The organism is Cloacibacterium normanense (genome assembly GCF_002943105.1).
Taxonomy (GTDB): Bacteria; Bacteroidota; Bacteroidia; order Flavobacteriales; family Weeksellaceae; genus Cloacibacterium.
The window spans coordinates 115,163-230,505 of record NZ_PTPZ01000003.1 but is presented as its reverse complement, the minus strand read 5'-3'; the positions used below and the strand labels follow the sequence as shown (position 1 = coordinate 230,505).

The following is a 115,343-nucleotide window of genomic DNA, read 5'->3' as shown; positions in this document are numbered from 1 at the left end:
GGTCACAAATACACGCTTGTTAATTTTTATCCCGCCAATTCTACAGAAGTAAACTTTGAAAAACTGAAAGGAAAATACGTGGTAGATATTAAAGTAGAATAATTTTTGGGCGTGTCTTTTTCGCCAAAACTTTTGCCAACAACCGAAAAAAGACCGCGCTTTCCGTTACAATCTTTTTTTCGGTGGCTTCGTCAAGCTCAGCCATCGAAAAAAAAGGATTTACACTGCAATCGCTCACGCAAAAGAACGGCAAATCATAAGATTCACTACCAGTTTATCGGTTTCTTATTTTTAGAAATCAGATATTCATTAATTTTAGAAAAAGGTCTGCTTCCATAGAAACCTCTATATACAGAAAACGGAGAAGGATGCGCCGACTGAATGATAAAATGCTTCGTTTCATCTATGAGCGAAGCTTTTTTTTGTGCAAATGCGCCCCACAAAACAAAAACCACATTTTCTTTTTTCTCTGAAATTTCTTTGATGATAAAATCTGTGAATTTTTCCCAGCCCAAATCTTTGTGAGAATTCGGTTCATGCGCACGAACTGTTAAAGTAGCATTCAATAATAAAACGCCTTGTTTCGCCCAAGAATCCAGTTCGTTACTATTTTTTTCAATTCCCAAATCGTCTTTCAGTTCTGTGAAAATATTTTTGAGAGATGGCGGCGCTTTTACCAAATCAGAAACCGAAAAACACAAACCATTTGCCTGAAAATCATTATGATACGGATCTTGCCCAATAATCACTACTTCTACTTCATCAAAAGGAGTAAGTTCAATCGCTCGGAAAATTTGATTTTTTGGCGGAAAACATTTGGTTGTAGCATATTCTTCTTCTACATTTCGCCAAAGCGTTTCAAAATATTCTGTATTTTTTATTGGGGCAAGAATTTCTGTCCAAGTCATGATTTGTTGTAAAGTTGTGAATTTGTTGGGTTGTAAAATCGTCATTGCAAGAAACGAAAATCTTTTGAAATTATCTGAATTGTTCTTCGTTTATACTTCCATCATATTCTCTTGAAACAAAATCTAAAATTTTAAATCTTAATTTTGTTTTATAATTTCCTTTGTAGTGAAACATTGAAGTAATAATAATTTCGTTTGGAGGTAAACAAACTAATTTAAAAAAAGAACCACAATTATATGGAAACTTATTTACTTCAATCCATTTTCCTTTTTTATTTTTCGCTTCTAATATTAGCGGGAAATAACCTTCTGTTCCTAAACTCAAAGTATCTTTTGAAACATTTTTTATAAATATGGGAAAACTTTTATAATAGTCTAGATTAATATCATCAAAACTAATAATTGTATCTTTTTCATTGAATTCAAGAGTAATATTTCCTTTTTTAATCAATTGATACTTGTGAAAATCTTTTAAATATTTCATCAAATCTTTCCAAATCATTTCTTTTTTCAATCTATATTTTTTCCACTTCTTATCTTCATTAGAACTTACCAAAGGTTCAGGAGGAGGTGGTAAAAAAAGATTATCTAACAATTCTACACTATCTTTTATTTTCCCAATATACATGATATTAGATATTGCATAATCCTTTTCTTTTATATTTTTTATTTTTAAATTTTGAACAGTATCTTGAATTATTGTTATGTTTTTGGAAAATGTTTGAACTTCCTTTTTACAAGAAATCAAACTTAAAACCGTGAAAATTGTTATTAGTTTTTTCATAGTTTTATTATTTAGACTTTTGATTTTCAATGTATATATTTTGAAACAAGTTAGTTTTTCTAGTCTTCATATACCAATCATTTTCTCCAATATAAGTATCAGTTAATTTAAATTTACGCTCATTTCCATTCTTAAATTTCACAAAAATCCAATAATTTGGAATTGCTTTTCTTAACTCTAATTTATTTGAAGAATTAATCTCATTTACAAAATTTTCAATATCATTTTTACTAAAATCTACAACTATTGAATCATTCAAATTTTTCTTTATATGAATGTTTTCAATTTCGATAGAATTTATTTTATCAAAACTTCGCTTTTCAGGAAAAGTATTTCCACAAGAAATCAAACTCAAAAAAGTTAAAATCGCTATTAGTTTTTTCATAAAATTCATTTCATCAAATTTACAAAAATCATCGGAACGATTTTACAACTTTACAATTCAACGACTTTACATTATCTTTGCATTGTGCAAGTAACCAAAGAAAATTTACAAGAATTAGAATTCCCGAAATTACTCGCGGAAATTTCTCCTTATGCGTATTCGCCAAAAGTGGCAGAAAAAATCCTTCATCTCAAACTTTTAAAAATAGATGAAGCAGAAATTACTTTGAAAAAAACTGCCGAATATCTCACGAGTTATGAGAGTTCAAACGCAATTCCGTTTAGTGAATACGAAGATATAGAAGCAGAACTCAAGGTAATGCACATCGAAAATTTCAGGTTAGAAAACGCTGCTTTTATCAAGATTAAAAACCTCACCGAACAAATCGGGAAATTGCAGAAATTCTTTCCTTCACTTGCCGAAACTTTCCCTATTTTGTTGGAAGAAGTGATGCAATTGGATTTCAAGAAGGAAATTGTAGATAAAATCGACAAAGTTTTTAATCGTTTTGGTGAAGTAAAATCTGAAGCTTCACCCATTTTAAAATCTTTGAGAACCGAAATTCAGCACGCTAAAAAACATATTCAAGAGAATTTTAGCAAAACACTTTCTCACCTTTCTTCCACCGATTTTTTAGATGAAATTAAAGAAACGGTGATTGATGACCAAAGAGTTTTGGCAGTAAAATCTGGTTTCAAAAAAAGAGTTCCCGGTAGAGTTTTAGGCGTTTCTAAAACGGGTTCTATCACGTATATTCAGCCAGAAAGTGTTTCTAGACATTACTTTAAACTTCGTGAAGCGGAAGAAGAAGAAAAGAAAGAAGTGGATAAAATTCTGCGAAAACTTACGGCAGAAATTGCCATTTTCGCGCCTGAATTAGAAGAATATCAAAAATATATTTTCGATTTAGACATTACGAGAGCAAAAGCCAAATTTGCAGAAAAAATTGGTGGCGTTTTGCCCAAAATCAATCGTCATAAAACCATGAGATTGGTCAACGCATTTCACCCGTTGCTTTTATTGAGAAACCGAGAAGAAAAAAAGGAAATCTATCCGCAAACATTGACTTTGACAGAGCATAACCGAATTCTCTGTATTTCTGGACCAAATGCTGGTGGAAAATCGATTACACTGAAAACCGTTGGTTTGCTTCAATTGATGATACAAAGCGGGATTTTAGTGCCTGTTCATCCGAAATCTGAAATGTTCTTTTTTGAAAAAATCAGAACGGATATTGGTGACAATCAATCTATTGAAAACCATCTTTCTACCTACAGTTCTCGACTCAAGAAAATGTCTGGAATCATCAGAGAAGCTGATGACAATACTTTGCTTCTGATTGATGAATTCGGGACGGGTTCTGACCCAGAATTGGGTGGCGCTTTAGCAGAAAGTTTTCTGGAATTTTTCTACGAAAAAAAATCTTTTGCGATTATCACCACACATTACACCAACATTAAATTGGTGGTAGAACAATTGCCCAATGCAACGAATGCTGCGATGCTTTTCGATGAATATTCATTGGAACCTTTGTATAAATTAGAAGTGGGACAAGCTGGAAGTTCTTTCACTTTTGAAGTGGCAGAAAAAAATAGAATTCCAAGATTTATCATTAAAAATGCTCGTTCTAAAGTAGAAAAAGACGTGGTAAATCTCGATAAAACCATCGTGAAATTGCAACAAGAAAAATTTGAGGTTGAAAAACTGAAATCTAACCTTGTCGAGCAAAAAGAATCGGTAGAAGATAAGCGTGAAAATCTGCAAAAACTGAATGAGCAACTTCAACAAAAACTGTATAATTTTCAGAAATTGTATGAAGAAGAACACCGCAAATTACAGTTCGGGAATAAGATAGAAGCTTTTATTGATGGTTATTTACGAGGAAAATCAAGAAAAGATATCGTAAAGGATTTTGTAAAAATTCTGGAACAGGAAAAATTCCGAAAACTCGGTTCAGACAAAGCAGAATCTGAGAAACTGAAAGTTACCAAACGTAAAGTAGAACAACAACTGAAAAAAGAAAATATACAAGTTCAAATTGCAGAAACCAACCAAAAATTGGAAGAAAAAACCCAGAAAGAACGCGCAGTTTGGATGAAAGTTGGTCAACGTGTAAGAATTGCGGGTTCTACCTCTGTGGGAACCATAGAAACCATTCACAAAAACGGAAAAGTAACCGTGAATTACGGACTTTTTAAAACGCAAATTGATGGAAATGAATTGGAAAGAATTTAGGACTTTCGATTTTTTGTCAATTAAAAAATCGAAAATCCTTAAATCATAATTAAATAAGTTTTCCTTCGTCAAAAGCCTTTCTAATCAACACATCAAAGGTATCGAGCATATCTTCTGAAGCCAATTCTATTCTCGGGCGAAGCATTTTTTTCACCTTCTCGAACTCTACTCCTGCTTCTATCCAACTCAAACCATTGTTAAAACAATTCATCACAAAAGGAATCATTCTGTCTACAGCACTTGCAAAAATGGCAGTTTCTGTTTCTCCAGCTTCGAATTCTAACCAAAGATTCATAAATTCTGATTTCATAGGTTCTGCCAAAATCCCGAAAATTCTCTCAGCAGAAGCCAGTTCACGTTCAAATTTTCCTTCATTTGCTTTTTCATCATAGAAAAATGTATCTCCCGCATCTATTTCTACCACATCATGTATAGAAAGCATCTTAATCACTCTTCCTAAATCTATTTTTTCTTTGTTTCGAGCATAGGGAAAAAGAATCTGTGCAAAAACAATGACTTGCCATGAATGTTCTGCTGTATTTTCTCTTCGGGAATTGTCATGATTAAAATTTCTACGGATTACGTTTTTGAGTTGGTCTAAAGTAAGGATGAACTCTATCTCTTTTTCTAAGTACATTTTTTAATTTTTTACAAATTTAAGTCAAATAAAAATAACGGATTTTATTTCGATTTTAATGACAAAAGTCATTGAGGTTGTGTAATATAAGTTACACAAGTCCATTTAGCGCTGATGTAACTTTGTACAAGAAAATTAAGAATTACTCATTCTTATAAAGTTAGAAAATATGAAAAACTTAGTAATCTTAGGAGCAGGAACCGCCGGAACTATGATGGCGAATCACCTAGTAAAAAAACTGAATAAAAAAGATTGGCAAATTACTTTGGTAGACCAATTTAAGTCTCACTACTACCAGCCAGGATTTTTATTTATTCCTTTTGGAACCTATCAACCAGAAGATGTAAAAAGAACGATTGATGAATTTTTACCAAAAGGAATTCAACTTATTCGTGAAAAAATCGACAGAATAGATAAAGATACAGATACCGTTATTTTAGAAAACGGAAGAAATGTAAAATATGACATTCTCATCATTGCTACAGGTTGTAAAATCGCTCCAGAAGAAGTTCCGGGAATGAAAGGAGACACTTGGCAAAAAAATATTTTCGATTTCTACACTTTCGAGGGAAGTTGTGCATTGGCTAAAAAATTAGAAACTTGGCCAGGAGGAAAATTAGTGGTTCACATCACCGAAATGCCAATAAAATGTCCTGTTGCTCCGCTAGAATTTGCTTTTTTAGCAGATGATTACTTCACCAAAAAAGGAATGAGAGACAAAGTAGAAATTTCTTATGTTACTCCACTTTCTGGCGCATTTACAAAGCCTAAAACTACTGAAACGCTCAATTATTTATTAGAGGAAAAAAATATAAAAATTGTTCCAGATTTCGCAGTAGAACATATAGAAGGAGAAAACGGAAAAATGTTCGATTACGGTGGCGAAGTGGTAGATTTTGACTTATTAGTAACCATACCTACCAATATGGGAGACGAATGTATTCTTCGTTCAGGTTTTGGAGATGATTTAAACTACGTTCCTACGGACAAAAATACCTTACAAAGTAAAGTAAAAGAAAATATTTTCGTAATCGGTGATGCTACGAATGTTCCTGCTTCAAAAGCTGGTTCTGTAGCACATTTCGAAGCCGAAATTCTTACTAAAAATATTCTAAAATATATAGAAGGAAAACCACTTAATCCAGAATTTGACGGTCACGCCAATTGTTTCATAGAAACAGGAAAAGGAAAAGCATTATTGATTGACTTCAATTATGATGTAGAACCATTAAAAGGAAAATTCCCATTCGCTGGAATCGGTCCGCTAAATTTATTAGAAGAAAGTGCTTTTAACCACTTCGGAAAAATGGCTTTTAAATGGGTGTATTGGAATATGCTTCTACCAGCAAGAAAAATACCTTTCGTAACGCCTACTATGAGCAGAGCAGGAAAGAAATTTGACAAGGAAACAGTATAAAAGTGAATAGTGAATTCGCTGGGCTGTGAACGGTGAATTTCTAAAATTTCAAAAAAAATTAACAAAAAAAATATTATCAAAATGGAAAAAACTTATGCAGGTTTTACAATCAATGTAAACGACGAGGGATACCTTACAGACATGAACCAATGGAATCACGAAGTAGCTAAAGAAATGGCTAAAGAAGACGGTTTAGAACTAGGAAACAGACATTTCGACGTGTTAGAATATTTAAGAGACCAACAGAAAAAAGATGTAGCATTAACCATAAGAGGCGTAGGAAAATCTGGCGTAGTAGATATTAAAGAATTCTATGAATTGTTCCCAAAAGGACCACTAAAAATCTCTAGTAGATTAGCAGGAATTTCTAAACCAAAATCTTGTATTTAAAAAGGATTTAGGAATTAGGATGAAGGGATTAGTAAATTGATTTTTTTTCAAATACTAAAAACTTAATCCCTCAAGCCTAATCCCTCAATAAATAAAACAAAAAAATATGGAAACTACATTATTAAAAAATCCATTAGCAGATTTAGATAAATCTCTAAAACCTATAGAAAAAGTAATGGTAATCATTTCTAAAGGAACTTTAGAAAGTGTTTACGCAGGTTTTATTTTGGCAAACGGTGCGAGAATGGAAGGTATGGAAGCAGAAATTTTCTTTACATTCTTCGGACTAGATGCTGTAATTAAAGACAGACTAAAAGACATTCACGTGGCTACTGTAGGTAATCCTGCAATGCACATGCCTACCATGTTAGGCGGTTTGCCCGGAATGGAAGCTCTGGCAACCAAAATGATGAAATCTAAAATGGAAAAATTAGACATTCCGCCAATTGATGAATTTTTAGAAATTTTATCCGCTTCTGGTTGCAGACTTTGGGTTTGTAAATTGGCTTTTGAAATGTTTGATTTAAAAGAAGAAGACTTAACTCCAGAAGTGGAAGGCATCTTAACTGTAGGTGATTTCTACGCAAGAGCAGCTGGAGAAGGCACTCAAATTATTTTTATCTAAATAAAAACTTTTGTGTTGAAAAAATCCCCACCAATTTCTCGGTGGGGATTTTTTGTTTGCATTAAATTTTATATTACAAAACCATCCAATGGTTAGCATGATTTTTAATTAAATCCTCTTTCAAAAGTTGATCTTTTGTTTTAAGGTACTGATAAACCTTTAAAGGAACAGAATCAGGATACTCTTTCAATCCTTCAGAAATCATTTTTGCAGATTCTTCTATTTTATTGTCGTTATCAAGGGCTTCATATCCATAAATATAAATAATTGCAGGAACTCTTTCCCAAATCTCCTTACTCTCTTTGTATAAAAAATCCATCACTTGAACCTGATATTTTGAGTTCGTAGGTTTACCTATCGCTGCTGTTTTAGAAATATAATCTTGATACATGAAAAATACAAAAAGTATATGTCCATTTTTTAAGTTATTATCCTCAAAAGTTTTATTAATTATTTCAGGAGTATCATTACTTAACTCGCCTTTATCAGACTGTAATGCTTCGTTATAGAATCTTTGAAAAAGATTAGCTACTTTTTTATCGCTATTATCAATTTTAGATGAATTTTTTAATTGCTGAGAAACAGTATCAAAGGTTTTTTCCTGTGAAAAAGCAACGATTCCAAGAAAAAGAAAAAATGTGGTTATTAGATTTTTCATTTAAATTTATTTATATCAAATTTATTAAAAAAAACCTTACTGATTTTGAAATTCAGCAAGGTTTTCATTTTCAATTTTCAACTTTCAATTCTCAATTAAAAAGTTGGTTGGAAGTTTTCAGCTCCTAATGAAGCCATATCTTCGTACGTTTTCCATCTTAAATCTACAATTTCTTGTGCTAATTGCATCAAATGTTCTGCATCTTGCGGTTGCGTTTGTTTTAGAACTCGGTAACGCAATTCGTTGTACGCATATTCCTCAAACGGAATTGTAGGACGAATAGAATCTAAGATAAAAGGATTTTTATTGTTTTTTCTCAACACAGGATTGAATCTAATCAATGGCCAATAACCACTTGCTACAGCCATTTTTTGTTGGTTCAAACCTTTTTCCATATCAATTCCGTGTGCAATACAATGACTGTACGCTAGAATTAATGAAGGTCCGTCATAAGCTTCTGCTTCACGCATCGCCAATAATGTTTGTTGAGGATTTGCGCCCATTGCAACGGTTGCTACATAAACATTTCCGTAAGAAATAGCTTGCATTGCCAAATCTTTTTTGCCAACACGTTTTCCTGCAGTTGCAAATTTCGCAGAAGCAGCAGTTGGCGTAGCTTTAGAACTTTGTCCACCTGTATTACTGTAAACCTCAGTATCTAAAACCAAAACATTGATATTTCTACCTGTAGAAAGCGCGTGATCTAAACCTCCACTTCCGATATCATAAGCCCAACCATCACCACCAATAAGCCAAACAGCACGATGAACCAAATGATCTGCAAGAGAATAGAGATGTTTCGCATCTGGATTTTCAGAAAATTGCAATCTATTTTTTAGAATTTCTACTCTTTCTCTTTGTTTGATGATTTGACTTTCTAATTTTTGAGGTGCATGGATAATTTCATTGATGAAATCTTCGCCTAACTCTGGTTTTAATTTTTCGGCGTAATAATGAGCCATTTGCAATTGCTTATCCGCAGAAAGTCTCATTCCTAAACCAAATTCGGCATTATCTTCGAAGAGAGAATTGCTCCAAGCTGGTCCTTTTCCTTTAGAATTAGAACTCCAAGGTGTAGTTGGTAAATTTCCTCCGTAGATTGATGAACAACCCGTCGCATTGGCTACCATTAATCTATCACCGAAAAGTTGAGTGAGAACTTTGATGTAAGGTGTTTCTCCACAACCTGCACAAGCTCCAGAAAACTCGAACATTGGCTCTAAAAATTGTACGCCGTGAACAGTGGAATAATTCACCATATTTTTATCGTGAATTGGCAATTTCTCGAAATAAGAAATCACTTTTCTATGTTTTTTAAGGTCTGGATTTTTTGGTAAAATATTAATCGCACGTAATTCTTCATTTTCTTGATCGATAACCGGACAAGCTTCGTAGCATAATTTACAACCAGTACAATCTTCTTCATAAACCTGAAGCGTGAATTTAGTTTCAGGGAAACCTCTTGCATTAATTGGTGCTGATTGGAAACCTTCTGGAACTTCCGTCAATAAATCTTTGTGATAAAATTTAGAACGAATCACAGAATGAGGACAAACAAAACTACAATTACCACACTGTATGCAGATATCTGCATTCCAATGGGCTACTTTTTCAGAAATATTACGTTTTTCCCATTTTGTAGTTCCGTTTGGATAAGTTCCATCAGCAGGAATAGCACTTACAGGTAAATCATCACCTTTCCCAATCATCATTTTGTAAGTGATATTTTTTACAAAATCTGGTGCATTTTCGTCGATGGTTTGCTCCTCTCCTTTTTCGGCGGTTACTGCATCTGGAATATTAACTTCAAATAAATTGGCTAAGGTTTGATCAACAGCTTCAAAGTTTTTATCAACTATAGCTTGTCCTTTTTTGATGTAAGTTTTTTCAATCGCTTTTTTAATTTGCTTAATCGCTTCTTCTTCTGGCAAAACCCCTGAAAGTTCAAAGAAACACGTTTGCATAATGGTATTAATTCTGCCTCTCATTCCTGTTTTTTCGGCAACTTCATTAGCATCTATCACGAAAAATTTAATATTTTTTTCAATCAATTGTTGCTGAACTTGGTATGGCAATTTATCCCAAACTTCGTCTTTAGAATAAGGTGAATTCAATAAAAATTTCGCTCCATTTTTAGCAAAACTGAGCATATCTTCATTTTCTAAAAATTTGAAGAAATGACAAGCGATAAAATCTGCTTTTGAAATCAAATAAGGCGCTTCAATCGGCTCGTGCCCAAAACGAAGGTGAGAAACAGTTTTCGCTCCAGATTTTTTAGAATCATAAACGAAATATCCTTGCGCTGAAAGTTCTGTGTTTTCGCCAATAATTTTAATCGAATTTTTATTCGCGCCTACGGTTCCATCTGCTCCCAAACCGAAAAATAGTGCTTGATTCCATCCAGAATCATCTAATTTAAAGTTGTAATCTACATTAATACTGGTAAAACTTACATCATCTGTAATCCCTACCGTAAAATGGTTTTTAGAATTTTCGGTTTTTAAATTATCATAAACCGCTTTTACCATTGCTGGTGTAAATTCTTTAGACGAAAGTCCGTATCTACCACCAATAATTTTAGGCATTTTATCTAAAGTTCCATTCGTAAGCGCTTCTGTAAGGCAAACCAAAACGTCTTGATACATTGGTTCACCATTGCTTCCAGGTTCTTTGGTTCTGTCTAAAACAGCGATTTTTTTCACAGATTTTGGTAAAACCGAAATGAAATCTTCATTTGGGAATGGTCTAAACAACGAGATTTTCAGAACACCTGTTTTTTCTCCATTTTTATTGAGAAACTCAGAAGTTGGAATCACTGTTTCTACTCCAGAACCCATAATTACGATAACATTTTCTGCTTCAGGACGCCCAAAATACGAAACTGGAGCATAATTTCTACCTGAAATTTCAGAGAATTTCTGCATTTCTTCCTTTAAAATGGTAGGAATTTTAGCATAATAAGGATTAGAAGTTTCTCTTCCTTGGAAATAAACATCAGGATTCTGAGCAGTTCCTCTTACGAAAGGTTTATCAGGATTGAGACTTCTGTTTCTATGTGCAATCACCAATTCGTCATCTATCATTCCACGAATTTGGTCGTCATTCAACAAATTAATTTTATTCACTTCGTGAGAAGTTCTGAAACCGTCAAAGAAATGGATAAAAGGAATTCTCGCTCTCAAAGTTGTAGCTTGGGCAATGAGCGCCATATCGTGTGCTTCTTGAACACTTGTAGAAGAAAGCATCGCAAAACCAGTAGTTCTGGCTGCCATTACATCTTGATGATCACCAAAAATCGACAAAGCTTGTGCTGCCAAAGAACGCGCCGCTACGTGAAAAACGGCACTCGTAAGTTCTCCTGCAATTTTGTACATATTTGGAAGCATCAACATTAACCCTTGAGATGCGGTAAAAGTTGTTGTTAAAGCACCAGCTTGAAGCGAACCGTGAACTGTACCAGCAGCTCCACCTTCACTTTGCATTTCTATAATTTCAGGAACGTTTCCCCAGATATTTTTAATTCCTTTAGACGCCCATTCGTCTGCCAATTCTGCCATAGTAGAAGATGGCGTGATAGGATAAATGGCACAAACTTCGTTTACTCGGTATGCGATGTAAGCCGCAGCTTCGTTGCCGTCGATGGTTGCTATTATTTTATTTTGATTTTTCATTTTTTTCAATTGATTAATGTTCTAAAACCATATCTAAAGCGTGACAAGGACATTGTTCTGCGCAAACGCCACAACCTGTACACAAATCATAATTTATCGTGTAACCTTCCCCTTTTCCATTTTTGAAAATCGCACCTTCTGGACACGCTCCATAACAACTATCACACTCGAAACAATTTCCACAAGAGAGACAACGCTGCGCTTCGTAGACGGCTTCTTCGGTGGTATAACCTGCAACAATTTCGTCAAAAGTTTCTACCGCTTTCTCAATTTCTAGATGTTGCTGAGCTTTCTTTTCAGCATCTGTTTTGAACCAAATTTGTAGTTTTTCGATGGTAACTAAAGGGTTGTTGGCTGGTTTTTCGTAAGTGGTATTTCTAAGCCAAGCATCAATATTTCTGGCTGCTTTTTTACCGTGTCCAGTTGCAATCGTTACGGTTCTTTCACTAGGAACCATATCACCACCTGCAAAAATTCCAGGATAACCTGTCATCATTGAAGGATTTACCTCAACGGTTGTTCCATCTTCTTTGAAGGTAATTCCTTCAATATGTTTCAAGAAATCGGTGTCTGCTTCTTGTCCGAGAGCTAGAATTAATGAATCTGCTTCCAAAGTTTCGTATTCACCAGTTGGGACGGCTTTTCCATTAACCACTTGCATTTTTTCAACGGTGATAGAAGAAGTTTCCATATTTTTAATGGTGCTCAACCAATGGATTTTCACCCCCTCGCTTAAAGCTTCATCTGCTTCAAATTCGTGAGCAGGCATATGTTCGCGATCTCTTCTGTAGATAATCATTGCTTCATCTGCACCTAATCTTTTTGCAGTTCTGGCTGCATCCATTGCAGTATTTCCACCTCCATAAATGGCGACTCTTCTTCCTAAAAGTGGTTTATTATCGCTATTTTCATCTGCTTCTTTCAAGAAAGAAACCGCATCTAAAATTTTACTCGCTTCTTGAGCTGGAATATTTACTTTTTTGGCTAAATGAGCTCCAATAGCTACAAAAACCGCATCGAAACCACCATTTTCTTTTTCTTGGAGAATATCTTGAACTTTATAATTCAAAACAATTTTTACTCCGAAATTTTCAATTCTTTTAATTTCAGCTTGAAGAATATTTCTAGGCATTCTGTACGCAGGAATCCCAAAATTCATCATTCCACCAGCAACTGGGCCAGCTTCGAAAATAGTGACTTCGTGGCCTAATTTTCTAAGATGATATGCCGCCGAAAGTCCAGAAGGACCTGCACCTACAATCATAATTTTCTTACCAGTAAGCGTTTTCGGAGGATAAAATTGCCAATTATTTTTTAATGCTTCGTCTCCTAAGAATCTTTCTACCGCGTGAATGCTCACCGAAGAATCTAAATCTTTTCTGTTGCAAGAATTTTCGCAAGGATGATAACAAACTCTCCCATGAATCGCAGCCATAGGATTTTGCTCGGTTAATTTTCTCCAAGCGTCTTCTATTTTTCCTTCTTGAGCCAGAGAAAGCCAAGCCTGAATATTTTCGCCAGCTGGACAAGCGTTATTACAAGGTGGAAAAAAATCAACGTATTCTGGTTTGCTTTTCCTAATAGAACCAGTTCCCTTGCTTTTATTAAGGTTTGCAAGTTTGGTTAAATCCGTTTTAATAAAACTCATTTTATGTGTTTATTTGATGTTATCTACATTTATAAAAAGTGACTTTTAGAAAAGATTGGTCACAAAAGTTCAATTAACAAATTTATTAATTAACGCATAAGAACTTTGAGTTTTATAAGCATACATTTGTCATGTTTTGGAGATTTCTGATTAAAATCATATTATTATTGAACAATTATTGAAATAAAAAAGGCTCCAATAAAAATTGAAGCCTTCTTGTTAACAAAAAACTATTACTATGATTGAACTTTTGACCAAAGATTGTACCCTCCGTTTAAGTTCACGGCTCGAAAACCGTTATTTCTCATAATTCTATTGGCTAAATAACCACGCAAACCAACTTGGCAATAAATGGCATACATTTTATTCTTATCTAATTTTTCGAGATTTGCTCGTAAATCATCTACGTTAATATTAATTGCTCCTTCAATTGCTCCTCCTGAAAATTCTTTGGAAGTTCTTACATCTAAAATTACTGCATCATTTTCTTTCACAAAATCCCAAAATTCATCATAATTCACCATTTCTAAATCCCCTTTCAAAATATTTTCCGCAGCATAACCAGCAATATTTACAGGATCTTTCGCAGAGTTAAAAGGCGGAGCATAAGTAATTTCAATTTCTGGTAAATCATAAACAGCGAGATTTCCTTTGATAGCCGTTGCAATTACATCAATTCTTTTATCAACTCCAGCTTCGCCAACAGCTTGGGCTCCGAAAATTTTACCATTTTCATCGAAAATAACTTTTAGAACTATATTTTTAGCACCAGGATAATAACCAGCGTGATGACCTCTTGTTACAATCGCCGTTTTATAAGAAATTCCGAAACGTTTTAATGTTTTTTCATTGAGTCCAGTTGAAGCCACAGAAAGTTCGAAAAATTTCAAAATAGAAGAACCCAAACTTCCTGTATATTTGTATTGATTTCCTAGAACGATATTGTCAGCTACTATTCTACCTTGTCTGTTTGCTGGCCAAGCTAAAGGAATCAACACTTTTTTATTGTTGATGTAATGCGCTACTTCTATTGCGTCTCCAACTGCATAAATATCAGGATTAGAGGTTTGCATAAATTCGTTCACCAAAATTCCACGAGTTTCACCAATTTCCAAACCCGCTTCTATTGCTAATTTGGTTTCGGGTTTTACACCGATTGCGAGAATTACAGCATCTGTTTCTACGGAAGTTCCATTGTTTAAGAATACTTCTATGGTTTCGCCTTTGTCATTGAATTTTTCTACGCCAACGTTTAACAACAATTCAAGCCCTTTTTGTTTGGCTTTTTCGTGAACGAAACTGGCAATATCAAAATCTACAGGCGCCATTACTTGGTTACCGAGTTCTACCAACTTCACATTCTTACCTGCTTCAATGAGATTTTCTGCTACTTCAAGACCAATGAAACCACCGCCAACAACTACAAAATTCTGCGCATTTTTGGTTTTTGCCACAATTTTATCCATATCAGGAATATTTCTGAGTGTATAAATTTTATCAGAATCAATTCCTTCAAAAGGAGGTTTTATAGGTTCTGCACCTGGAGAAAGCAAGAGTTTATCATAGTTTTCTAAGTAAATTTCGCCTGTTTGTAAATTTTTTACTGAAACTTTTTTATCGACTGTATAAATAGATAAAACTTCTGTAAAAACTCTTACATCTAAGTTGTATCTTTCTTTAAGAGATTCTGGTGTTTGTAATAAAAGAGCGTCTCTCTTGTCAATCGTTCCGCTGATATGATAAGGCAAACCGCAATTCGCAAAACTTACATATTGTCCTTTTTCAAAAATTATGACTTCGTTTTCTTCTGAGAGTCTTCTCAATCTGGTTGCTGCTGTTGCGCCTCCTGCAACTCCTCCTACTATTAGTATTTTCATCTATAAATCTTTAATGGATTAAAAAACTTCATTTCTAAAGTGAAACAAAATTCATACTGCAAACTTACGGTTGGTTTTCACCAATTTCGGTAACAGATGTTACAATGAAAACGTGATTTTTGTCAAAAACAAAAATTATTAAAATTTACAATTAAAATTTTTATAACTGATAATCAGCAACTTAATTAAATCATTAAAAAATATTTACTACTTTGTATTGCATAATACTAAATTTTATATATATCTTTGCATAAGAAAATCACAAAAATCATTAAAATGAAAACTTATCAACAAAATGAAAACCAATATTACACTGGTTGTAGAGCAAAACTAACTCGCGATGGAGACAATAGAAGAATCGCTGGTGTTTGTTCAGGACTTGGAAGATATTTCGGGATAGATGCCTCTTTAGTAAGAGTTGCATGGTTCTTACTGGCATTCTTCGGAATATTTTCGGCGGGAATTTCTACGTTTATGGTCGTATTCGTCTATTTTTTACTTTGGTTACTTTTACCAAAAACGAGAACGATTCACTACTTCGAAGAAAGAAAATAGTAATATATTTTTTTGCATTACTACTTTGCATTGCATATTACTAAAAAATACCTATTTTTGTTCAACAGAAAAAAATTCGTAAAATGAATGTTATAACAAATTATAAAAACCACTAATAACTAAAAAAACATGAACACAGAAAATACCAAAGCGCAAATGCGAAAAGGAATTCTAGAGTTCTGTATTTTGAGCCTTATCAATAATAAAGAAATGTATGTTTCTGATTTAATAGACGAACTCAAAAAAGGAAAGCTAGATGTAGTAGAAGGAACTCTTTATCCGCTACTTACAAGATTGAAAAATGGAGAATTTCTTGCTTACAGATGGGAAGAATCTACCAGTGGACCGCCAAGAAAATACTACCAAATTACTGAAAAAGGAAAAACCTTTTTAGCAGAATTACAAAATACTTGGAATGAATTAACAGAATCTGTAAACCAAATCACCAAAACATCATAAAAACTAAACTATGAACAAAACATTATCAATAGGACTTGCTGGTTTTTCTTTCGTAATAGAAGAACACGCATACATAAAACTGAGTGACTACCTCACTGCACTGAGAAGTTCTCTAGAGGAATCAGAAGCAGACGAAATTATGCATGATATCGAAATTAGAATTGTAGAAATTCTAAAAGATAACATGGGAAAAAGAGAAGTGGTAAATGATGATGATATAGAAAAAGTAATTGCCCAAATTGGTAAACCAGAAGTTATAGAAGAGCAAGAAGAAGCTTATTTTTCTGATAAAACTGCCAATAAAAAATCAAGACCTTCATTTTCTTCGGCACAGCAAAAACAACTGTTCCGTGACCCAGAAAATATGAAATTAGCAGGAGTTTGCTCTGGTCTAGCTGCCTATTTCGGGATGGATGTAACTTGGATGAGAGTTATCTGGTTTGGTGTAGCATTTTTAGGATTGTTCACTGCTGGAATCTCTACTACTCTCATCGTATTCTTATATTTAGTATTTTGGATTATCCTTCCAAAAGCAGAAACTGCAGCAGATTTCCTTAAAATGAAAGGTAAACCCTTGAATTTTGACAACTTAAAAGAAGAATCTAGCAATATCGTAAAATTTGCCAATGAATCTACTGCAAAAGTAGGCGAAATGTACAATGAAGCTAAACCTGTAGTTACTTCTGCTGGTAGTGGATTGCTAAACGTTTTAAGAGTTCTTTTCGGTGCTATTTTCGCTTTCTTAGCACTTGGAGCGATCATCGGTTTATTCTTCTTTTTCAATTTATTTGGAAATCCTGATTTTCCTGGTGTAAGCAAAATGAACTTCTTATTTGACGATGGCGGCATGAAATATATCCTTTCTTCACTCATTGTACTCGGAACATTATTTCCAGCAGTTCTTTTCAGCTTAATCAGCATCAAATTATTATCTCCTAAAACTAAATTAAGAAATTTAGGATATGTATTGGGTGGTTTATTCTTAGCAATTGTGCTTTTAGGAACTTATTTCGGAGTAAACATGGCAAAAATAGATATGTCTTATAAAGGTGACAAAGAAGAAACCGAAAATATTTCTATCAATGTTCAGCCAACTGACAGCCTTATCATTGACAAAAAACAAGTAAACATTCCAGCGAATTATACTGCTTATGATGATGATATTTTCTCTGATAAAAAAACGGTTTTCGAAGAAGATTATCCAAACGTAGAAGTAGTAAGAAATGCTAATATTACTCAGCCTTACCTCATCATCAAAAAATATGCGGAAGGTTACAATAAACCTCTAGAACTTAATGTTCCTGTAGAAGTGGTAGGTAACAAAATTTTATTACCAAATTTCGTAAGTTATCCTTACCAATACAGATTCAGACATTACAGTGTAGATTATGAATTGGTAGTTCCTAAAGACATGAAAGTTGCAAAAGGAAACGAACATCTGAATGTAAACGGTGACCTTAACGCAAACGGAATAGATGATGACGATGAAAATAACAACAATGAAAATGGAGATATCGTTATCGAAAAAAATAAAATAAACATCAACGGAACTACGATAGAATATGATTCTGAAAATGCTGACAGTGTAATTATCAACGGAAAAAAATATCCTAAAAAAGTTGCAGACAGCATTTTAGAAAAAGACATCAAAAATATTAACAGTCTAAAAGATTTAGAAAATTTAAAAGACCTTAATATTTCAATTAAAGATGGAGATTCTAAAATAGAAATTAACACCAAAAAATAAATAGTTCTAGTTTAGTTGGGTTGCCGATGATAACAACAGAAACTTCCGCAACCCTACACTAGAAACTAAGTAGCCGAAGTGAAAAGATATTTTATAAAATTTTAACATTTAAAATATTTTAAAATTAAAAATAATTATTACCTTCGCTAAGTGAATGAAACTCACATAAAACAAACAAAAAACACTTGAAATTATGATACAATTTGTCTTAGAAATCGTGATGAAAATAATGGAGTTCATCAGCAGTCTATTTTAGAAAGATTATAATCTATAAAATAATTATATTTGCAAGTAACCTTTTTGCTAAGGTTACTTGTTTTGTTTTTTAAAGAGAAATATATGAAATTTATTAAGAAAATTATCGCAAAGTTTATCCTTTGGGTTTGGGGTTGGAAGATTGTGTTAGAAGGTCCCGCAAGCAATTTAGACCGTTGCGTTTTAGTCGTAGCTCCACACACTGCTAATGATGAATACATTCTTGGAAATCTAGCTTATTGGGTTCTTGATAAGAAACTAAAAGTTATCATAAAAGATGCTCACACAAAGGCTTGGTACGGTTTTATCGTAAAAGCATTGGGAGGAGTTGGAATCGATAGAAGCCAAAGAAATAATTTAGTTCAATTTGTAGTAAACGAATTTAAAAAAGATAATTTTTCTTTAGTCATTACACCAGAAGGAACCAGAAGTTGGGTGCCAAAATGGAGAAAAGGTTTCTATAATATGGCAATTGAAGCAAAAGTACCTATTGTAATTGCAGCAGGAGATTTTAGAACAAAACAAATTCATCTTGGTAAAATGATTTCTGTAGAAGATTTAGAAACCAGAAGCTACGAAAGCATCATGGAAGAATTACAAGAATATTACAAAAAAATCACTCCAAAATATCCAGAAAAGTGGAATCCAAAAATCTACTAATCTAAAAGTTGAATTTTTATGATGACCAACGAAGAAAAATTAGCACAGCTCAACCTTTGGAATAAAAACACTTTAATGGAAACTTTAGAAATCGTTTTCACCGATTTGGGAGACGATTATTTGGTGGGAACTATGCCCGTAAACTCTAGAGTTCATCAGCCATTAGGTTTATTGCATGGTGGTGCTAACATTGCATTTGCAGAAAGTTTAGGCTCATGTCTTTCTAATATTTTGGTAGCACACGAAGGAAAAGCTGCTGTAGGAACCAATATCAATTCTAATCATCTCAAAAGTAAAACCGAAGGAACCGTTACTGGAACGGCTAGAATGATTAGAAAAGGACAAACCCTCCATTTTTTAGAAATAGAAATAAAAGACGAAAACGGAAGTTTACTGTGTCATTCTACGATGACGAATATGGTGATTAACCGAAAAATAGAAAAGTAATGAAAGCTATTTTTAGATTGCCTTTTGAAGAAAAGTTTATCCTAATACATCATCATGAAGCTGCAAGAAATGTGGCTTCTTTTTTTCCTTTTACCAATGGGAAAACCATTCATTTACAAGCAGAAAATCTAGAAGTTTGTACTTCAGAAGAACTCAAATCTTCTTTTTTTGAGGTAGAAAATTTTCCTGAAAATAATGCTGAACTAAATATTCCTCAGCATGAAGAATATCTCCAAAAATTAGAAAAAGCGATTGAAATTATCAAGCAAAATAACTTGCCAAAACTTGTTATTTCTAGACCTATTGCTAAAGAAATTTCTTCTATCAATTTAGAAGAAACCTACCAACTGCTATGCAAAAAATACCCAAATACGCTTTGTTATCTGCTTATTTCTGATGAAGAAATTTGGATCGGTGCAACACCAGAAATTTTAGGAAAATTCAATAAAAAAACACATGAGTTTTTCACCATGAGTTTGGCAGGAACTCTTCCAGTAGATGCAGAATGGAGCGAAAAAGAAATTGAAGAACAAAAGCCTGTCACCCATTATATTTCTGAAATTTTAAAAAAATATGTCACTCTGAGCGAGGTCGAAGAGTCTGAAACTTATAATCATATTTCTGGGAATATTAAACATCTAAGAACTGATTTCACTGCAAAAATCGAAGATAATAGACTTGAAGAATTAATTGAAGAACTCCATCCTACTCCCGCAGTTTGTGGAATTCCGAAGGAATTTTGCAAAGAAAAAATTATAGAAATTGAACAATATAACCGTGAATTTTACGCAGGTTACATTAAAATAGAAACCGAGGAAGAAATTTATTGCTTTGTGAATCTTAGATGTGCAAAAATTTACAAAAATCAAGTAATCGCTTTTGCAGGTGGCGGAATTACGGCACTTTCTTCGCCAGAAAAAGAATGGCGAGAAACCGAACTGAAATCTCAAGCTATTCTTCATCATTTACAATAAAAAAATCCGCTTCTAGAAGCGGATTTTTCATTAACTATTTTTCTGCGAAAGTTTTTTCCAAGTGTTCATAACCAGAGTAACTAAAATTCCTATAATAGATGCGACTATAGAGAATAAGAATTTATTGTTTTCTGAATGCATAAAACCTAAATTCCAGTCGATTGCATAAAGATTAACTCCTAAAAATATAATAAAAAGCACTAAAAAAACTTTGTAAAACGTTGTCATTGGTATGAGATTTATGATTTAATATTGATAATTTTAAAATTGTACGTAAGTAGAAAATAACTGCGCAAAGTTAGCGGTAAATAATTTAATAGAAATCGCTAAAAGGATAATTCCAAAAACTTTTTTGAAAATCATCAGCGTAGCATCTCCTATTTTTTCTTCTAAGAAATTGGCAGATTTTAGAACGATGTAAACCAAAATGGTATTGAGCAAAATCCCTAAAATTATATTCACTACATGAAATTCTGCACGAAGTGATAAGGTAGTCGTCAATGTTCCAGCTCCGGCTACTAAAGGAAACGCAATCGGAACGATAGAAGCAGCCTTCACGTTTTCTACTTTGTGAATTTCTATTCCCAAAATCATTTCCAAAGCAATAATAAAAATAACCAAAGCTCCCGCAATTGCAAACGAATTCACGTCTATCCCGATGAATTTTAGCATTTCTTTTCCTACAAAAAGAAAAACAATCATCAATGCTCCAGAAACAATCGATGCTCTTTCTGCATCAATATGCCCGAATTGCTTTCTAAGAGAAACAATAATAGGAACCGAACCTAAAATATCGATTACTGCAAACAAAACCATAAAACAAGTCAAGGTTTCTTTAAAAGAAAACGATTCTAACATAGTGTGATTTTTTTATTATTTTCACAAAAGTATGAAATACTTTTATTATTCCATAATTTCAGAATACATCGCAGTTATAGAGTTGTAAAGCTCTTCTAAATGAGAGTCGTCATGAATAGGCGAGTATTTTTCTATTGAAATTTGTTGTTCTAGATTTCTGAAATCTTCGGTGAACTGAGAACCTTTGTAATTTTCTAAAAATGCTTTCAATCCCATTCCAAATTTTTGCTGAATATGCTGTTCTGCATCTTGTTGCAACTCTTCATAAGTAGCAAAAAATGCTGAATAGTCTCTGTTAGACAAAAGCGTTTTCATATATTCTAAATTCGCTTCAAAGCCTGGTTTTAGAAGATTTTTAATTTTTTCTTCTTCTTCTCTAATGGTAGTTATTGGTTTATTTTCAACAGTAACCAAAGCTTTTTTCTTTGGTCTAATCCACAAGAAGAAAAGGAAAGTTCCCATTACAAGCACTGCCAAACCAAAAAATAAATTTTTAAAATTAAAACGGTAAGACTGTGTATGTTTTTCTTTTTCGATAACAGGCAAAGGAACGCTATTTAAAACATTGGCAGTATAATCATCCACAATATCAATAGTTGATTTCTGCGCTGCAATTTGAGCTGAATTTAGTACATTCAACACAATACTTTTCACACCCAAATCAATGTACTGATTCAGTTCTGGATTGAAAAACGAAAACGGTTCAGTAGAAATATTGATTTTCCCTTCATGCTTAGGAATCACCACATATTTTGCAGTAATTGAACCTTTCACTCCTTCTTTATTGGTAGATAATTTGCTTATAATCTGAGGTTTGAAAAAAGTATAATCTTTAGATTCTATTAATTTCGGCAATTTATCTTCGTCTAAATTTCCTAAACCTGAAATTTTCACCAAAACGTCAATCGGTTTGTTTACTTCCAGAGGTTCTGTTTTTGCTATTTCTTTAATGGAAACATGAAATTTCCCTACCGCATTTTTAAAATTCTCTGGAGAATCTTTCGGCAAAGTTTTTACATTAATTTTAACCTTATTCGAAACAATTTTACTGATTTCTGGCGTTTTCACCATTGCCGAAACTGGCTCTATTTCTACATTACCCGCTTCTTCTGGAAAAATAATAAACATAGCAATTACTTGCGAAGCCATTTCGCCATTTACATTTTCTATGTCTTGTTTTTTGTAACTGATAGGCTTAATTCTCGCGTTATTTTGTTGCGGAAATTTTATATTTTCTAATTTTCTGAAATTATCATAATTCTTGCTATAAGCTCTCAAAACCGCTACAGTTGGCTGATTTTCATAAACTTCCTTGTCTTGAACTTCTACATTCAGATACACATCTTTAGAAAGATATTCGGTTTCAGCTCGTGACGTTTCTTTCACCAAAATATCAAAAGGTTCTGATTTATAAATTTTACCATTTACGGTAAGTAAAGCCGAGCCAATTTTCACTTTTCCCGTAACTTTTGGCTGAAGATATAATTGATAAATGATTTGGTTTACTCTAATTCCTCTTTTTTGGTCAATGAAAGTATTTTGTTCGGAAGCACTTCCTACAATATCGAATTTTGATAAATCAGGAAGACGAAGGGGACTCTGCTGTTCCATGTTTTCGCCTACCACTTCTTGTACAATGGTGAGAACAACGGGTTCATTTTGCTTCGGTTCTTTGGTATTGACATCAGTCAAAACGGTAACTTGTCCGTAAGAAATTGCAGACATTACAAAAAATAATATGTTGAGAACTTTTTGCATTAATTACCAGTCTTTTGTATTGCTTTCTGGTGAATAGTAACCATTTTTATTGAGTAATTTTTTGGCGGTTTCTCTTTCTTGATTTGCACTTCTTTGCAGAATTAATTTTTGCAAATCTTTAGGGATTTTATTTGGGTCATTAGGATTCTGCGGCTCATTTTTCTGATTTTGTTTTTCCGCTCCTTGATTTCCTTTTCCTTTATTTTGATCGCCTATATTACCTTTCGGTTGATTTTTGGTATTGTTATTTTTATTTTCTTGATTTTGATCTCCTTGCTGATTTTGATTATTATCTTGGTTTTTATTTTGGTTATTTTGTTGATTTTGCTGTTGGTTTTGTTGATTTTGTTTATTGTCTTTTTGCTTTTGCTTCTTCTTTGCAATTTGTAAATTTTTTAAAATCGCTTCATTATCTGGATCGAATTTCAAAGCATTCTTATAAGCATTAACTGCTTTTTCGCCATCACCATTTTGAAGATGAGCATTTCCTTCGTTGTAATAAGAAGCTGCTTTTTCATCTTTATTATTGGTATTTTTTTGTGCTTTTTGATATTCGGCAATCGCTTCGTCGTACTTTTTTATTTTATACAAAGAATTGCCCAAATTATAATGCGCACCAAAATCTTTTTCATTTTTTTTCACCGCTTCCGAAAATGTAGAAGTAGCTTCGCCATACTTTTGTTTGTCGAAGCTTCGGTTTCCTCTGAAGATTAGGGTGTTTAAACTTTCTTGGGCCTTAACATTAAAGAGACCAAGAAAAAATAAGCTAATATGTACAAAAAACTTTATCAACATTTGTTGGTACAAAAATATCGCTTTAATTCTTAAAATTAAATCCTAGAAATGTTAAATAATTGATAAAAAAGTAGTTTTTTGAGACTAAAATTCAAGGTTTTGCGTTTTCTAAAGTTTTCATTTTTAAAAATTGAAATCTTTTTTAGGATTAAAAAGAAAAATAATGACAAATATAAAAAGCGAAACGCCCAAAAACCATTGGTAATAATGCACCGCAGATTGTGTATTTACCAATGTTTCCGAAGCTCCTTTTTGGTTTCTGAGTTGTAAAACAATTTTATTCACCGCTGCTTCCATATCATTTCCGTCCACATATTCGCCATTAGTATCAAAAGCGAGAGACATCAATGCTTCTGTTTGTCTTTTGGTAATAATCGTCTCGCCGAGAGCATCTGTTTTATAGCCCATTAATTGCCCAAATTCATAAATAGGAATTGGCGCTCCATCGTCTTTTCCTATTCCTACAGAATTGATGGTTATTCCTTGTCTCAATGCTTCATCTATCGCCGCTTTGTCATTTCCTTCATTATCTTCGCCATCACTAATTAAAACGATTTTTCTAGCACCTTTCGGAACATTTTTAAATTTTTCTGTGGCTACTTCTATTGCTTTTAGAAAATCTGTCCCTTGTTTCCCAATCGTAGTGGTTTCTATCGCTCCAATATACGTTTCGGCGGCAGAATAATCTGTAGTCAAAGGCATTATAGATTGTGCATCTCCTGCAAAAACTACGATTCCTACTTTGTCATCGCCCAAATTTTGTATGGTATTGATCAAAATGTTTTTGGCTTGTTCTAATCGAGAAGGTTGCACATCTTGTGCGTTCATAGAGTTAGAAACATCTAGCAAAAAAATCACAGAATTTACTTTTTGTTGGATTTTCATCTCTTCTTTTCCTCCCAAAAAATCTACCATTGCTAAAATCAAAAAAACGAAAGCCAACAAATATAAAACTGGGAAAAATTTAGAAAATTGATGATCTTTCGGAAATAAATCTTCTTGAAATTGAGCTTCAGCAAAAATATTTCTCCTTTCTGATTTCCATTTTTTGAAACCAAAAAGAAGCCATGCTATTACTGGCAAAAGCAATAACAACAATAAATACCAAATATTTCCTAGACTAAAATTCATTTCTATTTTTTAATTAAAAATCCTGAAAATTCTCCATCTTAAAACTGCATCTATTATTAAAAACACCAAGGCAATCCAAAGAAAAACCCTGAAATATTCTTCGTAATTGTAAATTTTATTGGTCTTAATTTTCGATTTTTCTAAAGAGTTAATCTCGTTATATACATTTTCTAAACTCGTATTAGAAGTAGCTCTGTAATATTTTCCACCTGTTAAAGTCGCAATTTCAGAAAGCGTAGCTTCATCAATCTGTACTTCTTGTTCGAAAAATTGTATCCCAAAAGATGTAATCTGCGGAAATAACGCAAAACCATTCGTTCCGATTCCTATCGTGTACACTTTAATTCCGTAGGATTTTGCCAATTCACCTGCAAACTGTGGTGGCATCGCATTCGGAACCGTATTTACGCCATCAGTCATTAAAATAATGATTTTAGACTTTGATTTACTGTCTTTCAAATGATTAACCGCTACAGAAAGTCCTTCTCCAATCGCTGTTCCCGTAAGTTCTTCACTCGGACTCATGTCTCTAATTTCATCTAAAACCACTTGATGGTCAGAAGTGAGCGGAACTTTTGTAATTCCTTCTCCCCAATATTCCACAATTCCTATTCTATCGCCTTCCCTTTTTTTGACAAAATCCGTTGCTATTTTTTTCAAAGCTGTAATTCTATCAGGCTCTAAATCTTTGGCCAACATACTGGGCGAAATGTCAATCGCTAAGAAAATGTCAATGCCTTTGGTTTCGTCTCTATCGCTAAAAATGGTGTAAGTTCTAGGTCTAGCCAAAGCAATAATCAGCGCAGAAATAATGATGTATTTAGAAAATTGTAAAAATTTTTGAACCCAAGAAAAACTTCCTGCTATAGACATATTTTGGGTAGTCGGAACATTAATTCCCGAATTTTTCTTCTTGCTAAAATCCCTTATCAAAAGCGGAATAAAAAGCAAAAATAGCAATAAAAAATATGGACTGTCTATCTCAAAATTCATCTTAATGCACTTCTCTTAAATGTTCTGCTTCAATATCTGTAACCGAACGTTCTACAAATTCATAAATCTCTAAAAAATCACGCTCCATCAATTCTTGATTCGGAAGAATTTTGGCAAATTTCACCAAATCTCCTCTCAGAAAAACCTCTTCCACTATTTTTTCATTCTCTGGCGAAATTTTATTGGTATGTTTCATCACATCGATTAAATCATCGGTCAACAAAACATCTGCAGGAATATGATATTGTTTTACCAAAAAAGCTCTGGTTATGTCTATCAATTCTACATAAAACATTCTGTAATTGCCTTTTTCTGCGTATTTCTTCTTTTCTAGATTTTTTAGATCTTGTAATGTTTTATGAATCGGACTTTTCTCTTTTCCAGAATTTCTGAAAACGCCATTTTTGAAGAAACTTAAAAATAAAAACAGGGAAGTAAAAATCACCAAACCTCCTAAAATATACCATTTATACATTTCCCAATAATCACTGAAACCCAAATCAACTTGCTTATTGTTCATAATATCGTTGATTTGATCATCTGCATTCACAGGATTATAAACCGTAATTTCGTAAGGAATCGTTTTGATGGTTTCTGCTCCATTTATCGAAAATTCAAGTTCTGGAATGGAAAATTTCCCTTCCTCAAAAACCTGAAATTCTACAGTTCTGGTGTATTGATCGTATGTTTTGTTGATTTCGTCTTTTGTTTCTTCTAAATGAAAAGGCAAGAGCTCATTTTTAGGTTTAGAAATCACATCTTTTCCTCCTAAACCATTGATGGTTACTCGAAAGGTTGCTTTTTCGCCTAGCGCAATTTTTTCTTTAGACAAATTAGAAGAAAGCGTCTGTGCAGAAAAACATTGAGCAACAAAAATAAACAACAAAGCCAATTTTTTAATCACTCCAAAAGCAACAAAAGGCCATTTGAACCTTTTTAGATTTGGCGAAACTTTATCGAGTTGTCGGTCTATATATTGATTGAAAATTTTTAAAAAATTTTTCTTCATTAATTGCTATTTTCTATTTTTTCTGAAAATAATTATACAAAACCTTGGTATAATCTTCCTCTGCTTTCACTTCTACAAAACTTGCAGAACTTTTCTCAAAAGCTTCTCTCAGGTGTCTTATTTTTTGTTTCTGAGCTTCTGCATAATTGTAACGCCATCTTTGGTTAGACGTATTTACCCAAATTTGTTTTCCTGTTTCTATATCTCTGAAAAAAGCATAACCTACATCTGGAATTTCATTGTCTTTTTCGTCAAAAACTCTCAAACCTAGTAATTGATGTTTTTTGGAAGCGATTTTCAATAATTTTTCGTCAAATTCATCTGCAAAATCAGAAAAAAGAAACGCTAGAGATTTCTTTTTAAAAACATGCATCATATATTCTAAAGCCGCATCTATATTGGTTTCTGCCTGCACATAATCTGCGGTCAAAATCGTAGAAATTATGGCTAAAATATGTTTTCTACCTTTCTGTGGCGGAATAACTTTATACACTTTATCCGCAAACAAAATCAGACCTACTTTATCATTATTTCCTGCCGCCGAAAATCCTAAACTTGCCGAAATTTCTGCCACCAATTCTCTTTTCAGTTGAATTTTTGTCCCATAATTCATAGAGGCAGAAATGTCTACCAAAATCATCATGGTGAGTTCACGTTCTTCTTCCATCACTTTTACGTAAGGTTCTTTGAAACGTGCGGTTTTGTTCCAATCAATTCTTCTGATATCATCTCCAAATTGATACGGACGAACTTCTGCAAAAGCCATTCCTTGACCTTTAAAAGCACTGTGATATTGCCCCATCAAAGTATTTTCCGTTCTCTTTCGAGTACGGATTTCTATTTGTTTTACTTTTTTTACAATATCTTTTATTTGCATAAGAGTTACGTGTTGTAAGTTACGTGTTACGAGATTTCACGAAATACAACTCGTATCTCGAAACTCGAAACTCGTATCATTTTACGGAGCAGAAACTTTGCCTAAAATTTTTTCTACAATTGCGTCTGCATCTACATCTTCTGCTTCCGCCTCGAAGCTAAGACCAATTCTGTGACGTAAAACATCTTTCGCAATCGCTTTCACATCTTCAGGAATTACAAAAGCTCTACCTTTCAAGAAAGCATAAGCTCGTGAAGCAATCGCCAAATTAATAGAAGCTCTAGGTGACGCACCGAAACTTATGTAATTTTTCAGTTCAGAAAGTCCATATTTCTCTGGAAATCTGGTCGAAAAAACCATATCAAGAATATATTTCTCAATTTTTTCGTCTAGATAAATTTGATTAATGATTTTCTTGGCTTCTACAATTTGCTCCAAAGAAATCACGGGTTTTATTTGTGGAATATCCGAAGTAGAAACCATTCTCATGACTTGTCTTTCTTCCTCAAATTCAGGATAATCAATTTTGCATTTCAGCATAAAACGGTCGGTTTGTGCTTCTGGCAAAAGATAAGTTCCTTCTTGGTCAATTGGGTTTTGCGTCGCTAAAACCAAAAACGGTGTTGGCAATTTCATAGTTTCATCACCAATCGTCACTTGTTTTTCTTGCATGACTTCCAAAAGTGCAGATTGCACTTTTGCTGGAGCACGATTGATTTCATCCGCCAAAACAAAATTTGCAAAAACAGGACCTTTTTTGATGGAAAAATCGTTTTCTTTCACATTATAAATCTGCGTACCGATAACGTCTGCAGGCAATAAATCTGGCGTAAACTGAATTCTAGAAAACGCTCCATGAACCGCTTCTGAAAGGGTTTTGATGGCTAAAGTTTTTGCCAAACCAGGAACACCTTCCAGCAAAACATGACCATTTCCTAACAGACCAATTAAAAGTCTGTCTACCATGTATTCTTGTCCGATAATTGCTCTGTTAATTTCCTTTTTCAAAAGTGAAAAATAAACGTTCTGTTCTTTTACTTTTTCGGTGAGTTGTTTAATATCTTCGGCTTGATTAAGTTCTTGCATAATTTTTTGAAAAATTAGACTGTAAATTTCACGATTTTCAAGGAATTGGCAACACAATTAATGCCAAATTTTGGTTAAAGTTTGTTAAAATGTTGGATGCTAGAAGTTGGATGTTTGAAGTTTTCTTAAAATTTCCAAAAACTTCCCGCATCAAGCATCAAACTTCCAGCCTTTTTCAGTATTTTTGGAGATTAAAATCAATTTTAAATGAATACTCATTTTCAAAATCATAGAGCAGTAAGAAAAAACCTTCTTAATATTTTACAAAATACGTCTCACAAAGACATGTTGACCATTCCAGATGGTTTTAACAATAATATTTATTGGAATATTGCACATTGCGTAGCTACTCAGCAACTTTTGTGTTATTATTTAAGCGGAAATCCTTTTAGAATAGACAAATATTGGGTAGATACTTACAAAAAAGGCACGCTTCCCAATCTGGATGTTTCTGAATCTGAAGTGGAAGATTTAGGTTTCCTACTTATCGAAACTTCTAAAATTCTGATGAAAGATTATGACGATGATTTTTTCCCAGATTACACTGCTTATTCTACAAGTTTTGGAATTGATTTAAAAAATATTCAAGATGCAATTATTTTCAACAATATGCACGAAAGTTTACATTTTGGATACGCAATGGCTCAAAAACGTGCTTTAGCAGGAGAGCAGTTCTAAGAGCCAAGTAAAAATAACCAAGTAAAAGTAAGACTTGTTAAAAGCAAGACTTGTTAAAAGCAAGTTTAATAAATTTTAAAAATCAAAAAATTGGGAGAATTTAATAAAAAATATAGCTCAGGCGAAAGAAGAAGTTTTGGTCCAAAAAATTTCGACAGAAAACCTCGTTTTGACAATAGAAACTCGGAACACGAATCTCGTAACTCGGAACAAAAAACCGAAGATTTCATTTTCGGTTTGAGACCTGTAATGGAAGCGATAGAAGCTGGGAAAACCATCGACAAAATTTTTGTGCAAGGTGGTTTACAAGGTGAGATTTATTCGGAATTAAAAAAATTACTGAAAAAACATAACATCAGACCAAACACGGTTCCGGTAGAAAAACTGAATCGTTTTACCAGAAAAAATCACCAAGGTGTAGTAGCATTTATCTCAGAAATTCCGTTTTATAAAATCGAGGATTTGTTGCCACAGATTTTTGAAGAAGGAAAAGTTCCGTTTTTATTGATTTTGGATAGATTGACAGATGTAAGAAATTTCGGAGCGATTGCCAGAACTGCAGAATGTGTAGGAATAGACGCAATTGTAATTCCAGACAAAGGAGCTGCTCCTATCAATTCTGATGCGATTAAAACTTCGGCGGGTGCACTTTACAATGTAAAAATCTGCAAAGAAAATAATTTGGCTCACGTAGTAGATTTTCTTCAGCAATCAGGAGTTACCGTTTTTGCAGCCACTGAAAAGGCAGAAAAAATGATTTATGACGCTCATTTTTCAGAACCTTGCGCCATCGTAATGGGAAATGAAGAAACAGGAATTTCTAAAGAAGTAATGCATCATGCTGATGAAAAAATAAAATTGCCAATCACTGGAAAAACACAGTCCCTGAACGTTTCTGTAGCTTGTGGAGCGATTCTTTATGAAGCAGTGAGACAGAAAATGGTTGGAGAATTGTAGAGTTGGAGAGTATTTTTAGCCGTTCCGTAGGAACGCAATGTGTGTAGAAATATAATTAATATTAAAAAATGGCGGTTCCGTAGGAACCGAATGTTTTTTGCATAAAATTGGTAAATTGTCAAACGAAAACCCTAAACATGAATTATAGCCCTGATTAAACGATATGTTTGAGCTCTTTTTGTTTTTTTTAAGATGTTTCGACTCTACTTAGCATGACAAAAAAACAAAAAAGCGAGTTGCGAAAGCAGGACTAAAAGTGAATAAAAAGGCAAGATTCTTGCTTCAAATGATACAAAATAATTAAAATCAATGAAAAAAATTACAGCAATTGCGCTGCTTTCAATAGCAATCGTTTCTTGTCAAAAAGAAACAAAAACCGTAACCAAAGTTGACCCTAAAACTGGAAAAACCATCACTGTAGAAGTTCCTGTGGAAGATAAAGAAACAGCAAAAGTAGAAAATCCTGCCATTAAAGATTCTTTAGGTGTTTACCACGCAACTTTTAAATTAGAAAAAGGAAAAACGTATCCTTTCAGTACCTACCAAAGAGATGTGCAAACGCTTTCTGACGGGAAACAAAACATTTCTGGAACGAATGAATCTACAGACGAAATGACGTTTACCGTAGATAATATCGATGCTAAAGGAAACTACGAAATTTCTATGACGTTGGTTGGGAAAAGAATGTCTGCAACTTCTCAAGGAAAAACCCAAGCGATAGATACAAAAGGAAACGCTCCTGAAGATGCTCAACAAAAATTTATGTGGGCTGTACAAAAAGCACAAACAGGTAATAAATTAAAAATTACCATGGACAAAACTGGGAAAATTCTTTCTATTAAAGGTTTTGAACCCGTTTACAAAAAAACCAATGATGCTGCTGCTTCGGTGATTAAAGATGCTGCTCAACTTAAAAATTTCATGGAAGGATTTAAATTGAGTTTCAACGAGAAATTTTTAAAAGAACAATTTGGAAAAAACCTAAATATTCTTCCAGCAAAAGGCGTAAAATTAGGCGGAACATGGACACAGTCTGACAATGTAACTCCAGATGGAAGTGTAAAAATAAATACCACTTATACTCTAGCAAAAGTAGAAGACGGAATTGCAGAAATTACTGTAAAAGGTGGAATTCCTAGAAAAGCAAAAACACAATCTAAAAACGGAATGACGCATTCTGTAAGCATAGAAGGGAATCAAACAGGAACCATAAAAATAGACGCCAACTCTGGTTGGATTCTAGGCTCTAAAATCCAAATGAACACTACGGAAAAAGAAAGTTTGAGCGACGGAAAACAATCGCAAAGCATGTCTAAAAAGACCAACTCTTTAGTTACAATCAATCCTAGTTATAAATTTTAAAAAATGGCACTGGTTAAATATTTATTCGAATTAGTTTTAGCAACCATCATTATATTCTTTGTTTGGAATATTTTGAAAAGGATATTCTTTAATCAATTTTATAAAAATTTTCCTAGTCTTAATCCTAGAAACAGAGAAAACGTTTCGCCCAAACCTGCAAAACCTACTAAAGAACAAGTAAAATGGGATGCGGAAACCGTGGAATACGAAGAAGTAGAGGAAAAAGAAAAAAGGTAGAGTAACGACCTAAATCATAGAACCGGAGTTTTTCCGAAACAAACAACAAAAGATAAATTTTTGCAAAATATGCTGAAAAATAAAAACATTCTTTACATCGTCATTTCATTGGCGATTTTTGTAGTTTTAGCTTTAGTTTATAACAATCCTATCATTTCTGGGAAACAACTTTTGCAACATGACATTGTACAATACAAAGGTGGCGCAAAAGAACTTTTAGACTACAGAGCCGAAAACGGCAAAGAAACTTATTGGAGTGATGCCATGTTTGGCGGAATGCCTACTTATCAGTCGGGTTCACAGTTTAGAGGTGATATCATCAAAAAAATAGATGACACGCTGAACTTTTTGCCAAAACCTGCGAATTTTATTTTTCTGCTTTTTGCTGGATTTTTCTTACTCGGCTATGTTGCGACTAAAAATTGGAAATATGCCTTGTTAGGTTCCACATTTTTTGGACTTTCCACGTATTTCTACATCATCATTGCAGCTGGTCATAATGGCAAAGTAGCCACTTTAACTTATTTCGCACCACTTTTAGCGGGGATTTTACTCGTCTATATTCGTAAAAAATATATTCTTGGTTTCATTGTCACTGCACTTTTCATGGGATTGCAAATTGCTGCAAACCATCCACAAATGACGTATTACCTTTTCTTGGCATTAGGATTTTTATTCTTGTCTGAATTGGTAAGAGCAGCTACAGGAAAAACGCCATGGAAACATTTCTTCATTTCTTCGGGAATTTTGGCTTTGGCGATGATTCTGGGAATTGGAATGAACAGTCAGAGACTTCTCGCCAATTCTGAATATGTAAAAGAAACCGTTCGTGGAAAACAAATTCTGAAATCTGAGCACAATGCTGCAGATAATGACGGAATGAAAAAACAAGAAATTCTGAACTGGAGCTATGGAAAACTAGAAACCTTGAACTTATTCATTCCAAGAGCAATGGGAGGAGCAAGTGATGAAGAAGGCTCAGACGAAATGATGAAAAAAGTTCAGGAATTGGTTCAAGAAAATGTAACCTCACAAGAAGAATATGACCAAATTTCTAAAGGATTTGGAGGAAGTTTAACGTATTGGGGAGACCAACCAGGAACTTCTGGACCGGCTTATCAAGGTGCAATTGTGGTATTTTTAGCCATTTTAGGATTTTTCTTCGGGTGGAAAAAATACCGTTATTGGATTTTAGGCGCGTCTGTACTTTTTGTGCTTTTAGCTTGGGGAAGCAATTTCATGCCATTGTCTGAATTATTCATCAAATTTGTTCCGTTTTACGATAAATTTAGAGCTCCAAGTTCTATCTTGGTTGTTGTGGAATTATTGTTCCCACTCATTGCAATCATTGGATTATACAGATTTTTTAACGATGAAAAACTTACCGAAGATTACAAACAAAAAGTTTTAGTTTACGGAAGTTCTGCAGTTTTAGGAATTACTTTATTATTGGTTATTTTTGGGAAAAGCTTACTCGGATTTGCTACTTCAAATGAAACCGCTTATTTGCCTCCTTATTTATTAGATTATTTGGTTGGCGAACGTTTCACGATGTTTAGAATCGATGCTATTAAAGCCATGATTTATGTTTCTATCACTGCTTTAGCACTATATTTTGCATTGAAGAAAAAATTATCTCAAAACATTGCTCTAATCGTTATAGGATTGGTAAGTTTATTTGATTTATGGTCGGTGAATAAGAGATATTTAAACAGCGATAATTTTGTTGATAAAGCTTTTGCACAAACTCCATTTGTGACCGAAAATTCAGATTATTTAGCTGGAAAAGCAGGTGATAATCCACTTTTAAATGATTTGCTTTCTAGAGCGAATATGAATAAAACTTTAGAAGAAATCACCGAAAAAGATAAAACTCATTATAGAATTTTCAATCAACTTTTAGGACCTTTTAATGAAACCAATACTTCTTATTACAAGGCTTCTGTTGGTGGTTATCACGCTGTAAAACTCAGAAGGTATGACGATTTAATCAATCATTATTTCTATGCTGAAGACAGTGTGAAGTCTGCTCAAATTCCGCAAATTCTGAATTTATTGAACACCAAATATGTAGTTGGCGGAACATTGGAACAACCTCAAGTTCAAATCAATCCGAATGCAAATGGAAATGCTTGGCTGGTTTCTGATGTAAAATTTGTAAATACTCCGAATGAAGAAATAGATGAAATAGGAAATATAGATTCTAAAAAAACGGCGGTTATTTCGAAGGATGATCAAAAATATTTTGAAGGAAAAACTTTAGCAACTGATTCTACTGCTTTTGTAAATTTAACAAAATATCAAGCAGACGAACTGGAATATAAAACACAGTCTAAAACGCCACAATTGGCTGTTTTTTCTGAAATTTATTATCCAAAAGGCTGGAAAATGTTTGTAGACGGAAAAGAAGTTCCATACATCAAAGCTGATTATTTATTGAGAGCCGTTTACGTTCCAGCAGGAACTCACACTGTAAAAATGATATTCGAACCAGAAGTGATAGCCAAAGGAAAAACCATTTCCTTAATTGCTTTTGGTTTGTTTGTATTGCTTTCTTTGGTGGGGATTTATTTTCTCATTAGAAAAAAAAGTTTTAAAAACTGAATAAATCGTAAAATCTTTGGAAAAAGAACTTAAAAAAATACTCATCATCTCTTATTACTGGCCTCCAGCTGGAGGACCGGGAGTTCAGCGTTGGTTAAAATTTGTAAAATATTTACCTGATTTTGGTTGGGAACCTACGGTTTTTATTCCAGAAAATCCGAGTTATCCGATTGTAGATGAAACCTTACAAAAAGACGTTCCAAAAAATCTAAAAATGATTAAAACCAAAATTTGGGAACCTTACCAATTGGCTGAAAAATTCGGGAAAGACAATAAAAAATTCAAAGCGGGACAGTTTGATGTCGGCGAAAACCAATCATGGAAAGCCAAACTTTCGATTTTTGTTCGTGGAAATTTCTTTATTCCAGACGCACGTGTTTTTTGGGTAAAACCTTCCGTAGAATTTCTAGAAAAATACCTGAAAGTCAATCACTATGATGTTTTGGTAACAACTGGTCCGCCACATTCTTTGCACTTGATTGGGTTAGGTTTAAAGAAGAAATTTCCAGACTTAAAATGGATTGCAGATTTCCGTGATCCTTGGACTGAAATTTCGTATTACAAACATCTGAAATTGACTAAAATTGCCGATAAAAAGCATAGGAAATTAGAATCTGAAGTGTTCAAAAATGCAGATATTACTTTGGCGACAAGTTATACCGATGCTGAAAATTTCAGAAAAAATGGAGCAAATGCTTTCTGCATTACGAATGGATTTGATGTAGATGCTTCGACTACGCTCAGCATGACAGAAGAAAACTCTAAAACTCTACCACTCTCCAATTTTACCACTAAATTCACGTTAAGTTACATCGGGGTTTTAGAACAACTCAGAAATCCTGAAATTCTTTGGGAAACTTTAAATGATTTGGTTCAAGAAAATGCAGACTTCAAAAACGATTTTGAGTTGAAGTTTGTAGGAAGATTAGATGATAAAATTTTACAAAAAATAGAAAGTTCAGCTCTTAAAAATAACTTAACGAATTTGGGTTATCAAACTCACGATGTTGCGCTAAAACACATGCAAGATTCAACGGTTTTATTGATGACGAATTTCCCTCAAGAATCTTCAAAAGGGATTATTCCAGGAAAAATTTTCGAGTATTTGGCAACGGGAAAAACGATTCTTTCTTTCGGTCCAAAAGATGCTGATGTGGAGAAAATTCTCAATGAAACAAAAGCTGGAAAACATTTTGGCTATGATGAAAAAGAGAATCTAAAGAATTTTATTTTAGAATCTTACCAAAATTGGAAATCAGGAACGCTGAACCAAAACGCTGAAAATATTGAGCAATTTTCTAGAAAAAATTTGACTCATAAACTTGTTGATTTAATGAATAAATGGTTTTAAAATGAAATTGGTATTTGCTTTTTTAGTTTCGATATTTTTAGTTTCGTGTTCATTGATGCAACCGAGAACCGCTAGAACTACATCTCAACTTTCTGAAAAAGAAATCACTACAATTACGCAACTCATTGGCAAAGAGAAAATTGCAAAAGAAGTTTACGAAAATTTCTATGCACAATATCAAAATAATCTTTTCGGAAATATTGCCAAAAGAAAGCAAAAACACATTGAAATTTGGAAAAATATTCTTGCAAAACAGAATATCACCGTTCTAGAAAATGAAAGTTTAGAAGAAACAGAAAACCTTAAAAATCAACTACTTTCGGAGGCGATAGATGAAACTTCGGCGCTGAAAACTGCTATAAAAATAGAAGAATTGAACCTCAATGACCTCTATATCGTAAGAAAAAATAGCCAAAAATCAAGCATTAGAGAAGCAGCAAATGGTATAGAATGCGGCACTAAAAATCATCTTTTTGTTTATTACAGAGCTTTGAGAGAAAAAGGCGAAAAATACACCCATCAATACATTTCGGGCAAAAAATTTAAAAATGTTGTGAATGGTTCTGTGAATTCTTGCAGCATAAAATACGACTAAAATTCTTTATTTTCTCATTGGTAAATTTTCATCCAATAATGGTAAAATTTATTGATTAATAGTACTTTACATTCATTTTAATCAAAATTCAACTTAACTTTCTGTTGTGATTTTTGTCTAATATAAAAATCTCACAGAAATGAAAACCAAATCTTTCACCTTAGTTATTCTTGTGATTTTTGGAATGGTAATTTTTACCAATTACACTTCTAAAAACACTAAAGAAACAGATGCTTCTTCTCTCCTTTTCATGTTAGAAGAAGAAAAATTAGCGCATGATGTGTACACTTTTTTATATTCAAAATGGGAAACTAGACCTTTTGCCAATATCAAAGAAAGTGAAAAAGTGCATATGCAAAAAGTACAAGAACTTTTAGACCAAAATAAAATTCCTTACGAAATTCTTCCCGAAGGAAAATTTAAAAATCAAAATCTTCAAAAATTATACAATGAACTTACTGCAAAAGGAAAAGTTTCAGAAATTGAAGCTTTAAAAGCAGGAGCAACGATAGAAGATGTAGATATTTACGACTTGCAAAGATTAACCAAAGAAACTCAAAACCAAGACATCGCCAATGTTTACAAATTTCTGGAATGTGCTTCTAGAAATCATTTGAGAGCTTTTTCACGTAATTTAGAAATGAGAAACGCTAAGTACGTTCCTCAGTATATTTCTAAAAATGATTACGAAAAAATCATCAATGCAGAACATGAACAATGTGGTCTGCAAAACGGCATGCAATGCCAAAATCAAGGAAAAGGTAGAGGAAATAGAGGAAGAGGAAATGGTTTTGGAAATGAAAATTGCATGAATTAATAAAAAATAGCTTTTCCTCAGTTTATTTCACAGGCAGATTATGACGCTATCATTCATTCGCCTAATGAAAATTGTGGAAATTAATTTTGATTTGATATGAAAAATCGGGAAGATTGCTCTTCCCGATTTTATTTATTTTGAATAGATTTTTTTTGTATTAATCTAGCCAACCCATTTCTTTCATCCAGTCATCATTGTAGATTTTCCCTACATATCTAGAGCCGTGGTCATGAAGCAAAACTACTATGATATCATCTTTGGTAAATTGGTCTTGCATTTGCTTTATCGCAGCAATTGCACTTCCTGCAGAATAACCACAGAAAATCCCTTCTTCTTTAGCTAATTTTCTTGCATAGATCGCGCCATCTTTATCGGTAACTTTCTCGAAATGGTCTATCACAGACATATCATAGTTTTCAGGCAAAATATCTTCGCCAATTCCTTCTGTAATATAAGTGTAAGCATTTTCTAAGTGAATTTCGCCCGTTTCATGAATTTCTTTCAAAATAGAACCATAAGTATCTACACCAATAACTTTGATATCTTTACTTTTTTCTTTGAAAAACGTTCCGCAACCTGTAATCGTGCCTCCAGTTCCTGCTCCTACTACAAAATGAGTCAATTTCCCTTCAGTTTGTTCCCAAATTTCTGGTGCCGTAGATTCATAATGCGCTGCTCTGTTAGAAAGATTATCATATTGGTTTACATACCAAGCGTTTTCAGTTTCTTCGGTTAATCTTTTTGCAGTTTGGTAATAAGAACGCGGATCGGTAGGTTTTACATCAGTAGGACAAATCACCACTTCTGCACCTAAAGCACGTAAAATATCTGCTTTTTCTTTTGATTGTTTAGAATTAGTCACGAAAATACACTTGTAACCTTTGATAATGGCTGCTAAAGCCAATCCCATTCCTGTATTTCCAGAAGTTCCTTCAATGATGGTTCCTCCAGGTTTCAGACGACCGTCTTTTTCAGCATCTTCAATCATTTTCAGTGCCATTCTGTCTTTTACAGAATTCCCAGGATTGAAGGTTTCTACTTTTGCTAAAACCAATGCAGGAAAATCTTCTCCTAAAACGTTGTTTAGCTTTACCAGTGGTGTATTTCCTATCGTTTCTAAAATATTTTTTGCGTAGTTCATTGTAAAAATTTGAGCCGCAAAAATACGATTTTAATTTTAAAAAGAAGCAAGACGTTTTTTTCATCTGTTCACTTTCAGTCCTGCTTTCGCGACTCGCTTTTTTGTTTTTTTGTCATATTGAGCAAACTCGAAATATCTAAAAAACAAAAAGAGCTCAAACAATCGCTCAATCAGGGCTAAAATTCACGTTTCGGTGATTTTTTTGAGGATTTTTAAAAATTTAAACCGTACACTTTGTCATTCCGCAGGAATCTAAACAAATATTTTAAAGTATTTATTGGTTTTATGGGTTTCAATAATGTAACGTGAATTTTATTTTCTAATTTAGAGCAAAAATAATAATCTAAAAAAATGGCAAATCAGTGGGGAATTCCAAGAGAAACTGAAGAATTTGTTCTTAAAAGAGATTTATGTTGTGTTTACTGTGGTGTTGATTTTTCTATAAATCATCAATCCAGAAAAACTCGACCTTCATGGGAACATATTGTAAATGACATTAGAATAAATTCTATTGACAATATTGCTTTGTGCTGCACTTCCTGCAATGCAAGTAAAGGAGCAAAAACTTTAACTGATTGGTTAAAAAGCAATTATTGCTTATCAAAAAATATTAACCAAAACACGGTTGCAGAAGTAGTGAAAAATGCCATTATAAATCCTCCACACTACTAGGTCTCCGAGTTTGTAGTTTAAAAAATTTCCAAACTTATATTTCTACATTCCTTCGAAAATCGAAGATTAGACGAAGTCAATGACAAACTCCGTACTTTAGAAATTTGAGAAAAAAAACTAATTGCTATGTCGCTTCATTGCATTTCTTACATTGCAAAAAAAAACAATAAAATCTGTGAAATCTGTGGGAAACATAAAAGATTTCTCTATAACTCCAACTCTACAATTCTCCCATTCTACAACTCTACAACTAGTTATACTTAATCGCTTTTACAGGAGAAATTTTAGAAATTAGATAACTTGGCAAAATAAGAGCGAATGCAGAAATCGCCAAAATTCCAACAGAAATTCCCAAAATGTAGACAGGGTTTAAATCTACAGGAACCGTGCTTACATAGTAATTCTCAGGATTAAGTTTGATAAATCCGAAGATTTTTTGAAGCACCAAAAATCCTAAACCTATTACATTCCCCATAATCAATCCAGGAATCATAATCAGCAAAGTATAGTTGATGAAAATCGCTCGAATTTGTCCGTTGGTTGCACCCAAAGTTTTCAGCATTCCAATAGAATTGGTGCGCTCAATAATAAGAATAAGCAAAACCATTATGATATTAATGACTACTACAATCAGCATAATCGTGATAATCAGTCCGATGTTGGTATCAAAAATATTAATCCAATCTACGATTTGTGGATATTTATCTGTTGCTTTTTCTGCGTAATTTTTGTAACCAATGAGTTTTTCAATTGTTGGATAAACAGCATCCATATCATCACTGTCTTTCAAGAAAATATCTACTCCTCCCACTTCCGTTTTTGCCATATCTTGAATTTTTCTCACATGATTAATATCGCCGATGATAAACAAATCATCTATCATTTTGATGTCTGTCTTGTAAATTCCAGAAATTTCAAATTTTCTGTAAATGGGTTGTTGGTCTTCTTTAGAAAAAATAGCAACGATGCTATCTTTGGGTTTCAGATGCAAATCATTGGCAATTTTATCGGAAAGAATGACTTGATTGTTATAGCCTTCTTCGGTAAATTTCGGGACTTCTCCAGCTACCATAAAACTCTGAAAACGCTCTGCGTCAAAATCTTTGGCTACACCTTTTAGGATAACACCCGCAAAGTTTTCTTCGGTTCTCAGAATCCCAGAAACCGTAGCATACGATTGCGTGTTAGAAACATCTGATAGATTTTTAATACCCTTTACATTTAATCCTTCTTGGTGAAGCACCGAAGAATTATAGGAAGAATTGCTTTTGGTAGATTTCACAGAAATGTGACCCACGAAATCTGCCATACGATTTTTAATGGCTTTTTTGGAGCCTAAACCCGTAGAAACCGTCACCAATGAAACAATAATTCCCAGCGCTACAGAAAGCCTTCCGATGAAGACAATCACGCGTGAAAGATTATTTTTGTTATCTTTGGAGAACGCTATTTTTTTAGAAAAATATATTGGAAATTTCAAAATCAAATGAATTTAAGTGTCAAAATTAAAGATTTAGTTCTTATTATGCTAATGATTTTTGGGTTACAAAGTTGTAGCACTCAAAAAAACAATGCTAATCCCACTCCAGAACCTGTAAAAACGGTAGAAATTGCCTTAGAAAAACCAAAAAATAAAGAAGAAAATTGTTTTAAAAACGCTGCAGACAGACCAGAACTCTATTTGCCACTTCTGAAAAATAAAACTGTAGCAATAGTTGCTAATCAAACGAGTTTATTGGCAGACAAAACGCATTTGGTAGATTTTTTGGTTCAAAATAATATCAAAATCAAGCATATTTTTGCTCCAGAACACGGTTTTCGTGGAACTGCAGATGCTGGTGAACATGTCAAAAACGGAATTGACACCAAAACGGGTTTACCGATTATTTCGCTTTATGGCGACAATAAAAAACCAAAACCTGAACAATTACAAGGCGTAGACATTGTGCTTTTTGATATTCAAGATGTGGGCGTAAGATTTTACACGTACATTTCTACACTCACTTACGTAATGGAAGCTGCCGCAGAAAATGGTAAAGAAATCATTGTTCTAGACCGTCCAAATCCTCATGATGGTTATACAGACGGACCAGTTTTAAAAGAAAAATGGACCAGTTTCGTAGGACTGCACAAAGTTCCCGTAGTGTATGGATTAACGATTGGGGAATATGGAAAAATGGTGAACGGTGAAAAATGGATGAAAAATGCAGTGCAGGTAAAATATACACTCATCCCAATGCTGAATTATCACAAAAACAAAAGATATCCAATTTCTGAAAAACCTTCGCCTAATTTACCGAATAATCAATCTATCAACCTCTATCCTAGTCTTTGCTTCTTCGAAGGAACGCAGGTTTCTGTAGGAAGAGGAACAGATTTTCCTTTTCAAGTGTATGGAAGTCCTTGGTTAAAAAATCATGAATTTTCTTTTACTCCGAAACCAACTTCAGGTGCAAAAGACCCATTCTTAAATGGTAAATTATGCTACGGAAAAGATTTACGTCAATTCCCAGAAATTAAAGGAAAATTAGATTTAAGCTTCGTAATCAATGCATATCAAAATTTTGACAAAAAAGCTCAAGACTTCTTCTTAAAAAACCTTTGGTTTGATACTTTAGCAGGAACAGATGAATTGCGCAAGCAAATTATTTCGGGAACTCCAGAAACAGAAATTAGAAAATCTTGGCAAAAAGATTTAGAAAATTTCGAGAAAATCCGTCGCAAATATGTTCTCTACGAAAACTAATCAATTGTAAATGGATTTTTTCTCTGATTACAGTTTTTATACGCTATTCTTTTTAGCTGCATTCGCCTTTATTGCAGGATTTTTAGATGCAATAGTTGGCGGTGGTGGTTTGATACAATTGCCCGCTTTGTTGATTCAGTTTCCTCAATTGGCATTGCCTACACTTTTTGGAACCAATAAAATCGCCGCGCTTTCTGGAACCAGCATTGCAGCGGTACAATATGCCAAAAGAATTCGTTTCAACTGGAAAGTTTTGCTTTCAATCTCGCTTTTTTCCTTCCTGTTTTCATTTTTGGGAGCTAGAACAGTGAGTTACTTAGATTCTGAAGCATTAAAACCTTTGATTTTAATTATTCTGATTGCGATTGCGATTTATACTTTCATCAAAAAAGATTTAGGAAATGTCGCGACCAAAGATTTAAGCACCACCAAAAAGATGATTTTCGGAGCAGTGATTGGAGCAGTGATTGGTTTCTACGATGGATTTTTCGGACCGGGAACAGGCAGTTTCTTTGTTTTGGCTTTCGTGGTGATTTTAGGATTTGATTTTCTTTCGGCCTCTGCTTATGCTAAAGTGGTGAATTGCATCACCAATATTTCTGCGCTTTTGGTTTTCATCAGCCACGGAAATTATCTGTTAGAAATAGCCATCTTAATGGCGGTTTTCAATATTGCAGGAAACTTTCTAGGAACAAAAATTGCCTTTAAAAAAGGCAATGGATTTATCAGAATTGTATTTTTAATTATCGTAATGCTGATGATTTTACGATACAGCAAAGAAGTTTTTTGGCCGTAATTTAATCGAAATGTTGCGGGCCTGATTGGTCATTTTTGCTTCTGTTGTAAATAATCATCCCGATGGTAAGCCCTACCATTCCGCCAAGTCCATTAAGGATAGCGCTTTGTAATTTGTCTGGTTGTGTATTCCCGATGTAATTCATCAAAAACACGATGACGAAAGTAATCACCAAAACCACTAAAAATTTAACACTTGTTATTTTCATATTATTATTTTAATTGATAAGAAATCATTACGCCACCTTTATAAGGAATCCATTCTCCGCTTCCATTGATAGAAGCTCCTTCTTCCTTGTCTGCTCTAATATCTGGAAATGCATTAAAATAAGATCTATATTTAGATTGTGCATTGCCACCACCTAAAAATACATCTAAGTTTATCTTGTCATTTACTTTTACTACATATCCTACTGTAGCACCAAGAAAAACAGAATATCCTTCTTGATGAATTCCCAAATTAAGATGGTTGTATTTTTGCATTCTATAAACAGCTGCTCCGGTATTAGCGGCAATATACCAACTTTTAAAACTTTCAGTAAAGTAATAACGATATTCTAAACTCCCAATTGCAAAAAGCATTCTATTTCCGAAAAGTGATTTCCAAGGGGAAACGAAAACATCTGCTTGAAAAGTAGTTTTATCCGTAAGTTTCGTTTCTATTCCTGCGTTTAACATCAGTGCAGGAAGGGTAAAACCATTGACTTTAACATACGTTTGCGCACTAACATTTATTCCAATACTAAATAGTATGAGAAAATAATAATTTTTTAAAAGCATTTGTGTTTAATTTATCTTTTTTAATAATTCTTCAGTTGATGCATATTCATCTCCTTTCGCTTTAGCAATTTCGATAGATTTTTTCGCCCAAAGTTTAGCATTTTTATTATCTCCCAATTTATAATAAATATTGGCTAAAGTATCTGTATTCTGGCTATTTTCTTCTTTTTTTATACCTTCTAAACACAATTGTGTTACTTGAGTCAACAAAGTTTTATCTGTAACGTAGAGGTAAAAATTCCAAGCGACATTATTGAGTTCATCAGTGGCAAAATCTTTTGGATTTTGATAATAATTCAATGCAGATTTTGCGTAATCCTCATATTTTTTTTGAGTAAAAAACAAATCCATATTGATTTTATTCAAAAGTTGCTTTGCTTCTTTTTCGCCATAAATTTTTGTTCCTTCAGCTAAAAAAATAGGTTCATTAATGCTTTGATTATTGGCATCGAAAGATTTTTGTAAAACCGTGTTCAATTTGAGTTGCTTATCATATTCCGCCAAATAACTTTCTGGAATTTGCGTAGAAAGTTCTGCCTTTTTTGCCGTGAAGATTTTATACAAATCATCATCTATGGTTTTGGTAAAAAACAACAACATTCCTGCTTCTTCTTTAGAATATGTAGCGTCTGTTCTCGTTTGGAAATAACGGGTAGCCACTTTTTGAGCCAATGAAAAATCAGTTGCATAGGTATTTTTAATCAATCCCTTTAAAAATTCTGGTTCTTTTTCGCCTGCCTCAAACTTCGCTATTTTATTTTCTAAAGTATTTTCAGGATTCACGGCTTCTTTGGCAATACTGATGAGTTCTTGTGGACTCATGTAGCCTGCAGCTTTATACACCACTTTTCCGTCTCCGTCTATGAATAGCAAAGTAGGATAAGAATAAATGCTGTATTTTTTTGCAATTTCTATTCCTTCTCCTTTTTCCATGTCAATGTGAAGATTCAGGAAATTGGCATTGAAATAATCGCCCACTTCTTTTTTAGGAAATACATTTTTGTCTAACAATTTACACGGACCACACCATGAAGCAAAAGCATCTAAAAAAATGAGTTTATTTTCTTTTTTGGCTTGTTCTAGGGTTTTAGCAAAAGATTGCTTTCCGAATTTTATTCCATCTTGAGAAAAAAGGACTGTAGAAATCACCAAGAATAGGAACAATATAATTTTTTTCATTATCATTTAAAAATTAAGCTACGAAGATAAAATTTTTTGAGGGAACAAAAAATTAATAACCAAAATAATACCAATTTAAAATCTCTATAACAAGGCATTTTTCCGAAATATAAATTCTGAAAGAATAGATAAAGCATCACCTCTTATATATCAGCTCTAAAACCTTTTTCTTATCCTAAAATTTTCTTAACTTTAACTGAATAAAAGACTGATTAAAAACCAATTAAAATCAGCCATTTTTTCCCGTGATTTATTCTCATCTTAAAAAAGAAATGCCATGACACAAGGAATTTCTCAAAAAAAAGCAGCAGAACTTTTGAAACAATACGGCTTCAATGAACTCCCTTCTGCAAAACCGAAAAACGTTTGGCAAATTGCCCTAGAAGTGATTCAAGAGCCCATGTTTATCTTGCTTATGTTTTGTGGTCTCGTCTATGTTTTATTGGGAGATTATACCGAAGGAATGATTCTATTGTGTTGGGTTTTCGTTATTATTTTCATCACTTTTTATCAACACAGAAAAACCGAAAAATCTTTAGAAGCATTGAGACAATTGTCTTCTCCCCGAGCTTTGGTGATTCGTGATGGTGAAGAAATTAGAATTCCCGGAAGAGAAGTCGTTCCCGAAGATGTAGTCATTTTAAATGAAGGAGACCGAGTTCCTGCAGATGCTATTTTATTGGAAAGTCAACACCTTACTATAGACGAATCTTTACTAACTGGCGAATCTGTTCCCGTGATTAAAACCGAAGATAAGGAAGCTCATGTTTTCAGCGGAACACTCATCGTGCAAGGAAAAGGCAAAGCAAAAGTGACGCATACTGGTTCCGAAACACAATTCGGAAAAATTGGCGTTTCGCTACAAAATATAGAACAAGAAAGCACCCGACTGCAAAAAGAGATGAAAAGACTCATTAGAAGTCTGTTTCTAATGGGAATCGCCATCAGTATTGGAGTAATTCTGGCTTTTTATTTTACGAGAGGAAATTTCCTTAATTCTTTATTGAACGGATTGGCTTCTGCCATGTCTATTTTACCAGAAGAATTCCCTGTAGTATTGACTATTTTCTTAGCATTGGGAGCTTGGCGATTATCCAAAAATAATGTATTAACACGCAAACCTTCTGCCATAGAAACACTGGGTTCTGCCACCGTTCTTTGCAGTGATAAAACAGGAACCATTACCCAAAACAAAATGGAAGTTGCTGCGCTTTACTCAGGTGAAAAACTCTATTACAAGAAAGATTTTAAACATTCTTTAGAAAATATTCAAGAGGTTTTAACGGTTTTGGTTCACGCTTCTCAGCGTCATTCTATCGACCCAATGGAAAAAGCGATTGGCAATGAAATCAGCAGATTGACTTTAGCAAAAGAGGATTTAGATTTGGTAAAAGAATATCCACTCAGCAAAGAATTATTTGCCATGACTCGCGTGATGAAATCTAAAAACCAACCAAAAAGTCATGCCTATTGCAAAGGTGCTCCTGAAGCGATTTTCCAATTGTGCCATTTTTCTGAAGAAGAAAACGCTCGTTATACTCAATTGGTTCACCAATTAGCAGAAAGCGGTTATAGAGTTCTCGCAGCAGCTCATTGCGAAATAACTTCTGACGAACTTCCCGAAAAACAAGAAGAATTTCCTTTTATTTTTAGTGGATTAGTTGCTTTTGAAGACCCGATTCGTGAAGAAGTACCAGAAGCCATCAGCGAATGTAACAAAGCAGGAATTAAAGTGATTATGATTACGGGAGACTTTCCTGCAACTGCCAAAAGTATTGCCAATCAGATTGGTTTACAGCACAATGACCAAGTTTTAACGGGTGCTGAACTCCAAAATATGAGTGATGCTGAATTGAAAGAGAAAATAAAAACTACTCATCTTTTTGCAAGAATTGTTCCTGAACAAAAACTACAAATCATCAAAGCTCTGAAAGCCAACGGAGAAATAATAGCGATGACAGGAGATGGTGTAAATGATGCTCCTGCACTGAAAGCTGCGGATATAGGAATTGCCATGGGAATGAAAGGAACAGACGTAGCCAGAGAAGCATCTTCCTTGGTTTTGTTGGATGATAATTTTGCATCTATTGTTTACGCCATTCGTTCTGGAAGAAGAATTTTTGACAATCTTCAAAAAGCCATGTCTTACATTCTTGCCATTCACGTTCCGATTATTGGTTTGGTCTTATTGCCTGCATTTTATTCTTCTTTGCCTATTTTATTGATGCCGATGCATATTGTTTTTATGGAATTGATTATAGACCCAGTTTGTTCTATTGCTTTTGAATCTGAACAAGAAGAAAGAGGCATTATGTACCGACCTCCAAGAGATCCAAATGAACTCTTTTTTGGATGGAAAAAAATAGCTTTTAGCCTAGTGAAAGGATTTTTGTTATTGGCAATGGTGGTGGTGGTTTATTTTCTTTCTCTAAAAGAAGGTCATTCTGATAATGCAGTGAGAGCCATCACATTTTCTTCACTAATTGTAGGAAATGTATTTCTCATTCTCACTTCTTTGTCTGATACTAGAAATTTTGTTTCAGTGATTTTAGAAAACAATAAAGCTTTGGTGATAATATTTACCATAGCGTTTACCTTATTATTTCTCACCATCGGAAACCCAATGTTACAAAAAGTTTTCAGTTTTGAATATCCTGGTCATCAACATTTTATTACTTCTATTATTGGGGCAGTAAGTTTGTTGTTGATTTTAGAGATGATTAAACTTATTAAGTTAAAAAATACATATAAAAAATAAAAATATCCTATTTTTTTTACAAAATCATTAATAAAAATGAAATACAAATTATTTAAAATTAAATATAAAATAAAATAAAAAAAATTAAAAAATCAATAATTATAAAAAAAAATCAATAATTAAAATAGAAAAAAAAATAAAAATCAATAAAACAAACGTATAATTATAATTTTTGATTTATATCATCAAAAGGACTTAAAATATTTAATTAATAATTAATATCTTTGCAAAAGTAATTAGAGAAAGGAAAAATAAACTTTCGTTATTAAAAATTTAATGAAATAAAAAGCTTAACTCTGCTTATTCTCATTATTATTTTTTTTTAATTAAGAAAAAAATAGTTCTTTCTTTTAAGCTTTAATTAGCAAAAAAAATAAACACAGCGAAATGAAAATATTGGTTACTGAAAAAAATGAAATCATAAGAAACCTTATTCTACATATCCTTTCAAAAGAAGGTTATGAACTTAAGTTAGCTTCTAATGGAAAAGAAGCATTTACCTTTTTGTCAGAAGAAAAATTTGATATTATTATTACGAATATTCACTTACAATATTATTCTGGGTTCGAACTTGTTACTTTTATTAAATCTAAGGAACACTTAAAAGATACAAAAATTGTAATTTTATCGGACAATTTCACTCCTGAAAATATTTTAAGACTCTACAAAATGGGAATAGATGATATGATTGAAAAACCATTTACTCCTATGGAAATGATATGCAGATTGGGAAAATTATCAGAATTAATAACTAAAGAAAAAAATATTGGGAAATTTACTTCATAATATACCTAGCTATCTATTAGATTTTTTCTTATTCAATATTATTATTATTAATATTGGAATGTTCTTGGTTTTTATCTATAACATCCCTGTTATTATTAATAGTAAAAAAAATAATAAAATTCGCAATATTTTTAGTGAAATCCTTAGCGAAACTATTCTTTTAGAAAATAAAGAAAACATTGAAAAATTAAAATATTAAAAAAATTAAAAGTTCAAAAAAACAGAAGAATTAGAACCATATTTATAAAAGTTTTAAAAGAATACACGATATTTTTAAAAGGCACTGAATTTGTAACACTTACCGATGTCTATAAATCTTTAGGATTACACATAAAAGATATAAAAGATCTAGACAGTATATTTACTAAACGAGTTCTAGGCGCTTTAGATCGCCTCAATAGATTTAAAATTGTGGTAAACCGGACAAAAATCAAAAAGTTACAAAAACATAAAAATTCAGAAATACGTGAACTTGCCAACGCTTACACCCTCAACATTTATGATAGGGATGATATTTACGAGTTCTTTGATTTTACAACAGAACCTTTTACACCGTGGCAACAATTAGAATATTTTCAATTAATCATCAATAGACCTACTGCACCAAAAGCAGATTTCAGCAAATGGATTAATTCCAACTATGTAAATTCTATAATAAGCTTATCGCTAGATTTGGTTGCTCATTATCATCAGAATACTGCTATTGAGCCTATTCATAGTATGATTAAAATAAACAATACCAAGATGAGACGTAAAATGATTAAAACGCTTGGTCTACTTAATCAAAAAGAATCTATTAATATTCTCATGGAACTTTATAATGAAGAAAGTGATGTAAATTGCAAAATAGAAATCATTAAAAGCCTTGGATATATGGGCAATAAGAATGAACAAGTAACTCAATTTTTAGAAAATTTACTCCACACGGAATTTCATACTAATTTTAGAAAAGCCATCCTGATTGCTTTATCAAGAGCTACTTCTTCAGAATCTATTTTAGAAAATAAAATATATCGTTATGAACTTGAAAAAACAGTTCCTCACGAACAAAAAATTTTATAATGGAAGACATTTTACACACAGCATTAGATTATTATAAAGAAATAGAATTTTCTAATTTTTATAACTCCTCTATGAGAGCCGTAGCTATAGGGATGTTCATGAGTCTTCTTTTGACAAATTTATTATCATTCTTAGCAATAAAAAAATACCTCTTTAAAAGAAAATTTTCGCAAAGCAAAAAACTTGCTTTAATGAATCATGCACCAGGAATAAGCATCATTACAGGTGCTTACAATGAATCTGTAACCATTATAGATAATGTGCATTCACTACTTTCTTTAAATTATCATAAATTCGAACTTGTTGTGGTAAATGATGGAAGCAGTGATGACACATTAGACAAACTGATTAAAGAATTTAAACTAGAAGAAACCAAATATATTTTTGAAACAGTAGTACCATCTGCACCCATTAGAGGTATCTATCGATCTACAGATATGGCCTACAAAAATCTAGTGGTAATTGATAAGTTTAATGGCGGTGGTAAAGCCGATGCCCTCAATGCAGGACTTAATATTGCTAAATACGACTATTTTTTAAACATAGATGTAGATTGCGTTTTGGATTTTGATACGCTACTCATTATGATGGATGTAGTACTTAATGAGAAAAAAAGATGTATAGGGGTAGGAGCTACACTAAGAATGTCTAATTCTAGTTTTGTAAACAGAGGTACTATGGAAAATGTAGGCGTTCCAAAAAAACTATTGGTAAGGTTTCAGGAATTAGAATACATTCGGTCATTTGTACTAGGAAAAATGGCATGGTCTTATTTGAATGCAGTTCCTAATATTTCTGGAGGGTTAGGTTTGTTTGACAAAGAAATTGTGTTAAAAATTGGGGGTTATGATAAAAATTCTTTAGGCGAAGATATGGACTTAGTTTTTAGAATGGTAGGTTACATGCAAGAGACCAATCAGCCTTATTGTGTAAGAAGTGTTCCTAGAACTCTTTGCTGGACAGAAGGCCCAGAAACCTTAAAAATTCTAGTAAGACAGCGTATAAGATGGTCTAGAGGTCTGTTTCAAATATTGAAAAAGAATAAAAAAGTATTCCTTAATCCTAAATATGGAAGGATGGGGTTTATTATTTTTCCTTATAACTTATTTTTTGAATTTTTATCTCCCTTTGTAGAATTTATAGGCATTTTTGTTTTAATTTACAGTTATTTCTACGACCCTATAGCTTTTATGAATATTCTTTACCTTATAATAGCTGTCATAAGTTTTTATATAGGATTAAGCTTCTCCGCAGTATTTTTAGATCGAAAGGTATTTAACTATTATAAGAATGGTTTTGTAACATTGGGAATTTCCGCAATGGCTCTTTTAGAACCCTTTATATATCATCCCATCATAGTATATTGTAGTTTAAAAGGATATTATGATGAACTTACAGGCAAGAAAAAGAAATGGGGAGTCATGACAAGAAAAGGCTTTAACAAAACAAATTAAAATTATGAAACATTATTGGTATAAGAAAAGTACATCTATTGTAGCAATTATTTTTAGCGGTTTTATCTTTGCTCAAAATCACAGTGATTCTATAAAAATTAAAGAATCTGTAATCAAAGAAAATCCAACAGATTCTTTAAAAGCACCACTTAATCAAGTAGGTCTCTCCCAAGTACAAAGCATTTATAGTGGTGGAATTTCTACCATGAGCAATACTTCTCTGCACTACATGAGAAAAACTAAAAACCAAAAATTAACCTTTATAGGTAGAGTAAACCTAAAATCTAGAGCAGAAATCACCAGCTTAAAATATGATTTAGAAGTTTATGCAAAACATGGTAAAAACCATTACTCATTTATCGGAGCAAGTGTATCTGACCAAAAACTATTTCCTAATTATGAACTATTCTATTCATTTTACAGCAATTTAGGCAAAGGCTGGGAATTAGAAACAGGAACGAAGTTTTTATCGGCAGAAAACTTTGATTTGGTAACGCCTATTATAGGAATCACGAAAGAAAGCGACCAAAATAGAATCAGTTTCAGAAATTTCATCACCTTCAGTCAAGGTAATACTTATTATTCTAATATGCTACAGTGGCGTAACTTTTTCAATGAAAAAAGAGACAATTTTTCTGTAGTCACTGGTTTCGGTAACGCGCCAGACAGCAGAAATATAGACCTTGCTCAGGATTTTATTACCAATAAAACGTTTTTTGCAGGATTAGGATACGAAAAGAACTTTAAACCTTTTAAAATTTCTGCCACCTCTGTTTATAACCGAAACCAATACAGCACAGGTAGAACATTTAATCAGTATGATATCTATCTTAATCTAATGTATGATTTCTAAGAAAATTATAATTCAAATAAATCCCATCCTAGCATGCTAGATAAAAAACCAATTCAAGATTTATTTCGTGCAGAATTACTCATTAAGATTTAGAATGTGCGGAATGTTCTTATTTACAATCTGGCAAAAAACACAACTTGTATTGCTTATATATAAGGGTTATTTTGTAAAATTATTAAAGTGGTCTAAACAAGTGAAATAAGTTTGTTTATCTCGGAATATCAGCTAGAATAAAATAGATTTAATTCTAGTATCAAATTATTTTTTTTTAGCAGTAAATAAGTTTAAGAACAAAACCAAATTCGTACATCAAATTTGACAAACTGATTTTAATTCTTTCAAAGCAATTGGTCGGATTTATTACTATCTGAATACTATTTTGTATGATTATTAGTGGGAAACCATAATAGTAGGGTTATACTAATATAGAAGTCTAGAATTAGCAAATCCCTTGGAAATAATTAATTATTAGTCAATCAATTATTGGATACTAGTAGTATTTTTTAACTTTATTTCATAAAAAGAATCAAAAACCTGTAAATTAATAAATAATTCAATCAATAACAATATTTCATTATAAAAAGAGTCTTTTAAACAATGGGTTTATGCAAAAGATAGTTATTACTTGAACTCTGTAAAAAATTCGTAAAAATTTGCGTTTTTTTATTGAAATCTTTTTAAATTTACTTCTGGATGAATTTCTTCGCCGTTTTCTAAATGACGGTAAAGATTAATGGAGAAATAATTTCCATTGAGAATTCCTCTTGCTCCCAATCCGTTAAACACATATAAATTCCCAAATTCTGGATAATTTCCTAAAATCGGTCTTCTATCTTTAACGGTAGGTCTAAAGCCAAATTTCACCTCTTTTACTTCGAAATCATGAGGATAAAACTCTGCTAAAGCATTAGTAAGTTTTTCTACCGCAGCATCGTCAATTTTATGATAGATTTGTTCACGATCATACGTTCCGCCGTAATAATAATTTCCATTGTTCAATGGAAAAATAAAATGCTTCTTTTTAATCGTAAAACCATCTTCTAAAGGCACTGAAAGTTGAACTTCTAAATGATGGCCTTTATTCTGATGTACGGGGATTTCAGCGAAAAATGGGTTTTCTTTGACCGCCATTCCTTCGGCAAAGATTATTTTTTTAAACGAAATATCTTTGTAGGTTGAATCACTTGGTTTCAATAATTTATAATCAAATTTTTCTTTGATAAGATAATTTTGACTTTCTAAAAAGTTCATCATATCTGTGAAAAAACCTCTTACATCTAACCGAGCGGATTGATTCACTACTCCACATTCAAATGGATTTTTGACAGAATTTAATTTTACAAAATCTTTGGAAAGAAATGGTTTCAAGCTTTCGTCATCTGATTTTTTCAGCCATAATGCTTTTTCTTTATCGTCATGAAAAACTCTTAGAATAGGCTTTTCTATCAGGTAATTTTGGCCAGTATATTGTTCAATTTCGGTCATGGTATTTTTAAGGGAATCGATTTGTTCCTGTGCCAACCAAAAAGTGGTAAAACGTTTAAGAACCGCAGGATTTATCATTCCTGCAGAAACCATTGATGCGCTCTTTTTGCCTTCGGTAAAAAGTAAAAATGATTTATTATTTTTAATGAATTGATGCGCTAAAAACATTGCTGCATAACCATCTCCTACGATAATATATTCTACGGATTTCGTCATAAACTGTCAATAAAAAAACCTAAGCAAAGATACTTAGGTTTTTGTTTATATAAGGATATTTGGATTAATAATTCCACATATCGTTTTCCATTTCTAGAATTTGATTTTTAATTCTGTCTGATTCTTCTAGTTGTTCTTCTGCATCATTAGGAATATAATCTTTAATGATTCCTGTTCCTAAACCATTATCTGATTTATAAATAATTGAAGAAAATCTTCTCGCATTAAGAATATCATCATAAGTTAAATCTGAAGATAAGTTTCTGTTATTAAAAACTACTGAATTGGCAAGAACTTCTCTAGCATCTGGATAGAACACCCAGAAAAGATCAATCAATTCATCTTTATTACCTAACGAAACTCCATCTGCAGTTTTTTCTGCCATCATAGTAGGATCTGGTCCCATCGCAGCAATACCTAACAGTCTGTATTTCATTTGACCATCTCTTCTGTCTACGTACCACATTCCTTTAATTTTAAGAAGTTTTACGTTTTCGGTTTTGGTTTCAATAACATCTGTTCCAGCTTTGATGTCTTCTGGTGTAAGTTTTTCTCCAGCATTTCTTTTATCAATTAACCAATCTGATTCTTTAGTAATCGAAAGTCTTTGTTTAATTGCTTCTGGAGACAATTTGGTCATGAACATTTCATCATCATAAACTTCTTTAATCTTCCCACTCATTATGTTTTCTATCAGTAATTGATAGAGGGATTTATTACTAGAAACTATACCGTCTGCATTATGATAAAATGGTTGATTAATCTTTTCATTCATATCTATGATTTCCCAAATCACCATACTTCTTAGTACATCTTTTTCGTCAATATAACCATAACTAAGGGGTACATTTCTAGAAGAAACTATAGAATCTCCTTTTTTCACCTTTCCCATATCTCTGTATACTCTAAATGCTTCAGGTGATTTAGCATTTAGAATAGAAAGTGAGTTAATCGGTTCTAGCTCTTCTTTTGGTTGTGGCGTAACTTCAATATTAACATTAGTAGTTGGAGTAGAAGTTACTACTTCAGCTGCTGGAGTTTCTTTTTTAGCAACAGTAGTTTTTTTAGCAGTCTTCTTCGTAGCTCTTTTCTTAGTCTGCGCATCTACAGAGAAAACACTTAATGCTAATAGTAAAATTAAAATCTTTTTCATTTTATAATGATATGAAATAATGTTATTCTTAATAACTCATTTATTGAACATTTATTACAACTGGACTGATTTTCTTGAGTGTCTGCCCTCCTAAACCTGACGCAGTAGCTTGAATGTCAGCGATGTAACAAATATCACCAGTTCTTAAATTCTTAGTAAGACTAGCGACGGAGCTTAATGAGTTTCCATTTATAAACATTGCTGCTCTACCTGGAACTTTAAATTTAAAACCAGTAACCTCAAATGTAACAGGGAAATCAAAATCAGGGATTCCTGCTCCTACAGTTTGATTTGCAATAGAACTTGCTGGCATTGTAAGTTCATTTTCCCCTCTAATTTGTCCTTGTGGTCTTGGTACATTTTTAATTCTAAACTCAAATTTCTGAGTAATTACTTGACCTTTTGGTCCTCTACCAGAAATGGTTAATGTAGTAGTATTTCCTGACCCTGGAGTTACAACCCAAGAACCACCTCCTTTTTTAGTAACCGTTCCTCCAGTTGCTGTAAGTGTAGTTTGGCTATTATCAGCACCAAGGATAGAACCAGAAATAGGGTTCTGCACTCCACGGTATAAAACGTTCATTTTATCAGCAGATAATAAAGCTCCACTTTCGAAGGCTACTTCTTTAGCTCCTGGAACTACTCTATATGGATGAGAGAATTTGTATTCTAATTTTTTACCATTAGCATCGTTAAATGAAACTACGCCATTAAAAGTATATTCACCTGGAGTAGAAGAAACTAATGATTTATAACCAATTCCGTTTTCTGTTCTGTCTGCACCAGCAACACCAAATCCTGGTAAATTGCTATCATAAGTACCAATAAATACTTTCGCTTCAGCTGGTTCTCCTTGAATAATTACATCTGGAGCAGCAACTACAGCTTCGAAAGCATCAAATTTGATATCTGCATCTACTTTTTCTCTTAACATTAAAGAAAGAGCATCTGATTGTAAGTTTCTCGCTTCTGACTGAATAACTTCTAAGTTAGATAGCGCAGCAATTAAAGGCTGATTATAAAATTTGTATTGTATCCAATTTTTTCCTTGATTTTTATAAAGTGCGTCATCAGTAGACAATCTCTCTTTAGCTCTTTCAACTACAGAAACTAAATCTTTATTGTTTCCAAAATTTTGAATGATGTAGCTTTGAAGAGCAGCCATTTTAGACTTTAAATCCTCAGAATTATTAGATGGCATCTCAGCATCACCGCCTTTAAAGAACTTTTTAGTTACAGCGTCTGTATTGTTTAGAGAAGAAAAATTATCTTCTACAGTTTTGTTAGCATCAAAACCTGCTTCCGTTTTTAATTGTCCTTTTATATTTTCAATAAAATCAACTAAATCATCAGCTTTTAACTTCATTCCTTTGTATTGTTGATTTGCCAAACCAAAGGTTTCAGGTGAATTATCAGCTTTTGCTTTTAAGGTAATTTCGAAAATATCATTTTTCTCTTCTGAAGATTTTCTAGAATCCGTAAGAGATTGATTGGTATCTTGGAATGATCTAATGATTTCTTGGTCTATTTGCATTGCAAGCATTGCAATGAAAACCAGATACATCAGGTTAATCATCTTCTGACGAGGTGTTTGTTTTCCTTTTGCCATTTTAATTCTTCTTTTTTAAATTTTTATTGATTAAAATATTGAAAGAAAATTAAGCTTTCATTGCAGAAAGCATACCTCCGTAAACTCTATTAAGATTATTTAAATTAGATGTAAGACCTGCTAATTCCTCGTTAAACTTCTGAGATTGGTCTGCAGATTTTTGGATATCTTCTACATACTTTTTACTCATTTCGCTTTGTGCTTTACCATGCTCTAATTGCAGCGAATACAATGCATTCATACTTTCTAGGTGACTAGCAGCCAAAGTTAATTGATCATTATATTTGGAAGTAGCTTGAGATACATCTACCGTAGAATTGATTTGCTCTACAGAAGTTGAAAATTTATCAATTCCTGTTTTTAGTCTTTCAAATAATTCTACATCAAGTTTAGCATCTGCTAACATTTTATCTAATTTATTTGATAAGGTAACGTCTAAGTCAGATGTTTCTACCGCAGCTACTTTTCTAGCTTTTGGCTGAGCATCTGCATCTAATAATTCTGGATAAACATTTTCCCATGCATAATGTGATTCTTCTTTAGGTGCATCAAAAGCAAAAATTAAGAAAATCAAAGCTTCTACGCCTAGACCAATTGCCAGAATCCAAGTCCCAGTTAACGCTCCAATATTCCAGTGATTTAACTTAAATAATGCTCCTAAAATTACAACAGCCGCGCCTGCAGAATAAATAAAGTTTAAAGATGAATCTTTAGTTTTAAACGGATTACCTAACATATCTTTGATTTTTATATTTTATATTTTTTTACTTACTTGTTCTTCTTAATTTGGCAGTTCCCGCAGGAATATCTTGTATTGTTCTAAAACCAATATAACTTCTAGCTGAATCTTTTCTTTCCCAATCTCTGTATCCAGTCATTAAAAGATAACCTACATCCTTCCAAGAACCTCCTCTTACAGATTTTTTCACTTCTCTATAAGCTTGGTTGGACAGATAAGGATTTAGAGTAGACGAAAATTGATAGGTTGAATTACTATAAGGAGACTCTGTCCATTCTGCAACATTTCCTGCCATATCATAAAGACCAAATCCATTTTTATGGAATTTCTTAACTGGAGCTGTATAAGGATAAGTTCCTTTCTTTTCATCTTCTATATAATTCCCTCGTTTAGGTTTAAAATTTGCTAAATAACAACCTCTATCATCTGTAAGATAAGGGCCACCCCAAGGATAAGTTGCATTTTCTAGACCACCTCTTGCAGCATATTCCCATTCTGCTTCTGTAGGTAATCTAAATCTGCTTGGTGCTTCTCCTCTTTTTTTACCAGATTTCACATAGTCTCTTTTTGCTTTAGTTTTATAATCACAAAAAGCTCTTGCTTGATCCCATGTTACACCTACTACAGGATAATCTTTGTATGCTTTGTGCCAAAAATATCTATCAAATAATGGTTCATTGTATGCATAGTTGAAATCTTTAACCCAAACTGTAGTATCTGGATAAACTGCTATACTTTCTTTTTTAAGATATTCTGCATTTCTGTTATTATCTTTTACTGCTGTAGCAATATCCTCCCACTGATAAGAATACTTTAATTTCTGAGTGTCTAAAAGTCTTTCATTATTAATTCTTTTTGCTGGAGGTAAATAAAGCGACTCTATTACTTCTGCATACTTTTCATCAGGATATTGATTAGTTTTCCAGTATAATGGAGCTTTCCAATCTAATTTTTTAGAATCATTGTAACCATCTCTGTCTCCTTGCGATTCTAAATACTTTTGGTAAGCATTCGCATCATCGCCCGCCTTTTTTGCTAAAAAAGCATATCTTCCTATTCCATCATCATTAGTATCATCTCCTGCAGCTTCCGCTAATAATGTTCTTGCAATGGAGTCTCTTACATAATTTACAAAGAGTCTATATTCTGAATTGGTAACTTCCGTTTCATCCATAAAAAACGAAGACACGGTCACAGTTTTCAGGGGAGCTTTCTCTGGGGTAGCTGTGAAATCTGCATCAGCTTGCCCCATAATGAAAGAACCACCTGGTATAGCTACCATTCCGAAAGGTCTTTGTGCAACAAAAGATTTTTTACTTTCTTTTGGTATCAATTCTCCTCTAGAATCTGGTTTTCCAGAATTTGCTCTTCCTCCTTTAGAACATGAAACCACAAAAGATGCTGCAAGCAGCAAAAGAAACATTCTTCTCATTATACTATAATAGTTTAAAGCGGTAAATATATAATTAATTTCTTTAACAAATCTTTAAGATTTTTTTTAAACGAAAATTAAATTAAAATATTTTGTATTTAATTAAAATTTATTCTACAGTTACAGATTTTGCAAGATTTCTTGGTTGGTCTACATTGGCACCTCTGTAAACAGCAATATAGTAAGCTAATAATTGTAACGGAATAGATGCGACTATTGGCGAGAAACATTCTGAAGTTTCCGGAATTTCTATTACATAATCTGCCATTGAAGCTACTTGCTCATCTCCATAATTTACCACAGCGATTACCTTACCTTTTCTGGCTTTAATTTCTTGAACGTTACTTACAATTTTATCATAATGACCTTTTTTAGGAGCAATGATTACAATTGGCATATTTTCGTCTATCAAAGCAATAGGACCATGTTTCATTTCTGCTGCTGGATAACCTTCTGCATGAATATAAGAAATCTCTTTCAATTTAAGTGCTCCTTCTAATGCTGCAGGAAAATTAAATCCTCTACCTAAGTATAAGAAATTAGTAGAATTCACAAAATCATGTGCAATTTCTTTCACATAATCATGTGTAGATTTTAGAACCTCTTCTACTTTTTTCGGGATATTGTCCAACTCCGTGATGAGTCTCATGAACTCTGCATTACTTAGATTGCCATTATGCTTACCTAATTTAAGGGCGATAAGTGATAAAATTGTTAATTGAGCTGTAAATGCTTTGGTAGAAGCCACTCCAATCTCTGGACCAGCATGAGTATAAGAACCTGCATCTGAGAATCTTGCAATAGATGAATCTACTACATTACAAATTCCATAGATGAATGCTCCTTTTTCTTTAGCCAATTTAATCGCTGCCATTGAATCTGCAGTTTCTCCTGATTGAGAAATAGCCACTACGATATCTTTTTCGGTAATGATAGGATTTCTGTATCTGAATTCTGAAGCATATTCTACTTCTACCGGAATTCTTGCAAATTCTTCGATAAGATATTCTCCGATTAAACCAGCATGCCAAGAAGTACCACACGCAATGATGATGATTCTTTCTGCTTTATTAATTCTATCAAGGTGATCCCAGATTCCAGCCATTTTAATAATGCCTTCATTTACGAGTAGTCTACCTCTTAATGTATCTTGAATAGATTTTGGCTGTTCAAAAATTTCTTTTAGCATGAAATGTTCATAACCTCCTTTTTCTATTTGTTCTAATGATAATTTAAGCTCTTGAATAGCGGGTTCTATTATTTCATTTTCTTTTATACTTCTTATTTCTACTCCTTTTTCTAGAGAAATAGTAGCCATGTGTCCATCTTCTAAATAGACTGCTTCTTTAGTGAATTCCACAAATGGAGAAGCATCCGATGCGATGAAATACTCTTTATCTCCTAAACCAATAGCAAGCGGAGAACCTAGTCTTCCTACAACTAAAACGCCAGGATAATCCTTGTGCATTACAGTAATTGCATACGCCCCATAAACTTCGTTTAGAGCATATCTTACTGCTTCGGAAAAATTAATTTTTTGGGTATCTAATATATATTGGATAAGATTTACAAGAACTTCTGTATCTGTTTCAGAAGAAAAGGTAAATCCTTTGCCTATAAGCATAGTCTTAATCGTATCATAATTTTCGATAATACCATTATGTACAAGAGCAATTTTACCATCATTTGAAACATGTGGGTGAGAATTTCTATCGCTAGGAACACCGTGAGTGGCCCATCTTGTATGTCCCATTCCTACATGAGAAGTTGCTTTTAGATTCTCAGAAATTTCTACTAAATCAGAAACTTTACCCTTTGTTTTTTTAACTTCGAAGCTATTATTTGTATCTTCTAGTACAATTCCTGCACTATCATAACCTCTATATTCTAATCTTCTCAAGCCGTTGATAACGATATCATAAGCGTCTTGAAAACCTGTATAACCTACAATTCCGCACATAGTTATTTATTTTTTTGAGTAAATTATTTTTAATTGAGCCTTATATTGAGTATTATTAGCATCAGATCCTACTAAAACAATTCTATTCGGAGTATACGCTTTAGTTGTATATTCAGTTCCTAAAAGAGCTCCGGTTGAACTAGAAGTTTGAAAGCTTCCTATATTAATAGAAATAGGTTTATTCGCTTCTTCCTTTTCTATAATATTTTTAACAAACTGAGTAATACTTATTTCATAGTAAGCAGGATTTTTATCTAAATCTACGCCTTTTACCATTTTGTAAACACCTGAATAAGCAAAAACATCTTTATCTGGGAAAAATGAATATGTGACTTTATTATCCGTGTCTACTGTTTTGACAACAGGTGTAAATGTATCTGGTTTTGAGTAAGAATTATTCCATAATGAACCATCAGAATACAGTCTAATTTTAGCAGAAAGTAATCCTACCTTTTCATTTTTGTATAAATTCTTTAGTTGTGCAATAGTAGCATCAGGAATTAAAATTTCTGCGCCTGGTCCTCCCATGCCTTGAAGGAAAAGTTTAGTATCACCATTAGTATTTGGAGTACTAGGAACATGGTTTACAAATGTATTACTTCTATTATATTGAATTTGATTAAAATGAACATTCGATGAACCTAAATCTAGTGTATAACTTCCTTGAGTTCTTGTGGTAGTACTATTCTCTGTTTTATCATATTTATAATAAATAGTTACTGATAATTCATTTGGATTGAAATTAAAAATATAACCATCATTTTCTGCTACAGAAAGCTTTAATCCTCTAAAATATCTAATAAAACTTGCAACATCTTTTAGTTCAAAAGAACCTTTTTTATCAATAATTTTAGATTGAAAAAAATCTTTATCTAAAGGTATTCTTAAACCTGCATCTCTGCTGAATAATTCAGAATTATCAGAGTCTTTGGTAATTTTAATAGATCTAATGAATCCATCAAAAGATTTAGTTCCTAATAAAGTTCCTGTATTAACTTGTTGATTAGAATAAAAGTTAGTTTCTGTAGAATATAAGAAATCTGTAACTTCATGTACGTTGATGGTAAAATTTCTTTTCGCTTTTCCGTATTTTTTAATAGGATAACTCGTTACTACTTTTTTTGCAGCGATATTATCTGAATGTACATAATCTTCGTAAGTTTTAGTCACTACAGAATCGGTTGCAGTTTGGTAAAGAGGTTTCATCTGTAAAACTACAGAATCTACTACAGCATTAGCGCCAAAATCTGGATCATAAGAAGATAATCTTACTTGGGTAACATACGATGATTTCTGCATCCCGAAGTTAGACTCATCAAAGGCACCTAAAGTTGCTTCTGAAAGTTTATCATTATCTGCTTCTAGCGCATCATTATTATAAACATTATAGGCTACTACATCGAAACTTGCTTCCGTTCCTTGAGCTGTACCGTTTTGGAAAAATTGCATTCCTAATTCGTCTGGCTCAGATTCACAAGCTACTGTAATAGCAGCTCCCGAAAACAAAATAAAAAATAGCCTAAAGATATTCTGAATTTCTTTTATCATTTAAGTAATTATATGTGATTTGTGATTAGTAAATTTCGCTTATAGAACCGCCGTCTACATATTCGTTTTTAGGTGTTTTAGATTCTTCAAAGGCTTTGTCTAGTTTTTCTTCTAAAAATTCATCTCCTTTTACAATAGTATCTACCAAATTCATACTTTCTATTACAAAACTTTGGATGGTAGGTTCTTCTAATGCTTTAAGGTTTTCAATATTATCAAACTTTAATTTTTCAGTAATATTGTCACCTAGAGATAAATCTTTTTCATTGTACACAGAAAGTACAAGTTTAGTATCGTTAAAATAAGAATCTGTCTTATAGTAATTTTTAAGGTAAATCGGGATAAATGACGCCATCCATCCATTAAAATGGATAATATCTGGAACCCAATTTAGTTTTTTAATGGTTTCGATTACACCTCTTGCAAAGAAAATTGCTCGCTCATCATTATCATCAAACGGTTGATTTTCTTCATCCTGATAATATTGTTTTCTCTTGAAATATTCTTCATTATCTATGAAATAAACCTGCAATCTTTCTCCTGGCAAAGAAGCTACTTTTATGATTAAAGGCTGGTCTAAATCATTGATAATGATATTCATTCCAGATAATCTAATCACTTCATGCAACTGAAACTTTCTCTCGCTGATAAATCCAAATCTCGGCATAAAAACTCTTACGTCATTGCCTTCTTGGTGCATCTTCAGTGCCATCTTGTTCACCATCATCGCCATATTACTATCTTCCTGATATGGAAACATCTCTGTGGTGACGTATAAAATCTTTTGATTCGGCATAATATTTTTTTCTTCTCTATACAAAGACGGTTAATTATGCAAAAATACAAAAAAATAACCGAATTTCTTTTAATTAACAATTTTTTATAACTTTACCCTAAATACAATTTTTATGAAAGTTCTGAAAAGCAAAAAAACACTGATTGATTATGTTGAAAGACAGAGAGAAATGGGCAAAAAGATAGGATTTGCCCCAACAATGGGCGCACTTCACCAAGGTCACCTTTCTCTTTACAAAGCTGCTAAAAAAGAAAATGACGAGGTTATTTCTTCCATTTTTGTAAATCCTACCCAATTTAATAATCCAGATGATTTTCAAAAGTACCCGAAAACATTAGAAAAAGACATAGAACTTTTAGAAAAAGCAGGAGTAGATGCAGTTTACGTTCCTAATGTAGAAGAAATGTATCCAGATGGACTAAATAGTAAAAAATATGATTTCGACGGACTCGAAAACGAAATGGAAGGCAAATACCGACCAGGTCATTTTGACGGAGTAGGAACCATTGTGGAAGAACTTTTCAGACAAGTACAACCCCACAATGCTTACTTTGGCGAAAAAGATTATCAACAATTAGCCATTATCAAAAAAATGGTAAAAAAAACAAAACTACCCGTAAAAATTCACGGAGTTTCTACTTTAAGAGAAGAAGATGGACTCGCCATGAGCTCTAGAAATGTAAGACTTACAGAAACCCAAAGAAAAGAAGCAACAATCATCTACGAAACACTTACAAAAGTAAAAGAATGGTTTAAAGTGATTTCTCTGGAAGAAATTAAACAAAAAGTGACTGATATTTTTAGAAATTCTAATTTCGAATTAGAGTATTTTGTCATTGCAGATGAAGAAACGCTTAAAGAAGCAAATGCTATCAATGAAGATAAAAAATACAGAGCATTTATAGTAGCGTATGCAGACACGGTAAGATTAATAGACAATATGCATTTAGAATAAAAACAAATAAAAAGCCTTCAAGGTAACTTGAAGGCTTTTAAACACCAAATCACAAAATATTAATATGAAAAAAATTTACTTTCGTAAATTGTGACCTGGCTGGGATTCGAACCCAGGACCCATACATTAAAAGTGTATTGCTCTACCAGCTGAGCTACCAGGTCTTTGAAATTTATAAAAAATTTCTAAGTTTTTATTTTTTGCTCTTCGTGCCTACGACTGGACTCGAACCAGCACATCCTTAGGAAACCACCCCCTCAAGATGGCGTGTCTACCAATTTCACCACGTAGGCAAAAAAAATCCGTAAAGGGTATACGGAATTTTGTTGTGACCTGGCTGGGATTCGAACCCAGGACCCATACATTAAAAGTGTATTGCTCTACCAGCTGAGCTACCAGGTCTCCTTAACATCTCTGTTAAAAAGTGGTGCAAAGATACGCCTTTTTTTAAATTCTCAAAATTTTTTAAGAACTTTGTGCAAAATAAAATTATGATTATTTCACTTGTAGGCTACATGGGGAGCGGTAAATCTCACATTTCCAAAATATTGGGAGAAAAAATAAATTTTAAAATTTTTGACCTCGACAAAGAAATTTCTAAGAAAAAAAACATGACTATACCCGAAATTTTTGAAAAAAAGGGTGAAATCTACTTTAGAAAGTCAGAAAAAGAAACTTTAGAAGAGCTTCTTGCCACCCAAGAAAATTGCATCATCAGTCTAGGTGGTGGCACTCCTGTGTATTATAATAACATGGAAATTCTTAATAATAATTCTATTACCATCTATCTCAGAGCAAATATTGGCACACTAGTTCAAAGATTATCTAAACAAAAAGAAAAAAGGCCTCTTATTGCGAGAATAAGTGATGAAGATTTACCAGAATTTATCGCCAAACACCTTTTTGAGAGAAATATTTTTTACAATAAAGCACAATATATTGTAGACACTGACCATAAAACGCCAGAAGAAATAGTAGAGGAAATTACTACTATTCTTCAGCTACATCCTTAAAGAAAGAATCCCAATCATCTTCTGTCACGGAAGTTTCATCATGGTCTGTCTCTAAGAAATCATCCATATCTCTTCTGTCTTTTTTGGTTGGCCTTCCTTCTCCTTTGGTACGGTAATAATCTTGAGACATTTTTCTGAGTTTTAGCAATTCATATTGCTCTTTCTCGGTCATGTCTGCTACATGAAGGGCAACCAATTTGGCTCCTATTCTACTTTTGGGAATTTGTAAAACCTTAATTTTATAGTCTATTTGATTTTTTCTTATCTTGATAATATCTCCTTCTTTCACTTCTTTGGAAGATTTTACGGTATTTTCTCCTATAGAAACTCTGTTTTTCTTAATTTCTTCGGCTGCTATATTTCTTGTTTTGTAAAACCTAATACTCCATAAAAATTTATCAATTCTCATAATTTATTTATACTTTTGCAGTTATTAAAAATATCGAGCAATTTAATTAAACAAATCTAAAGGATAAAAAAACTTATGAAAAAAATACTTTTGTTTCTTACTTTCACTTCTCTTATCTTATCTTCATGTAGAAAAGATGATGATAATACCACTACAACTCCAGAAGTAAGTCTAGAAACACAGAACTCATATGACGACGAGGCTATCCAAAAATTTTTAAAAGATAACTATTTTGATTCTAGAGGAAACATAGTAGCTTTTAGCAGCACTTCTACTGCGGATGATAATGAAAAGCCACTATTTAACTATAATGTTACAAAACTTAATTCTGGTGTAGTTTATATTAGTAGATATACTCCAACTAATGGAAAAACAATTGGCGCAACAGACAAAATATCTATTCTGCAAAAAACAACTACCTATGTTGCGACAAAAGATAGTAAAGGAACTGTAAGTTTTTCAACTCCAATTACATTTAGAAATACTGTAACTAGCGGAACAGGAAATCCAGAATATGACCCATCTTATTATTATGTTAAAGATGATGTATTGAGTGCTTACAATACTGCCTATAATAAGACTTACACAAGAACTTTCTATGAAATAGAGGGTTTACAAGAAGGTTTAAAATACTTCCAAAGCTGTGAAATTCCAAATAGTGAAAACTATAATTTACAAGGTGTAATTATCATACCTTCAAGAGCCGCATTTGCTAGAGATGATGCCTTCCCTTATTTAGCTAGCATGAAAGACAAAAGTTTTGTTTTCAATTTTCAAATTTACAAAACGGAAAACCGATAAAAAAACCGCCTAATTAGGCGGTTTTTTTATTCAAATATTTCTAAAATTACAGGTAAGGATTTTGGCGAATAAAATTCTGGAAAATGCATTTTATAGTATTGTAAAATAGAATCTAATAAAGATTTTCTGTATTTTTTTTCAATTATAAAATCTTCGTCTATTTCTTGGTTTAAAATTTTCTTCCAAAGAAAAGACAGTTCTTCATCTACTTCTTTTTGAGTAATTTCTTCTTGGAAAACTCCCTTTTCAATATTTAAAAATTTTTCTTCGGACACCAATGGAGAAATACCAAAAAACTGAAGCATCCTAATCAGAAAAAAGTAATGCGCATGCATCTTTTTCTCTAAAATTTTCTGTTTGAAAAATTTAATTTCTTGATAAAGAGCAACGTTCTGACTTTCGTTCTTCAAAATTTGATTGAGAAAATCCGAAAGAAAAAAAATCACAGCATTCTGATGAACATTTACCTCATCTGGTAATTTTTCACTTAGTTCTACTTTTTTAATGGTAGGAAGATTGCCATGATAACTTGAAAAAGCAATTTCCAGCTCATTAAGCGGCGAAAGAAACGCTTTCTTTTTGTTTTTAACAGAATATATACCTCGCATGAAAAACGACTGAAAACCGCTTTCTAACGTATAACAATGCAGAATGACATCATAATCTCCGTACTTAATATATGAGAGTAAAAATCCTGTGTTTTTATCCATTAATTCACCACTGCTATTTTAGCGGTAGCTTTATCGGTTCCATCTTCATTGGTCATTAAGACAAAATAAATTCCCGAGGCTACTCTAATGCCTTTTTGATTATTGAGGCTCCATTCGTAATATCCGCCTCTTGCTACTGCTTGATGCACTACGTTTCCTGCTGCATCTGTAATTCTAATATTGGTTTTTTCGGCAAGTCCTGTAATTTTTACATTTCCTCTGTATTGACTTGTAACGACTGGATTTGGATAAACTTTTATCTCAGAAAAATCACTAGAAACATTGATTACATCTCCTTGATACACCACAATTCCATCAAAGGTTACAAAATATACTTTTCCTGTTTTAGGGTCTACTTTTATATCTGTAACAATATCATTTGGCAATGGAGAATTTACTTTTGTAAAATGCGAAATGGTATTTTCGCCATTAGAACTGAGGTAAAATACGCCTCCTCCTTCTACAGAAACCCATTTTTGATTCCCTGAATCTACTTCTACCTGAAGAATCACCAAATCTTTAAAAAGCTCTTCTGGAATTCCGTTTTGAGTAATAACAATAGGCTCTGCTTTATTATCAGTATTATTAATTGCATTAGAAGCGTTTGGTAAAATTCTAAGACCTAATCTAGTTCCTATCCAAATGTCATCATTTTTATCTATCGCTGCTGAAACAGTTCCAGAAGCTGCCAATCCATTTTTTGAATTAATCAGTATGGTTTTATCATCTGAAAAACTAAGTGGTGTATTTTTATAATCAGAAATAATCAAACCTCCTGGATTATAGTAAGGAGATGGAATAAATAATTTGCCTTCTTTTACAAGTGGCTTCTGCATACTACCCGCAGAAATTAATGAATTAATAACAAACTGATCGGTAGATTTATCATAAACATAGACACCTTCTGTATATTTCTGATTTTGCAAAAGTCCAACGGAACAAAAAAGTTGATTATTTTCATCAAAAACACAACCTGCAGGTCTATTATAAAGACTATTAGCGTCTGTTTGATTATAAGCTTTTATAAAAACATTATTATCCATTTTATAAATCCCTTTTTGCCCTTGTATCCAAGAATAGTTAGTAAAGAAAACTTCGGAAGGTTTAGAAGGATTAGGAACTACATCTAAAATATTCCAAACGAAAGGAGAGCTTTTAAAATAATTGGGATAATTCCATTTATTACCATCAAAATGATAATATCCTAAACCTGTATAAAATGGACCATTATAACCATCTCTTCCACCCGTAGAAACCCACAGTTGATTATCTAACAAGCTAATCTTATATGAAACATTAGAGTAAGGACCATCTGGTTTATAAGAGTTTTTAGATTCATCATAAATTCCTGAAAGTTTAGTTCCTGTATAAATTTGATTGTTTACTACAAAAGCCGTATTTACTTCTTCTCCGATATCTATTGTTTTTTGCAAAGTTCCTGTAAGTGTATACGCGTATACTTTGGTTTGGTCTGCAACAATAATTTGGGAATCCGTAATTTTGAGGTCTTTAATATTGGTAAAACTTTGCGGAATAGAACTTAAACTTCCCACATTACCATAATATACGGTGTTGTTATTAGATAACACCAAAGTAGATTTAGAATCTATCTGTGTATAATTTCCTGCTGCGGAATTCCAATTGTTGTACACCGAAAAAGTTACGTCTATAGGATGATATTTAAGACTGGTTCCTGTAATCGCATAAACCGTATTGTCTTTTATGGTGGCTTCTAAAACTTTTTCGTAAGAAGTACCATTAAAAAAGAAACAAGTATCCCCAAATTCTTTTTTGGTAATGTTAAAAACAGAAACGCCATAACCTACAGAAATCACGGCTTTGTCTCCATTGATAGAAATATTATTAATCGTTTTACTTCCGGTATAACTTTGTGAGAGCGGAATATCTACTACATACGTTACACCATCTGCAGTTACCACATCTAAATTGCCAGATTTATAACCTATGATAGCCGTATTGGTAGCAGCCTCATAATCAAAAGCCGAAATTTTCACTTCGTGCAAACCATTGGCTTTAGAAAGTTTGGTAATTTCACCTGAAATGGTGTTGTAATAAAAAACTCCATTTTCGGTTGCGGCAATAATTTTCCCGTCTTTTTCTTTGAAAGCCAAAACATTATTGTAAGAGAACAAATCGCTCCACTTACTATTGGTGCTTTGCGAAAACACTAAAAAATACGACAAAAGCAGTAAAAAGACTAATATATTTTTTTTCACCATCAATTTTTAACCTAAAATGCTATCATCTATAACTTGATTATTCCATGAAATATTTTGTAAGCTCTTATTTTTGTCAAAATAAAAATCTATTCTTCCTAAAAGCAATCCAGCCCAACCTACTTGATTCACCAAAACGTTTTTGCCACTTTTATTGGTGAAAGATTGTGGTTCTGGTAAAAAAGTATGGGTGTGACCTCCTAAAATTAAATCAATATTATCTGTCTGAGCTGCTAATTTTTTATCAGAAATTTTATCCGCATCATCTCTATAATCATAACCAATATGTGATAGACAAATTACCAAATCACAACCTTTTTCTTTTCTCAGAAAATCTGCATAATGCTGTGCGATTTCTACTGGATTCAAATATTTAGTTTCCTGATATTGCTTCTTGCCCACCAATCCATCTAACTCTATTCCCACTCCGAAAAGTCCTACTTTAATTCCATCTTTTTTGAAGATTTTATATTTTTCCGTTTTCCCGTCAAGAATGGTATTGCTGAAATCATAATTAGAAGTGATAAAAGGGAATTTAGCATTAGGTAAAGCCTTCAAAAAACCTTCTAAACCATTGTCAAAATCATGATTTCCCATAGTTGCCGCATCATAACCCATCATAGACATTAATTTAAACTCAAGTTCACCTCCATAAAAATTAAAATATGGTGTTCCTTGAAAAATATCTCCTGCATCTAACAAAAGAACATTTTTTTCTTGGCTTCTAATCTGCTGAATTAAAGTAGCACGTCTTGCAAAACCTCCCTGATTAGGATTTCTGGAGTAACTAGAATCAAACGGTTCTATTCTACTGTGTTGGTCATTGGTGTGTAAAACGGTCAATTTATAAGCCGCATTTTTATCTAGAATACTTTTTTGACTGGCAAAAACTAAATTAGGCGCTAAAGAAAGTGCTAATGTTCCGCCTCCTACTGTTTTTAAAAATTCTTTTCTGTTCATTAGTTTTTCCCTTTAAAATTTAAACGAATGTCTTTATTAGCTTTTACTTCTGGATTTTTCTTGAAATATTCTAAAAACAAATCTCTCAATTTAATTCCTGTAGAAATGAGTTCTCCTTTGCTGAAAAACTTCATATTATCACCACCTAAAGCAAGATAATCAGACGTAGCGATGTAATAAACCTCATCATCTTCCACATTCTCGCCATCGATTAAGGCTTGATTGATTTTACCGTTTTCTGTTTCGATATAAAGATGAGAAACGGGGTTATTTTTCTGTGTTTCTAAATAATATTGAAATAAACCTCTTAAATCACTCCCTTTCATTTTTACAATAACCACTTCATTTTCAAAAGGCATAACTTCGAAAACATGTTTGGTCAAAATATCTCCTGCTCCAATCGTAGAACGAATTCCGCCAATGTTAATTACCGCAGCGTCTACATCAATATTATTTTTTTCTCCCCATTCTTCTGCTCCTTCATAAGTGAAATCTGCTAAAAGGTTCCCTAAATTGGAATTGTCTCCCGATTTATTAAGGTCTACAGAAGTGTAAGAAATTTTAGAATTCATTTTTTTCTCCAACTCTGCTTTGTAAGGAGCAATAACAGAAACAAAATTCTGATTTTCTGCAATTTCAGAAGTGATAGAAGTATTTTTCTGCGGTTGAACTTGAGCCACTTGAAGCGGAGTTCTGCATGCAGAAGCAGTGAGCGCAACGATGGCCAACAACCAAATTTTATTTTTCATGATTTTATAAAAATTGTAATGCAAATATAATTGATTCTGTGTTATTATGAATAGATTTTTTAGCGGGTGTGAACCGAAGAAATTTGCGTAAAAAATAGCCCCGATTGCCTCTTTGTTTTTTTATATTTTTATAGGAATCGGCGAAACTCGTGCCTCGTTTTGAAGCGGAAATCCTTTTAAAATTTTCAGGTTTTTTCATTTTATGAAACCTGAGTGAAAAAATTTTAAAAAATTGCAGTGAAAAGCGGGTCCAAAAGTGATGAGAATTAGTAAACTTCTTGCTCCTGAAAAAAATTTTTTCACTAATTTTGAACAAATTAATTTTTATAACACAATTTAACAATGAGTAACTTAAAAGGAGTAGGTGTAGCATTAGTAACACCTTTCAACGAAGATTTATCAGTAGATTTTGATTCGCTAACGAGATTAGTAGAATACAACATCGAAAATGGCACCAATTATTTAGTAGTTCTAGGAACCACAGCAGAAGCTGCTACTCTTTCTGCAGCAGAAAAACAAGAAGTTATAAAACACGTTATAAAGATTAATAATAAACGTTTACCATTGGTTTTAGGAATCGGTGGAAACAATACTCTAGAAGTTAAAAAACAAATTGAAGAAGCAGATTTAACGGATTTCGATGCAGTTCTATCAGTATCCCCTTACTATAACAAACCAAACCAAGAAGGACTTTATCAGCATTACAAAATGCTAGCTTCTACAGGGAAACAAATTATTATTTATAACGTTCCGGGAAGAACTGGTCAAAACATAGAGGCTTCTACCACATTGCGTTTAGCGAATGAATTCCCTAATCTTTTTATGATTAAAGAAGCTGCACCAAACATCTTACAATATTTTGATATTTTAAGAAAAAAACCTGCAAATTTCTCTTTAGTTTCTGGAGATGATGAATATACACTTCCTGTAACTTTAGCGGGTGGAGACGGTGTAATTTCCGTAATTGGACAAGGTTATCCTAAGGAATTTTCTACGATGGTACAACTTGCTTTCGAAGGAAAAGTAAAAGAAGCTTATGAAATTCATAACAAATTGGTAGAAATCACCAGACTTATTTTTGCTGAAGGAAATCCTTGCGGAATTAAAACCGTTTTAGCAGAGAAAGGAATCATCAAAAACTACTTAAGACTGCCTCTAGTTGTTGCTTCTGAAGGTTTACAAGCCAAAATAAAAGCAGAAATGGCAAAAATTTAATCAGAAAAACAATTTTTTACTATATTGAGGCGCGATTTTTTCGCGTCTCAACTTTTATAAAAAAAAACAATCATAACTATATAAACTAAGAAAACTTTTATGGAGAAAACTGACATGAGAAACTACTCTTCTTCTTTCAGAGGAAAAGGTAGCGAATTTTTTGGCGTAGTTGTTATCAACTGGCTATTGACCGTTATTACTTTGGGATTATACTATCCTTGGGCAAAAGAAAGAACCCTAAAATATTTGTACGCAAATACTTACCTAGAAAATGACAGATTTCAATTTTCTGGAACGGGAAAAGAAATGTTCGTAGGTTTTATTAAAGTATTTGGAATGTTTTTATTCCTGTATTTAGCATTTTTATTTGCTGCACAATCACAAAACGCTGCGCTTTCTGTGATAATTCTTCTTTTATTCTATGCATTTATTTTAGGCATTATTCCTTTTGCTATTCACGGATTTTACAGATATAGAATGTCTAGAACTTCATGGAGAGGAATAAGATTTGGATACAGAGGAGACAGAAGCACTTTGGTAAAAATATATTTCAGAGATTTATTTTTGACCATTCTTACCTTCGGAATTTATAGCTCTTGGATGACAATTCACCTTAGAAATTACACCTTGAGCAATGTAAAATTTGGGAGCGCATCATTTAAACATCATGCAAATGGTGATGATTATTTTTTCCTTAATCTTAAAGGAATAATTTTAACCTATATTACGCTAGGAATTTACAGTTTTTGGTTCCAAAGAGACATCATTAACTTTTATTTTGACCATTTAAGTCTTCATCACAATGATAAAAAGGTTAAGTTCAAATCTCACCTTAGTGCAGGAGATATTTTTGAATTATTAATTATCAATTTAATTATTATTGTTTTCACGTTAGGATTAGGTTATGCTTTTGCAGAAGTGAGAACTTTAACTACTATGTTTTCTAAACTTCAGATTTATGGCGATATCGATTTAGATGCGATTCAACAGACTGAAGCAGAATACAAAAACGCTTTCGGAGACGAAGCATTAGATGTAATGGATTTAAGCGGAGTCATCTAAATGAGTTTTACTAAAGCATATGGTAAATATTTTGACGGCCATACTTCTAAACCCTATGATGTAGAGTTAGAAATATGGCCCGAAAAAAAAATTTCCTTTTTTTTTAATAATCGAAAGCTCAATTGGAATTTCGAGGAGGTTTCTTTTGAAAAAAATAGCGATACACTCTACATTACTAGAAAAGAGAATCATGCAGAGAGTTTGAGAATAGACAATCCTTACGTTATCAATCTTATTTACCAATCTGCTAAAAAATCTCGAAACATTTCTTGGTACCAAAACATTCTAGATTTAGGATTTAAATTCTATGCAGTTGCCACTGTTACCATAGTTGCTGCGATTGCTTTATTTTATGTTTTCGCAATTCCTTGGATGAGTGAGCGTGTTACCGAAATCACGCCAGTAGAATTTGACAATAAAATAGGAGATTCTCAATACAACCAGATGGAAAGTATTCTTGAAATTGACCAAAAAAAATCAAGAATCCTTCAAGAATTTGCTTCAAATATAGATTTTGAAACTTCCAGAAAACTGACTTTCAAAGTAGTGAATGACAGCGAAGTCAACGCTTATGCTTTGCCAAACGGAACCATCTTGGTGCATTCAGGAATTTTAGATAAAATCTCTAATTATGAGCAGTTAGCGGCACTTCTTGGTCACGAAGCTACTCACGTGAAAGAAAGACACAGCATCAAAATTCTTTCCAGAGCTATTTCTGGCTACATCATTGTTTCTGCTTTAACTGGCGATGTAAACGGAATTATGTCTACTATTGCAGATAATGCCAATCAATTGAACAATCTATCTTATTCTAGAGATTTTGAAGAATCATCTGATGCAGGAAGTTATCAGATTCTTAGAAAAAATAAAATCAATCCTAAAGGTTTAGAAGAACTTTTTTTGATTTTAAAGGAAAAGGAAGGTCTAGAAATTCCTAAAATTCTTTCTACTCATCCTATTACGAATGACAGAATCAATTTTGCCAAAAAATTAATTCATCAAAACGAATATACTTCTATTCCGCATCAAGAATTAGAACAACTTTTTACTGAACTCAAAAAATGATAAAAAAAGCCACCATAAAAGACATTTCTTTAATTCAAGATTTAGCGCAAAAATCTTGGCGAAGTCACTATCCGGGAATTATTTCTCATGAACAAATAGATTTTATGCTGGATTTAATGTATTCTGAAGAAGAAATTACCCGTCAATTTAATAATCCCAATTATCATTATTATCTTTTGGGTGATGCAGAAAATTTCTATGGAATTATGGGCTTCGAAAATCATTATGAAGAAAACACTACTAAACTCCATAGAATCTACATTACCGAAGAAGGAAAAGGAAAAGGTCTAGGAAAAGAAGCCATTCAATTCCTAAAAAATCAAATTCTAGAAGTAGGTGACCAAAGAATTATCCTTGCCGTAAATAAGCAAAATCCATCTTATCATTTTTACCTTTCACAAGGCTTCAAGGTCTATGAAGAAGGCGTTTTTGACATTGGAAATGGCTTCGTAATGGATGATTACTTAATGGAATGGAATGCATAAATTATTATATCTTTAACATGTCATAGACATTCTCTATTAATTTTTTCACTAACTTTGTGAAATATTTAGATGAAAAGACATTTTTCAATATTTCTCTTAACAATTTACCTCTTTAGTTTTACAGAGGTAAAAGAAGTATTGAAAATTCCTGCATTAGTCGAACATTATCAGGAACATAAATCTGAAAATAAAAACATCAGTATTATTGGGTTTATCGCGCTTCATTATTTAAGCGGTAGCCAAAAAGACAGTGATTATGAAAAAGACATGAAACTGCCTTTTAAAGCCCATGAAATTTCTTCCGTTAGCTTTGTTATCCAAGACTTACCTAAATCTTTTGAGCTGAATTTAGGTCAAACTAAAAAGTTTTTTGAAGAAAAAAACCAGAACTTTCATTACACTGAAAGTTTTATCAATCCACATTTACTTTCATTTTTTCAACCGCCAGAGTTGGTTTAATTTATTGGTATAGAAAACTCATTACTATTTGGTTTTGAGACGTTTCACTCTATAAATTAAATTAAAATGCTTAACAAAATCATAGAATTTTCCATCAAGAATAAACTGATTATCGCTTTATTCACGCTTGGATTAATCATTTATGGAATATTTGAGGTAAGAAAATTACCTATCGATGCGGTACCCGATATTACAGACAATCAGGTACAGATTATTACCGTTTCCCCAAGTTTGGGTGCACCAGATGTAGAAAGATTCATCACTTTTCCGCTAGAACAAGCTAATAATAACATTGCAGGAATTAAACAAATGCGTAGTTTTTCGCGTTTCGGGCTTTCTGTAATTACTATTGTTTTTAAAGATGAAGTAGATTTACATTGGGCGCGTCAACAAGTTGCAGAAAGGCTTCAGCAAGTTTCTAAAGATATCCCTACCAGTTTGGGAACGCCTTCTATGGCTCCGATTTCTACAGGTTTAGGAGAAATTTATCAATATGTAGTTCGCCCGAAAAAAGGTTATGAACACCGTTACAATGCGATGCAACTTAGAACTATTCAAGATTGGATAGTTCGTAGACAATTATTAGGAACGGAAGGAGTTGCAGATGTAGCGAGTTTTGGTGGAGATTTAAAGCAATATGAAGTTGCCGTAAATCCTTCTCAACTGAAATCTATGGGTGTAACCATGACCGAAGTTTTTGATGCATTACAAAAAAATAATCAAAATACTGGTGGCGCTTATATAGAAAAAGGTCCGAGTGTTCTATTTATCAGAACCGAAGGATTAATGGGAAAAATTACAGATATTGAGAACACTGTAGTTAAAAATTTAGAAGACGGAACTCCAATTTTGATTAAAAATATTGGAACCGTACAATACGGAAAAGCCATCAGATACGGTGCAATGACCTACAACGGAGAAGGAGAAGTTGCAGGAGCAGTAGTGATGATGATGAAAGGAGAAAACTCAAACGAAGTCATTAAAAAAGTAAAAACAAGAATAGAAGAAATCCAAAAAACTTTACCTGAAGGCGTAAAAATCGATGCATTCTTAGACCGAACCAAAATGGTAAATAATGCCATCGGAACGGTAGAGAAAAACCTTTTAGAAGGAGCATTAATTGTAGTTTTCGTTTTGGTATTATTCCTAGGAAATCTGCGTGCTGGATTTTTGGTTGCTTCTGTTATTCCGCTCTCCATGCTTTTTGCCATCATTATGATGAATATTTTTGGAGTTTCAGGGAATTTAATGAGTTTAGGCGCATTAGATTTCGGGTTAATTGTAGATGGAGCCGTTATCATTGTAGAAGCTGTTTTGCATAGATTACAACATTTAAAAGTCTATCAAAATCAACGCATTTCTCAAACCATGATGGATGACGAAGTCTATACTTCTTCCAGCAAAATGATGAATTCGGCGGTGTTTGGACAAATTATTATCCTTATCGTTTACTTACCAATTCTCACTTTAGAAGGTGTAGAAGGCAAAATGTTTATTCCGATGGCGCAAACTGTAATTTTTGCATTATTGGGAGCATTTATTCTTTCTTTAACCTATATCCCAATGATGAGTTCTCTTGTTTTGTCTAAAAAAATTGACAATAAAAAGACCATTTCGGATAAAATGATTGAAAAAATTGAGAAAAACTACGATAAATCATTAGAAAGAGTTTTAAAAATTCCTAACTTAATATTCTTCGGAATTGTAGCTGTTTTTTTCTTTGCAGTCTTTATAATGACTAGATTAGGAGGAGAATTTATTCCTAGTCTTCCTGAAGGAGATTTTGCAGTAGACACAAGAGTTTTACCAGGCAGTAATCTGAAAACTTCTACAGATGCTGTTCAAAAGTCGTCTCAGATTCTAATGAAAAAATTCCCAGAAATTGAAAAAATTGTAGGGAAAACAGGAAGCTCCGAAATCCCAACCGATCCTATGCCAATCGATGCGAGCGATATGATGATTATCTTAAAACCTCGTGCTGAATGGACTTCTGCGACAACTTATGATGAGCTTTCAGAAAAAATGTCTGCAGAATTGAAGAAAAATATGATTGGCGTGACTTACTCTTTCCAATATCCTGTTGCGATGAGATTTAATGAATTAATGACAGGAGCAAGACAAGATGTAGTTTGTAAAATTTTTGGTGAAAATCTAGACACCTTAAAAGTTTATGCAGAAAAATTAGGTCAGATTTCTAAAAAAATTGAAGGCGCACAAAACATTTATGTAGAGCCCGTTTCAGGAATGCCACAGATTGTAATTACTTACAAACGTGAAGCCATGTCACAATTTGGGCTTAATGTGAGTGATGTCAATAATATCGTGAATACTGCTTTTGCGGGACAAGCTACAGGCTCTGTATTCGAAGGAGAAAAGAAATTTGATTTGGTGGTTCGTTTAGACGGAAACCAAAGAAAAAATGTAGATGATGTAAACAACTTACTCATCTCTACTCCTTCTGGAATTGAAATTCCACTCAGTACAGTTGCAAATGTGGAATTAAAGGAAAGCATTAACCAAATTCAGCGTGAAAATGCTCAGCGAAGAATCATCGTTGGCTTCAATGTTAGAAACCGAGATATACAGTCAACGGTAGAAAATTTACAACAAAATGTAGAAAAACAACTGAAACTTCCTGCTGGTTATTCCATAAAATATGGTGGAACTTTTGAAAATCTTCAACAAGCAAAATCCCGCTTAGCAATAGCTGTTCCGGTGAGTTTATTTTTAATTTTATTGATGCTGTATTTTGCATTTAATTCGGTAAAATACGGATTGCTCATCTTCTCTGCTATTCCGCTTTCCGCTATTGGAGGAATTCTCTCACTTTGGTTAAGAGACATGAATTTCAGTATTTCTGCAGGAGTAGGTTTCATCGCATTATTTGGGGTTGCGGTTTTAAATGGCATTGTTCTTATTTCGGAATTTAACCGCCAAAAAACAATACAACCAGATTTAAAAACTGCAGTAATCATAGGTGGTAGAACTAGATTAAGACCCGTTTTAATGACTGCCTTTGTAGCATCTTTAGGATTTTTGCCAATGGCAATTTCTACAGGTGAAGGTGCAGAAGTGCAGAGACCTCTCGCTACAGTTGTAATTGGTGGTTTATTATTAGCCACTTACCTTACACTTTATCTATTACCTGTAATGTACATTTGGTTCGAAAAACACTTCCCAGATACTCGTAGAAATCTACATGAAATGAGTGATGACGAAGATGGTTATCAACTTTAAAAAAGTATCACATGAAAGAAAAATTTTTAAAAATATTCACTTTTCTAATTTTTGGAATAGGGTTTTCACAAACTCCTATTTCACTAGAAAGTGCTATCAATAAAGCTCTGAGCAATAACTTAGCCATCAAAGACGGAACATTAAAGGTACAATACCAAGAAAAAATGCAACGTTCTGCTACCGTTATTGACCCATTGATGATTTCAGGAGAAATCGGGCAAATGAATTCAGCTTATGTTGACAATAAATTTTCGGTTTCTCAAACAATTAGATTGCCAAAATTTTACAACAGTCAGAAGAAAGTTTTAGCAGAAGAATATAAAAATTCTATGTTACAATTAGATGTTCATAAGTGGCAAATCAAAAAAGAAATTTCTTTGATTTACAATGAGTTAAAATATCTAGACGAGAAAAAAAAACTGCTCAAAAAAGCAGACAGCATCTTTTCTCAATATTACAAAAGAGCAGAACTCAGACTGAAAAAAGGAGAAAGCAATCTTCTAGAAAAAGCGACTGCCGAAAACTTGAGAAGTCAAGCAGAATTACAACTCAATGCACTCGAAAAAGACAGAGAAATAGCTTTGCAGAAATTTAATTTCCTCATCAATGACGGAACTTTTTACCAAAATGATAAAGAAAAATACACTGTTTTAGACGTAAATAACCTTGGCGAAAATTTCTCTGGAAATCCAATTATTTTAAAACAATTGGAGCAAGAAAAAAACATTCAAAATGCTAAACTTTTAGCTGAAAAATCTAAGCTTACTCCTAGTTTTAACATTGGATACAACAATATGTCTATGTACGGAAATGGTGCAGATGATAAGTTCTATGAGCGTTCGGCAAGATTTCACTCTGGTATGGTCGGAATAGGTTTACCTGTTTTTAATTCAGCACAAAAATCAGTGATTGAAGCTCAGAAAATCAACCAACAAATCGCTGAAAATAATTATCAGCTAGGTTCATTGAAACTGAAAAATCAATACACACAGAACTTTAATCTTTATCAAAAACTAACGAACGAGATTTCTTACTATCAAAAAACAGGTTTGGCAAACAGCGAAAGCATCTTAAAAACTGCCAATAACCAGTATTATAACGGAGAAATCAATTATTTAGAATGGACTCTTTTAGTAAATCAAGCATTTGAAATTGAAAACAAATACACAGATCGATTAAAAGAACTCAATGACATTATTATAGAAATCAACGCGCTGAAAAGCGAAAATTAATTAAAAGATGAAAAAATTTACCGCAACACATAGAATTATACATTGGGTTATCGCAATTTCAATGTTAGTATTATTAGCCACTGGATTTTTAAGAATGTATTGGATGGGCAGAAAAACCATTTCTGCTGCTATCAATAACGAACTTACTGCTAAAGGTTTAGAATTACCAGAAGAAAGCGTTCGTGCTATTGCAAAATCCATTATCAATCCAATGTTTGAGTGGCACGTTAACTTTGCTTACGTACTCGTTTTTGCTTTTGTTTTAAGGATAATTTATATGTTGGTAAAAGGCATTAAATTCCCTAATCCTTTTTCTAAAACGGCTTCTGGAAAAGAAAAATTCCAAGGAACTATTTATTTTATTTTCTACATTTTAGTGGCGGTAGAAGCTGCAACTGGTATGATGCTAAAGTTTGAATTAGCAGCAGAAGATATTTTAGAAAAAGCAGAAGAAATTCACAAACTAGCCATTTATTGGATGCCTGGATTCATCGTCCTTCATTTTGTAGGAATTACCATTGCAGAATTCACGAACAAAAAAGGAATTGTTTCTAAAATGATTGGAGGAGAATAATCCTTAATCAAATGAAAATTTTAATTTTTTTAAGCAAAAAATGAATCAAAAATGAAAAAAATAATTTCAATTATAACGATAACGCTTCTACTCTTTTCTTGTGGCAAAAAAGAAGAAACTGCCAAAGAAGAATTTGAAGTAGTAGCCGCTGAAAACCAAATTACACTCAACGATAACCAAATCAAAAATGCGGGTATAGAAACAGGAAATTTAGGATACGAAGATATTTCAGCAAAAATTATATTAAATGGAACGATAGATGTTCCGCCACAGAATTTAGCAAGCGTTTCTGCACCAAGTGGTGGTTATGTGCGTTTTATTCGTCATATGCCAGGAATGCACGTAGACAAAGGCGAAACCTTAGCTGTTTTAGAAGATCCACAGATTGTTCAGTTGCAGCAGGATTATCTTTTGGCAAAATCTAATTTAGGTTACGCACAAAAAGATTATGCTAGACAAAGTGAATTAAATCAAAGCAAAGCCGCATCAGATAAAGCGATGCAACTCGCCCAAACTGAAGCTCAAAATCAAAATATTTTGATGAGAGGAATGGCCGAAAAACTGAGAGCTCTTGGAATAAATCCAAATAACTTGAACGCTGGAAACATCAAAAGAAGTGTTGCGGTTACATCACCTGTTTCTGGGTATATTTCTAGTGTAAATGTGAAGATGGGACAATATGTTTCGCCTACAGAAAGACTTTTTGACGTAGTAAACACGGGAGATATTCATCTTGCATTAAAGGTTTTTGAAAAAGATTTGAATAAAATTGCTTTGAACCAAAGAGTTTTTGCCTATACCAATCAAAATCCTGATAAAAAATACGCCGCTAATGTTATTTTAATTGGTAGAGATTTTCAGCCAGACAAATCTGTGATTATTCATTGTCATTTTATAGAATATGATAAGAGTTTAATCCCTGGAACTTACATGAATGCAGAAGTAGAAACCCAAACTGAAACCGGTAACACTGTTCCAGACGATGCAGTAGTTACTTGGGAAGGCAAACAATATATTTTTGAACAAGTACAACCAAAAACCTATAAAATGTTTCTTGTAACCATAGGAAATTCGGAAAATGGTAGAACAGAAATTTTGAACCTTGACGAAAAGGCTAAAAACAAGAAATTTGTAACGAAAGGAGCATATTATCTATTGATGGGACTTAAAAATGTAGAAGAATAAATATTTTCTAAAACATTTTTATAATAATTACACAATTTACAACGTTACAATTAAAAATTTAAATAAATGAGAACTAAAAAGGTAATATTCAGCATATTACTACTCTTCAGCCTATTCGTTTTTTCACAAGAAAAATTTAGCAAGTTTCAGCAAATTAAAGACGCTGCTCAACAGGAAAACAAAAGTATTCTACTCAAATTTTCAGGCTCAGATTGGTGCATCCCATGTATTAAGTTGCAAAAAAAAGTGATTGATGACCCTATTTTCCAAGAGTATATTTCTAAAAATCTAGTCTATGTAGAAGCAGATTTCCCTAGAAAAAAAGGGAAATTAAGTGCTGATATTATTACAAGAAACAAAGAATTAGCAGGCATTTACAATAAACAAGGCGTTTTTCCTAAAATGGTCTTATTGAATGCTAATGGCAAAATTCTAAAAACTTGGGAAGGTTTTGATAATGCGACTGTAAATACGATGATTCAAGAAATTAATCAATCTACTGGTAAATAGCATGCAAAAAAAACTGACCCAACTTTTGATGGGAAATCGGTTTGAAATTACTGTAGAAGCCAAAACAGATGCAGAAGCAGATTTTTTTCTAAAAAAAGCGGTAGAAGAAATTTCTAGAATAGAAGCATTACTCTCTACTTATCAATCTACCAGCGAAACCAATCTCATCAATGAAAATGCAGGAATAAAACCAGTAAAAGTGAGTGATGAAACTTTTTCAATTATCGCAAGGTCTAAGAAAATTTCTGAAATTACTCAAGGTGCTTTTGATATTACTTACGGCTCTATTGATAAGCGTTTTTGGAATTTTGACACCGAAATGACATCGCTTCCAGATGAAGATTTGGCTCAAAAAAGCATCGCTTTAATTGATTACAGAAATATAGAACTCAATGCAGAGTACAAAACCGTTTTCCTCAAAAACAAGGGAATGAGAATTGGTTTTGGAGGCATTGGAAAAGGCTATGCTGCAGAAAAAGCCAAAAATCTACTAAAAAGTCTTGGCGTAAAAGCAGGAATCATCAATGCTTCAGGAGATTTATCTTGTTGGGGAATCCCCGAAAACGGAAAATCTTGGACCATAGGAATTGCTCATCCTGATTTTTCAGGAATGCCATTTTCTACCCTTGAAGTAACAGATTTAGCCATCGCAACATCTGGAAATTATGAAAAATTCGTGATGATTGATGGCAAAAAATATTCGCATACCATAGACCCAAAAACAGGATTTCCTATTCACGGAATTAAAAGCGTAACAGTAATTAGTCCAAACGCAGAAATTTCTGATGCTTTCGCAACACCTATTTCGATTATGGGCATAAAAGCTGGACTTTCTTTGATTAATCAAATGAAAGATATAGAATGCATCATCATAGATGATGATAACAATATTTATTACTCAGAAAACATCAAAATCATATAAAAATGAACTCTATTAAAGTATTTTTTGCACTATTCTTCGTCTCGATAATGGTGCAAAACTGCGTTTCTGTAAAAGAATACGAAAAAAACTATGTGAACGATAGTGAAATGCAACTTTCTACCAAAAAATCTGCAAAAACAGAAAATAATTTTCTTTTATACAGAGAAGCAGCTTCTGGTGCAGATGGTGGAAAAAACGGTGGCGGTTGCGGTTGCAACTAAGTAAATTACGAATCTATACAATCATTAACGATGAAAAAAAGCATAGTATCCGTACTTTTACTAGCCATCACTTTTGGTTTCTTTGGAAAATCAAAAGCACAAGAAAAAGACTCACTTTACGAAGCGAGAAAACTGAAAATTGACGAAATTAACTTTGTATCAGGATATTACACTCAAGAAGGTGAACACTCTTCCATTGGTGGAGGAAAAGGCGATGAAGCTTTGACCAATATTTCTAATTCTATACAGGTAAGATTACTTAAAAACAGTCAAAAATATGAACATAGACTAGACGTTGCTGTAGCAGTAGACCATCACACTTCTGCTTCTACCAAATTAATTAATAATGTTCCAGATGGTTCCCCTACCAATATATATTCTGGAAAAATAAGTGCCAAAACTGCTGCTTCTAGTGGAACTAGCGGAGTTACTGGTGCTTCTTCTAAATTTGTAGGATGGAGAATTTATCCTTCTATTAATTATTTTGCTAAAAATTTAGAACGAAATACTACTTATGGAATTGGAGCTTACTATTCCCGAGAATTTGACTATCAATCCATTGGTGGTGAACTTTCTTTTGTAAAAGCGTCTCAAGATAATAATGCTGAGTTCAGTGTAAAAGCAATGGCATTTTTTGACCAAAGACTAGAAATTTTACCAGTAGAACTTAGACCAGTTAATACAGGAGTAAACAACAAAAAAGCTGATGATGACGAAGACGAACATGAAGGAGGTGATGATAATTACAAACTTTGGAATAAAAATTCTTATAGTGTAAACTTTGCGTATTCTCAAATTATCAATCCAAGATTACAAGTTTCATTGTTGGCAGATTTTGCATTTCAAGATGGTTTGCTTTCTATTCCTTATAACAGAGTTTATTTTACCAATAATACGGTTTCCAGCGAAAAATTGCCTATGCAAAGAATGAAAATCCCATTAGGAATGAGACTTAATTATTTCTTGGGCGAAACATTTATTTTCAGAACATATTATCGTTATTTCTTTGATGATTGGGGAATCAAAGCACATACTGCACAATTAGAAATCCCGATAAAAATTTCGCCATTTGTTTCATTAAGTCCTTTTTACAGATATCATCATCAGACCAGCAATGATTATTTTAAACCTTACGGACAGCACAATCCTGGCGAAAAATATTATTCTTCAGACTATGATTTATCTAGTTTCAATAGCCAAAACATTGGGTTAAATCTTCATTATTTACCTTTAGAATCTAAGCTTTTTAAAAGTGTAGATTTCAGATATAGTTTTTATAAAAGAAGTGAAGGTTTATCAGCACATAATCTTACATTTGCTATAACCTTTAAATAACCATCACAAAATGAACTTAAAAAACATCCAAACCGAAGTAGACGCTTCTTTTCTGTACGGTTTATTAGCAGAGAAAGAAGAAGACCAAAACGTAAAAGATATTTTTTCACAAATGTCTGCCATCGAAAAATCTCACGCAGTAGCATTTTTACAGAAAGTAGGACTCACGGAAAAAGACATGCCGAAACCTTCTACAAGAGCAAAAATTCTTAAAAAAATTGGAGGAATTCTAGGATATGATTATGTTTTAGGGGTTTTAATGGATACCGAAAAATCATTGTCTAGCTCTATTGGAAAAGCCAGAGTTAATACAAAAACTCAAGCATCTATTTCAGATACCGCACACGTGAAAATTTTAGAAAATATTCTTCAAAATAATCCTAAAATTGGAGGAAATGCACTTTCTCGTTTTGAAAAAAGACATCGTTCTGTTGGCGGAAACGCACTTAGAGCAGCTGTTTTAGGTGGAAATGATGGGTTAATTTCTAACTTTTCATTAATTATGGGAGTTGCAGGTGCAAGTAGCGGACAAAAAGAAGTACTTCTTGCAGGTTTAGCTGGGCTTTTGGCTGGTTCGCTTTCCATGGCATTAGGAGAATGGATTTCGGTACAGAGTTCCAAAGAATTATACGAAAACCAAATGTCTCTGGAAATGGACGAATTAGAAGTAAACCCTGAAGGAGAATTAAAAGAAATAGAATTGATTTACAGAGCGAAAGGAATTCCTGCTGATCAAGCCGCACAAATGGCAATAGACCTCATGAATGACAAAAATTCTGCACATCAGTTTTTGGTAAAAGAAGAATTAGGAATCAACTCCGAAGAACTAAAAGGTTCTGCCATGGAAGCCGCAATTTCTTCATTCGTATTATTTGCAATTGGAGCAATTTTACCACTTTTCCCGTTTTTCTTTTTAGGAGGAACTCCAGCAATTATTGCCAGCGCTATCTCCAGTTCTGTTGGTTTATTTTTAATAGGTTCTGCTATTACTCTTTTCACAGGAAAGAGCATTTGGTATTCTGGTTTCAGACAAGTTATTTTCGGATTATTAGCAGCAGCAATCACTTTCGGAATCGGTAAATTAATTGGCGTTTCCGTTATAGGATAATCATAAAATTAATGGCTAAAGTGAAAATGAATCACTTTATTTTTGATAAAATTTAACTTTAGCCTAATTTTTGTATCTAAAATACTGAGTTGAAAAAATTTATTTCCATATTATTCATTTCTGTTTATCTATTTTCCTTTCAAGAATTTAGACAAGTTTTCAAGTTGCCTAATTTGGTAGAGCATATTGTAAAACATAGGATAGAAAATGGTGAATTTTCATTGGTTAATTTTCTTAACCACCACTATTTCAGTGGAAATGTTATGGATAATGATTATGCTCAAGATCAGAAACTTCCTTTCAAACAAATAGATTTCACTCAATTTTCTACCATCGTTTTTGTAGTAGAATCACTTAATGTTTTAAAAATCGAAACTCCCAAGAGATTATTTATAGAAAATAAGAACTTTTTCATTTATAAAAACGATTTCATTTCTGAGTTTCATTATTCTATTTTTCAACCACCAGAAATTTTAATGTAATTTTTTGATTTACATCAACTTTATCTTTTTTCAAAAAGAAAAAGATACTCCTCACATTCATATTACATTAAAATTTAAGAAAATGAAAACAAAAACTTGGTCTTTGACGACCAGAATCTCGCACTGGCTTTTAGCCATAGGATTTACCGTAGCCTATATCACCGGCGAAAATGAATGGCAAATGAATTACCACTATGCTTTTGGAGCATTAGTTGGTGGAATTTTATTTTTCAGAATTCTTTACGGAATTATCGGTCCAAAATATTCTAATTTTGAAGATTTCCCAATGGGAATTTCTAAACAAATAGATTTCATTAAAAATTATTTCTCTAAAAATCAAACGTATGTAGGTCATAATCCTTTAGCATCTTTAGTGATGTTTTCTATGATGTTTTTAGGAATTTTCACAGCATTTACAGGTTATTTATGGGCTACAGAATCTGCACATTTTTTAGGATTTACTTTTACTGAAGAAATGGTAGAAGAAGGCCACGAAATTGGTGCAAAACTATTCTTAATTCTTGTATTTGCACATTTAGCAGGAATATTTGCTGACACTATTTTTCACAGAAAAACAGGAACTTTGGGTTCTATCTTCACAGGATACAAAAACGTACAAGCAGATGCTTCAAAAACAAATGCTTTTCATAAAATCTTCTCTATAATTTGGTTAGGCGTACCGATGATTTTATTCTACCTTGCTTTCGGTTTACCTGTAAATGAAAGAGGTAATGAAAGAGAAAATGAGGAAGAAGATGAATGGGAATCGCTGCTCTACCCTGACAAAAATTCTGAAAAATCACCAATGAATCTCATTGTGAAATTGACTAAAAACAGAAGCAATGTAGATGGAACCAGTTTGGCTTCTAGCAGTAGACAAACTGAGACTAATACTACTGTGAATACAGAAAGTAATTCTATCCAGAGTTATGCACAAAACTCACAATATTACACCGAAAACAGTAATGATGAGCGTGAATATTATGAACATGAAGAACATTCTAAACATCATCACATAAAAAGAGAACATCATGATTATGATGAAGATGATGATTAATTTTAAAAAATAATAGAAAATACCGATGAAAATTTCATCGGTATTTTTATTAAGTTTTGGTTAAAAAATTAAGAGATTTTTCCCCATTTATTTTTCCCTTTATATTGTTTTACATAGTAATTTCTAAGGCTCTGATGCTCTGGAAATTGTAAATTTCCGTCTATTTTTAGCAAATGTTCTACGGTTTCTTTTGCTGCTTTTATGATATTGCCATCATTTACCAAATCTAGGCGTTTAAAATCTACCATTCCGCTTTGTTGAGTTCCCAGAATATCTCCAGGACCGCGCAATTGCATGTCGACTTCAGAAATTTTAAAACCGTCATTGGTTTCGCACATGGTTTTGATGCGTTTTCTAGATTCTGTGGAAAGTTTATCGCCCGTCATGAGAATACAATAGCTTTGTTCTGCTCCTCTTCCTACTCTACCACGAAGCTGGTGCAACTGTGAAAGACCAAATCTTTCAGCACTTTCTATCACCATTACCGAAGCATTCGGTACATTTACGCCTACTTCTATTACGGTAGTTGCGACCATAATATCTGCTTTTCCTTTGGCAAAATAATTCATGGCTGCATCTTTTTCATCGGGTTTCATTTTCCCGTGAAGCATAGTGGTATTATAATCTGGAAGCGGAAAAATTTCTGAAATATGCTCAAAACCCTCCATCAAATTTTTATAATCCAGCGTTTCAGATTCTTCAATTAATGGATATACAAAATACACTTGTCTGCCTTTGGCAATTTCTTCTTTGGCAAAACCATAGACAGAATTTCTATCTTTTTCTCTTCTATGAGCTGTGATAATCGGTTTTCTACCAACAGGCATTTCATCAATTACCGAAACATCCAAATCGGAGTAATAACTCATCGCTAGAGTTCTAGGAATCGGAGTTGCCGTCATTACCAAAATATGCGGTGCAATTTTATTTTTAGCCCAAAGTTTTGCACGTTGTGCTACTCCAAATCTATGTTGTTCATCAATAATTGCCAATCCTAAATTTTTGAACCGAACAATATCTTCTAAAACCGCGTGAGTTCCTACTAAAATCGAAAGTTCACCGTTTAATAATTCTTCGTGAATGATTTTTCTTTCGGCGGTTTTAGTAGAACCTGTGAGTAATCTTACTTTAACATCCGTTTCCTTCAATAAATCTGCAATCGAATTAAAATGTTGAGTTGCCAAAATTTCTGTAGGCGCCATCATACAACTTTGGAAACCATTATCCATGGCTAAAAGCATCGCTAAAAGTGCCACCATCGTTTTACCAGAACCCACATCACCTTGCAATAATCGGTTCATCTGAATAGGCTTTTTTAAATCATTTCTGATTTCTTTCAGCACTCTTTTTTGAGCATTGGTGAGTTCAAAAGGAAGGAAATTTTCGTAAAAATTGTTGAAATTTTCGCCTACTATCGGAAAAGGATTCCCAATCGTAAAACTTTTGTTGTAATTTTTTTTGAGACCGTAACCCAACTGGAAAAAGAACGCTTCTTCAAATTTTAATCTTCTGTCTGCATGTTTGGCAAAATCTGCATTTTGTGGAAAATGAATGTTAAGATACGCTTGTTGACGACTCATGAGTTTCAGAGATTTCATGATAGAGACTGGCAAATTTTCTTCTATCAACTTTGGAATCTGCGAAATGATAGTGGCTTGAACCGTTTGAAAAAACTTCTGGTTTAGTCCACGTTTCGTCAATTTTTCTGAACTTGGATAAATAGGTCTGAGTCTTTCTTCTGCCGATTTTTTATCTTCTAATTCAATTTCAGGATGCGGCATCGAAAAACTATGGTTAAACTCCTGAACTCTCCCAAAAATATAGATTTCTCGGTTTACGGGAATCTGTTCTTTCATCCAATTAGAATACTGAAACCAAACTAAATCCAGTGTTCCTGTTCCGTCTGTAAATTTCCCAGAAAGTCGTTTTTTCCCTTTAGCATAAGTGATTTCCTGCAATTCTGTGATTCTGCCTTTCAATTGAATTTCTAAATTATCTTCCTTAATGTCTGCAATTTTATAGACTTTCGATTTATCTAAATATCTTATCGGAAAAAAATGCAGAAAATCTTCCACTGTTCTAATATCTAATACATTAGCAATCAACTTGGCACGTTCTGTACCAATTCCTTTCAGAAATTCTATGGAAGTTTCAAGTGTCAATGTTTTGAGTTACGAGTTTCGAGATTCGAGATTTGAGTTTTACGATGTGAAATTAAGGAAATTTGTTCAAAACTAAAAAAGAAAGACCTTCAATAATGAAAGTCCTTTTTATTATGTTTTGGTTAAAGCCAAATTGATTTTTATGATTTCTAAAACGGACTAAAGTCCGTTTCTATTGATGAAAATATTGATAAATTTCCACAGATTGCTTCTTTATTTAATTTCTTGCAAAGATTTCTCAAAACTCACAACTCGTATCTCGTAACTCGAATCACTCTTTAATCTTGGATTTAAATTTTTTCTGATAGTTTTCCCATTGTTCACGGGTTTTGATATTTTTATATTCGCCTTTAGAAAATAGAGTTATATAAGGTTCTAATTCTTTAGCAGAGAAAAATCCCATCAAATTGGTTATGGGTTGAGCATTTTCGTCTAAAAATACCAGAGCAGGATATCCATTGACATTCATAAACTTCGCGAACTGGTGCATTGCATTTTTGCTTTTTGCCTTGTTAGCAAAGTCTGGATTGGTAAAAACTCTGTCGTAAAAATTAACCGTCTGATTGCCTTCTGCATTGAATTTTACGGCATAAAAATTTTCATTGATGTATTTCGAAATAATAGGATGTGAATAGGTCTGTTTGTCCATCAATTTACACGGTCCACACCAATCTGCATAAAAATCGATGAGAATCTTTTTTGGATTGGTTTTTTGAGCAGTTAACGCTTGTTCCATCGTCATCCAATTCACTTGTGAAAAGGAAAAACTGAATACCCAAAGAAATAACATCGATAAAGTAGTTTTCATACAGTAGTTTTTATGTGGTTAATGAACCTCTTGCATTAATTTTTTCACAAAAGGAGATATCAAAATCAGTACCAAACCAGCTACTAAAGAGTAGATTCCTAAATCTTTATATCCTTCTGTGTAAGTAATTAGTTTTTCATAGTTGGTTGCACCTTCCTTTGCTGAAGCCATGTTTGCGCCAATAATTCCTGCAACATATTGTCCGTAAGCTGAAGCCAAAAACCACATTCCCATCATCATTCCTTGTAACTTTTCAGTAGAAAGTTTCGTCATAATAGACAAACCAATTGGCGATAAGCATAATTCGCCAAAAGTAATGACCAATAAAGCAATTGTGAAAATATTCAGAGAAGTTATCCCTTGAAGATTCGCGAAAAATTTAGTCGCAAAAAGCACATAATATCCTAATCCTAAAAAGATAAACCCTAAACCGAATTTGATTAAAGTATTGGGTTCCAATTTTCTTTCACTTAGCCAAATCCATAATAAACCAATAATTGGTGCTAGGAAAATAATGAAAAATGCACCTCCAGAATTGTTCACTCCATTCGGGTCTAATCCTAGTAAGTCTTTGTTCAAATTATTCGCAGCAAAAATGCTCAAAGAACCACCACTTTGCTCATAAATTCCCCAAAAAATAATAGAGAAAATAATAAAAACCAAAGCCGCCCACAATTTTTTTCTTTCGGCAGGAGTAACCTTTGTCATTTCATAGAATAGATAAATAAGCGTCAATGGACCTACAATATACATGAATAAATCTGTGTATTCGGTTATAGAAACCATCGTCATAATTATTGGTACAAAAACCAAAGAAAGGACATAAACTCCATATTCTTTCCATTTTGCCATAGGTGAAAAAGTTCCATCTGCATTTAATGTTTGAGGCTGTAAACCAATAGGTCCTAATCTTCTTTGAGTAAATATAAAATTTACCAAACTTACCACCATAACAATAGCCGCCAAACTGAAAGCAACGTTCCATCTTTTATCTTCTGGAATAAAACTAGAAAACATTTCGCCTTTCCCAATAGCAATACAAAAATAACCTCCCAATAAAGCGCCTAAGTTGATTCCTGCATAAAACAATGAGAAACCTGCATCTGTTCTAGAATCTCCCGCTTTATAAAGTTTTCCTACCATGGTAGAAATATTCGGTTTAAAAAATCCTGTTCCGATAACGGTAAAAGCAATTCCTAGAAAGAAAAACTGATGTGGATCTATAGATAAAATAACACTCCCAACAATCATCAGTAAACCTCCCCAAAATAAAGATTTTCTAAAGCCAAGGATTTTATCAGCAAAAAGTCCGCCCACAAAAGTAAAAGCGTACACAAAAGCTTGAGTAGCTCCATATTGAAGATTGGCTTGTTCGTCTCCGAAATTGAGTTGAGAAATCATGAAGAACACAAGCATTCCGCGCATTCCGTAGAAGCAGAAACGTTCCCACATTTCAGAGAAAAAGAGTGACCAAATCTGGCGAGGATATTTGCCTTTAAAATCTTGAATTTGTTCGAGAGTTAATTCCATTGTAAAAATTTATGTAACGAAAATAAAAAAAACCTCTGACATTGCAGAGGTTTTAGTGAGTTTTATGATAATTTTAATTTACGCCGTGCATTTTCTTTTCTAACCATCTACTCATCACGAATAGAACTGCTGCTGCAACTCCACACATTACGATGAATACTAAGAAGAAATCAAATAAATTAGCAATTTGGAAACCTAAGAAAGAGGTAGTAGCAGCGCCTTCTCCACCTTCTCCACCTCCAGGAATTAATGCTGAAAGTGTTCCTGCAAATTTATTGGCTGCTGCGTTTGCTAGGAACCAAGTTCCCATCAATAATGATGAAAATCTAGCGGGTGAAAGTTTAGAAACCATTGATAATCCAATTGGTGATAAACAAAGTTCTCCCATCGTGTGAATCACATAAAGACCAATTAACCAGAACATAGATACTTTATCCATTGCTCCTAAACCATAAACTGCAAATGCGATTACTACATAACCAAGAGCAACTAAAGATAAACCAATCGCCATTTTTTTAGGAGAAGTAGGTTCTAATCCTCTGTTTCCTAATCTTAACCAAAGTGAAGAAAATAATGGTGCTAAAAGGATAATTGCTAATGGATTTACAGATTGGAAATAAGATGCTGGCATTTCCCAACCGAATAAAGTTCTATCTGTTTGTCTGTCTGCAAAAATAGTAAGCGAAGCTCCTGCCTGTTCAAATGCTCCCCAGAAGAAAATCACGAAAAATGCTAGAATGAAGATCACCATAATTCTGTCTCTTTCGTCTTTTGTAAGGGATTTATCTGTTAAAATAATAAGCGGCATGGCAATCATCGCTCCGTAAATTAAATAACCAATAATATCTAATTCGCTATTGAACATTGTTTTGAAATTCATTAAGAAGAAAATCAAAGCGGTAGCTGCGATTACAATTCCTATTTGTTTTACGCCAAATTTCTGTGTAGGCATTCCAATAGGGTTATTGTCTGCATCTACTAAAAGTTTATTTTTTTGAGCTACGAAAGTGATCAAACCAATAATCATCCCGATTCCAGCTGCTAAAAAGCCCCATTTGAAGTCTATTTTTTCAGCTAAAGTTCCACAAATTAATGGTGAGAAGAATGCTCCTAAGTTAATTCCCATGTAAAAAATTGTAAATGCAGCATCTACTCTTCTGTCTCCTTTTGGATACAACTGACCTACCATTGTAGAAATATTTGGCTTGAAGAAACCGTTTCCAATGATGAGTAAAGTAAGACCTACCCACATTAATGAAATAGCAGCACCACCTGAAGCTGAAGCACTAAAAAACATCGCAAACTGACCAAGAGCCATTAATATACCTCCAATTTCTATACTTCTTCTGTTTCCTAAAAATCTATCAGAAAGATAACCTCCCAAAAGTGGTGTTAAGTATACCAAACCTGTATAACTTCCGTAGATATTAGAAGCGTCAGAATCTGGCATAAGAAGCATTTTCGTCATGTATAAGATAAAAATTGCTCTCATACCGTAGTAAGAGAAACGTTCCCACATTTCAGTCATGAATAAAAGGTATAATCCTTTAGGATGTCCTTTTTGTTGTGCTGTATCCATATTTTTATTGTTAATTTTTTGTTAAGACTAGCAAATATAGTTTTTTTTTGGTTTAGTCAATAAAAAAGTCAGCACTAAAAGTACTGACTTATATCTTCTTAATTAGTGACCTTGGTCTTTCATAATTTTATTCAAACGCTTTAGCATAGATGCTCCTAGTAAAGTCGCAAAAATGAGTAAAGCAAAATTTACCAAGAAATAATTCATCTTATTGTCATAGCTGTACCAAGTACTTGCCAAAATTCCAGAAAGTTTGTTTCCTACTGAATTGGCCAAGAAGAAACCACCCATCATTAAAGCGGTGATTCTCGCTGGCGAAAGTTTTGACACGAAAGATAGTCCCATCGGTGATAAACATAATTCCCCCACCGTAATCACTCCATAACTTGCAACTAACCACCATGGTGAAACTTTTACGGCTCCATTGTCACCAGCATAAACCGCTAAAACCATCACCAAACAAGAGAGTGCAGAGATAAATAATCCCAAGACAATTTTAGTTGGAGTTAAAGGTTCTTTTCCTTTTCGTCTGAGCATGGCCCAGAATGCTACAATTACTGGCGTTAACGCAATTACCCAAAATGGATTAATGGATTGGAATAATTCTGTATTGTATAGAAACACTTTTTGGGAAGGATTTTGCTCTAATTGTGCTTTTTGTTCAGGTTTAATATTTCTGAAATAAATATCTTTTCCTTGCGTTTTTAACGTTTTACCGTCTTCTCCTTTTTGGGTTTGATATTGGTCATCATACACAGAAACTTCCTTGTCTTTGAAGTCTTTTCCATCAACCATATAAATATCTTCCAAAGGTTTCTCTACACATGCAGGAACACTTCTATCGGTATAATAATTTGCCCAACGTGTTAAAGCTGTTCCGTTTTGCTTGAAAACCGCCCAGAAAAACATCGAAATTAAAAAGATAGACAACAATGCTCCAATCGCAGGTTTTTCTTTCTGATTCGCTTTGAAATAAAGAGAAACATAAAAATAAATAACAGGAATACATGCAAAAATAAACGCATCTGTACTATCACTTCCGAAGATTTCTCCTGGTAAGAACCAACCGATTGCTCCAGCGATAATTGCAGGTAAGAATACTTTAACCAAAATTTCAGAAAGTTTGGTATCTCCTTCTTGTACTGGCTTCATTTCTGCAGCCTGTCTGTAATGTTTCATTCCTACTGTGAAAACTACTAAACCTACCAACATCCCGATTCCAGCGGTGATAAATGCTTCTCCCCAACCGAATTTATTACGCATAAACGCAGCAATAATATTACAGATGAAAGCACCGATATTAATTCCCATGTAGAAAATGTTATAACCAGAATCTTTATTGGCTTTATATTTTTCGTCTGAATAAAGATTTCCTAAAAGTGTAGAAATAGTAGGCTTAAAGAAACCATTCCCCACAATAATTAATCCTAAAGAAGTATAAAAAAGTGGTAAATCTTTGAAAACGCCCATCCCAATGTAACCTGCAGCCATCAAAATACCACCCAAATAAATAGATTTCACGTATCCTAGAACTCTATCTGCCAAGAAACCACCGATAAATGGAGTAAGATAAGTAAGAGCAATATAAGTCCCGAAGATATCATCTGCCATTTTATCAGGAAGACCTAATCCTCCTCTCATTCCTTCTGGCTCAATAAGATATAATACAAAAATTCCTAAAATTAAATAATACCCGAATCTTTCCCACATTTCCGTGAAGAACAAATACGGTAAACCTTTTGGATGTTTATTGTTCATAAAATTTATTTTTCCCAAAAATAAGTTTTTTAAATGGAATGAAAAATTTTTCTAACTTTGATAAAAATAAATTCTAAAAAAATGGAAATCACAATAAAAGATTTAGAAAAAAATCTAAAGACACTTCCCAAAGAACTTTTAGGGAATGTGAATGACTATATTGATTTCTTGAAGGAGAAATACTTAGATAAAGATTGGGCAAATCAATTATCTGAAACTCAAAAAAAATCTATTGAAAAAGGAATTTCAGATATAGAAAATGGGAACATCATTTCGCATGAAGAAGCCAAACAAAAAATTAGAAATTACCTTCAATCAAAAGCCATTTAAATGAAAATTGTTTGGTCTAAAGAAACTCTAGAAAACTATTTAAAAGTTTTAGATTATTTACTAGAAAACTGGACAATAAAAGAAATCGAAAGATTTGAAAATAATTTTGACGAACTGATTGAAAGGTTAAAATCACACAAAGAAATTTGTCCAAAATCTAAACTTCTAAGTTTCAGAAAATGCAAAATAGATGAAAATAATTCTTTAATTTATCAAGAAGTAAATCATACAATTTTCTTCATCTCAATTATAGATAATAGAAGCCTTCATAGCTACTAAAAATTCGAAATTTAATAAGTTTTAGCTAAAGCTAATGAAACTTTAAACTAAAAAAGCGGACTAAAGTCCGCTCCTATTGATGTTTATATTTCGTCTTCTGACTTCCTAATTCTAAAAATTCTACAAAATAAAATCCGTCATTTTACAAATTTTCAAAAAACTTAAAAATCTAATTATAAATCTTCTTTCTAAACTCTTTAAGCAAATGATCATAAGTGTCATAAAGTTGTTTAAGAGGAGTTGTTGTAATTCCAGTACTGAAATTTTTCTTATAATCAGAAATAGCTTCTTTAGAATAAACAATTTTTCCTTGTTTTAAATCGACAATTTGTAATACTGTATGATAAACTCTAGTTTTTGAAACATCATCTATTTTTACTTTTATGATTTTATTGTCAAGATCATCTTTGTTTTCAGGTTTTCTCATAAATCTTAAGATTACTAAATAATCGAACTCTTCAGAATAATTTTCTTTCATAATATCAACAAAACCATCAGTAACCCTAACAAACCTATCATTATCAAATTCTAGTAAAGAATTTTTTACATACATATTTTCACCAAAAATATTTTTGAAATCATTATCAACAGTTTTAATGAATGACAAATCATTTGTATGAAGATTATTTTTAATAAATAAATATTTTTTACTTTTATTCAAAATAAATTCATCTTTATAGCTTGATGATAAGGACATTTTTGTATTTGCAATACAAGAAGTTAATAAAACTATCAAAAATAAATAGGCAAATATTTTTCTCATAATTTAATTAATTTTTTTTTACAAATTCTCCAAAATAAAATCAGTCATTTTTTTATACAATTGAGGTCTGGTTTGACCGCCATAAATTCCGTGATTTTTGTCTGGATATGCCATAAATTCAAACTGTTTATTGTTTTGAATTAACGCTTCAGAAAATTCCATAGAATTTTGGAAATGTACGTTATCATCTGCTGTTCCGTGAATCAAAAGGAATTTGCCTTTTAGTAATTTCGCAAAAGTTGTAGGTGAATTCTGGTCGTAACCTTCAGGATTTTCTTGTGGCGTTTGCAAGAATCTTTCGGTGTAAATGCTGTCATAATATCTCCAATTGGTAACTGGCGCTACCGCAATTCCTGCTTTGAAAACATCTGCACCTTTTGTCATGGCTAAGCTTGCCATATACCCACCATAACTCCACCCAAAAATACCAATTCTAGACTTGTCAATATAAGATTGATTTCCTAACCATTTTGCAGCAGCAATTTGATCTTCTATTTCGTATTTTCCTAAATTTTTATAGGTTACTTTTTTATAATTCGTACCTCTATAACCTGTTCCTCGACCGTCTACACAAACTACGATATATCCTTTCTGCACCAAATGATTGAACCAAAGTCCGTTTCCACCGTCCCAAGAATTAGAAACTTGCTGAGAACCTGGCCCTGAATATTGGAACATGAAAAGTGGATATTTTTTATTTGGGTCAAAATCCTTCGGTTTCATGATGTAAGCATTCATTTGGTCTCCTGCTTCATTCGGAATCATCATAAATTCTTTGGTAACCAAATTATCTGCATTTAATTTGCTTAAAAGTGCATCATTATTCTGCAATTCTTTCACAAATTTCCCGTTTCCATCTTTTAAAGTATAAGTGAATGGTTTTTTAGCAGTAGAATTGGTTTCAATAAAATATTGGAAATTTTTAGAAAAATCTGTTCTGTTATTTCCTTCCGCTTGAGAAAGCAATACAGATTTCCCTGATGAAATATTAAATTTAGAAACTACTTTATTGATGCTTCCTTTCTCGGTTGTTTGTAAGAAAACTTCTTTCGTTTTTGGGTTAAAACCATAATAATCAGTGATTTCCCAGTTTCCTTTGGTTACTTGTTTGTTCAGTTTTCCTTTCGCATCATACCAATACAAATGTCTGAAACCACTTCTCTCTGAAGCCCATAAAAATGAATTGTCCTCTAAAAATTCTAACGTAAGATTATCGGTGTCAATCCAAGCTTGGTCTGTTTCGGTTAATAATTTAGAAACGGTTCCAGAAGCAGTATTAATTTTTAAAATTTCTACTTTATTCTGATGTCTGTTGGAAGTTGCAATCGCTACCTCATCATTTTTAGCCGTGCTAAAAACTTGTGGAATGTAATAATTCTCGAAACCTGCCAAATCTAAATAGATAGTTTTACCAGAATTTACCTGATATAAATGTGCAGAAACTTCTGAGTTTTTCTCTCCAGCTTTTGGATATTTAAAACGATAATCTGTAGGATAAAGCGATTTATTATACATCTGCATGTTCATCTCTGGAACTTGCGATTCATCAAATCTTACAAAAATGATGGCGTCACTTCCTTTGTTCCATTGATAGAAATCTGCATGTCCGAATTCTTCTTCATAAACCCAATCTCCCAATCCATTAATCACTGAATTTTTCTTACCATCATTGGTAATTTGAGTTATTTTTCCAGATGCTAAATCTTGATAAAATAAATTATTGTCTGAAATAAAAGCTACTAATTTTCCATTAGGTGAAAATTTAGGTTCTTGAACAAAATTTCCGTTATTAAGACTGATTATTTTTCCTGAAGTAAGGTCTTTAACATCAAATTTCCCTAAAAATGAATGTCTATAAATAGGCTCAGATTCTTTTTGCAAAAGAATTTTTGATTCATCATCAGAAAAAATATAACTCTCAAAACTTCCGTCTACAATATTGCCCACTTTTTCAGTGGTTTTGTAAGAATATTTTGCAATACCGCCTCTTTCGATTACGGCATAGTTTTCTCCATTTTTAAGAGAAGCGATTCCCGCAATGTTTTTGCCGCGGTAGTAACCCGAATAGATTTTTTCTAGAGTAATTTCTTGAGCAAAGCCAAAATGCATCATTCCCAAGAAACCTAATGTTAAAAACAATTTCTTCATTCCTTAATTTTTAAATTTTTCTAAATGTTATTATTCAAAAAAAGCTCCATAATATGCCGCTCCATACAATGCTGTTTTGCTATTTAGGTTCAAGTAAATAGGAATTCCAGCTAAAAGCGGTTCCATTTCGTCACATTTTAAGAAGCTTTCTTCTATTTTATCTTTGTTGATAAAGTTATAAATTCTTGGCGGAATTCCACCTGCTAAAATTAATCCCCCTGTTGCTTTATAATTCAGCACCATGTTATTGGCTCTTCTCGCCATAAAATCTACCAGCATTTCCATAGCCAAAACGCAAGTGGTACATAATCCAGACATTGCAGTTTCACTGATTACGGCAGATTTATCTTTAGCTTCTGCTAATTTCTGGGTAAGCCAAGCTTGTTCTTCGTAGCCTTTTACATCTCTCAAAAATTCGTATATTTTGTAAATAGCTGGTCCAGAAACCAATCTTTCCCAAACGATGATTTCGCCGTAGGTTTTTTGCAAAAATTTTACCAATTCAAATTCTACATCTGTTCTCGGCGCAAACTCACTGTGGCCACCTTCAGAAGGCATTGGTCTTAAATATTTTCCGTCCCAGAAAAGACAAGCTTCGCCTAAACCTGTTCCTGGAGCCAAAATAGCAATATGACCACCGATAGAAGGATTTCCGTTTCTCATGGTCACCATAAATTCATCATCCATCTCTGTCATTCCAAAAGCCGTAGCTTCTAAATCATTAATTAGATAGACTTTATCTATTTGTAGGTCTCTACTGAGTTCTGTTACATCTATTTTAAATTTTATATTGGTGGTGTGACAAGTTCCGTTTACTACAGGACCTGCAGCACCAATAGAAATTCTGTCTGGCTTCTCAAAATTATTTTTTTTGATAAAATCAAGAATAATTTCGGTCAAAGAATTATAATGATTGGTGGTATACGTTTCTTCTAACTGAAGAACCATTTTGCCATTTTGCGAAACAAATTGTGCAATATTGGTTTTGGTTCCACCTACATCTGCTGCTAGAATTGAAAGGTTATTGTTTGCTGGATTTTCGATTTGTGGTAAATAAAGCGGAAATTTCATAGTGTGAAAATTTTAAATATTGTGTTGTTTAATTTTAATAAAATTGCTTTGAAAAAAATTCCCCTAAAAGTACGGCTTTTCAGCAATTTAAACCTCATAGAAAACGCCCTAAAAACATGATTTTAGTCTTGTTATTTCGTGAAAATCCGCAACCTCTCCTTCCAAAATTGCAGACGAATGAAAGCTCTTTGCATGAGTGAAATTTTTAATCTCAACAAGGTTAGAAGAACGCAAACCTCCACCGCACAAAATATCTATTCTACCGGCAGAAATTTCCACTAATTTTTGGAGCATTTCTTTGCCTTCTTCTACATTAGATTTTCCACCAGAAGTCAAAACGGTAGAAAAACCACAATTAATAAGCTTTTCCAGTGATTTTTCTAGATTTTTGGTTCTATCAAAAGCACGATGAAAAGTACAAGGTTTTCCTTTTGCAAATTGGATAAGTTCCTTGCATTGCTCTTCGTTTACCTCATCATTTTGGTCTAAAATCCCAAAAACAAAACCATCTGCTCCAGCGTTATAAAAATTTTGCAATTGGTGTTTCATCAAACTAAAACCTTCATCTGAATAGAAAAAATTTCCACCTCTCGGACGAATCATCACGTAAATAGGTACATCTATTTCCTTTTTTAAATTTTTGAAATCTTCTAAATCAGGAGTGGTTCCGCCCAAATGAAAATCTGCACAAAACTCTATTCTATCTGCTCCAGCTTTCGCCGCAATAACGGCAGATTCTTTATTAAAACAAGCTATTTCTAACATATATTTTTAGATTTGAGAATCGAGAACCTAGATTCAAGATTGCGTTTTTAAAAATTCTAAATTAAGCTTTTGGCATCAATTAAAACATTGTTTTCTTGAGTATGAACCGCGTAATTAAAACCTTTCTGCAAACAAAACGCACCTGTTTCACCAAATTTGTTGATGGCTATAAAACCAATCTGAGTATCTTTCACATTTCGGTTTTGATTCACAAAATTCTTATAAATTCTCTTCACTGCTTCTTCACACGCTTGTTGAGGAGATTTTCCTTGTCGCATTAATTCTACCACCAAATGTGAACCGCAAGTTCTAATCACTTCTTCACCATGACCAGTTGCAGTTGCAGCGCCTACTTCATTATCTACAAAAAGTCCCGCTCCAATTATTGGTGAATCTCCCACTCTGCCATGCATTTTAAACGCCATTCCAGAAGTAGTACACGCTCCAGAAAGATTTCCGTGTTCATCAAGCGCAATCATGCCAATTGTGTCATGGTTTTCTATATTTACCACAGGTTTATATTCTGATGTTTTGAGCCAATCTTTCCATTCTTTTTCGGATTCTGGTGTAAGCAAATTTATTTTTTCAAAACCTTCAGAGACCGCAAATTGCAAAGCTCCATCGCCAACTAACATGACGTGAGGCGTTTTTTCCATCACGGCTCTGGCTACAGAAATTGGATTTTTGATATGTTCTAAAGACGCCACCGAACCAATATTCGCTTTTTCATCCATAATACAAGCGTCTAGCGTAACTCTTCCGTCTCTGTCTGGTCTTCCTCCGTAACCTACACTTCTTTCATTCGGGTCGTCTTCTACCAATCTTACGCCTTTTTCTACAGCATCCAAAGCTTTTCCTCCTTTTGAAAGGACTTTCCACGCTTCTTCATTGGCTTGAATACCAAATCTCCAAGTCGAAAGCACGACTGGTTTTCTGATTTTTTTATTTTTCGGAAGAATTTCTTCGGCTTTTAAAGGATTTAAAGCCAATATTGCAGATAAAATTCCTGCATTTTTCAAAAATTTTCTTCTGGTAGCCATTTATTTGTACGGATTTTTAAGCGGTTGATTGATGGATTCTTTATTGTAATTCACTTTCAGTTTGTCTAAAGTTTTAGCATTTTTTTGAAATCTCAGTTTGAAATCATTGAAATCATTATTCGTTCCCCACAAAACTTCAGAAAGTGCCATCATTCTTGGGAAAATCATGTATTCTACTTGTTTAAAATCGAGAATATATTCGCTCCAAAGATTCGCTTGAGCTCCCAAAATATATTTTTTCTCGTCATCTTTCAATTTTTCTGGAATTGGATTGAAGGAATATACTTTTTCAGCCGAAGTATAACCACCAAAAGCAATAGGTTCTGTGGCAGGATTATTCTGATAATGGTCGAAATAACAAAATTCTCCGGGAGACATCACCACGAAATGTTTTTGTTGAGCCGCCGCAATTCCACCTTCGGTTCCACGCCAAGACATCACCGCTGCATTGGGAGCCAATCCACCTTCTAAAATCTCGTCCCAACCGATGATTTTCTTTCCATGAGCATTTACAAATTTTTCAATTTTCTGAATGAAATAACTTTGCAATTCATGTTCATCTTTTAAGCCTTTTTCCTTAATTAAATTTTGACAATGAGCACATTTTTTCCAATTTTCTTTTGGGCATTCATCTCCACCAATGTGAATATATTCTGATGGAAAAAGCGGCATTACTTCTGCCAAAACATTTTCTAAAAAAGTGAAAGTTTCGGGTTTTGGACAAAAAACATCTTCGAAAACGCCCCATTTTTTCTCTACCTCAATTTGTTTCCCAGTACAACCCAATTCTGGATAAGAAGCGATTGCTGCAACAGCATGTCCCGGCATTTCTATTTCTGGAACTACCGTAATATGTCTTTCTGCTGCATATTTCACCACTTCTTTTATTTGTTCTTGTGTGTAAAAACCGCCGTATCTTTTATCATCAAATGTATTATCGCTGTATTTCCCAACCATAGAACCATTTCTCCACGCTCCAATTTCTGTGAGTTTTGGATATTTTTTAATTTCAATTCTCCAACCTTGATCGTCTGTAAGATGCCAATGAAATGTATTGAATTTATACATCGCGAGATAATCGATGTATTTTTTCACTTCATCTACTGTGAAGAAATGTCTGGCCACATCTAGGTGCATTCCTCGCCATTGAAATTTTGGAGAATCTGTGATTTCCATGCAAGGAATTTTTCCTTCTTTTTCATAAAAATTAATGAGTTGAAAGAGCGTATTTATGCCATTAAATCTACCTTCTTCTGATTCACTTGAAATAATAATTTCTGATTGATAAATTTTAATCTCATAATAATCTTTAGCTCTATTTTCAAGTTTTGGAGGTAACAATCCAAAAGATATTTGACTATTTTTAGTACCTTTTTTAAAAATAATTTTAGATTTATTAAATAAATTGAATGCAAAAAATATTTTATTTGCTTCACGCAATGGTAAATCTAAATTTACTTTAAAATCTTTCGGAATTTTAAAAAAACCTTCATTAAAATCAACTTTTTGTGGATAAGGAATGAGCGGTAATTTTTCTTGTGCATAAAATTTCGGAGTGCATAAAGCGACTGAAAAAAGAATCAAAAAACTTTTTAGAAAATTCATGGCGATTTTTATTATTTTTAAAAAATTAAAAATACTGTTTTATGTCTAAACTTTCTAAAGTTTCGTTCATTTTGTTTGTTTTGAGTTTTTCACTTGTATTGGCGCAGAAAAATTTTGCTCAATATGTGAATCCTTTTATCGGAACTGGCGGACATGGACATACTTTTCCGGGAGCTACGGTTCCTTTTGGTATGGTTCAACTTTCGCCAGATACAAGAATTGATGGAAGTTGGGACGGTTGCAGCGGTTATCATTATTCAGATGCTGTGATTTACGGATTTTCGCACACGCATCTCAATGGAACTGGCGTTTCTGATTACGGCGATATTCTACTAATGCCAACAATGGGAACACCAAGTTTAGACAACAAAGATTATTCTTCAAAATTTTCTCACCAAAATGAAAAAGCAAGTGCAGGTTACTACGAAGTTTTATTGGATAAATTCAATATTAAAGCAAGATTGACGACTACAACCAGAGTGGGTTATCATGAATACACTTTCAATAATTCTGGACGAGCCAATATCATTTTAGATTTAAATCACCGAGATGAATTGTTGGAAGGCGAAGTAAAAGTCATTGACGAAAAAACGATAGAAGTTTACCGAAGAAGCAAAGCTTGGGCAGAAAATCAATACATTTTTGCCAAAATTGAATTTTCTAAGCCAATGAAAGTTTCAAAAACAAGAAAAGCTGGAAAATCTACAGATGGTTACGGAGCAGTTTTTGACGGAAAAGATATTGCTTTAGCTTTCTCCAATCAAGTCAAAAAAGGCGAAAAAATCTTAGTAAAAGTTTCTCTTTCTTTGACGGGTTTTGAAGGTGCCAAAAAAAATATGCAAGCCGAAGGAAAATCTTGGGATTTTGAAAAAATCAAGAAAAATGCAGAACATTCTTGGAACAAAGAACTTTCAAAAATTGAAATCACTTCTACCGATAAAGATAAACTTTCGGTTTTTTACACCGCATTGTATCACGTTTTCACCCAACCCAATATTGCCAATGATGTAGACGGAAAATACAGAGGAAGAGATAATCAAATTCACACTGCCAATCACGATTATTACACCGTTTTTTCGCTTTGGGATACTTTCAGAGCGTATCATCCTTTGATGACTTTAATTGACAAAAAACGAACCGCAGATTTTATCAACACGTTTATTTTACAATACGAACAAGGTAAAAGATTGCCGATTTGGGAACTTGCAAGCAATGAAACCTATTGCATGATTGGTTATCACAGTGTTTCTGTAATTGCAGATGCCATGATGAATGGTGTAAAAGGTTTTGATTATGAAAAAGCATTTGAAGCCGCAAAAAATTCAGCCAATAATTTTGACGATTACGGCATGAAAACTTATCGTGAAAATGGTTTACTAACGATTGATGATGAACACGAAAGCGTTTCTAAAACGGTAGAATATGCTTATGACGATTGGTGCATTGCACAAATGGCGAAAATTTTAGGAAAAACAGAAGATTACGAAACGTTTATGAAACGCTCTCAAAATTGGAAAAATTTATTTGACTTTAACCAAAAATTCATACGTCCAAAGAAAAATGGTGGTTGGTACGAACCTTTTGATGCTAAAGAAATCAACAATAATTTCACCGAGGGAAATGCTTGGCATTACACGTTTTTTGTTCCTCAAGATATTTATGGAATGATAAATTTTTATGGTGGTGAAGATGCATTTGAGAAAAAACTTGACCAAATGTTTTCTGAAGAATCTAAAACTACAGGCAGAGAACAAGTGGACGTTACTGGTTTAATCGGGCAATATGCACAAGGAAACGAACCGAGTCATCATGTTGCTTATCTTTATAACTACGTTGGAAAACCTGAAAAAACCAGAGAAAAAGTGCATTATATTTTAGAAAATTTCTACAAAAATGCTCCAGATGGTTTAATTGGTAATGAAGATTGTGGACAAATGAGCGCTTGGTACGTTCTCAGTTCAATAGGTTTGTATAAAGTGACACCGGGTTCTACATTTTGGGAAACAGTAACACCATATTTCGAAAATATAAAAATTCATGTAGAGAATGGTAAAACCATCAATGTAAAAAACGAACAAAATATTATCAATTGGATTTCGGAAACAATAGTTCCTGAACCTAGAAAAATGAAAGAAATTGTTATCGTTCCTGTGATTCATTCAGAAAAAAGATTTTTTGAAAAGCAACAAAATATCAGCATTGAATCTTATCAAAATAATAAAATCTACTATTCTATCAACGGAAGTGATTTTGAAGAATACAAACAAGAATTAACACTTACCGAAACATCTACTATTACAACTTTTGCAGAAAATAATAAAGGGGAAAAAAGCGGAATGGTAACCGCAAAATTCTACAAAAAACCCAACAACTACTCTATAGAAATTAAATCAAAAGCCAATCCACAATATTTTGCAGGTGGAAACGAAGGTTTAATCGACGGAATTTCAGGTGATGCCAATTGGCGAAAAGGTGATTGGCATGGTTATCAGTCGCAAGATTTTGAAGCGATTATTGATTTAAAAGAATCGCGAGAAATTTCTACCATTTCTGCTGACTTTTTACAAGACACCAGAGCTTGGATTCTGATGCCTACTAAAGTAGAATTTTATATTTCTGAGGATAATGTAAATTTCAAAAAATTAGGAGAAGTAGCGAATCCAATTGATGCGCAAGATTACAACGTGCAGACCAAAAATTTAGATTTACATTTTGCCAAAACCAAAGCTAAATATGTAAAAATTATCGCCAGAAATTTCGGAAAATTACCAAGTTGGCATCAAGGTTTTCCTTTTGATGGAGAAGCCTTTATTTTCATAGACGAAATCACCATTCTATAAAAATCTGGGGCGCTTCCTTTGGAAGCGCCCCAGACGTAAAAAATATTAATATATGGATTAATTATTATACATAATTTTGTAATATTCATCAGCCATTCTATCAGAATTGAATTGACCTTTTACATCATCCATTGCATTTTTCACTACTTGTCTCCATTCATCTGGTCTTTCGTAGTACATTGGTAAGATTTGGTTTTCTAAGATGTCATACAATTGGTTCATATCATAATTGTCTACATCGAAAACGCTCATATTTGCATAATCTGCTTGTGGAACTACAAAAGAGTTCACACCATTTTTCGCAAATTCTGGAATCCAACCATCGTCTGTAGAAAGGTTTACTGAAGCATTCATAGAAGCCGTCATACCAGAAGTACCAGAAGCTTCTCTAGGAACTCTTGGGTTGTTTAACCAAACATCAGAACCTTGTTTTAGAGATTTACTTAATGACAATTCATAACCTGTAAGAACCGCCATGTTTTTATGATTTTTACTTTCTTCTACCAAATTATTGAAAGTAGAAATCGCTGCATAATCTACTGGATAAGGTTTTCCTGCAAAGATAATTTGCACTGGATATTTTTTGTTTTCCAATAATTTTCTGAATCTTTCTTTGTCTTGTAACAATAGATCTGCTCTTTTATATCCAGCAAATCTTCTTGCCCAAACCATGGTAAATACTTTAGAATCAAACAATTTACCACATTGGTCTGCTACAATTCTGAAAGTTCTCTTCTTAAGATATTTTTTTCTGAAATCGAATTCTTCGTCTTCTCTTTCTTCTCTAGCGTTATAAAGCGGTTTATCTGCCCAATATTTGAAATCTTGTGCATTGGTAATAGCTTTAATTTCGCAGATTCCCGGATATTTACCCCACATTTCGTTAGAAACTACACCATGCAACTGAGAAACTCCATTTGCAATTCTTGCCATTCTCAAAGCACACAATGAGTGATTAAATTGGTCGTTATCTTGTCCTTCTAATTTCTTCACTTCTTCTAAGCTTAAGCCAGAGAAATAAGACATTTGGTGACAAAGGTGTACGTTATGCTTCTCGTTTCCTGCTTCTTCTGGAGTGTGCGTAGTGAAAACCAATCTTTCTTTTACTTTTTCTAAATCTCCACCGAATTTTTTCAACAAATAGAATGCTGCTGGTAAACCGTGCGCTTCGTTTAAGTGATAAACTTCTCTTTCTAGGTTTAACTCGTCTAAAAGTTTAGCTCCACCTTTTCCTAGAAGGATGTATTGTGCCAATTTTGTAGATTCATTCGCATCATATAATCTGTGGCAGATGGTTTTTGAAACGTGGTCATTTTCTGGCACATCTGTAGAAAGTAAAAAGATAGGTGCAGTTTTAAACGTTTCTGGGTTCAGGTACATTACTTTTACCCAAACTGGCGCATCGTGAATGTCAATTTGGAATTTAATTCCTGTATCTTCCAAGAAGCTGTACATTTTCTTAGTCCAAACTGGATTAAGTGTTTGATCGTGGTTTCTAGCTTGGTCATAATAACCAAATTTCCACAAAATACCAATTCCGATGGTGTCTTGCTTCAGATTATAAACACTTCTCATGTGAGAACCTGCCAAAAATCCTAAACCTCCACTGTATATTTTCAATGCTTGATCAATGGCAAATTCCATCGAAAAATACGCAACTTTCTTGCTGTAATTCGGGTTGATGCTATAAGGCATCTGATAATTTCTAAAATCCATTTTTCTCGTTTCTTTAAAATCAGGTGCAAAGGTATTATTTTTTTAGAAAACTGAAGCGAAATGTATGTTAAGAATAGAAACTTTGATAAAAATCATAAATTCTTTTATAAAATCAACAATCTTGCATGATGTAAATCATCTCAAAATCGATGTCTCAAAACACAGTTTTTAATAATTTTACCAACTGAAAATCATGCTTGTAAAAATTATGGAAAGAACAATGACTAAACCCCTAGCCCAAACTTTAGAAGACTTACAAAATGTCTCGGCAGACTTTAATACTGTTGTAGAAAACCTATTCGAATTCCGTTTCGAAGACTACAACCAAGTTTTCAAAATCAACGAACTAGATATTCCTGCCAAAACGTATAAAAGATTCCCTGTTTTCAACAATGAAAATGCTGTAGCAATTCTCATGTTATGGGGCGCTGAAAATAAAACAGCGATTCACGACCACAAAAACTACGAGGGAAAAATAAAAGTCCTCAAAGGTGAATTAACCGAAGTGTATTACAAAGAAACCAAAGATTTTATAGAATATGAAGGCGCTGGTGTAGCGATAGAAGGCATTTCTTTTGCCGAAGAAATGGGCGGAATTCACAGCATTGTGAACAATAAACCTACACTTTCGGTAAGTTTACATATTTACAAAACCAACCAACTGAACCTAAGTGGAGTTAGAATTTTCGACTTAGAGCACAAAAAATGGGCGGTTCTTAATGACAAAGCACCATCTTGCACTTGGAATTTACCAGAAGAAGCTTTTGAAAAAATTTATCAACTATAAAAACGAAACACAAAACCATATAAACTCAAACTATCTTTCCAAAAATCCACAAATGCAAAAAATTTGTGGATTTTTTATGTTTTAAAACCTCATTTCATCGAAAAATTTGACCAAAAAACCACTTTTGTTCGAATCATGTTCGAATCAAGCTCGAATCAGCTTCGGAAAACGGGTACTTTTTCCGAACAAAACCCGAACTTGACTCGACTTTGATTCGACTTTGATTCGACTTTGATTCGACTTTGACTGCCACTAAACTCGGAAAATTTATAGTTTTTAGATTTTGAATGAAAAACATTTCCAAGAAATTTTTCTTTTCCCCAACCCTAAAGTGTGCAAATATATCTTGAAAATTTTATCTAAATTACACCTTTTAGGGACGGGGAAATTAATTTTGATAAAATTTCATCAAAACCTCTGTTCAGTTCATTCTAAATATTTTTTCCGTAAATTTGCACCCAATTTATTATGGAAAATTTCACTACAAAAACCGCTGCTTTTCATACGCTGGGTTGCAAACTGAACTTTGCGGAAACCTCTACTATTGCCAGACAATTGACTGGTGCAGGTTACCAAAAAGTAAGTTTTGACGATGCTGCAAATGTTTATATTATCAATACTTGTTCTGTAACCGATAATGCAGACAAGGAATGTAAACTTCATGTAAAACGTGCCATGAAAGCCAATCCTGATGGTTTGGTAGTGATTGTAGGTTGTTATGCCCAACTAAAACCCGAAGAAATTTCTGCCATTGAAGGCGTAGATTTGGTTTTAGGAGCCAAAGAAAAATTCAATATTCTGAGTTATCTCGAAGATTTAGAAAAATCTGAACAGCACGCTCAAGTTCACTCTTGCGAAATAGAAGAAACCGACTTTTTCATCGGAAGTTATTCTATTGGCGACAGAACCAGAGCTTTTTTGAAGGTTCAAGATGGTTGCGATTATAAATGTACCTATTGCACGATTCCTTTGGCTAGAGGAATTTCTAGAAGTGACACCGTAGAAAACGTAGTGAAAAATGCCAAAAAAATTGCCGAAAAAGACATCAAAGAAATTGTTTTGACGGGTGTAAACATTGGCGATTACGGAAAAGGCGAATTTGGCAATAAAAAACATGAGCATACTTTCCTAGATTTGGTGAAAGAACTCAATAAAGTAGAGGGAATTGAGAGAATTAGAATTTCTTCTATTGAACCGAATTTACTGAAAGACGAAACCATAGATTTGGTAGCAGAAAGCAAGAGTTTTGTGCCACATTTCCATATTCCATTACAAAGTGGAAGCGATGATTTGCTCAAAAAAATGAAGCGAAGATACCTCACCAAATTGTACAGCGATAGAGTTTCTAAAATTAGAGAAGTAATGCCCGATGCTGCGATTGGTGTAGATGTAATTGTAGGATTTCCGGGAGAAACCGAAGAGAAATTTTTAGAAACTTATAATTTCATTAACGAATTACCAATCAGTTATTTACACGTTTTTACGTATTCTGAAAGAGAAAATACAGAAGCGGTAGAAATGGAAGGAATTGTACCGATTGCCGAACGTAAAAAACGCAACAAAATGCTCCGAATTCTTTCTGAGAAAAAGAAAATGGCATTTTACCAAATGCAACTTGGGAAAACCTTACCTGTACTTTGGGAACACGAAGAAAAAGACGGAAAAATGTTTGGTTTCACCGAAAATTATGTACGCGTTCAGAAACCATTTGATGCGAGTTCTATCAACCAAATAGAAATGGTAAAACTAGATAAAATTCAACCAGACGGAACGGTTTCTATCTCTCCTATTTTTGAGGAGTTTTTGGCGAAAGTGTAAGAAATTTTCATTTCCTCTTATCCTAAAGGATGTGAAAATTCTAAATATAAATTTTACAAAATCGTTACAATGATGTGGCGATTTTTTTGTGTGTAATTGCAAATAATAAAATTATCCATACACTTTGTCATTGACTGCGTCTAATCTGCGATTTCCGAAGGAATCTAAATTTCTATTTTTAAACATTTTACGGTTTTCCCTAATGTAGTGTGGAGTTTATTTTTTAATTTAGTGGGAATAAAATTCCAAAAAAGAACAAATTAAGTATGTTTGTTTTGAAAAAAATATATAATTAAATGGAGGATTCAGACATTAAAAAATTAAGAAAGGTTTTAATCTACAAAGGTCGTCAGGATTTAGCAGATTTATTAAGACATTCTGTGTCTTTTCTAGATGAATCAAGTACATTCGGAAGTCGTTGGTATTCAAGATTAAGCACATTTCATATTAAATCGCATCCACATTTCCAAGAAAAATTAGACAATTTATCCGCAAAAGATAAGGAAGAAATTTTTCAAGCTTTACTTTTAGTTTATCCACTTTTGGATAACGAACCAGAAATAACGGAAGTAATATATTATCCAGACTTTGACATTGATATAACAGAATTAGTTGAAACAAAAGAACTTGATAGAATTTCCTTTGAGTATATTCACGAGCAAATCAGAAAGTGCAATTATAAAATTGCTAATAAAGACTTTGATGGAGCTGTAACAACTTCAAGAACATTAATTGAATCCATTTGCCTATTTATTCTTGAGTCAAAAAAAAAACAAAAACACGAATATGATGGAAATCTAATTAAGCTTTACAAAAATGTCGCTTCAATCCTAAAAATGTCGCCGGGGGATTATGAAGACGATAACCTTAAACAAATACTTTCTGGCGTATTTAGTATAATTAACGGAGTATCGGGCTTAAGAAATACATTTAGTGACTCTCATGGTTCAGCACCTTCCAAAACAACTTATAAAATTGACGAAAGACATGCAATTTTAACAGTAAATCTTGCTAAAACAATTACAGAATATCTTTTTTTAAGTTATGAAAAATCAAAATAAATTCAATAATAGTTCACAAATTTAATTTATTCTTCTCTTTAAATTCTCCGACTTTGGAAAATAATCACAGAATATAGATTCCTAAGGAATGACAAACTACGTGTGAAAAATTTATATTTCCAAAAATTTAACCTTCCCCAAAAAACCCCATCAAAGAGCTAAAACCAGCTGATGAAAATTTTGAAATTTCTACCTCTTTTAGTATTACTTCCGTTTTTGAGTTGCAGCAGTAGTGATGATGAACCAACACCAACTCCCGCAGAAACCATGTATTTCCCTAATAATACAGACAACAATTGGGAAACCAAATCTATCGCCAGTCTCGGTTGGAACCAAAGCGCAGTGCAACCGCTTAAAGATTTCTTGGCAGAAAAACATTCTAAATCTTTTATGATTCTCGTAAACGGTAGAATTGTAATGGAAGAATATTTCAACGGGCACAATGCTACTGCAACTTGGCAATGGAATAGCGCAGGAAAAACGCTGGTTTCTACCACCACAGGAATTGCTCAACAAGAAGGTTTACTGAATATCAACAATAAAGTTTCTCAATATTTAGGAAACGGCTGGACAAGCGAACCTCTGGAAAAAGAAAACCTCATCACGCCGAGACATCTACTCACCATGACTTCGGGCTTAAATGACGAAAGCAATTGGGTAATCAAATCTAACCTCACGTATTTGGCAGATGCAGGAACGAGATGGTCTTACAGCAATGTTTTTCAGAAATTAATAGATGTAGTGGCCGCTTCGAGCAACCAAACTTTTGAGAATTATTTTAATGCTAAACTGAAAAATAAAATCGGAATGGATGGTTTCTGGAATTTCGGGACTATTTTCACCATTTATCATAGCAATACCAGAAGTATGGCGAGATTTGGACTGCTTTTCCTGAACAAAGGAAAATGGAAAAACGAACAAATCATCAATGAAACTTATCTGAACGAAGCCATTTCTACTTCTCAAAATATCAATCCTTCTTACGGTTATCTTTGGTGGCTCAACGGAAAATCTAAATATATGGTTCCGGGCTCGCAAACGGTTTATCCTACTGCTTTAGTTCCTAATGCTCCTGCAGATATGTATGCAGCAATGGGCGCAGAAGATCAAAGAATTTATGTAATTCCGAGTAAAAATATGGTGGTCATCAGAATGGGCGATGCTTCGGATCCGCAGAATCCTAATTTTGCATTGTCTGGTTTTGATGCAGCACTTTGGGATAAAATCAATGCGGTGGTAAAATAGATGCTAGATTCTAGATGTGAGATGCTAAGGTTTAGGTTTAGGTTTAGGTTTAGGTTTAAGGACTTAGGATTTAGATTTTAAAATAAAAAATTCAAAATTTACTTTCTTTGAATAGAGGAAAATAAATTTTGAATTTTCAGTTTATGCAACCTTTTGAGATGCTCACATCTCATGTTTTGTATCTAGTATCTCACATCTAGAATCTAGAAACTAATGCTCAAACCAAATATCTTGGTATTTCACACCTGCTTCGATTGGTAATTGCAACCAGTTATTCTGAGGAACAATTGGGCAACTGTAATCGGTAGCGTTATAAGCACATAACGGATGATACGCTTTATTGAAATCAATAATCAATTCATCATTTTGAGGAATTCTTAAGTCCAAATATCTTCCGCCACCATACGTATCTTTTCCGTTGGTTTCATCTTTGAAAGGCAAAAATAAATAATCCTGATATTCTGGGTCATCTAACAAGGCTAAACTTTGATAAACCGTCAAAACCTGTTCTGCTCCATTCAGTGTGAAATAGGCTTTCCCGAATTCTCTGTATTTTTTGGTTCTTCCAGACGAAGTAGGAATTTCAAAAGGAACCGCGTTTTCAGTTTTTACCAATTTCGCTTTTACACGATAAGTTAAATCAATAGGAAAAAAGGGATGAGACTTGAATTTCTTGAAATTAGTGCCACGCAAAGGTGTTTCTTCCTCTGTTTTGTATTCTCGATTGAGTTCTTTTTGGAAGGTTTCTATTTCTAGAATTTCTGCAGGAAATTGTTTTTTGTCGGTTTTATTTTTAAGACCTTGACCAAAGGCAAAACTTGAAACTAAGAGTAAAAGTAAGTAAATCTTCTTCATTTAAATTAATTTTATAGTATAAACATCGCTTTCATTTCTATCAATATCAGTCACCAGAAAACCTCCTTCTTGCGGAATTTCTTCTACAAAATCAAAGAGTTTACAATCTTTAGGCAATCCAGAAAAAATTAAGGTAAACCAATATTCTTTCACAGGTGGAACTTCCGTCCAATAAGGAAACATAGAGATATTTTCCCAGAATAAAAGTTGACTTCTATGTCCCGTAAATTTATCCACCAAAAACGTGGTGCGCCAAATTCTTACGAGATTTCCAATCAAATAATTATTCTGAAAACCACAGTGCACGATAACTTGTTTCTCTTCCTCGAATTTAGTGTCGAGTTGTGAGAGCAATTCGGGAGCAATATTGGGTTTGATAATGGTAGCCATTGATAAAAATTCAACGGCACAAGTTAAGAATTTTTAGAAAATAAATGGAGGTTATCTTCCTCAAAATTTCATTAACATTCTGCAACGTTCACGGCAACTGCTAAACCACCTTCAGAAGTTTCTTTGTACTTAGAATTCATGTCAAGAGCGGTTTCCCACATGGATTTAATGACATCATCCAGAGAAACTCTGGCTTTAGAAGGATCGCTTTCTAACGCGATATGACAAGCGGTAATCGCTTTCATGGCGCCCATAGAATTTCTCTCAATACATGGAATTTGCACCAATCCACCAATTGGGTCGCAAGTAAGACCAAGGTGATGTTCCATCGCAATTTCTGCCGCCATCATTACTTGAGCTGGAGTTCCGCCCGAAATTTCTGTTAAACCAGCTGCAGCCATCGCCGAAGAAACTCCGATTTCTGCTTGGCAACCTCCCATCGCTGCAGAAATTGTTGCATTTTTCTTGAAAAGCGTACCGATTTCTCCCGCCACTAAAATAAATCTGATGATATCTTCTTCAGAGTTGAATTCTGTAAAAGTTTGAGAATACATGAGCACCGCAGGAATTACACCACTCGCTCCATTCGTTGGCGCTGTGATAATTCTACCAAAACTGGCATTTTCTTCGTTTACCGCTAATGCAAAACACGAAATCCAACGGGTAATTTGATTGAAATCTTTAGGAGAATTTTTTACCGCAGCAAACCATTCGTTTATGTTTTTGTAAATAACGTCCTCGCCTAATAATTTTCGATTAAAATCTGCAGCTCTTCTCGTTACATTAAGTCCACCCGGTAAAACGCCTTCTTTATTAACGCCTTTGTAAATGCATTCTTTAATCTGTTGCCAAATGTAAAGTGCTTCACTTCTAGTTTCTTCTTTGGTTCTCCAAGCTTCTTCATTGATGTACACCAAATCAGAAAGTCTCTGTACTCCTAATTTTTCACAATATTTTGAAATATCTTCGCCTTTATGACAAGGATAAGGTGTTCTGATACAGTGACTTTCAATAGAATTATCTTCTTGCGTCGCCACAAAACCGCCACCAACAGAATAGTAGTCTTTTTCTAAAATTTCGCCGTTGTTAAAAACCGCTTTGAAAATCATTCCATTTGGGTGAAAATCTAAAGATTTTTGCATATTGAGCACCAAATGTTTCCCATAAATAAAAGGAATTTCTTTTTCAGCTCCTAAAATCAATTTTCCAGAATTTTTGATTTCGGCAATTTTAGCATCTATTTTATCGGTATCTATTTTTTTGAAATTTTCTCCGCTTAAACCCAGCATTCCGGCAATATCTGTTCCGTGACCGATTCCTGTTTTGGCAAGCGAACCAAAGAACTCCACATACACTTCTGCCACCTCTGAAATCTGGTGATTTCTTCTGATTTCGCTCAGAAACATTTCCGCTGCATTCCAAGGTCCCATCGTATGAGACGAAGACGGCCCAATTCCTACTTTTATGATTTCAAAAACCGAAATACTCTCCATATTGATTATTGATAAATGATTTTTACAAAGATAAAATTATTAGGCAAACCATAAAAAATTATTCATCCTTAAAATTTTGAAATTACCCCTTCAAATTTTGTAACAGATAAGCCACTTATTCTCAATTAATTTGCTCTTGAAAAAACAACCCATTTCCTATGAATATCATTCCCGAAAACCTAAAAAAATACCAGAAATTCATTTCTTTGGTACTCAAATATAGAAACAGCGATATTTTATCGGCTGCTTCAGACAAAGCACTTGATGAATTGGCAGAAGATCAGGAACTTTCTGAAGAGTCTAATCGCTACACTTCGCCAGAAGAATTGGTAGAAGACCTTAAAAATATGGGGCCGACTTATGTAAAAATCGGGCAAACTCTTTCTACAAGACCAGATTTATTGCCAGAAACTTATTTATTGGCATTGGCTTCTCTACAAGATGATGTAGAGGAAATTCCGTATTCTGAAATCCAAAAAATAGTGGAAGAGGAATTAGGGACGAAGATTTCCAAAGCTTTTTTAAGTTTTGAAACCCAACCATTGGCTTCGGCAAGTATTGGGCAAGTTCACAAAGCGGTTTTGCGCTCCGGAAAAGAAGTAGCAGTGAAAATTCAAAGACAGGGAATTCGTAAAAATTTCATCGAAGATTTAGACACGCTGAAAGAATTATCAGACCTTGCTGTAAAACATTCTAAAACCGCCAAAAAATAC

General features: G+C 33.2%; 104 protein-coding genes and 3 tRNA genes (2 of these 107 running past the window's edge). 54 read left to right on the top strand and 53 right to left on the bottom strand.

Annotation, left to right across the window (positions count from 1 at the left end; translation table 11 throughout):
* Positions 1–102, top strand: the final stretch of a protein-coding gene (locus tag C3729_RS06535; protein ID WP_104793416.1) for a hypothetical protein. 378 nt of this gene lie to the left of the window's left edge; only the last 102 of its 480 coding nucleotides appear in the window; its start codon lies beyond the left edge, outside the window; it ends in the stop codon at positions 100–102.
* A gap of 164 nt (positions 103–266) precedes the next feature.
* Here the strand turns inward: C3729_RS06535 and C3729_RS06530 are convergent, their stop codons facing one another.
* The 3 genes from C3729_RS06530 to C3729_RS06520 are packed head-to-tail and all read right to left on the bottom strand — an operon-like array spanning position 267 to position 2,077.
* The gene (locus C3729_RS06530; RefSeq protein ID WP_260204483.1) at positions 267–953 is read right to left on the bottom strand and encodes a uracil-DNA glycosylase; all 687 of its coding nucleotides are present in this window, start codon (positions 951–953) and stop codon (positions 267–269) included.
* A 25-nt stretch (positions 954–978) separates the two neighbouring features.
* Positions 979–1,692, bottom strand: a complete 714-nt coding sequence (locus C3729_RS06525; RefSeq protein ID WP_133159947.1) for a hypothetical protein — start codon at positions 1,690–1,692, stop codon at positions 979–981.
* 7 nt (positions 1,693–1,699) lie between these two features.
* Complete coding sequence (locus C3729_RS06520) at positions 1,700–2,077, bottom strand: hypothetical protein (protein ID WP_104793414.1); 378 nt, start codon at positions 2,075–2,077, stop codon at positions 1,700–1,702.
* An 84-nt stretch (positions 2,078–2,161) separates the two neighbouring features.
* On the opposite strand from C3729_RS06520, the gene C3729_RS06515 reads away from it, so the two are divergent.
* Positions 2,162–4,312 carry an endonuclease MutS2 gene (locus C3729_RS06515; RefSeq protein ID WP_104793413.1) on the top strand — a complete coding sequence of 717 codons (2,151 nt, stop codon included), beginning with the start codon at positions 2,162–2,164 and terminating at the stop codon, positions 4,310–4,312.
* A 49-nt stretch (positions 4,313–4,361) separates the two neighbouring features.
* Here C3729_RS06515 and C3729_RS06510 read toward each other — a convergent pair whose 3' ends face one another.
* On the bottom strand, positions 4,362–4,949 hold the full coding sequence (locus tag C3729_RS06510) for an HD domain-containing protein (RefSeq protein ID WP_104793412.1): 588 nt from the start codon (positions 4,947–4,949) through the stop codon (positions 4,362–4,364).
* Positions 4,950–5,118: 169 nt separating this feature from the next.
* On the opposite strand from C3729_RS06510, the gene C3729_RS06505 reads away from it, so the two are divergent.
* From C3729_RS06505 to C3729_RS06495, 3 genes are all read left to right on the top strand, one after another.
* A complete protein-coding gene (locus tag C3729_RS06505; protein WP_104793411.1) occupies positions 5,119–6,366 on the top strand; it encodes an NAD(P)/FAD-dependent oxidoreductase in 1,248 nt (415 codons plus the stop codon).
* A gap of 81 nt (positions 6,367–6,447) precedes the next feature.
* Positions 6,448–6,756, top strand: coding sequence for a TusE/DsrC/DsvC family sulfur relay protein (locus tag C3729_RS06500; RefSeq protein WP_069797015.1), 309 nt, complete (start codon positions 6,448–6,450; stop codon positions 6,754–6,756).
* A gap of 106 nt (positions 6,757–6,862) precedes the next feature.
* Entirely contained in the window at positions 6,863–7,381 is a 519-nt protein-coding gene (locus tag C3729_RS06495) for a DsrE/DsrF/DrsH-like family protein (protein WP_104793410.1), read from the top strand.
* Positions 7,382–7,454: 73 nt separating this feature from the next.
* Here C3729_RS06495 and C3729_RS06490 read toward each other — a convergent pair whose 3' ends face one another.
* From C3729_RS06490 to C3729_RS06475, 4 genes are all read right to left on the bottom strand, one after another.
* Positions 7,455–8,039, bottom strand: a complete 585-nt coding sequence (locus tag C3729_RS06490; RefSeq protein WP_104793409.1) for a hypothetical protein — start codon at positions 8,037–8,039, stop codon at positions 7,455–7,457.
* A 95-nt stretch (positions 8,040–8,134) separates the two neighbouring features.
* Positions 8,135–11,710, bottom strand: coding sequence for a pyruvate:ferredoxin (flavodoxin) oxidoreductase (gene nifJ, locus C3729_RS06485; protein WP_104793408.1), 3,576 nt, complete (start codon positions 11,708–11,710; stop codon positions 8,135–8,137).
* A gap of 13 nt (positions 11,711–11,723) precedes the next feature.
* Positions 11,724–13,358 (bottom strand): NAD(P)-binding protein, encoded by a 1,635-nt coding sequence (locus C3729_RS06480; RefSeq protein ID WP_104793407.1) that lies wholly within the window; start codon positions 13,356–13,358, stop codon positions 11,724–11,726.
* Between the two features lie 236 nt (positions 13,359–13,594).
* Complete coding sequence (locus C3729_RS06475; protein ID WP_104793406.1) at positions 13,595–15,235, bottom strand: FAD-dependent oxidoreductase; 1,641 nt, start codon at positions 15,233–15,235, stop codon at positions 13,595–13,597.
* 276 nt (positions 15,236–15,511) lie between these two features.
* Between C3729_RS06475 and C3729_RS06470 the strand changes: the two genes are divergently transcribed.
* The 6 genes from C3729_RS06470 (at position 15,512) to C3729_RS06445 (ending at position 20,332) form a co-directional block, all read left to right on the top strand.
* Entirely contained in the window at positions 15,512–15,790 is a 279-nt protein-coding gene (locus C3729_RS06470) for a PspC domain-containing protein (RefSeq protein WP_104793405.1), read from the top strand.
* Positions 15,791–15,919: 129 nt separating this feature from the next.
* Entirely contained in the window at positions 15,920–16,249 is a 330-nt protein-coding gene (locus C3729_RS06465; RefSeq protein ID WP_069797022.1) for a PadR family transcriptional regulator, read from the top strand.
* A 10-nt stretch (positions 16,250–16,259) separates the two neighbouring features.
* Positions 16,260–17,996 (top strand): PspC domain-containing protein, encoded by a 1,737-nt coding sequence (locus tag C3729_RS06460; RefSeq protein ID WP_104793404.1) that lies wholly within the window; start codon positions 16,260–16,262, stop codon positions 17,994–17,996.
* A gap of 348 nt (positions 17,997–18,344) precedes the next feature.
* On the top strand, positions 18,345–18,911 hold the full coding sequence (locus tag C3729_RS06455) for a 1-acyl-sn-glycerol-3-phosphate acyltransferase (protein WP_104793621.1): 567 nt from the start codon (positions 18,345–18,347) through the stop codon (positions 18,909–18,911).
* Between the two features lie 21 nt (positions 18,912–18,932).
* A complete protein-coding gene (locus tag C3729_RS06450; protein ID WP_104793403.1) occupies positions 18,933–19,358 on the top strand; it encodes a PaaI family thioesterase in 426 nt (141 codons plus the stop codon).
* On the top strand, positions 19,358–20,332 hold the full coding sequence (locus tag C3729_RS06445; protein WP_104793402.1) for a chorismate-binding protein: 975 nt from the start codon (positions 19,358–19,360) through the stop codon (positions 20,330–20,332). Before C3729_RS06450 ends, C3729_RS06445 begins: the two co-directional genes overlap by 1 nt.
* Positions 20,333–20,362: 30 nt before the next feature.
* Here the strand turns inward: C3729_RS06445 and C3729_RS06440 are convergent, their stop codons facing one another.
* The 9 genes from C3729_RS06440 to C3729_RS06400 form a co-directional block, all read right to left on the bottom strand.
* On the bottom strand, positions 20,363–20,560 hold the full coding sequence (locus tag C3729_RS06440; RefSeq protein WP_069797026.1) for a hypothetical protein: 198 nt from the start codon (positions 20,558–20,560) through the stop codon (positions 20,363–20,365).
* A 33-nt stretch (positions 20,561–20,593) separates the two neighbouring features.
* Positions 20,594–21,190 (bottom strand): MarC family protein, encoded by a 597-nt coding sequence (locus C3729_RS06435; RefSeq protein WP_104793401.1) that lies wholly within the window; start codon positions 21,188–21,190, stop codon positions 20,594–20,596.
* 45 nt (positions 21,191–21,235) lie between these two features.
* Entirely contained in the window at positions 21,236–22,948 is a 1,713-nt protein-coding gene (locus C3729_RS06430; RefSeq protein WP_104793400.1) for a BatD family protein, read from the bottom strand.
* Positions 22,949–22,951: 3 nt separating this feature from the next.
* The gene (locus C3729_RS06425; protein WP_104793399.1) at positions 22,952–23,743 is read right to left on the bottom strand and encodes a tetratricopeptide repeat protein; all 792 of its coding nucleotides are present in this window, start codon (positions 23,741–23,743) and stop codon (positions 22,952–22,954) included.
* Between the two features lie 123 nt (positions 23,744–23,866).
* Complete coding sequence (locus tag C3729_RS06420) at positions 23,867–24,874, bottom strand: vWA domain-containing protein (protein ID WP_104793398.1); 1,008 nt, start codon at positions 24,872–24,874, stop codon at positions 23,867–23,869.
* A gap of 9 nt (positions 24,875–24,883) precedes the next feature.
* Positions 24,884–25,867, bottom strand: coding sequence for a VWA domain-containing protein (locus tag C3729_RS06415; protein ID WP_104793397.1), 984 nt, complete (start codon positions 25,865–25,867; stop codon positions 24,884–24,886).
* Position 25,868: 1 nt separating this feature from the next.
* On the bottom strand, positions 25,869–26,768 hold the full coding sequence (locus C3729_RS06410) for a BatD family protein (RefSeq protein ID WP_411266652.1): 900 nt from the start codon (positions 26,766–26,768) through the stop codon (positions 25,869–25,871).
* Between the two features lie 121 nt (positions 26,769–26,889).
* A complete protein-coding gene (locus C3729_RS06405) occupies positions 26,890–27,753 on the bottom strand; it encodes a DUF58 domain-containing protein (RefSeq protein WP_104793396.1) in 864 nt (287 codons plus the stop codon).
* A gap of 81 nt (positions 27,754–27,834) precedes the next feature.
* Complete coding sequence (locus tag C3729_RS06400) at positions 27,835–28,839, bottom strand: AAA family ATPase (protein ID WP_104793395.1); 1,005 nt, start codon at positions 28,837–28,839, stop codon at positions 27,835–27,837.
* Between the two features lie 207 nt (positions 28,840–29,046).
* Here C3729_RS06400 and C3729_RS06395 point away from each other — a divergent pair, with 207 nt between their 5' ends.
* The 8 genes from C3729_RS06395 to C3729_RS06360 all read left to right on the top strand — a co-directional run bounded on the left by C3729_RS06395 (position 29,047) and on the right by C3729_RS06360 (position 37,440).
* Positions 29,047–29,517, top strand: coding sequence for a DinB family protein (locus C3729_RS06395; RefSeq protein ID WP_104793394.1), 471 nt, complete (start codon positions 29,047–29,049; stop codon positions 29,515–29,517).
* A gap of 228 nt (positions 29,518–29,745) precedes the next feature.
* The gene (gene rlmB, locus C3729_RS06390; RefSeq protein ID WP_260204493.1) at positions 29,746–30,474 is read left to right on the top strand and encodes a 23S rRNA (guanosine(2251)-2'-O)-methyltransferase RlmB; all 729 of its coding nucleotides are present in this window, start codon (positions 29,746–29,748) and stop codon (positions 30,472–30,474) included.
* A gap of 309 nt (positions 30,475–30,783) precedes the next feature.
* Positions 30,784–31,836, top strand: coding sequence for a DUF6263 family protein (locus C3729_RS06385; RefSeq protein ID WP_104793392.1), 1,053 nt, complete (start codon positions 30,784–30,786; stop codon positions 31,834–31,836).
* Positions 31,837–31,839: 3 nt separating this feature from the next.
* Positions 31,840–32,073, top strand: a complete 234-nt coding sequence (locus tag C3729_RS06380; RefSeq protein ID WP_185117730.1) for a hypothetical protein — start codon at positions 31,840–31,842, stop codon at positions 32,071–32,073.
* Between the two features lie 69 nt (positions 32,074–32,142).
* The gene (locus C3729_RS06375) at positions 32,143–34,677 is read left to right on the top strand and encodes a YfhO family protein (RefSeq protein ID WP_104793391.1); all 2,535 of its coding nucleotides are present in this window, start codon (positions 32,143–32,145) and stop codon (positions 34,675–34,677) included.
* Between the two features lie 16 nt (positions 34,678–34,693).
* Positions 34,694–36,028, top strand: coding sequence for a glycosyl transferase family 1 (locus tag C3729_RS06370; protein ID WP_104793390.1), 1,335 nt, complete (start codon positions 34,694–34,696; stop codon positions 36,026–36,028).
* Position 36,029: 1 nt separating this feature from the next.
* On the top strand, positions 36,030–36,623 hold the full coding sequence (locus tag C3729_RS06365) for a DUF2202 domain-containing protein (protein ID WP_104793389.1): 594 nt from the start codon (positions 36,030–36,032) through the stop codon (positions 36,621–36,623).
* A 139-nt stretch (positions 36,624–36,762) separates the two neighbouring features.
* Positions 36,763–37,440: a DUF2202 domain-containing protein gene (locus C3729_RS06360; protein ID WP_104793388.1), complete on the top strand. Its 678-nt coding sequence runs from the start codon at positions 36,763–36,765 to the stop codon at positions 37,438–37,440.
* A 157-nt stretch (positions 37,441–37,597) separates the two neighbouring features.
* On the opposite strand, the gene C3729_RS06355 is transcribed toward C3729_RS06360, so the two are convergent.
* Entirely contained in the window at positions 37,598–38,581 is a 984-nt protein-coding gene (locus C3729_RS06355) for a PLP-dependent cysteine synthase family protein (protein ID WP_104793387.1), read from the bottom strand.
* Between the two features lie 351 nt (positions 38,582–38,932).
* On the opposite strand from C3729_RS06355, the gene C3729_RS06350 reads away from it, so the two are divergent.
* Positions 38,933–39,253 carry an HNH endonuclease gene (locus tag C3729_RS06350; RefSeq protein WP_104793386.1) on the top strand — a complete coding sequence of 107 codons (321 nt, stop codon included), beginning with the start codon at positions 38,933–38,935 and terminating at the stop codon, positions 39,251–39,253.
* Between the two features lie 250 nt (positions 39,254–39,503).
* On the opposite strand, the gene C3729_RS06345 is transcribed toward C3729_RS06350, so the two are convergent.
* Positions 39,504–40,733 (bottom strand): ABC transporter permease, encoded by a 1,230-nt coding sequence (locus C3729_RS06345; RefSeq protein WP_104793618.1) that lies wholly within the window; start codon positions 40,731–40,733, stop codon positions 39,504–39,506.
* A 6-nt stretch (positions 40,734–40,739) separates the two neighbouring features.
* Between C3729_RS06345 and C3729_RS06340 the strand changes: the two genes are divergently transcribed.
* Entirely contained in the window at positions 40,740–41,999 is a 1,260-nt protein-coding gene (locus tag C3729_RS06340) for an exo-beta-N-acetylmuramidase NamZ domain-containing protein (RefSeq protein WP_104793385.1), read from the top strand.
* Positions 42,000–42,009: 10 nt separating this feature from the next.
* Positions 42,010–42,795 (top strand): sulfite exporter TauE/SafE family protein, encoded by a 786-nt coding sequence (locus tag C3729_RS06335; RefSeq protein ID WP_104793384.1) that lies wholly within the window; start codon positions 42,010–42,012, stop codon positions 42,793–42,795.
* 1 nt (position 42,796) lies between these two features.
* Here the strand turns inward: C3729_RS06335 and C3729_RS06330 are convergent, their stop codons facing one another.
* Genes C3729_RS06330 through C3729_RS06320 form a run of 3 tightly spaced genes read right to left on the bottom strand, consistent with a single transcriptional unit; the run spans position 42,797 to position 44,753 of the window.
* Positions 42,797–43,003 carry a hypothetical protein gene (locus C3729_RS06330; protein ID WP_104793383.1) on the bottom strand — a complete coding sequence of 69 codons (207 nt, stop codon included), beginning with the start codon at positions 43,001–43,003 and terminating at the stop codon, positions 42,797–42,799.
* 4 nt (positions 43,004–43,007) lie between these two features.
* Positions 43,008–43,574: a DUF3575 domain-containing protein gene (locus tag C3729_RS06325; RefSeq protein WP_104793382.1), complete on the bottom strand. Its 567-nt coding sequence runs from the start codon at positions 43,572–43,574 to the stop codon at positions 43,008–43,010.
* A 6-nt stretch (positions 43,575–43,580) separates the two neighbouring features.
* Complete coding sequence (locus tag C3729_RS06320) at positions 43,581–44,753, bottom strand: thioredoxin family protein (RefSeq protein WP_165785734.1); 1,173 nt, start codon at positions 44,751–44,753, stop codon at positions 43,581–43,583.
* Positions 44,754–45,030: 277 nt separating this feature from the next.
* Here C3729_RS06320 and C3729_RS06315 point away from each other — a divergent pair, with 277 nt between their 5' ends.
* The 5 genes from C3729_RS06315 to C3729_RS06295 all read left to right on the top strand — a co-directional run bounded on the left by C3729_RS06315 (position 45,031) and on the right by C3729_RS06295 (position 51,666).
* The gene (locus tag C3729_RS06315; protein WP_104793380.1) at positions 45,031–47,511 is read left to right on the top strand and encodes a cation-translocating P-type ATPase; all 2,481 of its coding nucleotides are present in this window, start codon (positions 45,031–45,033) and stop codon (positions 47,509–47,511) included.
* A 387-nt stretch (positions 47,512–47,898) separates the two neighbouring features.
* Positions 47,899–48,297: a PleD family two-component system response regulator gene (locus C3729_RS06310; protein WP_104793379.1), complete on the top strand. Its 399-nt coding sequence runs from the start codon at positions 47,899–47,901 to the stop codon at positions 48,295–48,297.
* Positions 48,298–48,708: 411 nt separating this feature from the next.
* Positions 48,709–49,359, top strand: coding sequence for a HEAT repeat domain-containing protein (locus C3729_RS06305; RefSeq protein ID WP_104793378.1), 651 nt, complete (start codon positions 48,709–48,711; stop codon positions 49,357–49,359).
* Positions 49,360–49,550: 191 nt separating this feature from the next.
* A complete protein-coding gene (locus C3729_RS06300; RefSeq protein ID WP_165785732.1) occupies positions 49,551–50,813 on the top strand; it encodes a glycosyltransferase family 2 protein in 1,263 nt (420 codons plus the stop codon).
* 4 nt (positions 50,814–50,817) lie between these two features.
* Positions 50,818–51,666 (top strand): YaiO family outer membrane beta-barrel protein, encoded by an 849-nt coding sequence (locus C3729_RS06295; RefSeq protein ID WP_104793376.1) that lies wholly within the window; start codon positions 50,818–50,820, stop codon positions 51,664–51,666.
* Positions 51,667–52,329: 663 nt separating this feature from the next.
* Here C3729_RS06295 and C3729_RS06290 read toward each other — a convergent pair.
* From C3729_RS06290 to C3729_RS06255, 8 genes are all read right to left on the bottom strand, one after another.
* Entirely contained in the window at positions 52,330–53,367 is a 1,038-nt protein-coding gene (locus C3729_RS06290) for an NAD(P)/FAD-dependent oxidoreductase (RefSeq protein ID WP_104793375.1), read from the bottom strand.
* 64 nt (positions 53,368–53,431) lie between these two features.
* Positions 53,432–54,520: a gliding motility protein GldN gene (gene gldN / locus C3729_RS06285; protein ID WP_104793374.1), complete on the bottom strand. Its 1,089-nt coding sequence runs from the start codon at positions 54,518–54,520 to the stop codon at positions 53,432–53,434.
* Positions 54,521–54,560: 40 nt separating this feature from the next.
* Positions 54,561–56,129, bottom strand: a complete 1,569-nt coding sequence (gldM, locus tag C3729_RS06280) for a gliding motility protein GldM (protein ID WP_104793373.1) — start codon at positions 56,127–56,129, stop codon at positions 54,561–54,563.
* 49 nt (positions 56,130–56,178) lie between these two features.
* Positions 56,179–56,865, bottom strand: a complete 687-nt coding sequence (gene gldL, locus C3729_RS06275) for a gliding motility protein GldL (protein WP_104793372.1) — start codon at positions 56,863–56,865, stop codon at positions 56,179–56,181.
* A gap of 28 nt (positions 56,866–56,893) precedes the next feature.
* Positions 56,894–58,300, bottom strand: a complete 1,407-nt coding sequence (gene gldK / locus C3729_RS06270; protein ID WP_104793371.1) for a gliding motility lipoprotein GldK — start codon at positions 58,298–58,300, stop codon at positions 56,894–56,896.
* 109 nt (positions 58,301–58,409) lie between these two features.
* Positions 58,410–60,260 carry a glutamine--fructose-6-phosphate transaminase (isomerizing) gene (gene glmS, locus C3729_RS06265; RefSeq protein ID WP_104793370.1) on the bottom strand — a complete coding sequence of 617 codons (1,851 nt, stop codon included), beginning with the start codon at positions 60,258–60,260 and terminating at the stop codon, positions 58,410–58,412.
* A gap of 6 nt (positions 60,261–60,266) precedes the next feature.
* Entirely contained in the window at positions 60,267–61,808 is a 1,542-nt protein-coding gene (locus C3729_RS06260) for a DUF4270 domain-containing protein (protein WP_104793369.1), read from the bottom strand.
* Positions 61,809–61,833: 25 nt separating this feature from the next.
* Positions 61,834–62,604, bottom strand: coding sequence for a glycogen/starch synthase (locus C3729_RS06255; RefSeq protein WP_104793617.1), 771 nt, complete (start codon positions 62,602–62,604; stop codon positions 61,834–61,836).
* Between the two features lie 112 nt (positions 62,605–62,716).
* Here C3729_RS06255 and panC point away from each other — a divergent pair, with 112 nt between their 5' ends.
* Positions 62,717–63,559, top strand: coding sequence for a pantoate--beta-alanine ligase (panC, locus tag C3729_RS06250; protein ID WP_104793368.1), 843 nt, complete (start codon positions 62,717–62,719; stop codon positions 63,557–63,559).
* Positions 63,560–63,650: 91 nt separating this feature from the next.
* Here panC and C3729_RS06245 read toward each other — a convergent pair.
* From C3729_RS06245 to C3729_RS06235, 3 genes are all read right to left on the bottom strand, one after another.
* Positions 63,651–63,723, bottom strand: a tRNA-Lys gene (locus C3729_RS06245).
* 46 nt (positions 63,724–63,769) lie between these two features.
* Positions 63,770–63,852: transfer RNA gene (locus C3729_RS06240), tRNA-Leu, on the bottom strand.
* Positions 63,853–63,888: 36 nt separating this feature from the next.
* Positions 63,889–63,961, bottom strand: a tRNA-Lys gene (locus C3729_RS06235).
* Positions 63,962–64,050: 89 nt separating this feature from the next.
* Here C3729_RS06235 and C3729_RS06230 point away from each other — a divergent pair.
* Complete coding sequence (locus tag C3729_RS06230; RefSeq protein ID WP_104793367.1) at positions 64,051–64,572, top strand: shikimate kinase; 522 nt, start codon at positions 64,051–64,053, stop codon at positions 64,570–64,572.
* Here the strand turns inward: C3729_RS06230 and C3729_RS06225 are convergent.
* The gene (locus C3729_RS06225; protein ID WP_104793366.1) at positions 64,550–64,981 is read right to left on the bottom strand and encodes an RNA-binding S4 domain-containing protein; all 432 of its coding nucleotides are present in this window, start codon (positions 64,979–64,981) and stop codon (positions 64,550–64,552) included. The genes C3729_RS06230 and C3729_RS06225 overlap by 23 nt on opposite strands.
* Positions 64,982–65,071: 90 nt before the next feature.
* On the opposite strand from C3729_RS06225, the gene C3729_RS06220 reads away from it, so the two are divergent.
* Positions 65,072–65,782, top strand: a complete 711-nt coding sequence (locus C3729_RS06220; protein ID WP_260204482.1) for a hypothetical protein — start codon at positions 65,072–65,074, stop codon at positions 65,780–65,782.
* A 26-nt stretch (positions 65,783–65,808) separates the two neighbouring features.
* Here C3729_RS06220 and recO read toward each other — a convergent pair whose 3' ends face one another.
* Genes recO through C3729_RS06200 form a run of 4 tightly spaced genes read right to left on the bottom strand, consistent with a single transcriptional unit; the run spans position 65,809 to position 70,438 of the window.
* Positions 65,809–66,492, bottom strand: a complete 684-nt coding sequence (recO, locus tag C3729_RS06215) for a DNA repair protein RecO (RefSeq protein ID WP_104793364.1) — start codon at positions 66,490–66,492, stop codon at positions 65,809–65,811.
* Positions 66,492–68,732 carry a T9SS type A sorting domain-containing protein gene (locus tag C3729_RS06210; protein ID WP_104793363.1) on the bottom strand — a complete coding sequence of 747 codons (2,241 nt, stop codon included), beginning with the start codon at positions 68,730–68,732 and terminating at the stop codon, positions 66,492–66,494. Before C3729_RS06210 ends, recO begins: the two co-directional genes overlap by 1 nt.
* Positions 68,733–68,738: 6 nt before the next feature.
* Positions 68,739–69,689: a bifunctional metallophosphatase/5'-nucleotidase gene (locus C3729_RS06205; protein WP_104793362.1), complete on the bottom strand. Its 951-nt coding sequence runs from the start codon at positions 69,687–69,689 to the stop codon at positions 68,739–68,741.
* A complete protein-coding gene (locus C3729_RS06200; protein ID WP_104793361.1) occupies positions 69,689–70,438 on the bottom strand; it encodes a 5'-nucleotidase C-terminal domain-containing protein in 750 nt (249 codons plus the stop codon). Before C3729_RS06200 ends, C3729_RS06205 begins: the two co-directional genes overlap by 1 nt.
* Before the next feature lie 342 nt (positions 70,439–70,780).
* Between C3729_RS06200 and dapA the strand changes: the two genes are divergently transcribed.
* The 16 genes from dapA (at position 70,781) to C3729_RS06120 (ending at position 86,587) form a co-directional block, all read left to right on the top strand.
* Entirely contained in the window at positions 70,781–71,653 is an 873-nt protein-coding gene (dapA, locus tag C3729_RS06190; protein ID WP_104793359.1) for a 4-hydroxy-tetrahydrodipicolinate synthase, read from the top strand.
* A 99-nt stretch (positions 71,654–71,752) separates the two neighbouring features.
* Positions 71,753–72,715, top strand: a complete 963-nt coding sequence (locus C3729_RS06185; RefSeq protein ID WP_104793358.1) for a YjgN family protein — start codon at positions 71,753–71,755, stop codon at positions 72,713–72,715.
* Positions 72,716–73,780 carry a M48 family metallopeptidase gene (locus C3729_RS06180; RefSeq protein WP_104793357.1) on the top strand — a complete coding sequence of 355 codons (1,065 nt, stop codon included), beginning with the start codon at positions 72,716–72,718 and terminating at the stop codon, positions 73,778–73,780.
* Entirely contained in the window at positions 73,777–74,265 is a 489-nt protein-coding gene (locus C3729_RS06175; RefSeq protein ID WP_104793356.1) for a GNAT family N-acetyltransferase, read from the top strand. Before C3729_RS06180 ends, C3729_RS06175 begins: the two co-directional genes overlap by 4 nt.
* Positions 74,266–74,403: 138 nt before the next feature.
* Positions 74,404–74,724: a hypothetical protein gene (locus tag C3729_RS06170; protein ID WP_133159946.1), complete on the top strand. Its 321-nt coding sequence runs from the start codon at positions 74,404–74,406 to the stop codon at positions 74,722–74,724.
* Between the two features lie 66 nt (positions 74,725–74,790).
* On the top strand, positions 74,791–77,961 hold the full coding sequence (locus C3729_RS06165; protein WP_123057193.1) for an efflux RND transporter permease subunit: 3,171 nt from the start codon (positions 74,791–74,793) through the stop codon (positions 77,959–77,961).
* 11 nt (positions 77,962–77,972) lie between these two features.
* Positions 77,973–79,193, top strand: coding sequence for a TolC family protein (locus C3729_RS13175; protein ID WP_123057192.1), 1,221 nt, complete (start codon positions 77,973–77,975; stop codon positions 79,191–79,193).
* A gap of 7 nt (positions 79,194–79,200) precedes the next feature.
* Positions 79,201–79,767, top strand: a complete 567-nt coding sequence (locus C3729_RS06160; RefSeq protein WP_104793354.1) for a cytochrome b/b6 domain-containing protein — start codon at positions 79,201–79,203, stop codon at positions 79,765–79,767.
* 51 nt (positions 79,768–79,818) lie between these two features.
* Positions 79,819–80,952: an efflux RND transporter periplasmic adaptor subunit gene (locus C3729_RS06155; protein ID WP_104793353.1), complete on the top strand. Its 1,134-nt coding sequence runs from the start codon at positions 79,819–79,821 to the stop codon at positions 80,950–80,952.
* Positions 80,953–81,018: 66 nt separating this feature from the next.
* On the top strand, positions 81,019–81,462 hold the full coding sequence (locus C3729_RS06150; protein WP_104793352.1) for a thioredoxin family protein: 444 nt from the start codon (positions 81,019–81,021) through the stop codon (positions 81,460–81,462).
* 1 nt (position 81,463) lies between these two features.
* Positions 81,464–82,384: an FAD:protein FMN transferase gene (locus C3729_RS06145; RefSeq protein WP_104793351.1), complete on the top strand. Its 921-nt coding sequence runs from the start codon at positions 81,464–81,466 to the stop codon at positions 82,382–82,384.
* 2 nt (positions 82,385–82,386) lie between these two features.
* Positions 82,387–82,605 (top strand): DUF4266 domain-containing protein, encoded by a 219-nt coding sequence (locus C3729_RS06140; protein ID WP_104793350.1) that lies wholly within the window; start codon positions 82,387–82,389, stop codon positions 82,603–82,605.
* A 30-nt stretch (positions 82,606–82,635) separates the two neighbouring features.
* Positions 82,636–83,940: a DUF3570 domain-containing protein gene (locus C3729_RS06135; RefSeq protein ID WP_104793349.1), complete on the top strand. Its 1,305-nt coding sequence runs from the start codon at positions 82,636–82,638 to the stop codon at positions 83,938–83,940.
* A gap of 10 nt (positions 83,941–83,950) precedes the next feature.
* A complete protein-coding gene (locus tag C3729_RS06130) occupies positions 83,951–85,048 on the top strand; it encodes a VIT1/CCC1 transporter family protein (RefSeq protein WP_104793348.1) in 1,098 nt (365 codons plus the stop codon).
* Between the two features lie 89 nt (positions 85,049–85,137).
* Positions 85,138–85,530, top strand: coding sequence for a hypothetical protein (locus C3729_RS06125; RefSeq protein WP_104793347.1), 393 nt, complete (start codon positions 85,138–85,140; stop codon positions 85,528–85,530).
* An 82-nt stretch (positions 85,531–85,612) separates the two neighbouring features.
* Positions 85,613–86,587 carry a cytochrome b/b6 domain-containing protein gene (locus C3729_RS06120; protein WP_133159945.1) on the top strand — a complete coding sequence of 325 codons (975 nt, stop codon included), beginning with the start codon at positions 85,613–85,615 and terminating at the stop codon, positions 86,585–86,587.
* Positions 86,588–86,655: 68 nt separating this feature from the next.
* On the opposite strand, the gene recG is transcribed toward C3729_RS06120, so the two are convergent.
* The 5 genes from recG to C3729_RS06095 all read right to left on the bottom strand — a co-directional run bounded on the left by recG (position 86,656) and on the right by C3729_RS06095 (position 94,424).
* A complete protein-coding gene (gene recG / locus C3729_RS06115; protein ID WP_104793345.1) occupies positions 86,656–88,749 on the bottom strand; it encodes an ATP-dependent DNA helicase RecG in 2,094 nt (697 codons plus the stop codon).
* Between the two features lie 271 nt (positions 88,750–89,020).
* Positions 89,021–89,557 (bottom strand): thioredoxin family protein, encoded by a 537-nt coding sequence (locus tag C3729_RS06110; RefSeq protein WP_104793344.1) that lies wholly within the window; start codon positions 89,555–89,557, stop codon positions 89,021–89,023.
* Positions 89,558–89,575: 18 nt separating this feature from the next.
* Positions 89,576–91,087, bottom strand: a complete 1,512-nt coding sequence (locus C3729_RS06105; protein ID WP_104793343.1) for a peptide MFS transporter — start codon at positions 91,085–91,087, stop codon at positions 89,576–89,578.
* A 73-nt stretch (positions 91,088–91,160) separates the two neighbouring features.
* Positions 91,161–92,666 (bottom strand): peptide MFS transporter, encoded by a 1,506-nt coding sequence (locus C3729_RS06100; RefSeq protein ID WP_104793342.1) that lies wholly within the window; start codon positions 92,664–92,666, stop codon positions 91,161–91,163.
* Between the two features lie 102 nt (positions 92,667–92,768).
* Entirely contained in the window at positions 92,769–94,424 is a 1,656-nt protein-coding gene (locus tag C3729_RS06095; protein ID WP_104793616.1) for a peptide MFS transporter, read from the bottom strand.
* Positions 94,425–94,505: 81 nt separating this feature from the next.
* On the opposite strand from C3729_RS06095, the gene C3729_RS06090 reads away from it, so the two are divergent.
* On the top strand, positions 94,506–94,754 hold the full coding sequence (locus C3729_RS06090; RefSeq protein ID WP_104793341.1) for a DUF2281 domain-containing protein: 249 nt from the start codon (positions 94,506–94,508) through the stop codon (positions 94,752–94,754).
* On the top strand, positions 94,755–95,033 hold the full coding sequence (locus C3729_RS06085; protein ID WP_104793340.1) for a type II toxin-antitoxin system RelE/ParE family toxin: 279 nt from the start codon (positions 94,755–94,757) through the stop codon (positions 95,031–95,033).
* 169 nt (positions 95,034–95,202) lie between these two features.
* Here C3729_RS06085 and C3729_RS06080 read toward each other — a convergent pair whose 3' ends face one another.
* The 6 genes from C3729_RS06080 to C3729_RS06055 form a co-directional block, all read right to left on the bottom strand.
* Positions 95,203–95,796, bottom strand: coding sequence for a hypothetical protein (locus tag C3729_RS06080; protein ID WP_104793339.1), 594 nt, complete (start codon positions 95,794–95,796; stop codon positions 95,203–95,205).
* Positions 95,797–95,814: 18 nt separating this feature from the next.
* The gene (locus tag C3729_RS06075) at positions 95,815–97,944 is read right to left on the bottom strand and encodes a S9 family peptidase (protein WP_104793338.1); all 2,130 of its coding nucleotides are present in this window, start codon (positions 97,942–97,944) and stop codon (positions 95,815–95,817) included.
* 30 nt (positions 97,945–97,974) lie between these two features.
* Positions 97,975–99,015 (bottom strand): glucokinase, encoded by a 1,041-nt coding sequence (glk, locus tag C3729_RS06070; protein ID WP_104793337.1) that lies wholly within the window; start codon positions 99,013–99,015, stop codon positions 97,975–97,977.
* Positions 99,016–99,123: 108 nt separating this feature from the next.
* Positions 99,124–99,780 carry a copper homeostasis protein CutC gene (locus C3729_RS06065; protein ID WP_104793336.1) on the bottom strand — a complete coding sequence of 219 codons (657 nt, stop codon included), beginning with the start codon at positions 99,778–99,780 and terminating at the stop codon, positions 99,124–99,126.
* Between the two features lie 56 nt (positions 99,781–99,836).
* Positions 99,837–100,820, bottom strand: coding sequence for an isoaspartyl peptidase/L-asparaginase family protein (locus C3729_RS06060; RefSeq protein ID WP_104793335.1), 984 nt, complete (start codon positions 100,818–100,820; stop codon positions 99,837–99,839).
* Positions 100,821–102,425, bottom strand: coding sequence for a beta-N-acetylhexosaminidase (locus C3729_RS06055; protein WP_104793334.1), 1,605 nt, complete (start codon positions 102,423–102,425; stop codon positions 100,821–100,823).
* A 41-nt stretch (positions 102,426–102,466) separates the two neighbouring features.
* Between C3729_RS06055 and C3729_RS06050 the strand changes: the two genes are divergently transcribed.
* Positions 102,467–105,265, top strand: a complete 2,799-nt coding sequence (locus C3729_RS06050; RefSeq protein WP_104793333.1) for a GH92 family glycosyl hydrolase — start codon at positions 102,467–102,469, stop codon at positions 105,263–105,265.
* A 57-nt stretch (positions 105,266–105,322) separates the two neighbouring features.
* Here C3729_RS06050 and glgP read toward each other — a convergent pair whose 3' ends face one another.
* The gene (glgP, locus tag C3729_RS06045) at positions 105,323–106,981 is read right to left on the bottom strand and encodes an alpha-glucan family phosphorylase (RefSeq protein ID WP_104793332.1); all 1,659 of its coding nucleotides are present in this window, start codon (positions 106,979–106,981) and stop codon (positions 105,323–105,325) included.
* A 208-nt stretch (positions 106,982–107,189) separates the two neighbouring features.
* Here glgP and C3729_RS06040 point away from each other — a divergent pair, with 208 nt between their 5' ends.
* The 4 genes from C3729_RS06040 to C3729_RS06025 all read left to right on the top strand — a co-directional run bounded on the left by C3729_RS06040 (position 107,190) and on the right by C3729_RS06025 (position 111,892).
* Positions 107,190–107,768 (top strand): cysteine dioxygenase, encoded by a 579-nt coding sequence (locus C3729_RS06040; protein WP_165785731.1) that lies wholly within the window; start codon positions 107,190–107,192, stop codon positions 107,766–107,768.
* 468 nt (positions 107,769–108,236) lie between these two features.
* Complete coding sequence (gene mtaB, locus C3729_RS06035) at positions 108,237–109,586, top strand: tRNA (N(6)-L-threonylcarbamoyladenosine(37)-C(2))-methylthiotransferase MtaB (protein ID WP_104793330.1); 1,350 nt, start codon at positions 108,237–108,239, stop codon at positions 109,584–109,586.
* Between the two features lie 296 nt (positions 109,587–109,882).
* Entirely contained in the window at positions 109,883–110,647 is a 765-nt protein-coding gene (locus tag C3729_RS06030; RefSeq protein WP_104793329.1) for an abortive infection family protein, read from the top strand.
* A 171-nt stretch (positions 110,648–110,818) separates the two neighbouring features.
* Positions 110,819–111,892 carry a serine hydrolase domain-containing protein gene (locus C3729_RS06025; protein ID WP_104793328.1) on the top strand — a complete coding sequence of 358 codons (1,074 nt, stop codon included), beginning with the start codon at positions 110,819–110,821 and terminating at the stop codon, positions 111,890–111,892.
* A 210-nt stretch (positions 111,893–112,102) separates the two neighbouring features.
* On the opposite strand, the gene C3729_RS06020 is transcribed toward C3729_RS06025, so the two are convergent.
* The 3 genes from C3729_RS06020 to C3729_RS06010 form a co-directional block, all read right to left on the bottom strand.
* Entirely contained in the window at positions 112,103–112,747 is a 645-nt protein-coding gene (locus tag C3729_RS06020) for a DUF1684 domain-containing protein (RefSeq protein ID WP_104793327.1), read from the bottom strand.
* Positions 112,748–113,137 carry a hypothetical protein gene (locus C3729_RS06015; protein ID WP_069797112.1) on the bottom strand — a complete coding sequence of 130 codons (390 nt, stop codon included), beginning with the start codon at positions 113,135–113,137 and terminating at the stop codon, positions 112,748–112,750.
* Positions 113,138–113,208: 71 nt separating this feature from the next.
* Positions 113,209–114,630: an L-serine ammonia-lyase gene (locus C3729_RS06010; protein WP_069797113.1), complete on the bottom strand. Its 1,422-nt coding sequence runs from the start codon at positions 114,628–114,630 to the stop codon at positions 113,209–113,211.
* A gap of 158 nt (positions 114,631–114,788) precedes the next feature.
* Here C3729_RS06010 and C3729_RS06005 point away from each other — a divergent pair, with 158 nt between their 5' ends.
* Positions 114,789–115,343: the 5' end (the start) of an ABC1 kinase family protein gene (locus C3729_RS06005; RefSeq protein ID WP_104793326.1), read on the top strand. Its footprint extends 1,116 nt past the window's final position; 555 of the gene's 1,671 nt are visible here — the first part of the coding sequence; it begins with the start codon at positions 114,789–114,791; its stop codon lies beyond the right edge, outside the window.

Excerpts from the sequence above, each read along its gene's own strand:
- glmS (WP_104793370.1), bottom strand. The coding sequence starts at position 60,260 with ATGTGCGGAATTGTAGGTTATACAGGTTTTCAAGACGCTTATGATATC.
- C3729_RS06020 (WP_104793327.1), bottom strand. The coding sequence starts at position 112,747 with ATGAAGAAGATTTACTTACTTTTACTCTTAGTTTCAAGTTTTGCCTTT.
- C3729_RS06495 (WP_104793410.1), top strand. The coding sequence starts at position 6,863 with ATGGAAACTACATTATTAAAAAATCCATTAGCAGATTTAGATAAATCT.
- C3729_RS06310 (WP_104793379.1), top strand. The coding sequence starts at position 47,899 with ATGAAAATATTGGTTACTGAAAAAAATGAAATCATAAGAAACCTTATT.
- C3729_RS13175 (WP_123057192.1), top strand. The coding sequence starts at position 77,973 with ATGAAAGAAAAATTTTTAAAAATATTCACTTTTCTAATTTTTGGAATA.
- C3729_RS06400 (WP_104793395.1), bottom strand. The coding sequence starts at position 28,839 with ATGCAAGAACTTAATCAAGCCGAAGATATTAAACAACTCACCGAAAAA.
- C3729_RS06340 (WP_104793385.1), top strand. The coding sequence starts at position 40,740 with ATGAATTTAAGTGTCAAAATTAAAGATTTAGTTCTTATTATGCTAATG.
- C3729_RS06325 (WP_104793382.1), bottom strand. The coding sequence starts at position 43,574 with ATGCTTTTAAAAAATTATTATTTTCTCATACTATTTAGTATTGGAATA.
- C3729_RS06255 (WP_104793617.1), bottom strand. The coding sequence starts at position 62,604 with ATGCCGAATCAAAAGATTTTATACGTCACCACAGAGATGTTTCCATAT.
- C3729_RS06090 (WP_104793341.1), top strand. The coding sequence starts at position 94,506 with ATGGAAATCACAATAAAAGATTTAGAAAAAAATCTAAAGACACTTCCC.
- C3729_RS06420 (WP_104793398.1), bottom strand. The coding sequence starts at position 24,874 with ATGAATTTTAGTCTAGGAAATATTTGGTATTTATTGTTGTTATTGCTT.
- C3729_RS06030 (WP_104793329.1), top strand. The coding sequence starts at position 109,883 with ATGGAGGATTCAGACATTAAAAAATTAAGAAAGGTTTTAATCTACAAA.
- C3729_RS06185 (WP_104793358.1), top strand. The coding sequence starts at position 71,753 with ATGGAGAAAACTGACATGAGAAACTACTCTTCTTCTTTCAGAGGAAAA.
- C3729_RS06085 (WP_104793340.1), top strand. The coding sequence starts at position 94,755 with ATGAAAATTGTTTGGTCTAAAGAAACTCTAGAAAACTATTTAAAAGTT.
- C3729_RS06365 (WP_104793389.1), top strand. The coding sequence starts at position 36,030 with ATGAAATTGGTATTTGCTTTTTTAGTTTCGATATTTTTAGTTTCGTGT.
- C3729_RS06260 (WP_104793369.1), bottom strand. The coding sequence starts at position 61,808 with ATGATAAAAGAAATTCAGAATATCTTTAGGCTATTTTTTATTTTGTTT.
- C3729_RS06360 (WP_104793388.1), top strand. The coding sequence starts at position 36,763 with ATGAAAACCAAATCTTTCACCTTAGTTATTCTTGTGATTTTTGGAATG.
- recO (WP_104793364.1), bottom strand. The coding sequence starts at position 66,492 with ATGGATAAAAACACAGGATTTTTACTCTCATATATTAAGTACGGAGAT.
- C3729_RS06175 (WP_104793356.1), top strand. The coding sequence starts at position 73,777 with ATGATAAAAAAAGCCACCATAAAAGACATTTCTTTAATTCAAGATTTA.
- C3729_RS06140 (WP_104793350.1), top strand. The coding sequence starts at position 82,387 with ATGAACTCTATTAAAGTATTTTTTGCACTATTCTTCGTCTCGATAATG.
- C3729_RS06205 (WP_104793362.1), bottom strand. The coding sequence starts at position 69,689 with ATGAACAGAAAAGAATTTTTAAAAACAGTAGGAGGCGGAACATTAGCA.
- C3729_RS06150 (WP_104793352.1), top strand. The coding sequence starts at position 81,019 with ATGAGAACTAAAAAGGTAATATTCAGCATATTACTACTCTTCAGCCTA.
- C3729_RS06505 (WP_104793411.1), top strand. The coding sequence starts at position 5,119 with ATGAAAAACTTAGTAATCTTAGGAGCAGGAACCGCCGGAACTATGATG.
- C3729_RS06315 (WP_104793380.1), top strand. The coding sequence starts at position 45,031 with ATGACACAAGGAATTTCTCAAAAAAAAGCAGCAGAACTTTTGAAACAA.
- C3729_RS06460 (WP_104793404.1), top strand. The coding sequence starts at position 16,260 with ATGAACAAAACATTATCAATAGGACTTGCTGGTTTTTCTTTCGTAATA.
- C3729_RS06450 (WP_104793403.1), top strand. The coding sequence starts at position 18,933 with ATGACCAACGAAGAAAAATTAGCACAGCTCAACCTTTGGAATAAAAAC.
- C3729_RS06440 (WP_069797026.1), bottom strand. The coding sequence starts at position 20,560 with ATGACAACGTTTTACAAAGTTTTTTTAGTGCTTTTTATTATATTTTTA.
- C3729_RS06395 (WP_104793394.1), top strand. The coding sequence starts at position 29,047 with ATGAATACTCATTTTCAAAATCATAGAGCAGTAAGAAAAAACCTTCTT.
- glk (WP_104793337.1), bottom strand. The coding sequence starts at position 99,015 with ATGAAATTTCCGCTTTATTTACCACAAATCGAAAATCCAGCAAACAAT.
- C3729_RS06100 (WP_104793342.1), bottom strand. The coding sequence starts at position 92,666 with ATGGATACAGCACAACAAAAAGGACATCCTAAAGGATTATACCTTTTA.
- C3729_RS06355 (WP_104793387.1), bottom strand. The coding sequence starts at position 38,581 with ATGAACTACGCAAAAAATATTTTAGAAACGATAGGAAATACACCACTG.
- C3729_RS06165 (WP_123057193.1), top strand. The coding sequence starts at position 74,791 with ATGCTTAACAAAATCATAGAATTTTCCATCAAGAATAAACTGATTATC.
- C3729_RS06500 (WP_069797015.1), top strand. The coding sequence starts at position 6,448 with ATGGAAAAAACTTATGCAGGTTTTACAATCAATGTAAACGACGAGGGA.
- C3729_RS06290 (WP_104793375.1), bottom strand. The coding sequence starts at position 53,367 with ATGACGAAATCCGTAGAATATATTATCGTAGGAGATGGTTATGCAGCA.
- C3729_RS06025 (WP_104793328.1), top strand. The coding sequence starts at position 110,819 with ATGAAAATTTTGAAATTTCTACCTCTTTTAGTATTACTTCCGTTTTTG.
- C3729_RS06040 (WP_165785731.1), top strand. The coding sequence starts at position 107,190 with ATGGAAAGAACAATGACTAAACCCCTAGCCCAAACTTTAGAAGACTTA.
- C3729_RS06080 (WP_104793339.1), bottom strand. The coding sequence starts at position 95,796 with ATGAGAAAAATATTTGCCTATTTATTTTTGATAGTTTTATTAACTTCT.
- C3729_RS06415 (WP_104793397.1), bottom strand. The coding sequence starts at position 25,867 with ATGAATTTTGAGATAGACAGTCCATATTTTTTATTGCTATTTTTGCTT.
- C3729_RS06180 (WP_104793357.1), top strand. The coding sequence starts at position 72,716 with ATGAGTTTTACTAAAGCATATGGTAAATATTTTGACGGCCATACTTCT.
- C3729_RS06425 (WP_104793399.1), bottom strand. The coding sequence starts at position 23,743 with ATGTTGATAAAGTTTTTTGTACATATTAGCTTATTTTTTCTTGGTCTC.
- C3729_RS06095 (WP_104793616.1), bottom strand. The coding sequence starts at position 94,424 with ATGAACAATAAACATCCAAAAGGTTTACCGTATTTGTTCTTCACGGAA.
- gldL (WP_104793372.1), bottom strand. The coding sequence starts at position 56,865 with ATGTTAGGTAATCCGTTTAAAACTAAAGATTCATCTTTAAACTTTATT.
- C3729_RS06160 (WP_104793354.1), top strand. The coding sequence starts at position 79,201 with ATGAAAAAATTTACCGCAACACATAGAATTATACATTGGGTTATCGCA.
- C3729_RS06145 (WP_104793351.1), top strand. The coding sequence starts at position 81,464 with ATGCAAAAAAAACTGACCCAACTTTTGATGGGAAATCGGTTTGAAATT.
- C3729_RS06155 (WP_104793353.1), top strand. The coding sequence starts at position 79,819 with ATGAAAAAAATAATTTCAATTATAACGATAACGCTTCTACTCTTTTCT.
- C3729_RS06520 (WP_104793414.1), bottom strand. The coding sequence starts at position 2,077 with ATGAAAAAACTAATAGCGATTTTAACTTTTTTGAGTTTGATTTCTTGT.
- C3729_RS06375 (WP_104793391.1), top strand. The coding sequence starts at position 32,143 with ATGCTGAAAAATAAAAACATTCTTTACATCGTCATTTCATTGGCGATT.
- C3729_RS06300 (WP_165785732.1), top strand. The coding sequence starts at position 49,551 with ATGAATCATGCACCAGGAATAAGCATCATTACAGGTGCTTACAATGAA.
- C3729_RS06470 (WP_104793405.1), top strand. The coding sequence starts at position 15,512 with ATGAAAACTTATCAACAAAATGAAAACCAATATTACACTGGTTGTAGA.
- C3729_RS06105 (WP_104793343.1), bottom strand. The coding sequence starts at position 91,087 with ATGGAATTAACTCTCGAACAAATTCAAGATTTTAAAGGCAAATATCCT.
- C3729_RS06050 (WP_104793333.1), top strand. The coding sequence starts at position 102,467 with ATGTCTAAACTTTCTAAAGTTTCGTTCATTTTGTTTGTTTTGAGTTTT.
- C3729_RS06075 (WP_104793338.1), bottom strand. The coding sequence starts at position 97,944 with ATGAAGAAATTGTTTTTAACATTAGGTTTCTTGGGAATGATGCATTTT.
- C3729_RS06530 (WP_260204483.1), bottom strand. The coding sequence starts at position 953 with ATGACGATTTTACAACCCAACAAATTCACAACTTTACAACAAATCATG.
- C3729_RS06330 (WP_104793383.1), bottom strand. The coding sequence starts at position 43,003 with ATGAAAATAACAAGTGTTAAATTTTTAGTGGTTTTGGTGATTACTTTC.
- C3729_RS06385 (WP_104793392.1), top strand. The coding sequence starts at position 30,784 with ATGAAAAAAATTACAGCAATTGCGCTGCTTTCAATAGCAATCGTTTCT.
- C3729_RS06490 (WP_104793409.1), bottom strand. The coding sequence starts at position 8,039 with ATGAAAAATCTAATAACCACATTTTTTCTTTTTCTTGGAATCGTTGCT.
- glgP (WP_104793332.1), bottom strand. The coding sequence starts at position 106,981 with ATGGATTTTAGAAATTATCAGATGCCTTATAGCATCAACCCGAATTAC.
- C3729_RS06120 (WP_133159945.1), top strand. The coding sequence starts at position 85,613 with ATGAAAACAAAAACTTGGTCTTTGACGACCAGAATCTCGCACTGGCTT.
- C3729_RS06135 (WP_104793349.1), top strand. The coding sequence starts at position 82,636 with ATGAAAAAAAGCATAGTATCCGTACTTTTACTAGCCATCACTTTTGGT.
- gldM (WP_104793373.1), bottom strand. The coding sequence starts at position 56,129 with ATGGCAAAAGGAAAACAAACACCTCGTCAGAAGATGATTAACCTGATG.
- panC (WP_104793368.1), top strand. The coding sequence starts at position 62,717 with ATGAAAGTTCTGAAAAGCAAAAAAACACTGATTGATTATGTTGAAAGA.
- dapA (WP_104793359.1), top strand. The coding sequence starts at position 70,781 with ATGAGTAACTTAAAAGGAGTAGGTGTAGCATTAGTAACACCTTTCAAC.
- C3729_RS06435 (WP_104793401.1), bottom strand. The coding sequence starts at position 21,190 with ATGTTAGAATCGTTTTCTTTTAAAGAAACCTTGACTTGTTTTATGGTT.
- C3729_RS06200 (WP_104793361.1), bottom strand. The coding sequence starts at position 70,438 with ATGAAAAATAAAATTTGGTTGTTGGCCATCGTTGCGCTCACTGCTTCT.
- C3729_RS06015 (WP_069797112.1), bottom strand. The coding sequence starts at position 113,137 with ATGGCTACCATTATCAAACCCAATATTGCTCCCGAATTGCTCTCACAA.
- C3729_RS06525 (WP_133159947.1), bottom strand. The coding sequence starts at position 1,692 with ATGAAAAAACTAATAACAATTTTCACGGTTTTAAGTTTGATTTCTTGT.
- C3729_RS06225 (WP_104793366.1), bottom strand. The coding sequence starts at position 64,981 with ATGAGAATTGATAAATTTTTATGGAGTATTAGGTTTTACAAAACAAGA.
- C3729_RS06380 (WP_185117730.1), top strand. The coding sequence starts at position 31,840 with ATGGCACTGGTTAAATATTTATTCGAATTAGTTTTAGCAACCATCATT.
- gldN (WP_104793374.1), bottom strand. The coding sequence starts at position 54,520 with ATGAAAAAGATTTTAATTTTACTATTAGCATTAAGTGTTTTCTCTGTA.
- C3729_RS06430 (WP_104793400.1), bottom strand. The coding sequence starts at position 22,948 with ATGCAAAAAGTTCTCAACATATTATTTTTTGTAATGTCTGCAATTTCT.
- C3729_RS06475 (WP_104793406.1), bottom strand. The coding sequence starts at position 15,235 with ATGAAAATACTAATAGTAGGAGGAGTTGCAGGAGGCGCAACAGCAGCA.
- C3729_RS06010 (WP_069797113.1), bottom strand. The coding sequence starts at position 114,630 with ATGGAGAGTATTTCGGTTTTTGAAATCATAAAAGTAGGAATTGGGCCG.
- C3729_RS06320 (WP_165785734.1), bottom strand. The coding sequence starts at position 44,753 with ATGAAAAAAATTATATTGTTCCTATTCTTGGTGATTTCTACAGTCCTT.
- C3729_RS06350 (WP_104793386.1), top strand. The coding sequence starts at position 38,933 with ATGGCAAATCAGTGGGGAATTCCAAGAGAAACTGAAGAATTTGTTCTT.
- C3729_RS06510 (WP_104793412.1), bottom strand. The coding sequence starts at position 4,949 with ATGTACTTAGAAAAAGAGATAGAGTTCATCCTTACTTTAGACCAACTC.
- C3729_RS06480 (WP_104793407.1), bottom strand. The coding sequence starts at position 13,358 with ATGAGTTTTATTAAAACGGATTTAACCAAACTTGCAAACCTTAATAAA.
- C3729_RS06110 (WP_104793344.1), bottom strand. The coding sequence starts at position 89,557 with ATGAAAACTACTTTATCGATGTTATTTCTTTGGGTATTCAGTTTTTCC.
- C3729_RS06210 (WP_104793363.1), bottom strand. The coding sequence starts at position 68,732 with ATGGTGAAAAAAAATATATTAGTCTTTTTACTGCTTTTGTCGTATTTT.
- C3729_RS06405 (WP_104793396.1), bottom strand. The coding sequence starts at position 27,753 with ATGCAAATAAAAGATATTGTAAAAAAAGTAAAACAAATAGAAATCCGT.
- C3729_RS06295 (WP_104793376.1), top strand. The coding sequence starts at position 50,818 with ATGAAACATTATTGGTATAAGAAAAGTACATCTATTGTAGCAATTATT.
- C3729_RS06060 (WP_104793335.1), bottom strand. The coding sequence starts at position 100,820 with ATGGCTACCAGAAGAAAATTTTTGAAAAATGCAGGAATTTTATCTGCA.
- C3729_RS06065 (WP_104793336.1), bottom strand. The coding sequence starts at position 99,780 with ATGTTAGAAATAGCTTGTTTTAATAAAGAATCTGCCGTTATTGCGGCG.
- gldK (WP_104793371.1), bottom strand. The coding sequence starts at position 58,300 with ATGAGAAGAATGTTTCTTTTGCTGCTTGCAGCATCTTTTGTGGTTTCA.
- C3729_RS06130 (WP_104793348.1), top strand. The coding sequence starts at position 83,951 with ATGAACTTAAAAAACATCCAAACCGAAGTAGACGCTTCTTTTCTGTAC.
- C3729_RS06055 (WP_104793334.1), bottom strand. The coding sequence starts at position 102,425 with ATGAATTTTCTAAAAAGTTTTTTGATTCTTTTTTCAGTCGCTTTATGC.
- C3729_RS06230 (WP_104793367.1), top strand. The coding sequence starts at position 64,051 with ATGATTATTTCACTTGTAGGCTACATGGGGAGCGGTAAATCTCACATT.
- nifJ (WP_104793408.1), bottom strand. The coding sequence starts at position 11,710 with ATGAAAAATCAAAATAAAATAATAGCAACCATCGACGGCAACGAAGCT.
- C3729_RS06335 (WP_104793384.1), top strand. The coding sequence starts at position 42,010 with ATGGATTTTTTCTCTGATTACAGTTTTTATACGCTATTCTTTTTAGCT.
- C3729_RS06465 (WP_069797022.1), top strand. The coding sequence starts at position 15,920 with ATGAACACAGAAAATACCAAAGCGCAAATGCGAAAAGGAATTCTAGAG.
- mtaB (WP_104793330.1), top strand. The coding sequence starts at position 108,237 with ATGGAAAATTTCACTACAAAAACCGCTGCTTTTCATACGCTGGGTTGC.
- C3729_RS06445 (WP_104793402.1), top strand. The coding sequence starts at position 19,358 with ATGAAAGCTATTTTTAGATTGCCTTTTGAAGAAAAGTTTATCCTAATA.